The sequence below is a fragment of the Bradyrhizobium sp. WYCCWR15520 genome (assembly GCF_056174665.1).
In genome coordinates, this window is the sequence record NZ_JBWBWM010000001.1 from 169,568 (window position 1) to 280,903 (window position 111,336).

113 protein-coding genes and 4 tRNA genes (2 of these 117 only partly in view) are annotated in these 111,336 nt (G+C 62.8%); 44 read left to right on the forward strand and 73 right to left on the reverse strand.

What is annotated here, in order from left to right:
* The 10 genes from AC0QUY_RS00815 to AC0QUY_RS00860 all read right to left on the reverse strand — a co-directional run.
* Window positions 1-56, reverse strand: the beginning of a protein-coding gene (locus tag AC0QUY_RS00815; protein ID WP_161854912.1) for a hypothetical protein. 433 nt of this gene lie to the left of the window's left edge; 56 of the gene's 489 nt are visible here — the first part of the coding sequence; its start codon is at window positions 54-56; its stop codon lies off the left edge, out of view.
* A gap of 5 nt (window positions 57-61) precedes the next feature.
* Window positions 62-1,387 (reverse strand): NADH-quinone oxidoreductase subunit NuoF, encoded by a 1,326-nt coding sequence (gene nuoF, locus AC0QUY_RS00820; RefSeq protein WP_161854913.1) that lies wholly within the window; start codon window positions 1,385-1,387, stop codon window positions 62-64.
* 21 nt (window positions 1,388-1,408) lie between these two features.
* A complete protein-coding gene (locus AC0QUY_RS00825) occupies window positions 1,409-1,621 on the reverse strand; it encodes a hypothetical protein (protein WP_475385381.1) in 213 nt (70 codons plus the stop codon).
* Window positions 1,621-2,232 (reverse strand): NADH-quinone oxidoreductase subunit NuoE, encoded by a 612-nt coding sequence (gene nuoE / locus AC0QUY_RS00830; protein ID WP_161854914.1) that lies wholly within the window; start codon window positions 2,230-2,232, stop codon window positions 1,621-1,623. Before nuoE ends, AC0QUY_RS00825 begins: the two co-directional genes overlap by 1 nt.
* Before the next feature lie 11 nt (window positions 2,233-2,243).
* Window positions 2,244-3,200, reverse strand: a complete 957-nt coding sequence (locus tag AC0QUY_RS00835) for an FkbM family methyltransferase (protein ID WP_475385382.1) — start codon at window positions 3,198-3,200, stop codon at window positions 2,244-2,246.
* Window positions 3,200-4,396: an NADH-quinone oxidoreductase subunit D gene (locus AC0QUY_RS00840; protein WP_161854916.1), complete on the reverse strand. Its 1,197-nt coding sequence runs from the start codon at window positions 4,394-4,396 to the stop codon at window positions 3,200-3,202. Before AC0QUY_RS00840 ends, AC0QUY_RS00835 begins: the two co-directional genes overlap by 1 nt.
* 2 nt (window positions 4,397-4,398) lie before the next feature.
* Window positions 4,399-5,010 (reverse strand): NADH-quinone oxidoreductase subunit C, encoded by a 612-nt coding sequence (locus tag AC0QUY_RS00845; RefSeq protein ID WP_161854917.1) that lies wholly within the window; start codon window positions 5,008-5,010, stop codon window positions 4,399-4,401.
* 11 nt (window positions 5,011-5,021) lie between these two features.
* On the reverse strand, window positions 5,022-5,612 hold the full coding sequence (locus AC0QUY_RS00850; protein ID WP_475385383.1) for a NuoB/complex I 20 kDa subunit family protein: 591 nt from the start codon (window positions 5,610-5,612) through the stop codon (window positions 5,022-5,024).
* Window positions 5,603-5,968 carry an NADH-quinone oxidoreductase subunit A gene (locus tag AC0QUY_RS00855; protein WP_057856661.1) on the reverse strand — a complete coding sequence of 122 codons (366 nt, stop codon included), beginning with the start codon at window positions 5,966-5,968 and terminating at the stop codon, window positions 5,603-5,605. Before AC0QUY_RS00855 ends, AC0QUY_RS00850 begins: the two co-directional genes overlap by 10 nt.
* Window positions 5,969-6,171: 203 nt before the next feature.
* Window positions 6,172-6,687, reverse strand: a complete 516-nt coding sequence (locus AC0QUY_RS00860) for a MarR family winged helix-turn-helix transcriptional regulator (RefSeq protein ID WP_475385384.1) — start codon at window positions 6,685-6,687, stop codon at window positions 6,172-6,174.
* Window positions 6,688-6,855: 168 nt separating this feature from the next.
* On the opposite strand from AC0QUY_RS00860, the gene AC0QUY_RS00865 reads away from it, so the two are divergent.
* The 5 genes from AC0QUY_RS00865 to AC0QUY_RS00885 all read left to right on the forward strand — a co-directional run bounded on the left by AC0QUY_RS00865 (window position 6,856) and on the right by AC0QUY_RS00885 (window position 10,063).
* Entirely contained in the window at window positions 6,856-8,046 is a 1,191-nt protein-coding gene (locus tag AC0QUY_RS00865; RefSeq protein WP_475385385.1) for a Rieske 2Fe-2S domain-containing protein, read from the forward strand.
* A gap of 108 nt (window positions 8,047-8,154) precedes the next feature.
* Window positions 8,155-8,343 (forward strand): hypothetical protein, encoded by a 189-nt coding sequence (locus AC0QUY_RS00870; RefSeq protein ID WP_475385386.1) that lies wholly within the window; start codon window positions 8,155-8,157, stop codon window positions 8,341-8,343.
* 144 nt (window positions 8,344-8,487) lie between these two features.
* Entirely contained in the window at window positions 8,488-8,682 is a 195-nt protein-coding gene (locus AC0QUY_RS00875; RefSeq protein WP_161854921.1) for a hypothetical protein, read from the forward strand.
* A gap of 518 nt (window positions 8,683-9,200) precedes the next feature.
* The gene (locus AC0QUY_RS00880) at window positions 9,201-9,659 is read left to right on the forward strand and encodes an Hsp20 family protein (RefSeq protein WP_161854922.1); all 459 of its coding nucleotides are present in this window, start codon (window positions 9,201-9,203) and stop codon (window positions 9,657-9,659) included.
* Window positions 9,660-9,739: 80 nt separating this feature from the next.
* Window positions 9,740-10,063, forward strand: a complete 324-nt coding sequence (locus tag AC0QUY_RS00885; RefSeq protein ID WP_161854923.1) for a hypothetical protein — start codon at window positions 9,740-9,742, stop codon at window positions 10,061-10,063.
* A 577-nt stretch (window positions 10,064-10,640) separates the two neighbouring features.
* Here the strand turns inward: AC0QUY_RS00885 and AC0QUY_RS00890 are convergent.
* Window positions 10,641-10,889, reverse strand: a complete 249-nt coding sequence (locus AC0QUY_RS00890; protein ID WP_475385387.1) for a DNA ligase-like domain-containing protein — start codon at window positions 10,887-10,889, stop codon at window positions 10,641-10,643.
* Window positions 10,890-11,304: 415 nt separating this feature from the next.
* Here AC0QUY_RS00890 and AC0QUY_RS00895 point away from each other — a divergent pair, with 415 nt between their 5' ends.
* Both AC0QUY_RS00895 and AC0QUY_RS00900 read left to right on the forward strand, forming a co-directional pair.
* Complete coding sequence (locus AC0QUY_RS00895; protein ID WP_475385388.1) at window positions 11,305-12,405, forward strand: sensor histidine kinase; 1,101 nt, start codon at window positions 11,305-11,307, stop codon at window positions 12,403-12,405.
* A gap of 35 nt (window positions 12,406-12,440) precedes the next feature.
* On the forward strand, window positions 12,441-12,713 hold the full coding sequence (locus tag AC0QUY_RS00900; RefSeq protein ID WP_475385389.1) for a hypothetical protein: 273 nt from the start codon (window positions 12,441-12,443) through the stop codon (window positions 12,711-12,713).
* A gap of 1 nt (window position 12,714) precedes the next feature.
* On the opposite strand, the gene AC0QUY_RS00905 is transcribed toward AC0QUY_RS00900, so the two are convergent.
* A tRNA-Asp gene (locus tag AC0QUY_RS00905) sits at window positions 12,715-12,791 on the reverse strand.
* A gap of 319 nt (window positions 12,792-13,110) precedes the next feature.
* Here AC0QUY_RS00905 and AC0QUY_RS00910 point away from each other — a divergent pair.
* Window positions 13,111-13,410, forward strand: coding sequence for an HU family DNA-binding protein (locus AC0QUY_RS00910; RefSeq protein ID WP_057844275.1), 300 nt, complete (start codon window positions 13,111-13,113; stop codon window positions 13,408-13,410).
* 108 nt (window positions 13,411-13,518) lie between these two features.
* Window positions 13,519-14,778, forward strand: a complete 1,260-nt coding sequence (pepT, locus tag AC0QUY_RS00915; RefSeq protein WP_475385390.1) for a peptidase T — start codon at window positions 13,519-13,521, stop codon at window positions 14,776-14,778.
* Window positions 14,779-14,941: 163 nt separating this feature from the next.
* Here the strand turns inward: pepT and AC0QUY_RS00920 are convergent, their stop codons facing one another.
* On the reverse strand, window positions 14,942-15,802 hold the full coding sequence (locus AC0QUY_RS00920; protein WP_475385391.1) for a class I SAM-dependent methyltransferase: 861 nt from the start codon (window positions 15,800-15,802) through the stop codon (window positions 14,942-14,944).
* A gap of 329 nt (window positions 15,803-16,131) precedes the next feature.
* Between AC0QUY_RS00920 and AC0QUY_RS00925 the strand changes: the two genes are divergently transcribed.
* Complete coding sequence (locus tag AC0QUY_RS00925) at window positions 16,132-16,818, forward strand: hypothetical protein (RefSeq protein ID WP_475385392.1); 687 nt, start codon at window positions 16,132-16,134, stop codon at window positions 16,816-16,818.
* A gap of 993 nt (window positions 16,819-17,811) precedes the next feature.
* On the opposite strand, the gene AC0QUY_RS00930 is transcribed toward AC0QUY_RS00925, so the two are convergent.
* The 7 genes from AC0QUY_RS00930 to AC0QUY_RS00960 all read right to left on the reverse strand — a co-directional run bounded on the left by AC0QUY_RS00930 (window position 17,812) and on the right by AC0QUY_RS00960 (window position 25,762).
* Window positions 17,812-17,888: transfer RNA gene (locus tag AC0QUY_RS00930), tRNA-Val, on the reverse strand.
* A 373-nt stretch (window positions 17,889-18,261) separates the two neighbouring features.
* Window positions 18,262-18,663 (reverse strand): GFA family protein, encoded by a 402-nt coding sequence (locus AC0QUY_RS00935; RefSeq protein ID WP_475385393.1) that lies wholly within the window; start codon window positions 18,661-18,663, stop codon window positions 18,262-18,264.
* Between the two features lie 106 nt (window positions 18,664-18,769).
* Entirely contained in the window at window positions 18,770-21,196 is a 2,427-nt protein-coding gene (gene lon, locus AC0QUY_RS00940; RefSeq protein WP_161854930.1) for an endopeptidase La, read from the reverse strand.
* A gap of 312 nt (window positions 21,197-21,508) precedes the next feature.
* Window positions 21,509-22,783, reverse strand: a complete 1,275-nt coding sequence (gene clpX / locus AC0QUY_RS00945; RefSeq protein WP_057840487.1) for an ATP-dependent Clp protease ATP-binding subunit ClpX — start codon at window positions 22,781-22,783, stop codon at window positions 21,509-21,511.
* A gap of 429 nt (window positions 22,784-23,212) precedes the next feature.
* The gene (locus AC0QUY_RS00950; RefSeq protein WP_161854931.1) at window positions 23,213-23,848 is read right to left on the reverse strand and encodes an ATP-dependent Clp protease proteolytic subunit; all 636 of its coding nucleotides are present in this window, start codon (window positions 23,846-23,848) and stop codon (window positions 23,213-23,215) included.
* A 305-nt stretch (window positions 23,849-24,153) separates the two neighbouring features.
* A complete protein-coding gene (gene tig, locus AC0QUY_RS00955; protein WP_475385394.1) occupies window positions 24,154-25,512 on the reverse strand; it encodes a trigger factor in 1,359 nt (452 codons plus the stop codon).
* A gap of 165 nt (window positions 25,513-25,677) precedes the next feature.
* Window positions 25,678-25,762 (reverse strand) — tRNA-Leu (locus AC0QUY_RS00960).
* A gap of 349 nt (window positions 25,763-26,111) precedes the next feature.
* Between AC0QUY_RS00960 and AC0QUY_RS00965 the strand changes: the two genes are divergently transcribed.
* Together AC0QUY_RS00965 and AC0QUY_RS00970 are read left to right on the forward strand one after the other, a co-directional pair.
* The gene (locus AC0QUY_RS00965; RefSeq protein ID WP_475385395.1) at window positions 26,112-27,203 is read left to right on the forward strand and encodes a multicopper oxidase family protein; all 1,092 of its coding nucleotides are present in this window, start codon (window positions 26,112-26,114) and stop codon (window positions 27,201-27,203) included.
* A gap of 10 nt (window positions 27,204-27,213) precedes the next feature.
* The gene (locus AC0QUY_RS00970) at window positions 27,214-28,299 is read left to right on the forward strand and encodes an enolase C-terminal domain-like protein (RefSeq protein ID WP_475385396.1); all 1,086 of its coding nucleotides are present in this window, start codon (window positions 27,214-27,216) and stop codon (window positions 28,297-28,299) included.
* A gap of 88 nt (window positions 28,300-28,387) precedes the next feature.
* Here the strand turns inward: AC0QUY_RS00970 and AC0QUY_RS00975 are convergent, their stop codons facing one another.
* Entirely contained in the window at window positions 28,388-29,887 is a 1,500-nt protein-coding gene (locus AC0QUY_RS00975; RefSeq protein ID WP_475385397.1) for an NAD(P)H-hydrate dehydratase, read from the reverse strand.
* A gap of 367 nt (window positions 29,888-30,254) precedes the next feature.
* Between AC0QUY_RS00975 and AC0QUY_RS00980 the strand changes: the two genes are divergently transcribed.
* The 4 genes from AC0QUY_RS00980 to AC0QUY_RS00995 all read left to right on the forward strand — a co-directional run bounded on the left by AC0QUY_RS00980 (window position 30,255) and on the right by AC0QUY_RS00995 (window position 34,636).
* On the forward strand, window positions 30,255-30,593 hold the full coding sequence (locus AC0QUY_RS00980) for a P-II family nitrogen regulator (RefSeq protein ID WP_027537227.1): 339 nt from the start codon (window positions 30,255-30,257) through the stop codon (window positions 30,591-30,593).
* A 150-nt stretch (window positions 30,594-30,743) separates the two neighbouring features.
* Window positions 30,744-32,153 carry a type I glutamate--ammonia ligase gene (gene glnA / locus AC0QUY_RS00985; protein WP_057858562.1) on the forward strand — a complete coding sequence of 470 codons (1,410 nt, stop codon included), beginning with the start codon at window positions 30,744-30,746 and terminating at the stop codon, window positions 32,151-32,153.
* 357 nt (window positions 32,154-32,510) lie between these two features.
* The gene (locus AC0QUY_RS00990; protein WP_475385398.1) at window positions 32,511-33,098 is read left to right on the forward strand and encodes a TRAP transporter small permease subunit; all 588 of its coding nucleotides are present in this window, start codon (window positions 32,511-32,513) and stop codon (window positions 33,096-33,098) included.
* 2 nt (window positions 33,099-33,100) lie between these two features.
* Window positions 33,101-34,636, forward strand: coding sequence for a TRAP transporter large permease (locus tag AC0QUY_RS00995; RefSeq protein ID WP_475385399.1), 1,536 nt, complete (start codon window positions 33,101-33,103; stop codon window positions 34,634-34,636).
* 50 nt (window positions 34,637-34,686) lie between these two features.
* On the opposite strand, the gene AC0QUY_RS01000 is transcribed toward AC0QUY_RS00995, so the two are convergent.
* Window positions 34,687-35,802, reverse strand: coding sequence for a TRAP transporter substrate-binding protein (locus AC0QUY_RS01000; RefSeq protein ID WP_475385400.1), 1,116 nt, complete (start codon window positions 35,800-35,802; stop codon window positions 34,687-34,689).
* Between the two features lie 147 nt (window positions 35,803-35,949).
* The gene (locus AC0QUY_RS01005; protein WP_475385401.1) at window positions 35,950-36,693 is read right to left on the reverse strand and encodes a C13 family peptidase; all 744 of its coding nucleotides are present in this window, start codon (window positions 36,691-36,693) and stop codon (window positions 35,950-35,952) included.
* 222 nt (window positions 36,694-36,915) lie between these two features.
* Here AC0QUY_RS01005 and AC0QUY_RS01010 point away from each other — a divergent pair, with 222 nt between their 5' ends.
* The 4 genes from AC0QUY_RS01010 to AC0QUY_RS01025 all read left to right on the forward strand — a co-directional run bounded on the left by AC0QUY_RS01010 (window position 36,916) and on the right by AC0QUY_RS01025 (window position 39,937).
* Entirely contained in the window at window positions 36,916-37,446 is a 531-nt protein-coding gene (locus AC0QUY_RS01010; RefSeq protein ID WP_475385402.1) for a DUF992 domain-containing protein, read from the forward strand.
* Window positions 37,447-37,922: 476 nt separating this feature from the next.
* Complete coding sequence (locus AC0QUY_RS01015) at window positions 37,923-39,239, forward strand: hypothetical protein (RefSeq protein WP_475385403.1); 1,317 nt, start codon at window positions 37,923-37,925, stop codon at window positions 39,237-39,239.
* Window positions 39,240-39,289: 50 nt separating this feature from the next.
* Window positions 39,290-39,532 carry a hypothetical protein gene (locus AC0QUY_RS01020; protein ID WP_475385404.1) on the forward strand — a complete coding sequence of 81 codons (243 nt, stop codon included), beginning with the start codon at window positions 39,290-39,292 and terminating at the stop codon, window positions 39,530-39,532.
* A 132-nt stretch (window positions 39,533-39,664) separates the two neighbouring features.
* A complete protein-coding gene (locus AC0QUY_RS01025) occupies window positions 39,665-39,937 on the forward strand; it encodes a hypothetical protein (RefSeq protein WP_475385405.1) in 273 nt (90 codons plus the stop codon).
* A 50-nt stretch (window positions 39,938-39,987) separates the two neighbouring features.
* Here AC0QUY_RS01025 and AC0QUY_RS01030 read toward each other — a convergent pair whose 3' ends face one another.
* The 4 genes from AC0QUY_RS01030 to AC0QUY_RS01045 all read right to left on the reverse strand — a co-directional run bounded on the left by AC0QUY_RS01030 (window position 39,988) and on the right by AC0QUY_RS01045 (window position 44,751).
* The gene (locus AC0QUY_RS01030) at window positions 39,988-40,383 is read right to left on the reverse strand and encodes a RidA family protein (RefSeq protein ID WP_475385406.1); all 396 of its coding nucleotides are present in this window, start codon (window positions 40,381-40,383) and stop codon (window positions 39,988-39,990) included.
* A gap of 594 nt (window positions 40,384-40,977) precedes the next feature.
* Window positions 40,978-41,907 (reverse strand): TAXI family TRAP transporter solute-binding subunit, encoded by a 930-nt coding sequence (locus tag AC0QUY_RS01035; RefSeq protein ID WP_475385407.1) that lies wholly within the window; start codon window positions 41,905-41,907, stop codon window positions 40,978-40,980.
* A 1,257-nt stretch (window positions 41,908-43,164) separates the two neighbouring features.
* Window positions 43,165-43,932: a gamma-glutamyl-gamma-aminobutyrate hydrolase family protein gene (locus AC0QUY_RS01040; RefSeq protein ID WP_161854946.1), complete on the reverse strand. Its 768-nt coding sequence runs from the start codon at window positions 43,930-43,932 to the stop codon at window positions 43,165-43,167.
* Between the two features lie 123 nt (window positions 43,933-44,055).
* Window positions 44,056-44,751 (reverse strand): hypothetical protein, encoded by a 696-nt coding sequence (locus AC0QUY_RS01045; RefSeq protein ID WP_475385408.1) that lies wholly within the window; start codon window positions 44,749-44,751, stop codon window positions 44,056-44,058.
* A 147-nt stretch (window positions 44,752-44,898) separates the two neighbouring features.
* Between AC0QUY_RS01045 and AC0QUY_RS01050 the strand changes: the two genes are divergently transcribed.
* A complete protein-coding gene (locus AC0QUY_RS01050; RefSeq protein ID WP_161854948.1) occupies window positions 44,899-46,026 on the forward strand; it encodes an AI-2E family transporter in 1,128 nt (375 codons plus the stop codon).
* A 5-nt stretch (window positions 46,027-46,031) separates the two neighbouring features.
* Here the strand turns inward: AC0QUY_RS01050 and AC0QUY_RS01055 are convergent, their stop codons facing one another.
* Window positions 46,032-46,334 (reverse strand): antibiotic biosynthesis monooxygenase family protein, encoded by a 303-nt coding sequence (locus AC0QUY_RS01055; RefSeq protein ID WP_057839131.1) that lies wholly within the window; start codon window positions 46,332-46,334, stop codon window positions 46,032-46,034.
* A 202-nt stretch (window positions 46,335-46,536) separates the two neighbouring features.
* Here AC0QUY_RS01055 and AC0QUY_RS01060 point away from each other — a divergent pair, with 202 nt between their 5' ends.
* Window positions 46,537-48,690: a carboxypeptidase-like regulatory domain-containing protein gene (locus AC0QUY_RS01060; RefSeq protein ID WP_475385409.1), complete on the forward strand. Its 2,154-nt coding sequence runs from the start codon at window positions 46,537-46,539 to the stop codon at window positions 48,688-48,690.
* A gap of 12 nt (window positions 48,691-48,702) precedes the next feature.
* Here the strand turns inward: AC0QUY_RS01060 and AC0QUY_RS01065 are convergent, their stop codons facing one another.
* The 7 genes from AC0QUY_RS01065 to AC0QUY_RS01095 form a co-directional block, all read right to left on the reverse strand.
* Window positions 48,703-48,939, reverse strand: coding sequence for a hypothetical protein (locus AC0QUY_RS01065; protein WP_475385410.1), 237 nt, complete (start codon window positions 48,937-48,939; stop codon window positions 48,703-48,705).
* Window positions 48,940-49,078: 139 nt separating this feature from the next.
* The gene (locus AC0QUY_RS01070) at window positions 49,079-50,038 is read right to left on the reverse strand and encodes a Bug family tripartite tricarboxylate transporter substrate binding protein (protein WP_475385411.1); all 960 of its coding nucleotides are present in this window, start codon (window positions 50,036-50,038) and stop codon (window positions 49,079-49,081) included.
* A 65-nt stretch (window positions 50,039-50,103) separates the two neighbouring features.
* Entirely contained in the window at window positions 50,104-51,234 is a 1,131-nt protein-coding gene (locus AC0QUY_RS01075; protein ID WP_475385412.1) for an iron-containing alcohol dehydrogenase, read from the reverse strand.
* A gap of 10 nt (window positions 51,235-51,244) precedes the next feature.
* Window positions 51,245-52,285 (reverse strand): 4-hydroxythreonine-4-phosphate dehydrogenase PdxA, encoded by a 1,041-nt coding sequence (gene pdxA / locus AC0QUY_RS01080; protein ID WP_475385413.1) that lies wholly within the window; start codon window positions 52,283-52,285, stop codon window positions 51,245-51,247.
* On the reverse strand, window positions 52,282-53,394 hold the full coding sequence (locus tag AC0QUY_RS01085; protein ID WP_475385414.1) for a four-carbon acid sugar kinase family protein: 1,113 nt from the start codon (window positions 53,392-53,394) through the stop codon (window positions 52,282-52,284). Before AC0QUY_RS01085 ends, pdxA begins: the two co-directional genes overlap by 4 nt.
* A gap of 2 nt (window positions 53,395-53,396) precedes the next feature.
* Window positions 53,397-54,857, reverse strand: a complete 1,461-nt coding sequence (locus AC0QUY_RS01090; protein WP_475385415.1) for an FAD-binding oxidoreductase — start codon at window positions 54,855-54,857, stop codon at window positions 53,397-53,399.
* Window positions 54,858-54,883: 26 nt separating this feature from the next.
* Window positions 54,884-55,804 (reverse strand): dihydrodipicolinate synthase family protein, encoded by a 921-nt coding sequence (locus AC0QUY_RS01095; protein ID WP_475385416.1) that lies wholly within the window; start codon window positions 55,802-55,804, stop codon window positions 54,884-54,886.
* Window positions 55,805-55,937: 133 nt separating this feature from the next.
* Between AC0QUY_RS01095 and AC0QUY_RS01100 the strand changes: the two genes are divergently transcribed.
* A complete protein-coding gene (locus AC0QUY_RS01100) occupies window positions 55,938-56,759 on the forward strand; it encodes an IclR family transcriptional regulator (RefSeq protein ID WP_161854955.1) in 822 nt (273 codons plus the stop codon).
* Window positions 56,760-56,792: 33 nt separating this feature from the next.
* Here AC0QUY_RS01100 and AC0QUY_RS01105 read toward each other — a convergent pair whose 3' ends face one another.
* The 4 genes from AC0QUY_RS01105 to AC0QUY_RS01120 all read right to left on the reverse strand — a co-directional run bounded on the left by AC0QUY_RS01105 (window position 56,793) and on the right by AC0QUY_RS01120 (window position 59,767).
* Complete coding sequence (locus AC0QUY_RS01105; protein WP_161854956.1) at window positions 56,793-58,007, reverse strand: GGDEF domain-containing protein; 1,215 nt, start codon at window positions 58,005-58,007, stop codon at window positions 56,793-56,795.
* A gap of 234 nt (window positions 58,008-58,241) precedes the next feature.
* The gene (rpsI, locus tag AC0QUY_RS01110) at window positions 58,242-58,718 is read right to left on the reverse strand and encodes a 30S ribosomal protein S9 (protein ID WP_161854957.1); all 477 of its coding nucleotides are present in this window, start codon (window positions 58,716-58,718) and stop codon (window positions 58,242-58,244) included.
* A gap of 1 nt (window position 58,719) precedes the next feature.
* Window positions 58,720-59,184, reverse strand: a complete 465-nt coding sequence (gene rplM / locus AC0QUY_RS01115) for a 50S ribosomal protein L13 (RefSeq protein ID WP_057839142.1) — start codon at window positions 59,182-59,184, stop codon at window positions 58,720-58,722.
* 154 nt (window positions 59,185-59,338) lie between these two features.
* Complete coding sequence (locus AC0QUY_RS01120; protein WP_161854958.1) at window positions 59,339-59,767, reverse strand: PaaI family thioesterase; 429 nt, start codon at window positions 59,765-59,767, stop codon at window positions 59,339-59,341.
* Between the two features lie 87 nt (window positions 59,768-59,854).
* Between AC0QUY_RS01120 and AC0QUY_RS01125 the strand changes: the two genes are divergently transcribed.
* The 8 genes from AC0QUY_RS01125 to nadC all read left to right on the forward strand — a co-directional run bounded on the left by AC0QUY_RS01125 (window position 59,855) and on the right by nadC (window position 67,986).
* A complete protein-coding gene (locus tag AC0QUY_RS01125) occupies window positions 59,855-60,679 on the forward strand; it encodes an enoyl-CoA hydratase (protein ID WP_161854959.1) in 825 nt (274 codons plus the stop codon).
* A 106-nt stretch (window positions 60,680-60,785) separates the two neighbouring features.
* Complete coding sequence (locus tag AC0QUY_RS01130; protein WP_475385417.1) at window positions 60,786-61,370, forward strand: CoA-binding protein; 585 nt, start codon at window positions 60,786-60,788, stop codon at window positions 61,368-61,370.
* 151 nt (window positions 61,371-61,521) lie between these two features.
* Window positions 61,522-62,802, forward strand: a complete 1,281-nt coding sequence (locus tag AC0QUY_RS01135; RefSeq protein WP_161854961.1) for an O-acetylhomoserine aminocarboxypropyltransferase — start codon at window positions 61,522-61,524, stop codon at window positions 62,800-62,802.
* A 209-nt stretch (window positions 62,803-63,011) separates the two neighbouring features.
* Complete coding sequence (locus tag AC0QUY_RS01140; protein ID WP_475385418.1) at window positions 63,012-63,536, forward strand: hypothetical protein; 525 nt, start codon at window positions 63,012-63,014, stop codon at window positions 63,534-63,536.
* A gap of 36 nt (window positions 63,537-63,572) precedes the next feature.
* On the forward strand, window positions 63,573-64,529 hold the full coding sequence (locus tag AC0QUY_RS01145; protein ID WP_475385419.1) for an NUDIX hydrolase: 957 nt from the start codon (window positions 63,573-63,575) through the stop codon (window positions 64,527-64,529).
* Window positions 64,530-64,583: 54 nt separating this feature from the next.
* A complete protein-coding gene (gene nadA / locus AC0QUY_RS01150; RefSeq protein WP_475385420.1) occupies window positions 64,584-65,570 on the forward strand; it encodes a quinolinate synthase NadA in 987 nt (328 codons plus the stop codon).
* On the forward strand, window positions 65,567-67,120 hold the full coding sequence (locus tag AC0QUY_RS01155) for an L-aspartate oxidase (protein ID WP_475385421.1): 1,554 nt from the start codon (window positions 65,567-65,569) through the stop codon (window positions 67,118-67,120). Before nadA ends, AC0QUY_RS01155 begins: the two co-directional genes overlap by 4 nt.
* Entirely contained in the window at window positions 67,117-67,986 is an 870-nt protein-coding gene (gene nadC, locus AC0QUY_RS01160; RefSeq protein WP_475385422.1) for a carboxylating nicotinate-nucleotide diphosphorylase, read from the forward strand. The genes AC0QUY_RS01155 and nadC overlap by 4 nt, the downstream gene beginning before the upstream one ends.
* A gap of 11 nt (window positions 67,987-67,997) precedes the next feature.
* On the opposite strand, the gene AC0QUY_RS01165 is transcribed toward nadC, so the two are convergent.
* Window positions 67,998-68,810: an FTR1 family iron permease gene (locus tag AC0QUY_RS01165; protein ID WP_161854967.1), complete on the reverse strand. Its 813-nt coding sequence runs from the start codon at window positions 68,808-68,810 to the stop codon at window positions 67,998-68,000.
* A gap of 144 nt (window positions 68,811-68,954) precedes the next feature.
* Window positions 68,955-70,046, reverse strand: a complete 1,092-nt coding sequence (locus tag AC0QUY_RS01170) for a COX15/CtaA family protein (RefSeq protein WP_475385423.1) — start codon at window positions 70,044-70,046, stop codon at window positions 68,955-68,957.
* A gap of 130 nt (window positions 70,047-70,176) precedes the next feature.
* Between AC0QUY_RS01170 and AC0QUY_RS01175 the strand changes: the two genes are divergently transcribed.
* Window positions 70,177-70,386 carry a DUF2842 domain-containing protein gene (locus AC0QUY_RS01175; RefSeq protein ID WP_475385424.1) on the forward strand — a complete coding sequence of 70 codons (210 nt, stop codon included), beginning with the start codon at window positions 70,177-70,179 and terminating at the stop codon, window positions 70,384-70,386.
* A gap of 102 nt (window positions 70,387-70,488) precedes the next feature.
* Here the strand turns inward: AC0QUY_RS01175 and AC0QUY_RS01180 are convergent, their stop codons facing one another.
* The gene (locus AC0QUY_RS01180) at window positions 70,489-71,541 is read right to left on the reverse strand and encodes a polysaccharide deacetylase family protein (RefSeq protein WP_475385514.1); all 1,053 of its coding nucleotides are present in this window, start codon (window positions 71,539-71,541) and stop codon (window positions 70,489-70,491) included.
* A 129-nt stretch (window positions 71,542-71,670) separates the two neighbouring features.
* On the opposite strand from AC0QUY_RS01180, the gene AC0QUY_RS01185 reads away from it, so the two are divergent.
* Window positions 71,671-72,861 carry a GNAT family N-acetyltransferase gene (locus tag AC0QUY_RS01185; RefSeq protein ID WP_475385425.1) on the forward strand — a complete coding sequence of 397 codons (1,191 nt, stop codon included), beginning with the start codon at window positions 71,671-71,673 and terminating at the stop codon, window positions 72,859-72,861.
* Between the two features lie 62 nt (window positions 72,862-72,923).
* On the opposite strand, the gene AC0QUY_RS01190 is transcribed toward AC0QUY_RS01185, so the two are convergent.
* A complete protein-coding gene (locus AC0QUY_RS01190; RefSeq protein ID WP_475385426.1) occupies window positions 72,924-75,194 on the reverse strand; it encodes a GumC family protein in 2,271 nt (756 codons plus the stop codon).
* 285 nt (window positions 75,195-75,479) lie between these two features.
* Here AC0QUY_RS01190 and AC0QUY_RS01195 point away from each other — a divergent pair, with 285 nt between their 5' ends.
* The 3 genes from AC0QUY_RS01195 to AC0QUY_RS01205 all read left to right on the forward strand — a co-directional run bounded on the left by AC0QUY_RS01195 (window position 75,480) and on the right by AC0QUY_RS01205 (window position 79,704).
* Complete coding sequence (locus AC0QUY_RS01195) at window positions 75,480-76,613, forward strand: glycosyltransferase family 4 protein (RefSeq protein ID WP_161854972.1); 1,134 nt, start codon at window positions 75,480-75,482, stop codon at window positions 76,611-76,613.
* 115 nt (window positions 76,614-76,728) lie between these two features.
* Window positions 76,729-78,267, forward strand: coding sequence for an undecaprenyl-phosphate glucose phosphotransferase (locus tag AC0QUY_RS01200; RefSeq protein WP_475385427.1), 1,539 nt, complete (start codon window positions 76,729-76,731; stop codon window positions 78,265-78,267).
* Between the two features lie 168 nt (window positions 78,268-78,435).
* Window positions 78,436-79,704 carry an O-antigen ligase family protein gene (locus tag AC0QUY_RS01205; RefSeq protein ID WP_475385428.1) on the forward strand — a complete coding sequence of 423 codons (1,269 nt, stop codon included), beginning with the start codon at window positions 78,436-78,438 and terminating at the stop codon, window positions 79,702-79,704.
* Here AC0QUY_RS01205 and AC0QUY_RS01210 read toward each other — a convergent pair.
* Entirely contained in the window at window positions 79,701-80,177 is a 477-nt protein-coding gene (locus tag AC0QUY_RS01210) for a MarR family winged helix-turn-helix transcriptional regulator (RefSeq protein ID WP_475385515.1), read from the reverse strand. The genes AC0QUY_RS01205 and AC0QUY_RS01210 overlap by 4 nt on opposite strands.
* A gap of 123 nt (window positions 80,178-80,300) precedes the next feature.
* Here AC0QUY_RS01210 and AC0QUY_RS01215 point away from each other — a divergent pair, with 123 nt between their 5' ends.
* The gene (locus AC0QUY_RS01215; protein ID WP_475385429.1) at window positions 80,301-80,777 is read left to right on the forward strand and encodes an FAD-dependent oxidoreductase; all 477 of its coding nucleotides are present in this window, start codon (window positions 80,301-80,303) and stop codon (window positions 80,775-80,777) included.
* Window positions 80,774-81,505, forward strand: a complete 732-nt coding sequence (locus tag AC0QUY_RS01220; RefSeq protein WP_475385430.1) for an FAD-dependent monooxygenase — start codon at window positions 80,774-80,776, stop codon at window positions 81,503-81,505. The genes AC0QUY_RS01215 and AC0QUY_RS01220 overlap by 4 nt, the downstream gene beginning before the upstream one ends.
* Window positions 81,506-81,676: 171 nt before the next feature.
* Here AC0QUY_RS01220 and AC0QUY_RS01225 read toward each other — a convergent pair whose 3' ends face one another.
* The 3 genes from AC0QUY_RS01225 to AC0QUY_RS01235 all read right to left on the reverse strand — a co-directional run bounded on the left by AC0QUY_RS01225 (window position 81,677) and on the right by AC0QUY_RS01235 (window position 84,669).
* Complete coding sequence (locus tag AC0QUY_RS01225) at window positions 81,677-82,855, reverse strand: saccharopine dehydrogenase family protein (RefSeq protein ID WP_475385431.1); 1,179 nt, start codon at window positions 82,853-82,855, stop codon at window positions 81,677-81,679.
* 153 nt (window positions 82,856-83,008) lie between these two features.
* Window positions 83,009-83,794 carry a DUF169 domain-containing protein gene (locus AC0QUY_RS01230; RefSeq protein ID WP_161854977.1) on the reverse strand — a complete coding sequence of 262 codons (786 nt, stop codon included), beginning with the start codon at window positions 83,792-83,794 and terminating at the stop codon, window positions 83,009-83,011.
* Window positions 83,795-83,865: 71 nt separating this feature from the next.
* Window positions 83,866-84,669: a YdcF family protein gene (locus tag AC0QUY_RS01235; protein ID WP_161854978.1), complete on the reverse strand. Its 804-nt coding sequence runs from the start codon at window positions 84,667-84,669 to the stop codon at window positions 83,866-83,868.
* A 67-nt stretch (window positions 84,670-84,736) separates the two neighbouring features.
* Between AC0QUY_RS01235 and AC0QUY_RS01240 the strand changes: the two genes are divergently transcribed.
* Entirely contained in the window at window positions 84,737-85,678 is a 942-nt protein-coding gene (locus AC0QUY_RS01240) for an acetamidase/formamidase family protein (protein WP_161854979.1), read from the forward strand.
* 20 nt (window positions 85,679-85,698) lie between these two features.
* Here AC0QUY_RS01240 and AC0QUY_RS01245 read toward each other — a convergent pair whose 3' ends face one another.
* Window positions 85,699-86,046 carry a GrlR family regulatory protein gene (locus tag AC0QUY_RS01245; protein ID WP_161854980.1) on the reverse strand — a complete coding sequence of 116 codons (348 nt, stop codon included), beginning with the start codon at window positions 86,044-86,046 and terminating at the stop codon, window positions 85,699-85,701.
* Window positions 86,047-86,328: 282 nt separating this feature from the next.
* Here AC0QUY_RS01245 and AC0QUY_RS01250 point away from each other — a divergent pair, with 282 nt between their 5' ends.
* Window positions 86,329-86,529, forward strand: coding sequence for a hypothetical protein (locus AC0QUY_RS01250; protein WP_057839093.1), 201 nt, complete (start codon window positions 86,329-86,331; stop codon window positions 86,527-86,529).
* Window positions 86,530-86,573: 44 nt separating this feature from the next.
* A complete protein-coding gene (locus AC0QUY_RS01255; RefSeq protein ID WP_161854981.1) occupies window positions 86,574-87,047 on the forward strand; it encodes a GcrA family cell cycle regulator in 474 nt (157 codons plus the stop codon).
* Between the two features lie 200 nt (window positions 87,048-87,247).
* Here AC0QUY_RS01255 and AC0QUY_RS01260 read toward each other — a convergent pair whose 3' ends face one another.
* Together AC0QUY_RS01260 and AC0QUY_RS01265 are read right to left on the reverse strand one after the other, a co-directional pair.
* Complete coding sequence (locus AC0QUY_RS01260; RefSeq protein WP_161854982.1) at window positions 87,248-88,216, reverse strand: SDR family oxidoreductase; 969 nt, start codon at window positions 88,214-88,216, stop codon at window positions 87,248-87,250.
* A gap of 152 nt (window positions 88,217-88,368) precedes the next feature.
* Entirely contained in the window at window positions 88,369-89,274 is a 906-nt protein-coding gene (locus AC0QUY_RS01265; RefSeq protein ID WP_475385432.1) for a dihydrodipicolinate synthase family protein, read from the reverse strand.
* Between the two features lie 341 nt (window positions 89,275-89,615).
* On the opposite strand from AC0QUY_RS01265, the gene AC0QUY_RS01270 reads away from it, so the two are divergent.
* The gene (locus tag AC0QUY_RS01270; RefSeq protein ID WP_475385433.1) at window positions 89,616-90,839 is read left to right on the forward strand and encodes an ABC transporter substrate-binding protein; all 1,224 of its coding nucleotides are present in this window, start codon (window positions 89,616-89,618) and stop codon (window positions 90,837-90,839) included.
* Window positions 90,840-90,883: 44 nt separating this feature from the next.
* On the opposite strand, the gene AC0QUY_RS01275 is transcribed toward AC0QUY_RS01270, so the two are convergent.
* The 9 genes from AC0QUY_RS01275 to AC0QUY_RS01315 all read right to left on the reverse strand — a co-directional run bounded on the left by AC0QUY_RS01275 (window position 90,884) and on the right by AC0QUY_RS01315 (window position 97,271).
* A complete protein-coding gene (locus AC0QUY_RS01275) occupies window positions 90,884-91,564 on the reverse strand; it encodes a hypothetical protein (RefSeq protein ID WP_161854984.1) in 681 nt (226 codons plus the stop codon).
* 16 nt (window positions 91,565-91,580) lie between these two features.
* Window positions 91,581-92,162, reverse strand: coding sequence for a hypothetical protein (locus tag AC0QUY_RS01280; RefSeq protein WP_475385434.1), 582 nt, complete (start codon window positions 92,160-92,162; stop codon window positions 91,581-91,583).
* 384 nt (window positions 92,163-92,546) lie between these two features.
* Window positions 92,547-92,624: transfer RNA gene (locus AC0QUY_RS01285), tRNA-Pro, on the reverse strand.
* Window positions 92,625-92,714: 90 nt separating this feature from the next.
* Window positions 92,715-93,275, reverse strand: coding sequence for a MerR family transcriptional regulator (locus AC0QUY_RS01290; protein WP_161854986.1), 561 nt, complete (start codon window positions 93,273-93,275; stop codon window positions 92,715-92,717).
* A gap of 77 nt (window positions 93,276-93,352) precedes the next feature.
* Complete coding sequence (locus tag AC0QUY_RS01295) at window positions 93,353-93,682, reverse strand: integration host factor subunit alpha (RefSeq protein ID WP_057858942.1); 330 nt, start codon at window positions 93,680-93,682, stop codon at window positions 93,353-93,355.
* Between the two features lie 131 nt (window positions 93,683-93,813).
* Window positions 93,814-94,791: a beta-ketoacyl-ACP synthase III gene (locus AC0QUY_RS01300; protein ID WP_161854987.1), complete on the reverse strand. Its 978-nt coding sequence runs from the start codon at window positions 94,789-94,791 to the stop codon at window positions 93,814-93,816.
* Window positions 94,788-95,834, reverse strand: coding sequence for a phosphate acyltransferase PlsX (plsX, locus tag AC0QUY_RS01305; protein WP_161854988.1), 1,047 nt, complete (start codon window positions 95,832-95,834; stop codon window positions 94,788-94,790). The genes AC0QUY_RS01300 and plsX overlap by 4 nt, the downstream gene beginning before the upstream one ends.
* A gap of 301 nt (window positions 95,835-96,135) precedes the next feature.
* The gene (locus AC0QUY_RS01310) at window positions 96,136-96,723 is read right to left on the reverse strand and encodes a YceD family protein (protein WP_161854989.1); all 588 of its coding nucleotides are present in this window, start codon (window positions 96,721-96,723) and stop codon (window positions 96,136-96,138) included.
* Window positions 96,720-97,271, reverse strand: coding sequence for a ubiquinol-cytochrome C chaperone family protein (locus AC0QUY_RS01315; RefSeq protein ID WP_161856713.1), 552 nt, complete (start codon window positions 97,269-97,271; stop codon window positions 96,720-96,722). Before AC0QUY_RS01315 ends, AC0QUY_RS01310 begins: the two co-directional genes overlap by 4 nt.
* Window positions 97,272-97,392: 121 nt before the next feature.
* Here AC0QUY_RS01315 and AC0QUY_RS01320 point away from each other — a divergent pair, with 121 nt between their 5' ends.
* Both AC0QUY_RS01320 and AC0QUY_RS01325 read left to right on the forward strand, forming a co-directional pair.
* Window positions 97,393-97,878, forward strand: a complete 486-nt coding sequence (locus AC0QUY_RS01320; RefSeq protein ID WP_371419482.1) for an outer membrane protein assembly factor BamE — start codon at window positions 97,393-97,395, stop codon at window positions 97,876-97,878.
* Window positions 97,879-98,004: 126 nt separating this feature from the next.
* Window positions 98,005-99,009 carry a Bug family tripartite tricarboxylate transporter substrate binding protein gene (locus AC0QUY_RS01325; protein WP_161854990.1) on the forward strand — a complete coding sequence of 335 codons (1,005 nt, stop codon included), beginning with the start codon at window positions 98,005-98,007 and terminating at the stop codon, window positions 99,007-99,009.
* Between the two features lie 162 nt (window positions 99,010-99,171).
* Here the strand turns inward: AC0QUY_RS01325 and AC0QUY_RS01330 are convergent, their stop codons facing one another.
* The 14 genes from AC0QUY_RS01330 to AC0QUY_RS01395 all read right to left on the reverse strand — a co-directional run.
* Window positions 99,172-101,292, reverse strand: a complete 2,121-nt coding sequence (locus AC0QUY_RS01330) for a sodium-translocating pyrophosphatase (protein WP_475385435.1) — start codon at window positions 101,290-101,292, stop codon at window positions 99,172-99,174.
* A 333-nt stretch (window positions 101,293-101,625) separates the two neighbouring features.
* The gene (locus AC0QUY_RS01335) at window positions 101,626-101,835 is read right to left on the reverse strand and encodes a cold-shock protein (RefSeq protein WP_028345703.1); all 210 of its coding nucleotides are present in this window, start codon (window positions 101,833-101,835) and stop codon (window positions 101,626-101,628) included.
* A gap of 202 nt (window positions 101,836-102,037) precedes the next feature.
* A complete protein-coding gene (gene thiL, locus AC0QUY_RS01340) occupies window positions 102,038-103,033 on the reverse strand; it encodes a thiamine-phosphate kinase (RefSeq protein ID WP_475385436.1) in 996 nt (331 codons plus the stop codon).
* On the reverse strand, window positions 103,026-103,520 hold the full coding sequence (gene nusB / locus AC0QUY_RS01345; RefSeq protein WP_371419483.1) for a transcription antitermination factor NusB: 495 nt from the start codon (window positions 103,518-103,520) through the stop codon (window positions 103,026-103,028). The genes thiL and nusB overlap by 8 nt, the downstream gene beginning before the upstream one ends.
* A 2-nt stretch (window positions 103,521-103,522) precedes the next feature.
* Entirely contained in the window at window positions 103,523-104,014 is a 492-nt protein-coding gene (gene ribH / locus AC0QUY_RS01350; protein ID WP_161854993.1) for a 6,7-dimethyl-8-ribityllumazine synthase, read from the reverse strand.
* Window positions 104,015-104,207: 193 nt separating this feature from the next.
* Window positions 104,208-104,816 carry a riboflavin synthase gene (locus tag AC0QUY_RS01355; RefSeq protein WP_475385437.1) on the reverse strand — a complete coding sequence of 203 codons (609 nt, stop codon included), beginning with the start codon at window positions 104,814-104,816 and terminating at the stop codon, window positions 104,208-104,210.
* A gap of 102 nt (window positions 104,817-104,918) precedes the next feature.
* Window positions 104,919-106,073, reverse strand: a complete 1,155-nt coding sequence (gene ribD, locus AC0QUY_RS01360) for a bifunctional diaminohydroxyphosphoribosylaminopyrimidine deaminase/5-amino-6-(5-phosphoribosylamino)uracil reductase RibD (RefSeq protein ID WP_475385438.1) — start codon at window positions 106,071-106,073, stop codon at window positions 104,919-104,921.
* Complete coding sequence (gene nrdR / locus AC0QUY_RS01365; protein ID WP_475385439.1) at window positions 106,070-106,552, reverse strand: transcriptional regulator NrdR; 483 nt, start codon at window positions 106,550-106,552, stop codon at window positions 106,070-106,072. The genes ribD and nrdR overlap by 4 nt, the downstream gene beginning before the upstream one ends.
* A 12-nt stretch (window positions 106,553-106,564) precedes the next feature.
* A complete protein-coding gene (gene glyA / locus AC0QUY_RS01370; protein ID WP_475385440.1) occupies window positions 106,565-107,863 on the reverse strand; it encodes a serine hydroxymethyltransferase in 1,299 nt (432 codons plus the stop codon).
* 213 nt (window positions 107,864-108,076) lie between these two features.
* Window positions 108,077-108,700, reverse strand: coding sequence for a glutathione S-transferase family protein (locus tag AC0QUY_RS01375; RefSeq protein WP_475385441.1), 624 nt, complete (start codon window positions 108,698-108,700; stop codon window positions 108,077-108,079).
* A 1,007-nt stretch (window positions 108,701-109,707) separates the two neighbouring features.
* The gene (locus AC0QUY_RS01380; protein ID WP_475385442.1) at window positions 109,708-110,283 is read right to left on the reverse strand and encodes a histidine phosphatase family protein; all 576 of its coding nucleotides are present in this window, start codon (window positions 110,281-110,283) and stop codon (window positions 109,708-109,710) included.
* 10 nt (window positions 110,284-110,293) lie between these two features.
* Window positions 110,294-110,782, reverse strand: a complete 489-nt coding sequence (locus AC0QUY_RS01385; protein WP_475385443.1) for a DUF6644 family protein — start codon at window positions 110,780-110,782, stop codon at window positions 110,294-110,296.
* A 6-nt stretch (window positions 110,783-110,788) separates the two neighbouring features.
* A complete protein-coding gene (locus AC0QUY_RS01390) occupies window positions 110,789-111,145 on the reverse strand; it encodes a DUF6152 family protein (RefSeq protein ID WP_161855000.1) in 357 nt (118 codons plus the stop codon).
* Between the two features lie 105 nt (window positions 111,146-111,250).
* On the reverse strand, window positions 111,251-111,336 hold the 3' portion of the coding sequence (locus AC0QUY_RS01395; RefSeq protein ID WP_161855001.1) for a hypothetical protein. It continues 136 nt past the right edge of the window; only the last 86 of its 222 coding nucleotides appear in the window; its start codon lies beyond the right edge, outside the window; it ends in the stop codon at window positions 111,251-111,253.

The window sequence follows — 111,336 nt, forward strand, 5'->3', positions numbered from 1 at the left end:
TGCGCCATCTGCGCCAGCGTCCCGTATCTCTGCCACCAGAAGCTCGGTTGCGACATTGCGATCACTCCGCCGCGACCATGTTCACGGGATCGCGCACGCCGATATCGTCGATATCGGCCTTGTGCGAATACTGGGCGATGCGCTCTTCGATCTCGTGGCGGAAATGCGCGATCAGGCCCTGGATCGGCCAAGCGGCGGCGTCGCCGAGCGCGCAGATGGTGTGTCCTTCGACCTGTTTTGTAACTTCCAGCAGCATGTCGATTTCGCGCTTGTGGGCGCGGCCCTCAGCCATGCGGGTCAAGACGCGCCACATCCAGCCCGTGCCCTCGCGGCACGGCGTGCACTGGCCGCAGCTCTCGTGCTTGTAGAAATAGGAGATACGCGCGATCGCCCGGATCAAATCGGTCGACTTGTCCATCACGATCACGGCGGCGGTGCCGAGGCCCGAGCGCAGCTTGCTGAGGCTGTCAAAATCCATCGGCGTGTCGATGATCTGCTCGGCCGGCACCATGCGCACCGACGAGCCGCCGGGGATCACGGCTTTCAGATTGTCCCACCCGCCGCGAATGCCACCGCAGTGACGCTCGATCAGCTCGCGGAACGGAATCCCCATCGCCTCTTCGACGTTGCAGGGCCGCTCGACATGGCCGGACACGCAGAACAGTTTTGTGCCGACATTGTTGGGCCGGCCGATCGCGGCGAACCACGCCGCACCACGGCGCAGGATGTCCGGCGCGACCGCAATGGATTCGACATTGTTGACGGTGGTCGGGCAGCCGTAGAGGCCGACATTGGCCGGGAATGGCGGCTTCAGCCGCGGCTGGCCCTTCTTGCCCTCAAGGCTTTCGAGCAGCGCTGTCTCTTCGCCGCAGATATAGGCGCCGGCGCCATGCGCGACATAGATGTCGAACGGCCAACCGTTGATGTTGTCCTTGCCGACCAGCTTTGCATCATAGGCCTGGTCGATCGCGGCCTGCAGGCGCTCGCGCTCGCGGATGAATTCGCCGCGCACATAGATGTAGCAGGCATGCGCGTTCATCGCGAAGCTTGCGAGCAGGCAGCCTTCCACGAGCAGATGCGGATCGTGCCGCATGATCTCGCGGTCCTTGCAGGTGCCGGGCTCGGACTCGTCGGCGTTGACCACGAGATAGCTTGGCCGCCCGTCGGTGGATTCCTTCGGCATGAACGACCATTTCAACCCGGTCGGAAAGCCCGCCCCGCCCCGCCCGCGCAGGCCGGAGGCCTTCATCTCGTTGATGATCCAGTCGCGGCCCTTGTCGATGATCGCCTTGGTGCCGTCCCACGCGCCGCGGCGGCGCGCGCCCTCCAGCCCCCAATCGTGGAGGCCGTAGAGGTTCTTGAAGATGCGATCCTTGTCGTCGAGCATGACTTGAAGCTTCCTAGCGGATCAACGATTGGACTGCGCGTAGGCGAGGCCCGCGGCGCATCCGCCGAAGGTCAGCGCCCACAACAGGCTTGATTCGAGCGTTGCGTTCAGCCCGTAACGCTGCAGCAGAAAGATGAATGTCGCCGCCGCGACGGCGTGCATGCCGATATAGCGCCAGTTCTTCATCGCGCTGACCCTTCCCGGCCCGATCACGGGCCCTGTGCGGTTACGCATCATGTGGATTCCTTCAGCGTCGTCGGGCCGCCTGCCGGCGCCGAGAACTGACGGTCGATCTGCGGTCCCGGCTTCGGCGGATTGCCCGACGCAAAGCCGTCCAGCACCTTGCCGAAGGTTTCCTTGGTCAGGTCTTCGTAGGTGTCCTTCCAGATCTGCACCATCGGCGCATTCACGCAGGCGCCGAGGCACTCGACCTCTTCCCAGCTGAAATTGCCGTCCTTCGACAAATGGAAGGGATCGTGGTGGATGCGGCTCTGGCACACCTTGATGATGTCCTCGGCGCCGCGCAGGCGGCACGGCGTGGTGCCGCAGACCTGCACATGGGCCTTCCTGCCGACCGGCTGGAGCTGAAACATGGTGTAGAAGGTCGCCACTTCCAGCACGCGGATGTAGGGCATTTCCAGGAGGTCGGCGACCACACGGATCGCGGCTTCTGAAACCCAGCCCTCATGCTGCTCCTGCGCGCGCCACAGGATCGCAATCACCGCCGACGCCTGGCGGCCCGGCGGATATTTGGTGATCTGCGCCTTGGCCCAGGCGAGGTTCTCATCCGAGAACGCAAAGCTCGCGGGCTGCAATTCCTTCGGTGCGAGGCGGCGGACGGACATCGTTCAGTCTCTCATTGCACGCGGCGCGCGGCTTTCGCATTGAGCGCATCGATCCGGGCGAGCCAGAATGCACTTGCGGTGCCGAACACGTTGTAGCCGACATGGGTTGAAACCTTGATCCGATCCAGAATCGAAAGGTCGGTCACGGTCTCAAGGCGATGGCTGCGCGGATCGTAGACGATCAGCTTCAGCGATTGGTCGAGGATGTAGCGCGATACGGTATGCTTGGGGTCGTTGCCATGCTCCTCGCACAGCAACACGCTGTCGCCCTGCAAAAGCCGCGCACCGCCCTTCATGGCTTCGATCTCGACGCCTTCGACGTCGAGCTTGATCAAATATTTGCCGTCCGGCGCGATCTTGCCGTCGTCCAGGAGGTTATCCAGCGCGATGACCGGCACCTCCTCGCCGCCGGACTGGTCGCCGGCGATGCTGAAGGCCTCGTGCTTGGTGCCGGACAGACGCGCGGTACCGCGCGCCGCACCAATCGCGCATTTCATCGTCTCGAAACGATTGCCGTTGATCCGCGCGTTGTTGGCAAGCTTCGGAAAATTCTGCCCCGACGGCTCGATCGCGATCGCCTTGTGCGATCCAAACGGCTTGCTCGACACCAGCACCGACCAATAGCCATAATTGGCGCCGCAATCGAGCAGCGTGTAGTCGACGTCAGCGGAGTCCTGAAACAGCAACTCCAGTTCATCCTCGTAATGGAAGCTGCGATTGAGCAGCTTGCTCCAATAGCCGTCGCCATAGGGAAACTCGAACGTGGCGTCGTCATTGAGTTTGATCTGGATGCCGCGCTCCGACAGCGTCGTGCGCAACAAATTGGCGCACATGTTATAGCCGCGGTGCGAGAAGTTCGACGCCACCTTCGACCCCAGCACCAGCGCCACCGCGGCCAAACGCTCCCACGCGTTCGCACCCGCAAGTACGCCCGATGCCCGGTCAAACTGGATGGGCGCCTGCGCCATCACCGATCGACCTCTCCGAACACGATGTCGAGCGAGCCGAGAATGGCCGAGACGTCGGCGAGCAGATGGCCCTTGCAGATGTGGTGCATCGCCTGCAGATGGGCAAAGCCCGGCGCGCGGATCTTGCACTTGTAGGGCTTGTTGGTTCCGTCGGAAACCAGATAGACGCCGAACTCGCCCTTCGGCGCCTCGACCGCGGCATAGACCTCGCCGGCCGGCACGCGCACGCCCTCGGTGTAGAGCTTGAAGTGATGGATGAGGGCTTCCATCGAGCGCTTCATCTCGCCGCGGCGGGGCGGCGCGATCTTGTTGTCCTCGACGACGACAGGCCCCTGCCCATCGGGCGCGCGCAGTTTGGCGATGCACTGCTTCATGATGCGCACGGACTGGCGCATCTCTTCCATGCGGATCAGGTAGCGGTCGTAGCAGTCGCCGTTCTTGCCGATCGGGATGTCGAAATCCATCTCGTCGTAGCACTCATAGGGCTGCGCCTTGCGCAGGTCCCATGCCGCGCCCGAGCCACGCACCATTACGCCCGAGAAACCCCACTCCCAGGCTTCCTTCAGCGACACCACGCCGATATCGACGTTGCGCTGCTTGAAGATGCGGTTGCCGGTCAGGAGCGTTTCAAGGTCGGCGACCACCTGGAGGAACGGGTCGCACCAGGCCTCGATGTCGTCGATCAGTTTCGGCGGCAGGTCCTGATGCACGCCGCCAACGCGGAAATAGGCCGCGTGCATGCGCGAGCCGGAGGCGCGCTCGTAAAACACCATCAGCTTTTCGCGCTCTTCAAAACCCCACAGCGGCGGGGTCAGCGCGCCGACGTCCATCGCCTGCGTGGTAACGTTGAGCAGATGCGACAGGATGCGGCCGATCTCGCAGTAGAGCACCCGGATCAATTGCCCGCGGCGCGGCACCGTGATGCCGAGCAGCTTTTCCGCTGCGAGACAGAACGCATGTTCCTGATTCATCGGCGCGACGTAATCGAGCCGGTCGAAATAGGGAATCGCCTGCAGGTACGTCTTCTGCTCGATCAACTTCTCGGTGCCGCGGTGAAGCAGCCCAATGTGCGGATCGACGCGCTCGACGACTTCGCCATCCAGTTCAAGGACGAGACGCAGCACACCGTGGGCGGCAGGATGCTGCGGCCCAAAGTTGATCGTGAAGTTACGAAGGTTCTGGCTTTGCTCGTTCATGGTCAGGCCTTTGGCTCTGCCTTCTCATCGCCCGGAAGCGGATAGTCAGCGCCTTCCCATGGCGAGAGGAAATCGAATTTGCGGAATTCCTGGTTGAGCCGGACCGGCTCGTACAGCACCCGCTTCTCCTGGTCGTCGTAACGCACCTCGACGAAGCCGGTGAGCGGGAAATCCTTGCGCAGCGGATGGCCGTCGAAACCGTAATCGGTCAGCAGCCGGCGCATGTCGGGATGGCCGGTGAAGATCACGCCGTAGAGATCGTAGGCCTCGCGCTCGAACCAGTCGGCGCCCGGAAACACATCGATGATCGACGGCACCTGCGTGCTCTCGTCGGCTTCGGCGCGGACGCGGATGCGCTCGTTCAGGGTCGGCGACAGCAGGTGATAGACCACATCGAAACGCTTCTCGCGGCCGGGGTAGTCCACCGCCGTCACGTCGGTGATGTTGACGAAGCGCATGGCCGGGTCGTCGCGCAGATAGGTGGCGACTTCGACAATCTTTGTCGCATCGACCGTAATGGTGAGCTGGTTGAACGCGACCGCATGGGCGCTGGCCGCGCCGCCAAGCGCGCTAACAATCGTCTGCCCAAGGGCGTCGAGCTTGCCGTCGTCCATTACCTAAAACCTTAGCGTTCGATGGTCCCGATGCGCCGGATCTTCTTCTGCAGCAGCAGTATGCCGTAGAGCAGCGCCTCCGCCGTCGGCGGACATCCGGGCACGTAGATGTCGACGGGCACGATGCGGTCGCAACCGCGCACGACCGAGTAGGAATAGTGATAATAGCCGCCGCCATTGGCGCACGACCCCATCGAGATCACGTAGCGCGGCTCCGGCATCTGGTCGTAGACCTTGCGCAGCGCCGGCGCCATCTTGTTGGTCAGCGTGCCCGCCACGATCATGACGTCGGACTGCCGCGGCGAGGCGCGCGGCGCGAAGCCAAAGCGCTCGACGTCGTAGCGCGGCATCGACACCTGCATCATCTCGACCGCGCAGCAGGCGAGACCGAACGTCATCCACATCAGGGATCCCGTGCGCGCCCAGGTGATCAGATCGTCGGCAGCAGCAACGAAGAAACCCTTGTCCGAAAGCTCGTGATTGACCTCGAGGAAGAACGGGTCATTGTGCCCGACCGGCTTGCCGGTCGAGGGATCGAGAATGCCCTTCGGCGCCTGCGCGGTATCAGGCGAAGAGCCTATGGCTGTCTGGCTCAATCCCATTCGAGCGCGCCTTTCTTCCACTCATAAGCAAAGCCGACCGTGAGGACGGCGAGGAACACCATCATCGACCAGAAGCCGGTAGCCCCTAACTTGCCGAACGCAACCGCCCACGGGAACAGAAACGCCACTTCGAGGTCGAAGATGATGAAGAGGATGGCGACCAGGTAGAAGCGCACATCGAACTTCATGCGGGCGTCATCGAATGCGTTGAATCCGCATTCATAGGCGGAGAGCTTTTCGGGGTCCGGCTGCTGGAACGCGACCAGGAACGGGGCGATCAGAAGCGCCAGTCCGATCAGGCTCGCCACTCCGATAAACACGACAAGTGGCAGGTAATTTTGCAGGATGCCGGTCATCGGCGGTGCCTTTTCCTGCGGTTTTGAGCGGCCGCAGATTCGTTGATTGGAATTATTCTTGCCTTAGCGCAGCGCAACAGGGGGCGCAAGACAAGCCGCCCTGACGCCCAAGCCCGCCCCCAATGCGTTGGCAGAACACCAAAAAGTGTTGCGTTCCTGCCTCTCCTGACCAACGCGAGGCGGGCGGCATGGTGCCCGACTATTCAGTTCAAATCCTTCTCATCGGCGAGCATCTGGGCGGCCGTATCCGTGAGCCGGTCGATCTGGTCGAGCAGCACCGCCAACTCGTCCTTGCCGAGCTGTTCCAGGAGGCGCCGGTTGCGCTCATGCGCCCCCGCCACAATCGCATCATGGGCGGCCAGCCCCGCCTTGGTCAGGCAAACCAGCGTCTCGCGGTTGTCCCGCGGATTGACCTCCTTGGCGACCAGTTTTCGCGACACCAGTTCCGCCAGCGCCCGGCTGATCTGTCCCTTGTCCATGCCGACCGCTTCGGCGAGCCGGTTAACGCTCATTGGCGGCCGCCGCCCCAGCGAAGCCACGAGGCCGAACTCGACCGAGGACAGTCCCGCCAGCCGCTTGTAGCGCAGGATGGCGCTGCGCTTGAGCAGATTGGCCAGCACTATCAGCCGCGACGACATCATCGCGGTGATCGGCGCCATCTCTCCGTCCCGCGTGGCAGCGGCCGACGGCGCGGTCTGCTTTCCCGGCTTCTGGCTCATCTCCAAAGCTCTGCCAATAAAGCGCGGCGATGCCAAGCTCGGCGACGACGGCGATCGCGCAAGGCAATCGGGCGATACAAAAAGCCGATCGTTGACATTGTCATCGATTTCTACTTCACTTCGATTTATACGATCGCGGCGTCAGAAGCCGCGGCGGGAGGAAACGGCATGACAGTTACGCAGCGGGATCGCGATCTCGGGACCGGCTACGCCATGAAGCCGTCCACCACCCGGACCGAGCTGACCTCGGTCGGCCGCGGCACGCCGATGGGCGAACTGCTCCGGCGCTACTGGCATCCGGTCGGGCTTGTGTCCGACGCCACCGATATCCCCAGAAAAGTGCGCGTGCTCGGGGAAGATCTGGTGCTGTTTCGCGACAGGCACGGCCGCGCCGGCCTGCTGCATGCCCGCTGCTGCCATCGCGGCACCACGCTCTATTACGGCAAGGTCGAGGAAGATGGCATCCGCTGCTGCTATCACGGCTGGAAGTTCGACACCGAGGGCCATTGCATCGAACAGCCCTGCGAGCCCGAGGGCGGCCTGTTCAAGGATAAGGTGCGCCAGCCCTGGTATCCCCTGCAGGAGCGCTATGGCCTGATATTCGCCTATCTCGGACCATCAGAGAAAAAGCCGGCGCTGCCGCGCTACGAATGCCTGGAGAAAATGGACGACGGCGAGTTCGTCGAGGCGGACGATTCCTCGATCGGCGGCGGTGGGCCCGCAATCATTCCCTGCAACTGGCTGCAGCATTTCGAGAACGTGGTCGACCCGTACCACGTCCCGGTGCTGCATGGATCGTTCTCGGGGCCGCAATTCACCAACATGATGGCCTCGATGCCGGAGGTGAAGTTCGAGATGTCGCCGCGTGGCGTCACCGTGCGCTCGATCCGGCATCAGGATGACGGCAAGGTGTTTTACCGCGTGACGGAAGCCGCCCTGCCCACACTGCGCGTGGTACCCAATCCGCGTGTCGCGCAATTCGCCCGCGTCGAGTCGATCGGCTGGACGCTGCCGATCGACGATACGTCGTTCCGCATCTATGTCGCCGGCCGCGTAAAAAATTCCGGCGACATCGGCAGGATGCGCTCCAAATTCAACGGAAAATTCTGGTGTGACATGACCGAACGGGAGCACCAGCAATTCCCCGGCGATTACGAGGCGCAGGTCGGCCAAGGCCCGGTGACGCTGCACTCGGAAGAACATTTCGGCCAGAGCGACCGCGGCATCCTGATGATCCGTCGGATGCTGAGCGATCAACTCGCGGCCGTAGCCGAAGACCGCGATCCGATCGGCGTCTCCTTTGATTCGAACGCGCCGCCGGTTGAATTCGACGCGGGGAATTTCATTCGCGATGCGTGAGACAGCCGGCTCAGCAATAAGAAAACGCGACGCAGGCGGCCGCTCCGGTAGAAGTCGCCGCAAGGCCCCCGCTCCAGCGATACGTGCTGGCGCCGCCCACGATCGTCTGTGCGCCGAACTTTCCTCGACCGCACCACCTTCAACGTCCTGATCGAGCCGACCAACAAGGAGTTTGCGCTCAGCGACACCACGATGGGCCCGTTCGGCCACCCTCTTCCCTTTGTTTTCATTACTGTTTTCATTCCAGCCGGTCCGCTGCCTGCGCGCATCGATGCCGGTGGCGCGCCCTGTATGTGATCTACGTCACGGATGATTTGGCAGAAAACCGGCCAAAACCGGCTGAATGAAACCATTTTGCCGAAACCGCGAAACCATCCTGAAACAGACGGGGCGTACGTCTCTCGCCAACACAGGACGCCAAAGGCGTCCAGGAGGCATCACATGAACCACTCCATTCACTCGGCAGATCGCAGCACCCATTTGAAGATCGTGGTCGTCGCGCTGGTGGCTGGCATCGCGGTGGCGGCGTTCGGTATCTCCGCCCGCACCGGTGCGGATTACAGCCAGACAGCCCAGGTCGTGAAGGCCGGCAAGCCGGTGGTCATCACCAGCTCGGGCACCTCGACGGTCCGTTAAACGATATCGACATCGTTGGAATAAAAACGGCCGCCTCAAGGGCGGCCTTTTTGTTTGCGGCGGTGCTTAGGGAACGATTGGTATTTCACTGTTCCAGAGGGCCGCCAACTGAGCCAGCAGGTCCAAAGGACGGCCCCCGCGGCAAACTCAGCCTACTTCCATGTTCTGTTCAATACCGGACAGACATTGCCATTTTTTCCCGCTTCTATCGGTGTGCCAGATGGGTACCCACTACCCTATCTGGCTGTTTGAAATGGAAATACTTTGGATGGCCTCGGTGCACGCTTCGCGCTGGGGCCATTTTTATCTGGGCCGTTCCGGGGGTTGACACCGTGGTAAGGCGCGGCGCGTGTCGTCAAAAATTTTTTGCGGCTGCCTTGAAACCAAAACCGATTTTCCTAATTTTTTCGTCGCCACCATACGGTGGTGTCCGGGTGCCTGATGGGCCCGGGCTGGAGACGGGCACCGGTCGTGTCCGGTGCCGCTCGTAACCAACTTGCTCATTGGAGGATTTGGCTATGCGCAGTTACAACTTTGAACCTCTCTGGCGCTCGACCATCGGATTCGACCGCCTCTTCGATCTCGCGGAAGCGGCCGCCCAACACGTCGGCGAGGACCACTATCCACCCTACAACATCGAACGGCTTGGCGAAGATCACTATCAGATCTCGCTGGCTCTCGCCGGTTTTTCACCCGACGAGATCTCGGTGACCGCAGAGCAGAACGTGGTTACCGTTGAGGGCGACAAGGCCGAGAAGACTGATCGGGAATTCATGTATCAGGGCATCTCGACCCGGCGCTTCAAGCGCCAGTTCAACCTTGCCGATTATGTGCAGGTGAAGAGCGCCGCCTTTGACAATGGCCTGCTCAAGATCGAACTGGTCCGGGAGATCCCCGAGGCCATGAAGCCTCGCCGCATCGCCGTCAACGGCGTAGCCGGCGGTAACGTCAAGCAGATCGATTCCAAGGCGGCCTAATAACGTCGCTCTCCCTTGCTCTCACCGCGCGCCGGCGACCGGCGCGCGGCATCGCAACCTCGTCTGAATAGGAGGGTACCATGCGGCCGACGACCGCAATCGAAGATAATGTCTTCAACATCAACGCCCTGATACATCCCGGCACGGTGTTCAATCACCCCCGAGACGTCGTAAGCCACCCCACGCTCACATTGGCCGAGAAGCGCGCCATTCTCGCCTCCTGGGCTTCAGATGCGTCTGCTATCGCTTCGTGCCCTGCCCTTCGAGCGCCCGATGGCCTGAAAGCGCCGGTGACTATTGACGAGATTCTCGACGCGCTCTGCGAACTCGACGGCAAGCCCTGGAACCCGCCGGGAGGCAAACCCTTCCGCTTGCGGTCCACCGAGCGTGCACTTGCGGCCTAGAGGTCGGAGGCTGTAGGCCGGGTGGGTTAGCCACGCGTTGATATGCGAGACCGTGTCAGCCTGCCTTGCCTGCAGCTCAAATTGTTCGCGCTCTTTGCTGCCTGCGGGAAGCTCCGCTGAGCCCATGGAGATATCTGGCATTCGGTGTAGACCTGTTCACATCCCCGAATGCAGCCATCGCGAACAGACGAATTATTACCCGACATGGTCATGCAGTTGATCCTACAGCCCGATGTTGGGGCGCATGCTGCTGTCGCGTAATTTACTGCGGTAGCTGACGAGAAAACCAATACGCTCATCACGAGTAGTGTTCGTGCTCGCTGCTCGCGGCATGACGTTCACCCTCTCGCTGTGACCGGCACGGGCCCATCCCGCGCAGAAACTGCGCCTAGTCTGTGAAGAGGATTACGCCTGGGAGAAAATCGCGAAGCGGGGACACTGGCCGCGGCAGCACGGAGGTGAACCGGGCATGGGTAGCGAGCGCTCTGCGCTGAATATCAGACGGACCCCGGCCAGCGACCTTGGAGGCATCAGCTGACCGGGGCCGCCTCCACACGCCGCCAGCCGGCGTGTTGGCTCAGAACTGATCCGCAACGCGGCCGTATGCCGGGTGCTGCCGGTTCTTGACCTTGATCCAGTCGCAAGTCTTCGCGCGCCGCTGCCGGTGCTTTGAGACGATCCCCTCCAGCCGCATCCGGCACGCCGCGGTGAACAGATCCGGTCCTATCTCGCCGCGCTCGAATGGCGCCACGAAGATCCCCTGTGCCCGGCCGCGCAGCAGCTTGTCGAGCTGGGCCTTGCGGTCGAGTAATGGCTGGTCCCGCAAGTCCTCGCCGCCGAAGGCAAATAGGTCGAAGGCGTGGAGCTAGGCCTCGTCGTTGTACTTGTTCGAGTGCAGGGCGTTGAAGTCCGAAATGCCCTGGACATCGAGCACGCAGATCTCGCCGTCGATGACGAACTGGCGGTGGCGGATCTTCAGCGCCGTCTCCGCGATCCATGGGAACCGCCATGTCCAATCGAGGCCGCTCCTGGAAAGCAGCTGGACGTCCTTGCCGTCGTCGTATTTTACCTCGTGGATCCAATCGGGGCTCCGGGACGGTCTTGGATATTACTTGCTAATCCACGGGAGGAACCATCGCCACCATAAAGCATTCTCTTAGTTCGCCGCGGCAGTCCCGCCCGCTCCTGGTCAGCTTAGCAAAAGCGATGCACACGGTTCTGCATCGGGGAAGATGTAGGCCATGAAAGAGCCAGATCCGCACGTCCTCGGTTCGGACGCGGCAGCGCAGATCAACGACCTCTTTGATGCAGTTGATGTGGCCAAGGCCATCAATAGCGAGGAGTTCCGTCAACTCCTCGACCGCGTCCCGATCCCGATCATCATCTCCAAATTCGTGCGCGGCGATCACCGCATTTGCTATGCGAACGGAGCCTTCGAACGGGTGATCGGTATGAAATTGCCGGAGTTTGCCGGCCGCGGTTGGACGATACTCACTTCATTCGTAGACGAGAAGGATCAAAACACGACCCTTGCGAAATCCATGTTGAGTAATGGTGACGACTTTTTGGGCACATTTAAGCGAACGCAGCCAACACCATTGGTAGTTGAAGCGTTCTGCGGAGTGATCGAGAAGGAAGACGGCACAGAGAACTACCGCGTTGCGGCGCTAATTGACGTGACAAGCCGGCTTGACGAGCGCGAGGAGTTCGAGCGCAAGACGAAGGAGCAGGATATGCTCCTTCGCGAGTTGCAACACCGCGTCAAAAACAACCTGCAACTCATCGTTGCTCTCATCCGGCTCGAAGCGAGAGCCGAGAGACGGGGCGAGAAGGTCAATTTGGCGGCGCTTGCTGGTCGTATCGAGTCCCTGTCAATCATATATAACGCCCTCTCGTCGGATGGACAGCAGAGCGAGATCGACTTGGGCAATTACCTGAACCAGATCGCATCGGCTGTCATGAATGCGCATGCGGCCGAAGGCATCCGGCTCGACATCAAGGTCGACCATACACCAACGTCCATAAACGTTGCGTTGCCCGTTGGTTTGATCGCGAACGAACTAGTAACCAATGCATTCAAGTATGCTTTTGTGGGCCGACCCGGCGGAACGATTACCCTGCACTGCCTCCGGCAAGATTCTGAAAGATATCGTGTCGTTGTGGCTGACGATGGCGTTGGCTTGCCGGAAGGAGGTCAATGGCCGGTTCCTGGAAAGATAGGATCGTTGATCGTGCAGGCGCTGCACGAGAATACGAAAACGGATTTGGTCGTTGAAACCGAGCGGGACCGGGGCGTTCGCGTGACGCTAACCTTTGGCCACAAATTGGCAGTCCGGCACTAGCCTTCGGCAAGGACGAGCAGCGGCAGCTGCAGGACATGCGGCGCTCTGGCGCCGTCGAGGGCGACGCCGGCGGCGGCTCCGTTGAGGAGGATCAGGCCAACAAGATGGCGAACACCGTCGACCGCAACAAGCAGCTCCGCAAAACCTATAATCCGGTCAACGTCGCCAGCGTCCGGCGATTCGACAAAGCCCGTGCGGTGGGTGCCAAACGGCTTGCGGCGGCAGAACAAAAGGGCACAGAAAGTGTCATACTCACGTCCCTTATGACACTTTTGAAAACCGCGGATGGCGCTAAGTCATTGAAATAACTGGCGCGAGAGACGGGACTCGAACCCGCGGCCTCCGCCGTGACAGGGCGGCGCTCTAACCAACTGAGCTACTCCCGCGGATGCCGTAATCAGATCCTGATCCGCGCAGAACCGAGGGCATAAAGGCCCGCTCCCGCTTAGTCAAGGACGTTGCGAATACCTGCGTGAGACAGGGCATTCTGCGATTTCGATGCAAATTGCCGCCTGTTTTCGGGCAAAACGGCGTAGGCAGCCGTCTGCCGAATCGTCTAAGGCCTGTGACATCAGGGTTTCTTGAAACCTTCCCGCGCTGATCGAGCGAAATCCCGGGGTTTCAGGTCACCACGCAATGCATTTTTCCGGCGCGGACTGGCATTCAACCACGCTCAAGCCAATCAACCAACGAGGAGGGCCAGATATGGCGAAGAAAGCGGCGGCTCCAGCCACCATCACACTCAAGCATCTGGCGGCAGCGCTCGCCGAGGAACATGACCTGTCGAAGAAGGCCGCCGAGGCGATCCTGACCGACATGGTCGGCAAAATTACAAAACACCTGAAGAAGGGCGAGCGTATCAGGATCGTCGGGCTCGGCATCCTCCAGGTCCGCAAGCGCGCTGCCCGCACCGGCCGCAACCCGGCCACCGGCGAGCCGATCCAGATCAAGGCCAGCAAGAAGGTGGCGTTCCGCGCCGCCAAGGAACTCAAGGAAGCCGTCTAGGCCGGAATTTCCTCCCCGATCTGACCAGAAGCGCCATTCCGGCGGGGGACCCGGAATGGCGCTTTTCTGCTATAGAGCCTTCCTGTTGCTCATCTTTTTTGGATCGTCATGCCGGCTTCCCCTCTTGCCTTCACCCACGATGTCACCGAGCGCTTCCTGCGCTATGTCGTGATCGACACCCAGTCCGATCCAAATTCGCCGACCTGCCCTTCCACCGAGAAGCAGAAGAATCTGGGCCGCCTGCTGGCGTCCGAGTTGCAGGCGTTGGGGCTCAAGGATGCCCATCTCGACGAGCACGGCTATGTCTACGCGACCATCCCGGCCAATACCGACAAAAAGGTCCCGGTGATCTGTTTCTGCTCGCACATGGACACGTCGCCGGACTGCACCGGCGCCAACGTCAAGCCGCAGATCGTGAAGAATTATCGCGGCGGCGACATCGTGCTGCCGGCCGATTCCACGCAGGTGATCCGCGCCGCCGATCATCCGGCGCTCGCCGACCAGGTCGGCCATGACATCATCACCACTGACGGCACGACCTTGTTGGGCGCCGACAACAAGGCCGGCCTTGCCGAGATCATGGATGCGGCGCGGTTCCTGATCGAGAATCCGCAAATCAAGCACGGCACCATCAAGATCCTGTTCACGCCCGATGAAGAGATCGGCCGCGGTGTCGACAAGGTCGACCTGAAAAAGTTAGGCGCCGACTTCGCTTATACGATGGACGGCGAAACCGCAGGGAATATCGAGGACGAAACCTTTTCCGCCGACGGCGCCACCATCACCATCGAGGGCGTCTCGACCCATCCGGGTTTCGCCAAGGGCAAGATGGAGCACGCGATGAAGATCGCCGCCGCCATCATCGACCGCCTGCCCAAGGACACGTGCTCGCCGGAGACGACCGAGGGCAAGGAAGGCTTTTTGCATCCGATCGGCATTTCCGGGCAGCTGGAGAAAGCCACCATCGGCTTCATCGTCCGAGATTTCACCGACGAGGGCCTGAAGGAAAAGGAAGCCCTGCTCGAAGGCATCGTCAAGGACGTGATGAAGGATTATCCGCGCTCGACCTACCGGATGGAGGTCAAGCAGCAATACCGCAACATGAAGCAGGTGATCGACCGCCATCCGGAGACCGTCGACTACGCCATCGAGGCGATCAGGCGCGCCGGACTAAATCCGGTGCGAAGCTCGATCCGCGGCGGCACCGACGGCTCGCGGTTGTCGTTCATGGGCCTGCCCTGCCCCAACATCTTTGCGGGCGAACACGCCTTCCACTCGCGGCTGGAATGGGTGAGCCGCCAGGACATGGAAAAGGCGGCGGAGACGATTGTGCACCTGGCCATGATTTGGGAAGAACGGGCCAAGTAATCGTCGCTCCGCCTCTCTCCCGTCATTGCGAGGAGCCAACGGGTCGCGCGAATGCGCGCCCGATGACAGGCTCCGCTACAAAGCAATCCATCTATCCGTTATGCCGCGCTATGGATTGCTTCGCTTCGCTCGCAATAACCGCGTGGCGCGCAGCGCGCTCCAGCTACGACGCCCTTGCCGTCACGATCCACACCGACGCCGGCAGCAGCACGGCATCGCCTTTCACAAACGGCGCCAGCGCTTCGCGGATGGAAGCCGCGGCGGCAACGCGCAGATGCTCCGGCTGCCCCTCCAGCGCCCGGCTCACCGGGCCGATCTCCAGCGCGCCCTGCACCGCGCCGTCGAGGCCGCGGCCGATCGCAGCGTCGAGCAACAGCGGACACGCTTCCAATTCCACTCCCGCAAATCCAGCCTCGCCCAGGATGCGGCGCACCCGCGCCTCGGCGGCGAACGCAAACGGCCCGGGATCTTCCGGCCCCAACTGCGGCAGTTTCGGCACGTGCTTATAAGCCGCCATCAGCGGCGCCATGAAAAACGGATTTTCGCGCGGCTCGCGCCAGCACGCGAACGCCAGCCGGCCCGACGGCTTCAGCGCTTTGCGCATATTCGAGAAGGACAGCGCCGGATCGGCAAAGAACATCACGCCGAACCGCGAGGCCAGCACATCGAAGCTCGCCGGCTCAAACGGATGGACGGTCGCGTCAGCCAGAACGAAATCGATCGGCAAGTCTTTGGGCGCAGCCTGCCGCGCCCGCTCGAGCATGGGGCCGGATACGTCGATGCCCAGCACGCGCCCCGATGGCGCAACTTTCAGCGCAAACGCAATCGCCGTGGCGCCGCTCCCGCACCCGACATCGATCACGCGCTCGCCGGGCTTCAGCTTCGCCCGATCGACGACGAGGTCGGCGACCGGCTTGAGCAGCACGTCCTGCGCCGCCTGACGATCCGCCCAGCGCTGGCCGGCTGGCCCGTTCCAGTAAGCGACCTGGTCGGCGTTTTGATCGTGGGGTTGCGGGATGTTCATCTGCGACGCAGCTCCACCTAGCGTCGAGGGACCGAACCTCGACAGTTTCGTTTTCACGGGCTCCAATATAACGATCCTAGCGCACCCGCCTTGCGATTGAAAATACCGCAACACAGACGAGCACGGCATTGCGTGAGTGCCGCGCCGATCACAAAATGGAAGGCGCAGCCGGCAGCGGCTCGCGACTCATGCCGGACGACTGATGCGTAACGCGGAATTAATCTCGTCACCCTATAATCTCAGGCAGTTGTAGTTGGGTGCCGCGTAGAGGAGCCGTCGCGACGGACCATCCGGCGACGGCTCCTTTTTTGTTCACTCATTTGCGAGTAATGCGCGTGACAGAGACACCGGAAAAGCAGAGCCAAACCGAACAGCCCGAATCTACGGCACCGAGCAAAAAATCGAGCAGGAAATCCATCCTGGCGCTGGCGGTGCTCGCCATTGGAATAAACAGTACTGCGGCCGTCTACACACTGTCGCCTTCCGACTTTGCTCTGCCTGATATCAGCGGCTTTGCTCTGCCTGATATCAGCAGTTTGGCCGAACTGCTTCCGCACCAGAAAGCTTCTGATCCAATACCGGATCCGGCTGTCGCCGCCTTGAAGGATATTCAGACGGTCCAGCAGCAACACGTTGCGTCGTTGCAAGAGAATAACTTCTTGTTGCAGCAAAACACAGCTCTTCTTCAGCAAGATTCAATTGCGCTTGCGTCTCTAAGGCAGAGCGTCGTGGATGAGCATACCGCTGTGAAGAAGATATCCGCTCAGATAGCGGACGAGCATGAAGACGTGAAGAAGATCTCTGCTCAGATTTCCAAACTCATTGCGAAGGTCGACACGCTGCAGAATGCAATGACCCCGGAAGTAACTTCCTCCATTTCAGCAAGGAACGCTCAAAACCGGCTATCCCGACCAATGCGCAAAAAGATGGTTCGGCAGTCTAAACCAGTTGGGCCTGTTTCGCTTGGAGGAGCGCCGCTAAGTTACCCGGCTACCACGCCAACACCACAAAGCTGAAGAACAAGAGAGCGAGGCGTGGCGCTTCGGTCCCGCGCCTGGACAGTCCGCCTTCGCTCTTCGAGCTTCGGCGCGACAGCCTTTTGCTTGCGCGGAGCAAATGCGGCGCCACTGCCGCAGCCGACATCGATGACGCGCTCGCCAGGCATCAGCGTCCATTTGCGCGCTTCTTCATCGATTTCGAACGTCCGTTGCGGATGTGCCAGACCGTTCACGCCGTATCACTGCCGCATCTTTGCCGTGATGCCACTACGTTCGTTCATCTACGCAGAGAAATAGCGTCATAAGTACATTTTCGTGCACTTCGTTCGGAACGATATCCCGCTTTTCGCGTGGTCTATTGCGCAAGACAATTGACCGACACTAGCAACTGGAGGGATCAAGATGAATGGGATGCGCAAATATGCATTCGGCGCCGCAGCGGCAGCCGCTCTTTTTGTAATTCCGATTTCGGCCTTTTCTCAAGCCATTGAGATCGGACCGGGAGGCGTCCGAGTAGATCGAGGAGGTGGGCGTTGCGAGCAACTAAGGCTTGCCTGCGAAAACAAGGACGCGCTGGGAGAGCGGGGCGAAGGAAATTGCCGCAGATATCGGGAGGCCTGCGGGCGACCAGTTCGCAGGGATGTGTGCGCCGAATTGAGATCTGCTTGCCTCAACAAGGATGCGTTAGGCGAACGCGGCGAAGGAAACTGCCGTCGGTATCGCGAGACTTGTAGAGGTCAGCTGTAGAGGTCGCTAAACCTCAGTCGCGGGGTGTTCCGGCATTCGCTCGGCGCCACCCCGCGCGCTGGTCCGCCGACCATTCCAGTTTGTGATCTCGCCGGCGTGTTGATCGTGGCTGGCGGCAACGACCAATGCGCGTTCGTTTCTTTGCGATCGGAGGATGGGGTTCAACTCGAACAAGTCCGCCTTCGCTCTTCGAGCTTCGGCGCGACAGCCTTCGCGCTTACGAGAGGGCTGGCTTGCCGAGCCGTAGCGCGTCAGCGCGAAGGCTGGTAGGCGGCGAGAGATTCGAACTCCCGACCCTCTCGGTGTAAACGAGATGCTCTAACCAGCTGAGCTAGCCGCCCTTGAACCGCCCCTATCTACCGCCCCGCACGGCATGAACGCAAGCGAGGCCGGCGACGACAAATGGCCCGAAACCGGCCAATTGCCGCGAAAATACCTGCCATACGGCGAGATCATGAAACCTTTTCGACCGCTTGCTGGACCAGCGCGGCTGGGGCCGCACCGGCGTGCTCTCGGACAACCCGGCGGTGCCTGAAAGCCGCCTGCTGCCGCCACCGGCCTCCGGGCCTACTACCGGCCTCACCAATATCTTGGCGATGCGACGATCCTCATGGCGGTCTGGCCGATCGGCGGCGCGGTCGAGGGCTTTCACGTCGTTCTGATCACGGTCAACCCGTCACTGCTGCGGCGCGTGTCACGCGCGATGGACTGAGTTTAGTCGGTCTCGCGCGCCGGCAATCCCCCGATATCGTTGATCCAGGGAGCCGCCGAGCGGCACCAGATTTGCCGCGCTGGCCTGAGCTGATCGCGCTGGCGGATGCTGCCCCAGCGGATGCCCCAATCGTCGGCCCCGCCCTCGCCGCTTGTAAACAACGGCGAGCCGCATTCGCTGCAGAAGTGCTGAAAGCGCGTCCGGCCGTTGTCGCCTCTTTTCGGATAGACTTTTGCTGGCGCGCCCGTCATTCGAACCTGGTCGGCGGAACAGATCACCGTCACCCGATACGGCGAGCCCGTCAGGTTCTGGCAATCGGTACAGTGACAGATCGATACTTTCGCAGGATCGATCTCGGCCCGATAGGTCACCCGCCCGCAATGGCATTGCCCGTCGATTTCCATCCCTCATCAACTCCGTCCGCCGGGCCGAGGTTCAAACCGAGGTCCGCTCCGCACAAACAAAAACGGCGCCCGAAGGCGCCGCTTTATCATATCGTGACGGATCGGCTTAGTGGGCGGTCAGGCCGCCGCCGGCTTCATCGCCTGCGTCGGGCTTCGCGACCACCTTGGCATCCTCTTCCCACACGATCGGCGTGGGCGTGCGGACCAGTGCCTTGGCGACCACCTCATCCAGCCTCGCGACCGGGATGATGTCCATGCCGCCCTTGATCGCATCGGAAATCTCCGTGAGATCCTTGGCGTTGTCCTCGGGGATCAGCACCGTCTTGATGCCGCCGCGGGCCGCAGCCAGCAGCTTCTCCTTCAGACCGCCGATCGGCAGCACGCGGCCGCGCAGCGTGATTTCGCCGGTCATCGCGACATCGTGGCGGACCGGAATGCCGGTCATGACCGAGATGATCGCGGTGGCCATCGCCACACCCGCCGACGGTCCGTCCTTCGGGGTTGCGCCCTCCGGCACGTGGACGTGGATGTCGCGCTTATCGAACAGCGGCGGCTCGACGCCGTAGTTGATCGCCCGCGAGCGGACGTAGGACGCCGCCGCCGAGATCGATTCCTTCATCACGTCGCGCAGGTTGCCCGTAACCGTCATCTTGCCCTTGCCGGGCATCAAGACGCCTTCGATCGTCAGCAGCTCGCCGCCGACATCGGTCCAGGCCAGGCCGGTGACGATACCGACCTGCGGCTCGCTGTCGATCTCGCCGAAGCGGTACTTTGGCACGCCGAGGAAGTCTTCGAGAGTCTTCTCGGTGACCTTGACCGACTTCTTCTTGGAGATCATCAGCTCCTTCACCGCCTTGCGGGCGAGTGTGGAGAGCTCACGCTCCAGATTACGCACGCCCGCCTCGCGGGTGTAGCGGCGGATCATCAACAGCAGCGCCTCGTCGTCGATCGACCATTCCTTGGAATCGAGGCCATGCTTGGAGATGGCGTTCGGGATCAGGTGCTTGCGCGCGATCTCGACCTTCTCGTTCTCGGTGTAGCCGGCGATCCGGATGATCTCCATGCGGTCCATCAAGGGTCCGGGAATATTCAGCGTATTCGCGGTCGTGATGAACATGACGTTCGACAGATCGTAGTCGACCTCCAGATAGTGGTCGTTGAAGGTCGAGTTCTGCTCGGGGTCCAAAACCTCAAGCAGCGCCGACGACGGATCGCCGCGGAAATCGGCGCCCATCTTGTCGATCTCGTCCAGCAGGAACAGCGGATTCGAGGTCTTCGCCTTGCGCATCGACTGGATGATCTTGCCGGGCATCGAGCCGATATAGGTCCGGCGGTGACCGCGGATTTCGGCTTCATCGCGCACGCCGCCGAGCGAGACGCGCACGAATTCGCGGCCCGTCGCCTTCGCGATCGACTTGCCGAGCGAGGTCTTGCCGACGCCGGGAGGCCCGACGAGACACAGGATCGGTCCGGTCAGCTTGTTGGCGCGCGACTGCACGGCGAGATACTCGACGATGCGGTCCTTGACCTTCTCCAGTCCGTAGTGATCGGAGTCCAGCACGGCCTGCGCCTGCTCGAGGTCCTTCTTGACCTTGGACTTCTTGTTCCACGGAATCGACAGCAGCCAGTCGAGATAGTTGCGTACGACGGTTGCTTCCGCGGACATCGGCGACATCTGGCGCAGCTTCTTCAATTCGTGCTGCGCCTTCTCCCGCGCTTCCTTGGAAAGCTTGGTCTTGGCAATCTTCTCTTCCAGATCGGCGAGCTCGTCGCGACCTTCGTCGTCGCCGAGTTCCTTCTGGATCGCCTTCATCTGCTCGTTCAGGTAATACTCGCGCTGGGTCTTCTCCATCTGGCGCTTGACGCGCGAGCGGATGCGCTTCTCGACCTGCAGCACCGAGATTTCGCTCTCCATCAGGCCCAGCACCTTCTCCAGGCGCTGCGTGACGGACAACGTCTCCAGGATGCCCTGGCGATCGGCGATCTTGACGGCCAGATGCTGCGCGACCTGGTCGCTGAGCTTGGCGAAGTCAGTGATCGCCTGAACCACGCCGACGACTTCGGCGGAGATCTTCTTGTTCAGCTTCACATAGCTTTCGAAGTCGGACACGACCGACCGCGCCAGGGCCTCGGCTTCAACCGAGTTGGCGTCGGTGTCGGCGAGCGCGATCGCGGTCGCTTCATAGTATTCGGTGCGGTCGGAATATTTCTGCACGCGCGCGCGCTCGAGACCCTCGACCAGCACCTTCACGGTACCGTCGGGCAGTTTCAGGAGCTGCAGCACGCTGGCAAGCGTACCGACCTCGTAGATCGATTCCGGGCTCGGATCATCGTCGGACGCATTCTTCTGCGTCGCGAGCAGGATCAGCGCGTCGTTCTTCATCACCTCTTCGAGGGCGCGGATCGATTTCTCGCGGCCGACGAACAGCGGCACGATCATGTGCGGAAAAACGACGATGTCGCGAAGCGGCAGCACCGGATACGAATGGCTTTCGCCGAGAACGATGGTTGGCCGGGTTTTTGGGGTCGTCATGGCCTATTCCTTCTGTTTTGCCCCCTTGCACGCAGTCCGCGTAGCTTGCGCAACCGCCACAAGGTGCCGGGATTTCCGGCTCGCCGGCCGCCCTTGCTGCCGTCTCTTACCGGATGATTTTGCGACGAATCTCGAACGTGATTTCCGCCACCACGGACATTAGGTGGCTATCGGGTATGGGGGTGTCAAGTCACGGAAAATCACCGCAAATTGCGGCTCAAACGCGCGAAAAACGCTTACGCCACTGTGGCCGCCGGAATCTCCGGCAGCCGTCCTTATTGGGGTAGTACAACCGAGGTATGGCGAGCGCGATCAGGCGCTGGCGCTGCTCTCGACGGCCCGGTCCGAACGGTCCGCATAGATGTAGAGCGGACGGGCAGTTCCCTCGACCACTTCGCGCGAGATCACGACCTCTTCGACGCCTTCCAGACCCGGCAGATCGAACATGGTCTCGAGCAGGATGGCCTCGAGAATGGAACGCAGTCCGCGTGCACCGGTCTTGCGTTCGATCGCCTTGCGGGCGACCGCGCCAAGCGCCTCGTCGGCGAAGGTGAGCTCGATGTTCTCCATCTCGAACAGCCGCTGGTATTGTTTCACCAGCGCGTTCTTCGGTTCGACCAGGATCTTCTTCAGCGAATTCTCGTCGAGATCCTCCAGCGTCGCGACCACCGGCAAGCGGCCGACGAATTCCGGGATCAGGCCGTACTTCAGGAGATCTTCCGGCTCGACGTGGCGGAAGATTTCGCCGGTGCGGCGGTCTTCGGGCGCCAGCACCTGGGCGGCGAAACCGATCGAGGTCGAACGTCCCCGCGCGGAGATGATCTTCTCAAGGCCTGAGAAGGCGCCGCCGCAGATGAACAGGATGTTGGTGGTGTCGACCTGCAGGAACTCCTGCTGCGGATGCTTGCGGCCGCCCTGCGGAGGCACGGAGGCGACTGTGCCTTCCATGATCTTCAACAGCGCCTGCTGCACGCCCTCGCCCGACACGTCGCGGGTGATCGACGGGTTGTCCGACTTGCGGCTGATCTTGTCGATTTCGTCGATATAGACGATGCCGCGCTGCGCGCGCTCGACATTGTAGTCGGCCGACTGCAACAGCTTCAGGATGATGTTCTCGACGTCCTCGCCGACATAGCCGGCTTCGGTCAGCGTCGTCGCATCCGCCATCGTGAACGGCACATCGAGAATGCGCGCCAGCGTCTGCGCCAGCAGCGTCTTGCCCGAACCGGTCGGACCGATCAGCAGGATATTCGACTTCGCCAGTTCGACGTCGTTGTGCTTGGTCTGGTGATTGAGGCGCTTGTAGTGGTTGTGGACGGCAACCGACAGCACCTTCTTGGCATGGCTCTGGCCGATCACGTAATCGTCCAGCACCTTGCAGATTTCCTTCGGCGTCGGAATCCCGTCGCGCGACTTCACGAGCGAGGACTTGTTCTCCTCGCGGATGATGTCCATGCAGAGCTCGACGCACTCGTCGCAGATGAATACGGTGGGACCCGCGATGAGTTTGCGGACTTCGTGCTGGCTCTTTCCACAGAACGAGCAATACAGCGTGTTCTTGGAGTCGCTCGTGCCAACCTTACTCATTCCTGTCTCCGTCCGCCGTTCGATCCGTTACCCGATCGACCCATTCCGGCACGTCACCGGACCTGAAGGTAGATAGAGCAAATTCCGTACCAGAAAAGACCCTAACTCAATTACGCACCGTGCTGCGAATCACGGCTCTAGAATCCCCCGCGATCTTAACCCAGTCCACACAGCCAACCATGCTGACACCCGACTATCAAGAATTCGCTAATCGGGGCCGGAATGGCTACCCGTGACAATACCGTGATTTGTGGCATTCGCACGGGGAGAAGTTGACAAAATCGACTGAGCGTTGCGCTTGTGCCACGCCGCAAAACCGGCACGAAAGCGGAACTTTCGGCCTGTGCAGCGCACAGGCCGCAGCTTTCGGCCATATTTGCCGATTCAACCAACCGTTAAGGTCAATGCGGGGTGTCGATACCCGTTACCTTACGGGACTTTCACAGGCGTCGCCTCTTCGGGACGCCTGTCGATCACCTTGTCAACGATACCGAAGTCGCGGGCCATCTCAGCGGTCAGGAATTTGTCGCGCTCCAGCGCATCCTCGATCGCCTTGTAGGTCTGGCCGGTGTGCTTCACGTAGATTTCGTTGAGGCGCTTCTTGAGATTCAGGATCTCCTGCGCGTGCAGCATGATGTCGGTGGCCTGGCCCTGGAAACCGCCGGACGGCTGATGCACCATGATGCGCGAGTTGGGCAGCGAGAAGCGCATGTCCTTTTCGCCGGCGGCGAGCAGCAGCGAGCCCATCGAGGCCGCTTGCCCGGTGCACAGCGTCGATACCGGCGGACGGATGAACTGCATGGTGTCGTAGATCGCAAGACCCGATGTCACCACGCCGCCGGGCGAGTTGATGTACATCGAGATTTCCTTCTTCGGATTTTCCGCCTCGAGGAACAGGAGCTGCGCGACTGTCAGCGTCGACATCCCGTCTTCGACCGGACCGGTCACAAAGATGATGCGCTCTTTCAGAAGCCGCGAGAAAATGTCGTAGGCGCGTTCGCCGCGGTTGGTCTGCTCGACCACCATCGGAACGAGGTTCATGTAGGTTTCAACGGGATCGCGCATTAGTCACCCCAAGGGTTAGTAGACGTTAGATCAAGTACGGGCGGCGGGGGCGTACATCCATCGGCAAGCCAAGCCTATCGGCATGATTGTCGCCCGCGGATAAACGTCCGTGATGCAGAATTTCAACTCGGAACTCGCGTTAGCGAGCCGTTCACAGATATGAGCCAATTTCCCGGCGACAAGGCCGGGCAATTGCGAGCCGAATGGAACGAGTTCAAGCTGATTCGCAGGCGATCTCATAGCGACGGATGCCGCCGCCGCTGCGCTTTCGCCGTTCATCATTAATGTCAGCCTGATCGAATCGATCAGGCTGCGCTCTTCTCGTCTTCTTCCTTGAACAGGTCCTCGCGCGAGACCTTCTTCTCGGTCACGTTGGCGAGTTCGAGGATGAAATCGACTACCTTGTCTTCATAAATCGGCGCACGAAGCTGGGCCAGCGCATTGGCATTGTTGCGATAGTAGTCCCAGACTTCCTTCTCGCGGCCAGGCATCGAACGCGCCCGCTCGATCACGGCGCGGCTGACTTCGTCGTCGGTCACGGTGATCTTGTTCTTCTCGCCGATCTCCGAGAGCACGAGGCCGAGCCGGACGCGGCGGTCGGCGATCTTCTTGTACTCTTCCTTGGCCGCATCTTCGGTGGTGTCCTCGTCGGCAAAGGTCTTGCCGGAGGATTCCATCTCGGCCTTGATCGAGTTCCACATCAGGTTGAACTCTTCCTCGATCAGCGACGGCGGCGCCTCGAATTTGTGGCTGTCGTCGAGACGATCGAGCAGCGCGCGCTTGACGCGCTGGCGCGTCGCGCCGGCGAACTCGGCGACCAGACGTTCGCGCGCGGCTTCCTTCAGCTTGTCGAGCGATTCCAGGCCAAGCGACTTTGCGAACTCGTCGTCGATGTTAGTCTCACCCGGGGCCTCGATCAGGGTTGCCGTGGTCTCGAACTCGGCCGGCTGGCCGGCGAGTTTCTCGCTGGCGTAGTTCTTCGGGAATGACACCTTCAGGGTACGGGTTTCGCCGGCGCCGATGCCGACGAGCTGTTCCTCAAAGCCCGGAATGAATTGTCCGGCGCCGATCACGACCGGGATGCCCTCGCCGGTGCCGCCGTCGAACAGTTCGCCGTTGATGGAGCCCTTGAAGCTGATGGTGACGCGATCGCCGTTCTCGGCCTTGGCGCCGTCGGCCTTCGCGGCATAGGGACGGTTGTTGTCGGCGATGCGCTTGATCGCTTCATCGACCTCGGCGTCGGTGACTTCGACCACCGGCTTCTCTACCGAGAAGGTCTTGAAATCCGCGAGCTGGATCGTCGGCACCACCTCGATCGCCACCGTGTAGGTCAGATCGCTCTTGCCGGCGAGCAGCTCCTCGACCTCTTTGGTCTCGGTGGGCATGGTGATCTTCGGCTCGGTCGCGAGACGGAAACCGCGATCGGTGAAGATCTGCGTGTTGGTGTCGCGGATGGTCTGGTCGATGGTCTCGGCCATCACCGAGCGGCCATACACCTTCTTCAGGTGGCTCACCGGCACCTTGCCGGGACGGAAGCCATTGATGCGCACCTTGTCCTTGAGGTCGACCAGCTTGGCATCCGCCTTGGCATCGAGATCCGATGCGGGAACGCTGACCTTGAACTCGTGCTTCAATCCCTCGGCGAGGGTTTCGGTGACCTGCATGGCGTCAATCTTCTTCCGCTTGCGCCGGGCCAGAGCGGCCCGGCAGTGTTCAAATGTTCGAGGCGTGGCTTGGCAAGCCTGACGCCGGTGGTTCGGCGGGCCTTGGCTCCCCAGCGGGGAGCGGGCCCTCCAGTATTCGTCATGCAAACGCTTGGATAGAGCGCTTGGTGCGGGCGGAGGGACTCGAACCCCCACAACTTTCGTCACTGGAACCTAAATCCAGCGCGTCTACCAGTTCCGCCACGCCCGCGTGAAAAGCATCCATACCCGGCCGCGATGCCGCGGGCGGCGGGCTTATAACATGAGCCTACACCTCCGCAGCAAAAAAATGGCCCTTTTTGACACCGCCGGGGCAAGGCGTCACAGCTGGACAGATAGACAAGAAAATGGTCCGGATCGGGCGCATGGCAAGCCCTAAATCAACGCTCGATCGACGCAAGCTGATGGCTGGTTTGGGCGGACTAGCTCTCGGCCAAGCGTGGCCGGCTGTGGGCCACGCCCAAAGCCGCGCGAGGGTCGCGATTCCAGCCCATGTGAGCAGTCTGCGCCTGCGCCCGGACGGCCCTACGACTGAGGTGTGGTCACTCGGAGAAGCGCCGTTGCAGTTGAAGCGGGGCCAATCCGCGGACGTTGAGGTCCGAAACGACCTTCCTGGAGGGGTCTACCTCAACTGGCGCGGTATCGATGCCGCGCCAGCGCTGGAGCCAATCCTGCCCAAGGACTCGATCGTGCCGAGCGGTCGATCGGCCACATTCAAACTGGATGCCCGCCATGCCGGAACCTTCGCCTGCGAGCTGATCTCATTCGGCGGTGCGCCAACCCCGCCGAGCCGGACCCTGCCTGTGATTATCGCCGAACCCGCGGCGGTTGCCGTAGATGGCGACCAGGTTCTGCTGATCGAAGAGTGGCGCCTGCGCGCTGACGGCAGCGCCATTCCTCCGGGCGCCGAATCAGAAAAAATCACGTCAATCTATACAGTTAACGGAAAGTCCTCGTTCGACATTTCAGTCAATAAGCACCAGCGGCTGAGACTCCGCTTCATCAACGGCTCGCAGCGGACGGTGATTGCGATCAAACTCGACGCCGTCGAGCTGCGGGTGATGGCCATCGACGGGCAGCCGGCCGAGCCATTCCCGGCCCGAAATGGCGCGGTGGTGCTGCCACCGGGCGGTCGGCTCGATGCTTTTGTCGATGCGACCGCGCCATCGTCGATCCTCCTGCACGACGGCAAGGAAGCCCGCGTCATCGGCAAGCTAGCGCTCTCCGCGGAGCCACCGGTCCGAAACGAGCCCTTGCCTCCCGCCCCTTCGTTGCCGTCCAATGGACTACCGGCCAAAATCGATCTGAAAAACGCGCTTCGTTTCGAGATCCCGGTGGGCGAACCCGATCTCCTCGGCTTTTTTACCGGAAGGCCCCCTGCTTTCCAGGCCAAGCTGGGTCGGCCCGTGGTGTTGGCCCTGACCAACCGCGCCTCGGTGGCCCATGTGCTCCACCTGCACGGCCATCACTTCCGCCTGCTCGACCGGCTTGATGACGGCTGGAAGCCGTTCTGGCTGGATACGCTAGCCATAGAACCCGGCCAGACCCAACGCATCGCCTTCCTTGCCGAACATCCGGGGGGCTACCTGATTGAATCGGTCGCGACCGACTGGTCTGCGATCCGGATGTTGCGGTGGTACAGTGTCGCGTGAGGAAACGACCATGAGCAAACCCGTTCCCGCCATCCGCAGCGTAAGAGCGCGAGCGCTCGTCGTGCCGCTCGCGCGCCCCGTGAAGAACGCCTTTGGCGTGATCGATGTCGGACCGCTGGTCCTGATCGACGTCGAGACCGATCAGGGCGTCACCGGCCGCTCCTATATTTTTGCCTACGCAAAACTGACGCTGAAGCCGCTGGTGCATCTGATCGAGGAGATCGGCCGCGAGCTCGTTGGCAAACCGGTCGCGCCCTACGACCTGATGAAGGCGATGGACGCCAAATTCCGCCTGCTCGGCTGGCAGGGCCTCGTCGGCATGGCGGTATCAGGCCTCGATATGGCCTATTGGGACGCGCTCGGCCAGATGGCCAGTCGGCCGGTGGCCGAATTGCTCGGCGGTTCGCCGAAACCGATCATGGCCTATGATAGCTACGGCGTGGTCGATCCGGTCGCCGACGAACGCGCGCTGCGCCATTCGCTCGAACAGGGTTTTCGCGGCATCAAGATCAAGGGCGGCGACGGCGATGCCGCCAATGACGAACGCGTCGTCAAGGGCGTGCGCGCGCTGATCGGCCCCGACGTCGCGCTGATGATCGACTTCAACCAGTCGCTCGATCCCGCGGAAGCCACGCGCCGCATCGCCCGCCTCGAGCCCTACGATTTGCACTGGATCGAAGAACCGGTGCCGCAGGAAAATCTCTCGGGACACGCAAAAGTGCGCGAGATGTCGTCGACGCCGATCCAGGCCGGCGAGAACTGGTGGTTCCCGCGCGGTTTTGCCGAGGCGATCGAGCTAGGGGCCAGCGACTTCATCATGCCCGATCTGATGAAGTGCGGCGGCGTCACGGGCTGGCTGCAGGTGGCAGCCCAAGCCGAAGCTGCCAACATCCCGATGTCGAGCCACCTGTTCGCCGAAGCCAGCGCCCACATGCTGGCGGTGACGCCGACCGCGCACTGGCTCGAATTCCTCGACTTCGCCAGCGTGATCCTCACCCACCCGGCCAGGATCGTTGACGGAACAGTCACGGCGCGAGGGCCGGGTCTCGGGCTGGAATGGAATGAGATGGCGGTGGCGAAATATCTGATCACGTAGGATGGGTGGAGCGAAGCGATACCCATCATCTGTCCGCGCGCCGGAATTGATAGGTTTCGCTACGCTCTACCCATCCTACAAAACCAAATTAATACTCGATCCCGAACTCGTCATAGAGCCGGCGGAACACGGCGGGCAGCACTTCCGGCAGGTCTTCCGCAATCAGCCCCGGCCCCGCTTCGCCCGCGGCTTCGCCATGCAACCAGACGCCGATGCTGGCGGCCTCATAGGCCGGCACGCCCTGCGCCAGCATTCCTGCGATCATGCCGGCCAGCACGTCGCCCGCTCCCGCCGTCGCGAGCCAGGGCGGCGCGTTGGAGGCGATGCTGGCGCGGCCGTCGGGCGAGGCCACCACCGTGTCCGGCCCCTTCAGCAGCACCACGGCGCCGCAGCGTTCGGCGGCATCGCGCACGCGTTCGAGCTTGGAGCGGCCGGGATGCTTGTTGCTGATATCGCTGAACAGGCGCGGAAACTCGCCTTCATGCGGGGTCAGCACGACCTGTGGATCCGCGCTCGCCCTGATCTGCTCAAACAGCCGCTCGGGCGCTTCGGCAAAACTCGTCAGCGCGTCTGCGTCGAGCACCAGACCGCGTTTCGCCGACAGCGCGGTATGGACCAGATCGCGCGTGCGCTCGCTAACGCCGGCGCCCGGGCCGATCACCACGGCATTGAGCCGCCTGTCGCCGAGCAGTTCGGCAAATTGGATGACGTTGTCGACCGCGCGGACCATCACCGCCGTCAGCGCCGCGGCATTGACGGCCAGCGCATCACGGGGCGACGCCACGGTGACGAGCCCCGCCCCTGCCCGCAGCGCCCCACGTGCCGCGAGCCTCGCCGCGCCGGTCGACGCCAGTTCGCCCGACAGCACGACCGCATGGCCGCGGGCATATTTGTGACCGTCGATATCGGGCACAGGGAAGGATTTTTGCCAGCTCTGCGGAACATTCTCGAATGTCTGTGGCCGGATCTCCTCGAGCACATGCGCCTCGATGCCGATCTCGGCGACGCGCACGCGGCCGCAATGCTTGCGACCGGGCATCAGCAGATGCGCCGGCTTGCGCCGGAAGAAGGTCACGGTCTCCACGGCGTTGATCGCAGCGCCCATCACCGCGCCGCTCGTGCCGTTGATGCCGCTCGGCAGGTCGACGGCGAGCACGGGCGCGCCGTTGGCGTTGATCGCCTCGATCATCTCGAGCGGATCGCCCTTGACGGGACGGTTGAGCCCGGCGCCGAACAGCGCGTCGATGATCAGCGCCGGCTTGCCGATCGCCTGCGGGTTGAACGGCAGCACCGGATACTTCCAGCCGCGAGCAGCGAGCGCCGCGTCGCCCTGCAGGCTGTCGCGCTCGCAGAGCAGGATGACGGAGACATCACGGCCACGCGCGGCGAGTTCGGCCGCCGCGACAAAACCGTCGCCGCCATTATTGCCGCGGCCGGCGACCACCACGATCGGCCCCTCCTCGACCAGATCCATGGCGGCTTCGGCCACGGCCTGGCCGGCGCTCATCATCAGCGCGAAGCCGGGCGTGCCGGCCGCAATCGTCAGCCGGTCGGCACGCTCCATCTCAGTCGTAATCAGAACTTCCATGCCGAATCCTCGATCCGTCAGCCTTTTCTGGAGGCATAACCCGCAACGCCCCACGGCCCGCTTCGCCCCACCTGCATACGAATTGATCGGTTTGCCTATTTTGTAAGCTTCGCTATCATGCAGCGTCCGGCTCAACCTCTTCCATTTGCCTGTTAATAGTCTGATAACATTCCGAAATCAGCCGCATTAACAACTTGGCATAGACCCTGCTTTTGAGGAAGCCGGTTAGGATACCAAGCTCAGGATCTTCGCAGCATGCGATAAATCATGGGCATTCCGGCGTTGCCGGATGCAAGGATCAAACCAGACAGGCCGCCTCGCGCGACAACGAAACTATCTGCAATTTGGAAATGCCGGGAGGCGCTCTGTGAAGAAGATTGAAGCCATCATCAAGCCATTCAAGCTCGACGAGGTGAAAGAGGCGCTTCAGGAAGTCGGACTGCAGGGTATCACCGTCACCGAGGCCAAGGGTTTCGGCCGGCAGAAGGGACACGCCGAACTCTATCGCGGTGCGGAATACATCGTCGACTTCCTGCCCAAGGTGAAAATCGAGATCGTGATTTCGGACGAGCTGGTCGAGAAGGCGATCGATGCGATCCGCCGCGCCGCCCAGACCGGGCGCATCGGCGACGGCAAAATCTTCGTCTCGAATATCGAGGAAGCGATCCGGATCAGAACCGGAGAATCCGGGCTGGACGCTATCTGAGCCGGGTGCTATCCCGAATTTTGCGACTAAAAACCAAGAAAAGGGCTGCTTCGGCGGCCTGATTTCGTTCGCGATACCACCACCGATCGTCGGCGAAGTCTCGTTGTCGCTCAATTCCTGGAAACCGTCCCGCAGCCAAAAGGGGTATTCATGAAGACCGCCAAAGACGTCCTGAAATCGATCAAGGACAACGACGTCAAATACGTCGACCTGCGCTTCACCGATCCGCGCGGCAAGTGGCAGCACGTCACCTTCGACGTCAGCATGATCGAAGAGGATACCTTCGCCGAAGGTCAGATGTTCGACGGCTCCTCGATCGCCGGCTGGAAGGCGATCAACGAATCCGACATGTGCCTGATGCCCGACCCCGTCACTGCGACGATCGACCCGTTCTTCGCCGAGACCACGATGGTCATCATCTGCGACGTGCTCGAGCCGACCACCGGCGAGCCCTACAACCGCGACCCGCGCGGCATGGCCAAGAAGGCCGAGGCGATGGTGAAGTCGATGGGCGTCGGCGACACCGTGTTCTTCGGCCCCGAAGCCGAGTTCTTCGTGTTCGACGACGTTCGCTTCCAGACCACCCCCTACAACACCGGCTTCAAGCTGGATTCGTCGGAATTGCCGACCAATTCGGACACCGAGTATGAGGGTGGCAATCTCGGTCACCGGATCCGCACCAAGGGCGGCTATTTCCCGGTGCCGCCGCAGGACTCGGTGCAGGACATGCGCTCGGAAATGCTCGGCGCGATGGCCAAGATGGGCGTCAAGGTCGAGAAGCATCACCATGAGGTCGCTTCCGCCCAGCACGAGCTCGGCATGAAGTTCGACACCATGACGCTGATGGCCGACCAGATGCAGATCTACAAATACTGCATCCATCAGGTAGCCCACATCTACGGCAAGACCGCCACCTTCATGCCGAAGCCGGTCTACGGCGACAACGGCTCGGGCATGCACTGCCACCAGTCGATCTGGAAGGGCGGCAAGCCGGTATTCGCCGGCAACAAATACGCCGACCTCTCGGAAACCTGCCTCCACTACATCGGCGGCATCATCAAGCACGCCAAGGCGATCAACGCCTTCACCAACCCGTCGACCAACTCCTACAAGCGCCTGGTCCCGGGCTATGAAGCCCCCGTGCTGCTCGCCTATTCCGCGCGCAACCGCTCGGCCTCCTGCCGCATTCCCTACACGGCGAACCCGAAGGCCAAACGCGTCGAAGTCCGCTTCCCCGACCCGATGGCCAACCCCTATCTCGGCTTCGCCGCGATGCTGATGGCCGGCCTCGACGGCATCAAGAACAAGATCGATCCGGGCCCGGCGATGGACAAGGACCTCTACGATCTGCCGAAGGAAGAGCTGAAGCAGATCCCCACCGTGTGCGGTAGCTTGCGCGAGGCGCTGGAAAACCTCGACAAGGACCGCGCGTTTCTGAAGAACGGCGGCGTGTTCGACGACGACTTCATCGACAGCTTCATCGAGCTGAAGATGACCGAGGTCGAGCGCTTCGAGATGACCCCGCACCCGGTCGAGTTCGACATGTATTATTCGCTGTAAGACTCGGCGGATCCCCGCCGGTCTCACTGCCCGAGAAATGCGAAAGGCGCTCCGTATGGGGCGCCTTTTGTTTTGAGGGCGGCGTGACTGCAACGACCAACCACGTCCGCGCCGTACCTCAGCGAGCGGAGGCGAAAACGACTACAGCGAGCGGAGGCGAAAACGACTACCAAGGCGCCGACCGGATAGCCGTCCGCGCTCCTGGGGGCGGCTGCGACGGCTACCAGCCGCTGGCGCCGAGATCGCCGCTAAAGTAACATTCCACCGGCCCCGCTCGACGGGGCTGATCGGTCGCACTGGATGGTGCGGCCGGTTTTTCACGGGGTCTACGACAGCGCTGCCTCTGAGGGTCAGTTGATGGCCACTGTAATGACCAGCGTCTCCTCTCCGCCAAAGCCGCCCCCTCCCCGGGGCTATTTGGCCGTTATCCGCACCATCGACAAGTTCACGGAGTGGACCGGTCATCTCTTCGTGCTCTTCATCATTCCGCTGGTGTTAGCCAACGTTTTCGAGGTTTTCGCCCGGTACTTCCTCAGAAGCCCCACCGTCTGGGCGCTCGACGTAACGACGATGTCCTATGCGGCGCTCTTCATGCTGGGATCGGCGCTGGCGCTTCTGAAGGGTGCTCACGTCCGCACCGACATGCTCTGGGACGGGTTCTCGGATCGGACCAAAGGCATGATCGACAGCCTCGCCTTCATCCTGTTCTTCCTGCCGACGATGGCTGTGCTGTTCTACATCTCGATCGATGACTTCCTTTACTCGATCTCGATCGACGAGCGCTCGAGTTCCGGGGCCTGGACGCCGATATTGTGGCCGCTGCGCGGGGTTATCCCGCTCACCGCCTTCATGCTGTCCCTGCAGGGCATCTCAGAGCTCATGAAGAGCCTGTGGGCATGGCGCACCGGCGAGTTCCTGACCAGGCACGAGAAGATCGAGGTCTGAACATGAGCTATTCGGAGCTCCTCGGCCTCATCATGCTGGTCTGCATGGTGGCCGTCATCTTCATCGGCTTCCCGATCTCCTTCACGCTGCTGTTTCTCGCCATCATCTTCGGCGGCCTGGGATTAGGCTGGGAGCAGACCTTCAATCTGAGTTACCTGCAGATCTGGGGCACGATGAAGGACGAGATCTTTCCGGCCGTGCCGTTGTTTATCTTCATGGGGTACATGACCGAACAGGCCGGGCTGATGGAGCGCCTGTTCGGCGCGATGCGCAGCCTGCTTGCACCGGTACGTGGCTCGCTTTATTTGGCGGTGATCCTGACGGCGACCATCTTCGCCATGGCGACGGGCATCGTCGGCGCCGCCGTCACGGTGCTCGGCATCATGGCCGCGCCGATGATGATCAAGAGCGGCTACGACGCCCGGCTGTCCGCGGGCGCCATCGCTGCCGGCGGCACGCTCGGAATTCTCATTCCGCCCAGCATCATGTTGGTGGTGATGGGCCCGGTCATGGGCGTTCCCGTCAACCTGCTTTACTCGGCGGCGTTCGGCCCGGGCTTCCTGCTCGCCGGCTGCTACATCGCCTACACGCTGACCCGAAGCTTCCTCAACCCGAAGCTCGGCCCGGCCATGACGATGGAGGAGCGCGAGACCGCCTACAAGGAGATGACCACTGAAAGGGTGGGAATGCCGGTATTGATCCTGGCGCTTCTCTGCCTCGTGGCGATTGTCTATCTGCTCATCTATCTGCTGCTCGGCGTTACCCGCGCCCCGTCTCTTGCGGTGACGATCGGCGGGATCAGCGTGTCGGTTGCGGCGCTGCTGCCGTCGCTGCTGGCGGCGTGGGCCTACGTCCGCAACGCCTATTTCCGGGCTGTCGTGCTGGGTATCGCACCGCTGAGCGCGCTGATCGGCTTTACGCTTGGCACCATTGTCGGCGGCCTGGCGACGCCGACCGAGGCCGCCTCCTGTGGAGCCTTCGGCGCCGCCATCCTGGCGCTCGTGTATCGCCGGCTCAGCCTGCAGTCGCTCACCAACGCGGGCATCGGCACGATGGTGACCTCCGCGATGGTGCTGTTCCTGGCAGTGGCCTCAACCGTGTTCGGCGCCGTCTTCACCAAGCTCGGCTCGGCCAACCTGATCACCAACTACCTGCTCGCCGTTCCCTTGGGCGACTGGTGGAAGCTCGCTCTCATCATGGCGATCTTCTTCGTGCTCGGATGGCCGTTCGAATGGCCCGTGATCATCCTGGTGTTTCTGCCAATCGCCCTGCCGGTGGTGGAAAAGCTCCAATTGGGCCTCGGCAAGCTCGACCTGCTGATCTGGTTCGGCACGCTCACCGCCGTCAACATGCAGACTGCGTATCTCAGTCCGCCCGTCGCTATGTCGGCCTATTATCTGCGCAACGTCGTGCCGAACTGGAGTCTCTCCACGATCTACAAGGGCATGGCCGACTACATGGTGATCCAGGTCTTCGTCATCATCCTGCTGCTGGTGTGGCCGCAAATCGCGCTGTGGCTGCCGCATGCGGTGAGATAGCAAGAAGGGCGGCGCTGCCGCCGCCCCTCGATTTGAATGCTCCCCTGCTGCTACTTGCCCTCCTTTGGCGGCCAGTAATAGTCCGCCTGAAAAGCGTAGGGCGGGAACATGAAGCGCTTGGCAGGCACCACCTTGCCGGCATAGGCCTTCTGAGAATCGTAGACCTTCTTGAAGAAAGGATTCTTGGCCGACTCGGCGGCAGCGAATTCATCCCAGGTCTTGAGGAAGGCCTGGTTGATCTCGGCCGGCGTGGTCAGCAGCTTCACGCTGTGCTTCTCAGCGAATTCGGCAATCGCGTCCGCGTTCTGCCGCTGATAACTCGCCCACCAGCGGAGAAACGTTTCCGAAAGCGCCGACTTGATGGCCTCCCTGTTCTGGTCCGGCAGGCTGTCCCAAACGTCCTTGTTGAAGGCCATCTCGGCCACGGATGCGCTCTCGTGCATGCCGGGCGTGTAGTGGAACTTCCACACGGTGTGCAGCCCGAGCCGCTGATCCTCGACACCGCCGACCCACTCGGCACAGTCGATGGTACCGCGCTCAGCCGCCGGCAGGATCTCACCGCCCGGCATGTTGACGACGGCCATGCCCATCTTCGAATAGAGTTCGGCAACGATGCCCGTCTGTCGGCACTTCATGCCCCGGAAGTCATTGAGGTCCTTGATCGGACGCTTGAACCAGCCGAGTGCCTGCGGGCTCGGCGGCATGCTGGGGAATGCGACCAGGTTGAGCTTGAGCTCCTTCTGGTAGAACTCGTTCCACAGATCGAGGCCCCCGCCCTCGTATACCCAGCCGATGAAGTCGACAGGATCCATGCCGGCAATACCGGCAGGCGTATTGGCGAACAGGGTCGCAGCCTTGTTCTTGCCGAACCACCAGTAGGAGATGCCCCAGGCGCCATCGATAACCTTCTTGTGCGCTGCGTCGAGAATCTCGAACGGCGGGACGATCGCACCGCCCGGCAGCGCCTCGATCTTGAGCTGGCCCGCCGTCAACTTGTCCACCCGGTCAGCGAAGAACTTCAAGGCATCCTGCGCCGTGGACGACGGGGGCACTGCCGATTGGACCTTTAGTGTTCGAGCCTGCTGCGCGTGCGCCGTGACGGCGAGCGCCAATGTGGCAGAGACAGCAACGACCAGAGCCGTCCCCGTAAGCGAGCTGATTTTCATTGCCTACCTCCCTCTAGCGTTTAAGTGTCTACCTCCCTCTAACAATGTGCAGGCGAGCCCATCGGCGTTCTGCCGGCGAACAATCCTATCGCAGATGGGGCGGCTTGGCTGCACATAATGCGCCCCAACAGCTCGTTGGCCGGCCGCTCAGGGGCGCGCAATGAGCAACGGCTGTACGTTTTCGCCGCCTGACATCAGGGGATTTGACGGCTCGAAGCGCTCGCGCAGTTCTCGCTTTCTGACGAGTGCGCGCGCAGCAACAAAAGCGTCCTTCAGGGTGTCAGCCCTCCGGAGTGCGACATTGAAGAAGGCATTTCCGAAATAGGTCCACTTGGCTTTGTCCTCGCAGCCGAATGACGGGTGGTCGGCATCGGCCGCCGTGATGACGAGTGTATCGGGGTTCGCGAGACGAGGAATAAAGACCCCGGAATAGCAGGCCGAGATGACCACCACTTTGTATCGCATGCCGGTACGCGCCAGCATGTGGGCGAGATTGGACGGCGTGAGCGTTTGCTCAAGCCGGCCCGCTTTGACTGCGAGGCCTTCGCGCGAGCCATGCGAGGTCAGGATCAACAGCAGAATGTCATTCTTGACGTCCATCCCATTGGCCGCCGCCTGCAGGGACGTGGCCAGGCCTTCAATCGTTGCACCTCCGCCTTTCTTCGAATTGTATTGCACGCGGATCGGGTCGCCTCCGAAGCGAGCTGCTACGACCTGTGCTGCGCCGGTCGCCTCGCTTCTAAACACGCCCTGATCGCCGAAAAGTCCGAAGGACACCACGCTCAGCTTGCGCGCAGCCTCAGCGGCGTGCACTGGCGAAACCGACGGCGCAACGGTCACGACAAAAGCGACGAGCAGCGCGCTGAGCTGGTTCATCCAGCGTGGGTACACGGCTTCACCTCCCAATCGGCCTCCTGCTCCAAGGCGCCGCAGTGAGGCGCCTGGATGCCGGCCATCATCCTCACTCATGAGCGTTCCAGTCTGCCGATCCGGATCGGACACGTCGCTGCCCCCGGTCCTGTAGGGCCATTATAGCCCGGAACGGGGACCTGGAACGGGAACATCGCAATGTCGCCGCGCGTTGAAGGGGTCCATCAGAACGGAGGGACGCCCATGAACAAAGCAACCCTGACTAGAACAACGTTGAATAGCCTCGCAACCACATGCGTCGCCTTGGCGCTCGGCCTAGCCATGGCTCCGGCCACGGCTCAGGATACCGGGCGGACGAGGGTCGGCACGCTCACCTGCAACATATCGCCCGGTGTCGGCCTCGTTGTCGGCGGGCAGCGGCAGCTGGGCTGCATCTATGCCTCAGCGAGAGGCAGGGGGCGCGAGGCTTACGAGGGCACCGTCAGCACGCTTGGCCTCGACATCGGTGCCACGACCGGCGGTCAGATGGCCTGGGCGGTCTTCGCGCCTGCCACGCTGCCCCGGGGAGCATTGGCGGGAACCCATACGGGTGCGACCGCCGGCGGCACCGTCGGCGCCGGAGCGAGTGCCAACGTCCTGGTCGGAGGCCCGGACCGCAGGATCATCATGCAGCCGGCGTCCGTACAGGGGCAGACGGGCGTGAATGTTGCCGCAGGCGTATCCACACTGGAGCTGCGGCCGGCCGCTGCGCCCGCCCGTCGCATGGCCAAGTGATGACATCATCGCTGGTGGAGTAGTGGGCGGCTCGCCGCCGGGATCATTGCCGCAAGATGCGAAAGGCGCCTCCATTCGGGGCGCCTTTTGCTTTTTGCAGTAGGATGGGTGGAGCGACTTGTCCGCCGTAGCTCAACGAGCGAAGGCGGAAGCGATACCCATCATCCCGGACCTTGCGCGGCGGTGATGGGTTTCGCTTCGCTCTCCCCATCCTGCATTCTGTTGTCGGATGAGCGGTATCAAGCGTAGCCCGAATAAGCAAAGCGATATCCGGGATTCTCACCGCACCCGCATATCGCTGCGCTCATGCGCGCTACTTGCTGTCGCCGCAGTCGATCGGCGCCCCGTGAGCCTGCGCGCCTGAGTTCGGCCGAGCACCGAAGCACTCCTATAGTTCAAGGCAACGGCATTTGGCTGCGAGGACCCAATACCCGTCCGACACGTTATCGCGAGGCGAGGTCGACCGAAGGCCAGCCATGGAAACCATCGAGGCATATCTCGACAGGAAACACGAGGAACTCAGGCTGCTGAACGGTTTCCTCGGCACGCCTTTGGCGCTGCGGCATCCAACCTCGGTAACCGAGGTCGTTGAGCAAAAATTCCACATCGCTGCCGCGCTGAAGGCCGAGCATGCGCTGCACGACTGGGCGCTCACGGAGACCGCCTGGACACATCGGGGCCAACTGCGCGCCGGGCCGTTCGAATTCAGCTACGACTATCAACGCGCCGACCTCGAAGTGCGCGGCCCGTCTTTCTACCAGTTTGACAGTTCGACAGCGGCGAACCAGACCATCTACACGTCTTCTGGAATGGCGGCGATATCGGCTCTGCTGCTGGCCCTCGCTCGCTTGGCGTCTGAGGCGGATATCCTGGTCCTGCCTGGCTCCTACGGTGAAACGCTGGAACTGATCGAAAATCATGCCCGGCATTTGCGCATGATCCCGCTGAAGGGCACACCGGGCGACTTCGCCTCTCGGGCCGGGCGACCTCGAATTCTGTTGTTCGATTCCTGTATGTCCGCCGCCGCATTCGAAGCGACCCTCCGTTGTGCAAGGCCGCACCTTGATCTCGTGATATTTGATACGACCTGCTTCTCGACGGGCTCGGGGCGGGTCCGTCGAGTCCTGAGCTGGGCGCGCCGTTCGGAAATACCTGTCGCGCTCGTGCGCAGCCACACCAAGCTGGATTCCCTCGGCGTGGAGTACGGCCGGCTCGGCTCCGCGGTTTTCGTCGCCTGCGAAAAGCACATTGCCACGGCGAAGCAGCAACGGCTGGCGGACCTCGTCAAGGAAATGCGCAATGCCGTGCGATTGTTCGGCGGCGCGGCGCTGCCCGCGCATTTCCCGCCCTACGTTGGAACGAAGGCCTACCGGATCCTGACTGACAAGCGCGTCGCGGCCATCTTGCGCAACAGCAGGCGGACCGCCCGTTATTTTGCGTCGGCGCTCGCCGGCTCATCGGCGGAGTTGCATTTCGCCCACGGGCTCTATGTCACGCTGGCGCCCAGGCGAATGCTCGACGACAGGCAGACGAAGCAGATGGCGGCGGATTTGTGCGACGATCTGAGAAAGGCCGGATTGCCGCTGCGGCATGCGGGGAGCTTCGGCTTCGATTTCGGCGCGGCCGAATGGTTTCTCGATACCGCACGCAATCGCCACGTGGTCAGGATAGCGGTGCCCGATCTTCCGACGCCGCTGTGGGACGAAGTCGCTCAAGCCGTGGTGCAATGGTGGTCGGCGCACGAGGAGAAACGATTTCGCCCCGCCGGCTTGCCCTTGAATGCGCCCGTATAGGCAAATCGCGGAGCGAGTTTCGATACCGGTTTCTGCGGAGCGCGAGCCTGATGGATGAAATCCTGCGCTGGGTAGCGACTGCCGGCACGATCGGCGCGGGGCTGGTTCTGGCTGCCCGGGCGCAGCCACGCACGACCGGCTGGGCTTTCGTCGTGCTGAGCGGGGCATCGGTAATCTGGATCGTCGTCGGCTATCTGACCGGAGAATATGCGCTGATGGTGCAAAACGTGGTGGTGACACTTATCAACCTGTTCGGCGTCTACCGATGGCTGATCTGGAAAGGAAAGGTATGAAAGACTTCGCGACGCCGACCTTCGGCAGCCTACGACCGTCCGGGTCGCTATTTAGGAACCCGTCCGCTGACAAACCATTGTCCCGCGCAAAACCACCTCATCGGGCATCTCAGACCAACCGGAGACCGACAGATGTTGAATTCGCTGACGAGGTTGGCGATCGAGGCAAACGGCGTCATCGCGCTGCGGATGATGAAGCTCATGCTCGGCGGAAGACGCGCGGCGCGGCGCGAAGCCCGACTGATGGTGAGCGAAAAGATCGATACAGCGCTCAAGGCATCCAGGAGCCTGATCGGCGGCGCTTCGGTCGAGGAGATAATCGGTCAATACCGCAGACGCGTGGCCGCCAACGCGAAACGGCTGAGCAAGGTCCGCACGGCAAGGAAGATACGCCGCCGCAAGTAGTCTGCCGTAGGATGGGTGGAGCGAAGCGATACCCATCCTACACTTCCGGATCATCCCTCCCTCGTCACGGCCGTGAGATTCATCGTCAGCAGTGCGCCGGCCTTCGGAAGCTCCTGAACGCCAATGACCGTGCGCGCCGGCCTGCGATCGCCCATGATCTCGACATAGGCCGCGTTCATCGCCTCGAAGTCGGACATGCGCAGCAGGAAGATGTTGATATGCGTGACATGGCTGAGGTCGGAGCCCACCGCCTCGAGCATCACGGTGAACGATTTCAGGATCTGCCGTGTCTGGGCGGCGACGTCCCCAGCCAAATGCCCGGTCGCCGGATCGACGCCGGCCGTCCCTCCAATCGATATGTGTTCACCAACCCTGGCGATGTGACTGTAGGGACCGATCGGTGTCGGCGTGTTCGGCGGTGTGAGCGTCTCAACGCGAGATTTCATTGGCCTGCCCCCTTTCATGGCTTCTTCGGTCTGTAGGATGGGTGGAGCGAAAGCGACACCCATCGCTCAAATTTTAATCTCGCGATGGGCTTCGCTGTACCCATTCTGGATCCTGCATCAAGATGCTGGAATTGGCGGTTCAGCAAACAGCTTGGAATCTGTCCACCGTTTCCCAGGCATCGCTTCAAGCGGATGTAATGGTGAGGGGTGTGAGGCCACCCACGTTCGATCTGGTCAAACGTCCAGCCGGACACGGAGATTCATGAAGCAAATGGTGCTATCGTCTCCGGGTTTGCACAAGCGCGACCGCGAGCGATGCCACCAGAACAAAAGCAACGACAATGGCGAACGCTTCAAAGTGTCCCATAGCGCCGATCCCTGTCAGGTCAGCCACCCTCCCAATGTTAACTCATCAGGAGGAGTGACCCGTGCGACAATTCGCATCGTAGGCCGCAATGACGCACCCTCGAAAAATCACCTTCAGAGAAATGCACGCCGGCGGCCTCCGCGGTGTGCTGGCGAACGTCTTGAGGCTTGGGCGCCGGGATGCTCGATCACCACAACAGGCGGAAGATGCGAGAGCAATCGTCGGATCTAGCGCACGATCTTGATGTTCGGGCCCTTTGGCTTGGGCTGCGGCTGCTCCTGCGTTGCCGCCACGCATTCATATTGCGGCCACTTCGGTAATCGCTCGTCGAGATTCACTTCGCGCCATTTCGGATGGCCGTTAACATCCAGCCAACCCTTGTTCTCGCGGATAATCTGAGCGACTTTGGCCACGTTCTGGCACTGCTCGCCGGCGTAGCTAAACGTTATCAGAACGGCTTTGACCGCTACCGTTCTCACCTCGGAGTCCTGCCATTTGTACGTGCCCGCCGGGATGACTGTCGTGAGATAGCTGTCGAGGGCTTTGTCGTCCACCCCGATGAGCTGGAATTTATCGTCGACCGTCGTGTTCTCCGAAAAGAGCGTTGCCGGCGCGCCAGCCACATAGAACATCGCGTCAATTTCGCCCTTGCGCAGTGCCTCCAGCGCTTCCTTGCCTCCGAGAAATACTTCTTTCGAAGGAGTGATCCCCGTCTGGAAGAAAATCGTCTTTGCGGTCAGGTACGTGCCACTTCGTTGAGGACCTATCGCAACACGTTTGCCGTGCAAGTCGTGCAGCGTTTTCAAGGAAAGATCGCCGAGGACATGGACCTCCTCCTTGTAAAGCGGATAAACGGCAGCAAGCTTGGCGGCGATAGCTTTCAGTTCATTGTCGTCAGAAATGTCGCGGATATAGTCGAGCACGTCCGACTGCACGATTCCGAGTTGGACACCGCGCTTCCTGCGAACGTCGAATACATTCTGAATTGAGCCGGCGGATTCAAAAACCTGCAAGGAGATGCGGCTCGGTTCGGCGATCTTCTTGATGTCCTCGCCAATCTTGATGTACGTGCCAGTTGCACCACCGGTGACAATTCCCATCTGCGGCCCAGTCGAGAGGGACATAGCAAGCACAACGGCCAAAACGGGAAGCTTCATCACTCACTACCTTGGGTTATAACTATGTCACAAATCGCGTGTTATGGTGGCGCGTCACACGCACGTTCAGGTTTTCGATGTGGAACTTTGCTCGCTTGGCCGGCGAGCCTGGCCCAACGAACCCCGGGCGGCATGGGGGTATTCCCGCCTTTTGTTATGCATTTTTTTCATTCATCAGCTCGATCACGTATTTCAGGACGTGACGGTGACGTCGGCAGGATACAGGAACTTATAAACTGACGGCTGCGTGACGGGAGTACGGCGATTTCAGGAGAGATCGTTGTGGTGGATCTGGTGAGATAATTGCGGCGAGTCTAGGGCGTAAAGACAGGAAACGTCTACCTCCGGCTGTCAATGTTCCTAACTGCCGTCGGTTTCAGCATCGTCGCGCAGCGCAAATCGGGAGTGCGTCGCAGCCATGTGGCGTCATCCCGGGACAGTTATCCCCGCATATCCGCTTGCGCTCAAATTTACTGCGCGCTGCGACCTGATTTGCTTCGCGCGCAACCGCAATCTCAACGTGCACCCTGCGACAAATCAACACGAGGGGCAAATCAATTCTGATTTTCAGAAATCGTGTCAATCCCGAAAATCAAGAATATTCCGCTTAACATGCAGGGCAAATCACTCGCATAACTCCGTTCGTCTCACCCGATTGAGGGGCGCTTCGCGATCGTCACGAACGTGCGGTGAGATGCGATGGACGCTGAATGCGCGCTCGACGTACGCGCCGGAGGCGTACGGCGAAGTCGTGTGGTTCGGGCGCCGCGGTGCTGGCGTTAAGCCTGCGATAAGAAGCGCAGGCGACGGAGGCAAGAAAGCCGTTCTCCGGGAAGAGCACGAAGTAAGCCGTAAAGCCATTGCGCAGGGAAGGCCGGGATGCTCCCGCTGTACCTGTATGCTCGTGTGCGTTTCTTGCTATGCGCAACGGCACACGAGACCTCGGGTGCAGCAAGCACCCGGTCTTCCCTGCGCCCTCTGAATTCGAGAGGGCAAACGAAGATGCAAACCTCGGGCGTCAGCGCCGCGAGAATGCGAAACTGTATCCGCGTCATTGCGAGCGAAGCGAAGCAATCCATTGCCACCTCATATGCGGAAAGATGAATTTGCTTCGCGGAGCCTGTCATCGGGCGCGTTCGCGCGACCCGTTGACTTTACCAATCTGGGGATGATGGAAAATTTAGCCGACTTCCCGGAGCCGATCCCCTCTTTTCCGCTCCGTAAAATTCGGATCGGACCGGCGGCGGCGTCCGCCGGTCAATTCGCGCGGTGCGCCTTGAGCGCCGCCCCGAACGCTTCGAACAAGGTGCGGTTGATCGGGTTGCGCTGCGGGTCGTATTCGGCGTGCCACTGGACGCCGAGCGCGAAGCTCGGGGCGTCCGCGATCCGGATCGCTTCGATGGTGCCGTCCTCGGCAATGCCTTCGATGACGACGCGCTCGCCGGGCTCGAGGATGCCCTGCCCATGCAGCGAATTGACCCGGATGGTTTCGCAGCCGAGCAGGCTTGCAAAGGTGCCACCGGGCGTGAGGTGGACGTCGTGGCGGTCGGCGAATACGACTGTCGGGTCGGGATGGATTTCTCCGTTCTCCAACCGCGGCATGCGGTGGTTCATGCGCCCCGGAATCTCGCGGATTTCCGGATGCAGCGAGCCGCCGAACGCGACGTTCATCTCCTGCAGGCCGCGGCAGATGCCGAAGATCGGCACGCCGCGGGCGACGCAGGCCTCCGTCAGCGCCAGCGCGACGTCGTCGCGATGGATGTCGTAGGGCTCGTGCTTCTCGTGCGGCTCGGTCTTGAAGCGGGTGGGATGAACATTGGCGCGGGCGCCGGTCAGGATCACCCCGTCGACGACGTCGAGCAGAGCGCCGATATCGGTAATCTCCGGCGACCCCGCAAACATCAGCGGCAATGCGCCTGCGACGTCGGTGACCGCGCGCAGATTGCGCTCTCCGACCATCTGGGTCTGGAAACGATTTTCGACGCGATAGGCGTTCCCGATCACACCGACGACGGGCCGTCTCATCGCAAGTCTTCCGCTGTCATCGTCCTGTGCAAGGATCTTCTGGGTTGGGTCATGATTGGAGAAGATAATGCCTGCGGCTCGGCTGCGGATCAATATCCGCAGGGCGGCAGCGGAGCTGCCTTGCTATTTTCGCGTGAAGGCCTCCCCGGCCTCGATCCCGTCCACACCGGGCAGACCGGCCGCCCGGAGCGCCGAGGCAGCCGAATTGCCGCCATCACCCAGCCAGGGCAATTTGGCCTGGATTCCGCGCGTGACCGGCTCGCCCAGCGCGCCGCCGAAATCGAGCGGCCAGTATCCGTTCGGCACCACTTCGGCCGATATCCCCTGGAGGCGATAGCCTTTGCCGAGCACCGCTTCGGCATCGTCGGCCGCCACCGTCCGCGCGGTGCCGGGTGTGGCCGGGTCGGCAAAGCTGACGAGCACCGGAATCAACTCGCCCTTCACCGGTACAATTCCGGTCAGCCGGCTCATCTCGCTGAACGGGACGCGCTTGCCGGTGGCCGCCCCATAGGCGCGCAAGGCGACATAGTTGATGTCATCGAGCACGAGCTTGTTCTCGACATGCGCGAGCAGCGCGACGAGGTTCTTGCCCTGCCCGAGATCGACGAAAACGGCGTCGCCGAGAGTCCGGGTCTGGCCGCGGCGGGTGTAGCTGCGGTCAGGATGAACGGCGACGACGCCGGATGCCGATTTGCGCCCGTCCGGCGTCTCGACCTCGACCGTCAGGCGATATTTGTGGGCGGGACGGTTGATCCTGATCTGGTCGCCGATCACCAGCGCCGCCAGCAGCGCAAGCGGACCGAACCATTTGAAACTCATCTCGTCCTCGCCGGCGTCATATCAGTTCATACACCGCTTGGCATACCGGGTGCGGCAGCGTCAAACCGGCGCGTGCGCTGGCGCTTGATCCCGGCGGCGTTTTGTCGAAAGACTGGCCGGTCAATTGTCTTTCGAGAAGGAATCAACGTGACAGGTCCGGCTGACAATCGCCTTCAGGCCCGCAGCGATATGGCGTGGGCGATCTCGGTCGGGGGCATCGGCGTCGTGCTGTTCGCGGCGCTGCTTGCGTTCACCTGGCACTTCGCCGCGACGCTGTTCCTGATCTTTTCCGGCATGCTGCTCGGCGTCGCCCTCAACGCCATGAGCAATTTGCTCGGGCGCGTGGTGCGCCTGCCGCATGCGCTGCGGCTGACGATGGTCTGCCTGGTGGTCGCGGGCATGCTGGCGGGCATCGTCTTCCTCGGCGGCACCACGATCGCCCAGCAAACGACGGCGCTCAGCAGCACGCTCAAATCGCAGCTCGTCAACGTCAAGGGCTTTCTGGAAAGCAACGGCATCGACACCAGCTTCTTCGACTTCGGCACGCTGTCCTCGACCTCGGACGATGGCACGCCGGCGCCCGCCGCGACGCCGACGCCGCATGCGCTTCCGAGCGCCGGCACCATTGCAGCCAGCGGCGGCGCGATCTTCAGCCAGAGCCTGAAACTGGTTCTGGGCACGGCAAGCGCCGTCGGAAACTTCTTCATCGTCCTGTTTTTGGGTATCGCATTCGCGACCCAGCCAAGCGTCTACCGCGATGGACTATTGTTCATGGCGCCCGCAAAGCATCGCACGCGCGCGGTCGCGATCGTCGACCGGATCGGGGAGACGCTGGAGCGCTGGCTGATCGCGCAGATCATCACCATGGTCGCGGTGTTTCTGGTGACCTGGATCGGCCTATCGATCATCGGCATCCAGAGCTCGTTCATCCTCGGAATTCAGGCAGGCCTGCTCGCCTTCATTCCAACGGTCGGCGCCATCCTCGGCGGCCTGATCGTGGTGCTGGCGAGCCTCGCATCGGGATGGGTCGCCGCCCTCTCCGCCTTCATCCTGTTCCTCGGCGTGCACGCGCTCGAAAGCTACGTGCTGACGCCGATCATCCAGCGCCAGGCGCTGGATATTCCACCCGCCACGCTGTTTGCGTTCCAGATCCTGCTCGGCGTCGTCTTCGGCATCTGGGGGCTGGCGCTGGCGCTGCCCCTGATGGCGATCGCCAAGGTGATGATCGACCATTTCAAGGCAGAACCGGTGCCTGTCGCGATCGCGGCCGGCTGATGGCTTCAGTCCGCCGTGGTCAGCACCGTCTCGGTATGCTCGACTTCAGGCGGCGAAGCGAAATACGGCCCGACCAGCGCGCGCCAGGCGGTGAAATCCTCCGAGCCGCGGAAGTCGACGGTGTGGTTCTCCAGCGTCTCCCACTTCGCTACCAGCCGGTAGCGCTGCGGCTTCTCGATCGACTTGTGCAGCTCAAAGCCCTTGCCGCCCTTGGCACGCAGGAACAACGGACGCGCCTTGGCAACGGCCGCCTCAAAATCCTTCTCGGTGCCCGGCTTGACGTCGATTTGTGCGATTTCGGTGATCATCGGTTACGCCTTCTCATGAGAATGGCCGTGTCTAACCCAGCCACCCAAAAAGCAAAAGGCGGATGCATGCGCGTTGCTGCGATGCACGATGCCGCAAGCGTGAGGAAATCGCGCGCGTGACATGCTCCCGCCGCAACCCTCGTTTGATGTACGCTACCGCCAAACAAAGAGCGGCAAGCTCACGGTCACGGGGAGAGAAACGATGAATCTCGGTCGGGCCCTATTCGCATTCACCTTGGCATCATCGGCAATCGTGCTCAGCTTGATGGCGGCACCGTCCCGCGCGCAACAGCCGGCGGCGGTCGCGATCGACAATGACGATATCGGCGGCGTGGTGCGCGGACCGAACGGGCCGGAGGCCGGCGTCTGGGTCATCGCCGAAACCAATGAGTTGCCGACGAAGTTCGCCAGGATCGTCGTGACCGACGATCAGGGACGCTACGTGATCCCCGACCTGCCGCCAAACGTGAACTACGCAATCTGGGTCCGCGGCTATGGGCTCGTGGATTCGCCGAAGCTGCGCGCCAAGCCGGGCCAGCAACTCAATCTCACGGCGGTCCCGGCGCCGAACGAAGCGGCTGCGGCGCACTACTACTCGGCGATCTACTGGTACACGATGATGAAGATCCCGCCGGCCAAGGATTTCGGTGGGACGACCGAGATCCCGAAGGAGATCACGCAGGACATCTGGCGCCAGCGGATGAACAATGTCGACTGCATCGGCTGCCACCAACTTGGCCAGGAATCCACGCGCACGATTCCGGGCGCGTTCGGCGAATTCAAGTCCGGCGAAGAAGCCTGGATGCGCCGCGTCGCCTCGGGGCAAACCGGCGAATGGATGGTGAACCGGCTCGCCGGCCAAATGGGCGGCGTGCCGTTCAAATATTTCGGCGACTGGACCGACCGGGTCGCCAAGGGCGAACTGCCGAAATCGAAGCCGCCGCGGCCGGCCGGCATCGAGCGCAACGTCGTCATTTCCTCGTGGGAATGGGCGACCGAAAAACACTTCGTCCACGATCTGATTTCCTCGGACCGGCGCTATCCGACCGTCAACGCCTACGGCCCGCTGTTCGGGGCGAACGAATATTCGTCCGACGACATGCCGATCCTCGATCCCAAGACGCACAAGGTGACGTTCTCGAAGATGCCGGTTGCCGATCCCAACGCGCCGGAATCGTTCGGCCCTCCGCTCCATGGCACGGCTCTGCTCAATCCGGTCAGTCCCTCGGCCTATTGGGGTGACGAGAAGATCTGGAGCCAGCGGACCAACAATCACAACAGCATGTTCGACAAGCAGGGACGCCTGTGGCTGGCAGCAGCCGTTCGCGGCATTGAAAATCCGGCGTACTGCAAGAAAGGGTCGGACCACCCGTCGGCCAAGGCCTTTCCGCTCGAACGTTCGGGACGGCAGGTGACGGTGTTCGATCCCAAGACCCAGAAGTACAGCTTCGTCGATACCTGCTTCGGCACCCATCACCCGCAATTCGGCTACGATGCCGACGACACGCTTTGGACGTCGGGGACCGGACCGGTCGCCGGCTGGGTCAACACCAGGATTTGGGACGAGACCGGCGATGCCGTCAAAGCGCAGGGCTGGGCGCCGTTCGTGCTCGACACCAACGGCAACGGCAAGGTCGACGAATACACCGAACCGGGCAAGCCGGCAGAGGCCGGCAAGGACATGCGGGTCGCTGGTTCGGGCCCCTATGCGGTGATGCCGCATCCGACCGACGGCTCGGTCTGGTACACGGTCAACGTGTTCGTCGGGCAGCCCGGCTTCATGCGCTTCGATCCCAAAACCAAGCTCTCCGAATTTTATGCCATTCCGAAGGAAGGCATCGGCGTTCGCGGCGGCGATATCGACAAGAACGGCGTGCTCTGGGGCTCGGGCTCGAACGGCAGCCTGATCCGCTTCGATCGCAGCAAATGCAAGGCGCCGCTGAACGGACCAGAGGCGACCGGCAACCACTGCCCGGAAGGCTTCTCCTATTTCAAGTATCCGGGACCCGGCTTCGAGGGCTTCGAGAACTCCAGCGCGGAAGCGAGCTATTACACCTGGGTCGATCACCACAACACGGTCGGCCTTGGCGAGAACATCCCGATCTCCACCGCCAACCTGAATGACGGTTTCGTCGCCTTCAAGGACGGGCAGATGGTGATGCTGCGCATCCCCTATCCGCTCGGCTTTTTCGCCAAGGGCCTCGATGGACGCATCGATGATCCAAACGCGGGCTGGAAAGGCCGCGGTCTCTGGAGTTCGAGCGGCGACCGGACACCCTGGCTGATGGAGGGAGGCAAAGGCTCAAAGCCGCGGGCGGTGCATATTCAGGTGCGTCCCGATCCGCTGGCGAAGTGAGGGAACTAGCGGCTAGCCGAACAGCAGCGCCGCACCAGCCACCATCAGCGCGCAGCCGATGAACAGAATGGCAGGCCAGCGCATTCTGCGCTGATCATAACGCCCCTGCGCACGACGCTCGGTGATGAGCGCCATCTCGAATTCTTCCGAGGTTGAGAACATGCAACCGAAACCGCCGCGGGCGGAGGCTGCCGCCGCTTCGAGCGACATCAGGGCGGCCTGTGGATTATGTCTGCGGGGTGAATCCATAGCGCAGATGATATGGACGGAATGGTAAACGGGAGGTTACCGCGCCCATCTTCATCCGGAGATCAATTCAAATGTATTGAATGAGTCTCCGGACATATCGTGTTGTTCGCGCGCGATGTTTGCGAAAGCTGATAGCGCCCTAGTCCAGCTTGATGTTGGCGGCCTCGATGACCTTCTTCCACCGCGCCGTCTCCGACGCGACGTAGGCCGCGAACGGCCCGGAATCGAGCGCGACGGCATCGGCGCCGAGTTCGGCCATCTTCTGCACCGTCTCCGGCTGCTGCATGAACGCCCGGATCTCTGCCGAGAGCTTTTCGACGATCGGCTTCGGCGTCGCGGCCGGAACGAAGAAGCCGTGCCAGGCGACCGCCTCAAAGCCGGGCAGATGCTCGGCGACGGTGGGAAGGTTCGGATCGAACGATGCGCGCTTGGGCGTTGCGGCGGCGATCAGCGCAAGCTTGCCGTCCTTGGCCTGCGGCAGAAGCAGCGGCACGTTGTCGAAGGCAAGGTCGATCTGTCCGCTGATGAGATCGGTCAGCATCGTGCTCGAGCCCTTGTAGGGCACATGCACCATCTTGGTGCCGGTCATCTGCTGGAATAATTCGCCCGACAGATGTTGCGACGTGCCGACGCCGGCCGAACCGAAAGAGACCTTGTCCGGATTAGCCTTGAGATAGGTGATCAGATCCGGCAGCGTCCGCGCCTTGATCTTGTCGGGGTTGACGACCAGCACGTTGGGAACCATGCTGATCTGAACGATCGGCTGCAACTCCTTGTCGGGCTGATAGCTCAGCTTCGGACCGTACAGCGACGGGTTGATCGCAAGCGCCGATGTGCTCGCCAGTCCCAGGGTCAGACCATCAGGTGCCGAGCGCGCCAGCCGCGTGATACCGACGATGCTGCCGGCGCCGCCGACATTTTCGACCACGAACGGCTTGCCGAGCTTGGCCTGGAGATGATTGGCGACCATGCGCGCGAAGATATCGGCGGTGCCGCCGGCGGCGAAGGGAACGATCACGCTCACCTGTCTGGAAGGAACGCGTCCTCCGCCTTGGCGGGTGCTGCCGTCAGCAGCATTGCCGACGCAAGAATTAGCCACGATGATCTCATCGAAGTTTCCTCTGCTTGTTATTGGTTACTGCCGCCCCACCCGTAGCGAGTTGGCTAAAATGCCGTCTCGTACATCTTCAAAATTTCGTCGCGGGAGAGATCGCGCGGGTTGTTGTCGAGCAGTCGGCGAATGGCATGCGCCTCGTCCGCCATGACGCCGAGATCGTCCTTGGGCACGCCGAGCGCGGACAGGCGCATCTCGATGCCGAGATCGGCGCAGAATTGATAGGCGGCGTCGAACGCAGCCGCGGGAACGTTGCGTTCCGGCAGGCCGAGCGCATGCAGCACCGCGATCGTCTTTACCGATGTCTCCGGCATATTGAACGCCAGCGTATGCGGGAAGATCACCGCGCAGGCGAGGCCATGCGCCACATGGTGCCGCGTGCCGAGCGGATAGGCCACCGCGTGGCCGGCCGTCGTGTTCACCGGGCCGAGGCAATAGCCGCCATAGAGCGATGCCAGCGAAAGCCCCGCGCGGGCCTCGCGATCGCTGCCATCGGCCACCGCGCGCCGCAGGTAGCGTCCAACCAGCCGCGCGCCTTCGATCGCGTAGAGGTCGATCGCGGGATGCGCCTTGCGGCTGGTGTAGGCCTCGACGCAATGCGCCAGCGCGTCGACGCCGGTTGCCGTGGTAACATCTCGCGGCACGGTCGTCGTGAGGTCGGGATCGACGATGGCGATATCGGCCAGCATGAAACGGCTCTGAACCGCGAGCTTGTTGCGGCTGGCCGGATCGGTCACGAGCGCGCGGGTGCCGGCTTCGCTACCGGTCCCGGAGGTAGTCGGAATCTGCATCAGCGCCACGCTGCGGCCTACGACCTTTTCCGCGCCGACGATGTCGGCGAAGGCCGCTTCACTGGTGCAGAGCACGGCGACTAGTTTAGCGAGATCCATTGCGCTGCCGCCGCCGAAACCGACGATGAGGTCGGGCGCGGCCTCGCGCGCCATCGCCACCGCCTTGTCGAGGTTGGGCAGATCCGGCTCGGGCTTCACGTCGCCGAAAACCTTGACGGATCCGGGCAGCGCCAGTTGATCGACTCGGCGCGCGTTGAAGGGATCCGAAATCACCAGCGGCCGTCGCGCACCATTCCGCTCCGCAAAGCGTGCCGCAGCGGCGATCGTTCCACATCCAAACTCAACGGCAGTGGGACGAAGGATTTCGATCGGCGTGAAAGAGTTGGTCATTGGCGTCCGGCTATTGCTTGGAAGATGAGGAAATGCCGCCGGCCAGGCGCTCGGCATAATCGATGGCCTCGATCAGGCTGTGCTCGTTGGCGATGCCCTTGCCTGCGATGTCGAAGGCGGTGCCGTGATCGACGGAGGTGCGGATGATCGGCAAGCCCAGTGTGATATTGACGCCGGACAGTTCCTGCCAGCGTCCGGTCGCGGGATCGACCTGGAAGCCGAGCAACTTTACCGGGATGTGCCCCTGGTCGTGATACATCGCGACCGCGGCGTCGAACTGGCCGGCACGAAGGTTGACGAAGATGGTATCGCCGGGCACCGGGCCGACGACGTCGAGACCGTCGGCAACCGCCCTGGCGATGGTCGGCGCCGAGACGTCGATATCCTGCCGGCCGAACAACCCACCCTCGCCGGCATGCGGATTGAGCGCCGCAATGGCGATCTTCGGACGCGCGATGCCGAGCCGCAACAACGCGTCGTTGGTGAGGTCGATCACCTGGCGCAGCCGCTCCGGGGTCAACCGCTTCGGCACATCCTCCAGCGCCACGTGGGTCGAGACATGGCTGACGCGCATGTTGGCATGGGCCAGCAGCATCACCGAGCCGCGCACGCCGGTGAGATGCGCCAGCATCTCGGTGTGTCCGGGGTAGTGAAAACCCGCTTTGTTGAGTGCTTCCTTGTTCAAGGGCGCCGTGACGATGGCCGCGGTCCGGCCGGCCTGCGTCAGCCGCACGCCCTGCTCGACCGCCTTGAACGCAAAGCGTCCGCCATCGGCACTCAGCACGCCCGGCTGGATCGGCGTGCCTTCGGCGTCGGCTTGCAGAAAACAGAGATTGGGCCAATCGCGATCATCGGCGCTCACCTGCGGAATCGCAACGCTGGCGCCGAGCGCAGCCTTGGCGCCCTCCAGCGCCGCGCCGCTGCCAATGATCAGGAGGCGCAGATCGCCTTTTGCGATCCTGTCCTGCAATCCGATGCAGGCCTTGACGATGATCTCGGGACCGATCCCGGCTGGATCGCCCATGGTGACCGCAAGATGGCGAGAGGTCATGTCAGTTTCCCTGTGCTGAGCAATTGATTGTCATGGAGCAGATCGCGCCATAGCTCCCTTGTACCAAACGCTCCGGATTTGGAGATCACGTCAATGCCGGCCCAGCGGCCGCCCTGCAGGGTCGAGCGCGGGAGCCCCGGCACGAGGCGGCCCGTGACCTGCAACGCCTGCGCACCGAGCGCTACACATAGCGCCTTCAAGGTTTCGCCACCGGCAACGATCAGCGTGCCGGGCGGATCGACTGTTGCGATCAGCGTGGTCATTTCGTGCGCGATCCGCCGTGCGGCCTCGGCGCGCGACAGGCCTTCGGCAAGCGAAAACTTCACCAGCGCCACGCCGTCATCGGCAAGCTTGCGCTGCACCCGCGCCGCACCTCCGGCCTCCCCCTCGGCAAGGGCGATGGTGGCCTCACCGCACGCCTCAAGCTGGGATGCGGTGACGATCTGATCGGAGCCAAACAATCCGAGCACCGGCTTCTTCAAACGCCGAGACACGCCGGCGTCGCGGCCGCGTGCCAGGGCACCGGCCAATCCGCCGCTCCCACACCACAGCACGGGCGCGGCCAGGCTTCGTCCCATCTCGACGACGCGGTCGAGATCGCGGTCGCTCTCCGCGTCGAAGACCTGAACACCGCCGTGCGACAGCGTGTCGGACCGGCCCCGCCGGGCGTCGATGTTTTCCGCTTTCAGCCGCGCCAGAAGGTTCGCGCCGACCGGATACCAGTCGCCTTCCGGCGTGCGTGCGAATTGCTGGCCGTCGCAAGTGCGGCGCCCCTGGTACTCGAAGGCCGGCGCAACAACGCAGGAGGCCCAATGACCGCTGCGCAGGCAGGCGCCGAGTTCGGCGGCCCATGCGCCGCGCAACAGGCTATCGACCTTCTTGTAGGCGATCGTGCCTTCGCCAAGCAGCGGCGCCAGCCGTCCGACGATCTCGACGCTCTCTGCCGTTGCGAGCTCGCGCGTTCCGCTATCGATCGCAAGACTTCGCGGCGTGGTCGTCGGGAGCGCCTCCGGCCAGATCACGTCGAACGGTCCGCACAGCCCAACGAACTCGGCCGCGGTGTCGAGCGCACCGGTGAGGTCGTCGGCAAGAAGGCGGACGCTCGTCATTGTCATGCCGCTCCGCTGTTGGTCACACCGCGCTCGCTCGTGAAGATCTTGTCCGGATTCATCAGGCCATTTGGGTCGAGCAGTTGCTTGATGCCACGCATCAGCTCGATATCGAGCGGATCGGCCGCGCGCGCGAGCCGGGCGCGATTGGTGATGCCGATGCCGTGCTCGGCGCTGATGGCGCCACCCTGCGCTGCGGTTTCGTCGTCGACGATCTCGTTGATCTCGGCCACCAGTGCCGCCGTCGCCGCGGGGTCACTACAGCGATCGCGGTCGATCAGGGCGATCACGTGAATATTGCCGTCGCCGATATGGCCGTGCATCACCACGCGCGCATGGGGAACGGCCGCGTTGATCCTGGCCTCGACCTTGGTGACGAACGCCGCCTGCCGCTCCAGCGGAACCACACTGTCATGCGACACCACATAGCCGCTGCGCTTGTTGCCCTCGGACACGCTGTGCCGCACCGCCCAGATCGCCTTCGCCTGGGCGAGGCTCGAGGCCAGCACGGCATCTTCAGCCAGCCCCGCATCCATCGCGTCCGACAGCACGGTGGCCAACGGCTCGTTGAGGTCGATCCCGGCCAGCGTGTCGGTCAGTTCGACGATCAGATACCACGGCGTCGTAAGGTCGAAGGGAATGGTGACATGGGGCACGGTCGCGGCGATCGCCTCGATCTGGCTGCGCGACATGATTTCGAGGCTGCCAAGCCGGTCGCCGACCGCGCCGCGCAGGCGCTGCATGATCTGCAGGGCCTGCTCGACGCTTTGCAGCTTGAGCAGCGCCAAAGCCGAACTGCGCGGCGGCGCGAACAGTTTCAGCACCGCCGCGGTGACGATACCGAGCGTGCCCTCCGCGCCGATGAAAAGCTGCTTGAGCGCGTACCCCGTGTTGTCCTTGCGTAGCGCGCGCAGGCCGTTGAAGATGCGTCCGTCCGGCAGCACGACTTCGAGCCCGAGCACCAGATCGCGCATCGGTCCGTAGCGCAGGACGGCCGTGCCTCCCGCATTCGTCGAGATGTTGCCGCCGATCTGGCAGGAGCCCTCAGCGCCGAGGCTCAGCGGAAAATAGCGATCCGCGGCCGTAGCCGCGGCCTGTACCTCGGCGAGGATGCAGCCGGCCTCCACCGTGATGGTATTGGCGAGCGGACTGACATGGCGCACGCGCCGCATGCGGTCGAGCCGGATCACCACGTTGCACGCGCCGTCATCCGGCGTGGCGGCGCCGCACATGCCGGTATTGCCGCCCTGCGGGACGATCGAGAGCCGCTTGTCGGCACAATAGCGGACGATGGAAGCAACCTCGGCGGTCGAGCCGGGCTTGACGACCGCGACGGCGCGGCCGCGATAGCGTCCGCGCCAGTCCACCACATAGGGCTCCTGATCGGACGCGGAATCGATGACGTAATTGTCACCGACGATGTCAGCCAATCCAGCAAGCGCATCCTGGAAGGATTTGGACATCGGATCGCCTCGTCGCCGGCGTCGCGTTAGGCGACCGCCGCGGCATTCGCGCCGGCGTTCGCAAGCAGCTCTTTCAGATACGAGGCCGGCAGAGACTCCAGCGGCGGCCGCAGGCGCTGCCATCCGGGATGGCCGGTGCGCTCCGCGACCAGCGCCTTTAGCGATGCCATCTGCGAAAAGCGTGAGACGAGTTCGCGCGCCTTCACGATGCGCGCCCGTGCCGCCGCGAGGTCGGCGTCATCGTCGCCCTTGCCAAAATGCCGATAGACATGGGCGAGGTCGCGCGCGACGAGGTTGGAGGTCGCGGTGATGCACCCCGCGCCCCCCTTGCGCAGCAGCGGCAGGAGCAGCGGATCCGCGCCGGTCAGCACCGAAAAGCCCGGAAAGCGCTCGACCATCGCGGTCATGTTGGCGAAGTCGCCGGAGGAATCCTTGATGCCGACGAAGGTCGCCGGATAGGCCGCGCGCAGCCGCTCGATCAGCGCGTGCGAGATCGGCTGCATCGACATCTGGGGAATATGGTAGAGCACGATCTTGAGCCGCGCATCGCCAAGCCGCTGCACGACTTCGCTGTAGGACGCGTAGACGCCGTCGTCGGTGACGCCCTTGTAGTAGAAGGGCGGCAGCATCACCACGGTATCGACGCCGACCGAGAGCGCGTGGCGCGTTAACGCCACCGTATCGCTGAGCGCCGCGACGCCTGTTCCGGGCAGCAGCCGGTTCGACGCGATGCCGTCGCGTACGACGGCCTCGAGCAGCGCCGTGCGTTCGGCGACCGAGAAGGAGTTGGCCTCGCCGGTGGTACCAAGCAGCGCGATGCCGTCGCAGCCCTCGCTCAGGAGATAGCGGCAATGCGCGACAAAGCGCGCATGATCGGGGGCGAGCTCGGCGTCGAGCGGCGTCAGTGCGGCACAGAACACGCCATGAGGATGCAGGGGTATCGACAAAGTTCCTCCAATCGCCCGAATCTCATTGTTCGGAATGCGAACATTTGTTATATTTGCAGCACTCTCCTAGAACCGGACCGGCGTTGACGTCAAGGCCCGCCGGCCGGCGTTCTTGCAAGCGGGCATTGACGAAATGGCGAAGACCTCCAGGCGCGCGCCGACTACCGCGCCGAAAAATCCCAAGAACTACGTCGCATCCGTCGGCAAGGCGTTTGCAGTGCTGCAGAGTTTTTCCAGCGACGCCTTCGAACTGACGCTCAGCGAGATTGCCGCGCGCGCCGATCTCGATCGCGGAACGGCATTCCGACTGATCCAGACGCTGACGGAGCTCGGGTATCTGCAACCCGTTCCGCAGAGCCGCCGCTTCCGGCTCGGCGTCGCCTGTCTCGATCTCGGCTACACGGTATTGTCAGGCGGAACGCTGCGCGCTTTGGCAGAGCCGCTGCTGCGCGACCTCGTGCCGTCAGTGAGCGACGCAGCCTCGCTCGGCGCGCTCGACGGAGGCGACGTGATCTACCTCGCTCGCGTCGGCACCGGGCTCGACCGGCACAAGATGGATCGCCGTCCCGGCGCGCGCATTCCGGCTTACAGCGCAGCCCTCGGCCATATCCTGCTGGCGCATCTGCCGCGGGATGAGCAAATCCGCCGGCTGGAATTGCGGCCACGCATCAAATTGTCGGAGCGGACCCTGACGGATCTCGATGCCCTGCTCGAGCGGCTCGACCTGGTCAGACGACAGGGCTACGCGATCTCCGATGGCGAAAACGCTTACGGTCTGCGGACGCTGGCAGCGCCGATCTTCGATGCACAAGGTTCGGTGACTGCGGGATTGAGCGTCACCGTGGATGCAACGCGCATGGAGATGGCGGCATTCCGCGACCAGGCCCTGCCCTCACTGACACGTGTCGCGGCCGTCGTGCAGGACCTCGCGATCAAGGCCGGCCTGTCGAACTAGCGGCGAGTTCCTTCTGTCCGCGAGCGCCCTTTGCTAGGTCGCGGGTACCTGCCGTGCGGAAGCCGCGCGACCGGCGCTCTTGCGCCGCCACTTCTCTAGCGACAGCGGCAATTCTTCCGCGGCCTCGACCCGGTTACGGCCGGTGCGTTTGGCCTGATAGAGCGCGGTGTCGGCTGCCGCCAGCAGCACCTCGAGCTCGGTGCCCGCCGGGCCGCCGGCGACACCGATGCTGACGGTGGTGACGACCGGGCCTTCCTCGCAGACGATGTTGGACGCCTCGAACGCCTCGCGCACCCGCTCGGCCACGATCACGCCCTCCTCCAGCGGACACGCCAGCAGCGCCGCAAACTCCTCGCCGCCGATGCGCCCCGACAGGTCGCTGATGCGCAAATTGCTGACCACGACGGTGGAGAACAATTTGAGGATTTCGTCGCCGGCGGGATGGCCGAAGCGGTCATTGATGCTCTTGAAATGGTCGATGTCGAAAATCATCACCGTCACCGGCCGCCCCGCTGCGGCCTCGCGCTCGATCACGCGGTTGCAGGCTTCCGTAAAGCCGCGGCGGTTCAACATGCCGCTCAAGGGATCGACCGAAGCCGCGGTCTTGTGCACCGTCACGGCGCGGTCCGATACCAGCATGAAGATCACGAACACGGTGCCGATCGCATACAGGATCAGTTCGATCGAGAATGCCGTCACCCAAATGCTGCCGGTGAAGGTCTCGTCATGCGGGCGCAGCAGGCTGCCGAGCAGGATCGGCAGCATCAGCACGCAACCATGCACCACCGGCACGGCAATCGACGGCCAGCGCGTCTGCATCGTCCGGCGTCGCTCGTTCCACAATTCGGATGCCGTCAGCGCGGCATAAATCGCGACGATCGATGCTCCGACGATCAACCGCATGGCTGGGTTCAACGACGGCAAGGCCAGCATCGTGCCGACCCAGGCGACCGCGCCAAGCACGAGCCCCAATAGATTGGGCTTGCGGCCGTGGAATACGCGCGAGGCGTTCCAGACCATGCCGCAGGCCATGAAGCCGACCGCGTGCAGCGCCAGCAACAGCGGCTCGCCGAGCGCAGCGCCGCCGATAGTCCAGATCGCTACCGAAGCCGCGCCAAGCAAATAGGCCGACCCCCACCACTTCAAGGCCGGAATGTTGTCCTGCTTGCCGAACAGCACCAGCATGGCCCCGAGCATGCCGGCAACCATCGTGGCAAATAAATATAGCGTTGAAGTATCGAACGACATGGGCTCACCCGAACGCGTGTGATGCTACTTGTTCGGCGCACACTGAAATGCAATTTCGCGCCATCGCATCATCGACACTAGGCGGGCCGTGTTCCATTTTCGTGAGTGCGGGTAAGCAAGTTTTCACGAAAATCCGTGGTAACCCATCACTAAATAGTAAGCAAAAAGGGCGCCGATCGGCGCCCTCTTTCGTCTGGTGAATGCAGCAATCCGCTGCAAATTTTAGCGAAGCAATTAGCGCTTCGAGAACTGGAACGACTTGCGCGCCTTCGCCCGGCCGTATTTCTTGCGCTCCACGGTGCGGGAGTCGCGGGTCAGGAAGCCGCCCTTCTTCAGCACGCCGCGCAGATCCGGCTCGAAGTTGGTCAAAGCCTTCGAGATGCCGTGACGCACGGCACCCGCCTGGCCCGACAGACCGCCGCCGGCGACGGTGCAGATCACGTCGTACTGGCCGGAGCGCGCCGCCGCGACCAGCGGCTGCTGGATCAGCATGCGCAGAACCGGGCGGGCGAAATAGACTTCGACCTCGCGGGTGTTGACCGTGATCTTGCCGGCACCCGGCTTGATCCAGACGCGGGCGACCGCGTCCTTGCGCTTGCCGGTGGCATAGGCGCGGCCGTACTTGTCGACCTTCTTGACGTATTTCGGCGCTTCCGGAGACGCCGTCTTCAGCGACGCCAACTGGTCGAGCGACTGCATGGTATCCGACATCTTATGCGGCCCTCATGTTCTTGCGGTTCATCGAAGCGATATCAACCTTCTCGGGCTGCTGGGCTTCATGCGGATGTTCGGCGCCGGGATAGACGCGCAGATTGCCCATCTGCACGCGGCCGAGCGGACCGCGCGGAATCATGCGCTCGATGGCCTTCTCGACCACGCGCTCGGGGAAACGACCCTCGAGGATCGACTTCGCGGTGCGCTCCTTGATGCCGCCGATGAAGCCGGTGTGCTTGTAGTAGACCTTGTTGTCGCGCTTGCGACCGGTCAGCACGACATGCGCCGCATTGATGATGATGACATTGTCGCCGCAATCGACATGCGGGGTGTAGGTGGGCAGATGTTTGCCGCGCAGGCGCATCGCGACCAGGGTCGCGAGCCGGCCGACTACCAGACCCTTGGCGTCGATCAGGACCCACTTCTTGGTCACCTCGGCGGGCTTTGCCGAATAGGTTTTCATGTGAGGAAATCCGTGAAAATGGAAATCGGCGCCAGATGCGCCGAACTGGCGGGTTTCTAGAGAACGACGTGCCGTCCGTCAACGCCGAAGCGCACAAAATAATGAAGTAAAAGCAATTACTTATAAATATGGTGTGATAATACCGCTAAAAACCCTACGTATTTGGAATGGAGTAGGTCGCCGTCACATGGGCGATCGGATCGGGTGACGAGCCCGACAGCAGGTTGACCTCGCCGACCGCCAGCCGCTTGCCGAGCTTCAAAAGCCGGGCCGCAGCCAGCACGTCTTGCCCCGGCAGCCCCTTGCGCAGGAAATTGATGTTGAGATTGGTCGTCACCGCCAGCCCCACCGGGCCGATCGCCGAGAGCAGCACCACATACATCGCGAAATCGGCCATCGCCATCAGCGTCGGCCCCGACACCGTACCGCCTGGACGCAGCATGCGATCGTCATAGCGCCGCCGCAGCAGGCAGGTCTCGCCGTCGGCGCTCTCGATGGTGATGTCGCCGTCGCTGAAGGCCTGCGGAAATTCCTCGCGGAGGAACTTCTCCAGCTCAGCCACGCTCATTTTTGCTGCCGCCATGCCACCCCTGCCCTCGATTATGAGTGCCTGTTACATTAGGTTGTCAGCAAAGCCCAAAGGAAAATAGTCGGAGTGGAAACCCCGGAAATGCCCGCCCAGACTGCCCGCGCACCCACGCCGCAACCTCCGATCCTGCTGCAGGAAAATATCGGCAGCATCCGCCTGCTCACCCTCAACCGGCCGGCCGCGCGCAACAGCCTGTCGGAGGGCCTGATCGCCGAGTTGCACGGCGCGCTGAAGGAAATTCACGACGACAACAGCGTCCGCGCCGTCGTTATCGCGGCCAACGGCCCGGCCTTCTCCGCGGGCCACGACATGAAAGAACTGACCGCGCGCCGAAGCGATGCCGATCGCGGTCGCGCCTATTTCGGGCAGATCATGAACGCCTGCAGCGCGATGATGCAGGCCGTCGTGCTTCTGCCGAAGCCGGTGGTCGCCGCCGTGCAGGGCATTGCGACCGCCGCTGGCTGCCAGCTCGTAGCGAGCTGCGATCTCGCTGTTGCTTCCGAAGCCGCGGGCTTCGCCACCCCCGGCGTCGATATCGGTCTGTTCTGCTCGACGCCGATGGTGGCGCTGTCGCGCAACATCCCGCGCAAGCAGGCGATGGAGATGCTGCTCACGGGCGAGCCGATCTCGGCCGCGACGGCGAAGAATATCGGCCTGGTCAACCGCGTGGTCGCCGCCGGGACCGAGCGCGACGCGGCGATCGCGCTGGCGCAGAAGGTCGCGCTTAAGTCCGCCTATACCGTCAAGCTCGGCAAGGAGGCGTTCTATCGCCAGGCCGAAATGAGCCTCGCCGACGCCTATCGCTATGCGGCCGAGGTGATGACCGAGAACATGATGGCACGCGACGCCGAGGAAGGCATCGGCGCCTTCATCGAGAAACGCGAGCCGAAATGGCAGGATAAGTGACGACGCAGAGCGTCGTCATTCCGGGATGGTCCGAAGGACCAGACCCGGAATCTCGAGATTCCGGGTTCGCGCTACGCGCGCCCCGGAATGACTGTGCAGGATTGAAATGAACCACGACAACTACGACGACAACTACATCCGCGGCATCCTCAACGGCGTGAAGTCGATCGCGATGGTCGGCGCCTCGCCGGTCAATGTTCGGCCGAGCTACTTCGCCTTCAAATATCTGGCGCAACGCGGCTATGACATGATTCCGGTCAATCCCGGCCACGTCGGCAAGAGCCTGATCGGAAAACCCTTCGTCGCCTCGCTGTCGGATATCGGCCGCCCGGTCGACATGATCGACATCTTCCGCAGCTCCAGCCACATCATGCCCGTCGTCGACGAGGCCCTGACCTTGTCTCCGCCACCGAAAGTGATCTGGATGCAGCTCGGCGCGCGCGACGACGCAGCTGCCGCCAAAGCCGAGGCCGCCGGCCTCAAGGTGGTGATGAACCGTTGCCCGAAGATCGAGTACGGGCGGTTGTCCTCGGAAATTTCATGGATGGGAGTGAATTCCCGCACGCTGAGTTCGAAGCGCGCGCCGATTCCGACGCAAGGTATGCGCCTGTCGCTGAATCGCATGAGCGTCGGTGGCGGAGCGACAGCAGCATCGGATCGCGCCGCAAAGAACAAAAACGAGCCGACGTGAAGCAATCCGAAACGATTATTTCGAAGATCCGACCTGACGAAGCAGACCCGTTTTCAATCCGCCACATGTGAACCCCTCGCCTTGACGGCGCGCGCGGCTACGATCAGCATCCCCACGCATTTCGAGCAAGCCAAAGAACAGGACGTAAAGAATGACCGACCGTCTCCCGGGATTTTCGACCCTTGCCGTGCATGCCGGCGCGCAGCCCGACCCCACCACCGGCGCCCGGGTGACGCCGATCTATCAAACCACGTCCTTTGTGTTCAACGACGCCGACCATGCCGCCTCGCTGTTCGGGCTACAGGCGTTCGGCAATATCTATACCCGCATCGGCAACCCGACCACGGCGGTGCTGGAAGAGCGAATTGCGGCGCTGGAAGGCGGCACCGCGGCGCTGGCGGTCGCCTCGGGACACGCCGCGCAGGTCGTCGTGCTGCAACAGCTATTGATGCCGGGCGACGAGTTCATCGCCGCGCGAAAACTCTATGGCGGCTCGATCAACCAGTTCAACCATGCGTTCAAGAGCTTTGGCTGGAACGTGGCGTGGGCTGACCCCGACGATATCGGCAGTTTCGAGCGCGCGGTGACGCCGCGCACCAAGGCGATCTTCATCGAATCGATCGCCAACCCCGCCGGCAGCATCACCGACATCGAGGCGATCGCCGAGGTGGCGCGCAAGGCCGGCGTGCCGCTGATCGTCGACAACACGCTGGCGACGCCGTATCTGATCCGCCCGATCGATCATGGCGCCGACATCGTCGTGCACTCGCTGACGAAATTTCTGGGCGGCCACGGCAATTCGCTCGGCGGCATCATCGTCGATGCCGGCACCTTCGACTGGTCGAAGGACAACAAGTATCCGATGTTGAACGAGCCGCGCCCGGAATATCACGGCATCCGTATCCAGGAGACGTTTGGCAATTTTGCCTTCGCGATTGCCTGCCGCGTGCTGGGCTTGCGCGACCTCGGCCCGGCGCTGTCGCCGTTCAACGCCTTCATGATCCTGACCGGGATCGAGACGCTGCCGCTGCGCATGCAGAAGCATTGCGAGAACGCCAAGGCGGTCGCGGAATTTCTTGCCGGTCATCCCGCGGTGGCGTCGGTGAACTATTCGGGCCTCGCCAGCGACAAGTACAACAAGCTCGCGCGCAAATACGCGCCGAAGGGCGCCGGTGCGGTGTTCACCTTCAGCCTGAGGGGCGGCTACGACGCCGGCGTCAACCTGGTGTCGAACCTGAAACTGTTCTCGCACCTGGCAAATGTCGGCGACACCCGGTCGCTGGTGATTCACCCGGCATCGACCACGCACAGCCAACTCGACGACGAAGCCAAGGTGAGATCCGGCGCCGCACCCGATGTCGTGCGCCTGTCGATCGGCATCGAGGACAAGGAAGACCTGATCGCGGATCTGGAGCAGGCGCTAAGCGCGTGATGGCTGCGGCGGCACGGAAGTGTCAGCAGAAAAACTCGTCATGCCCGGGCTTGTCCCGGGCATCCACGTCTTGGAAGCCGCCAAGGAAGGCGTGGATGGCCGAAACAAGCCCGGCCATGACGGCGAACCTTCGAAATCACAAGCCTCTCGCTAACGCTCATTCCGGCATAGAGTGACGCTGAGCCGCCCTCGATGATTCGGAGCCAACGATGCTGCGCTGGATGACACCATTTCTGTTCGCGATTTTCGCGATCGGAACCGCTGCGGCCGCCGAAAGCCCCGGAGCGATGAAGCCCGCCGATGGCCCAGCCGCAGCAAAGCCTGCCGACAGCCCTGACGTCGCCAAGCCCGCCGCCGACAGCCCGGCCGCGGCGAAGCGCGCCAAGGGCACCCCGGCCGCCAAGAGCGCCACGGTCCGCGCCGCTAGCAATCTGCCGCCGGGCTTGCCGCGCGCGCATTACAATTACCGAACCACGATTGCCCCGCCAGCAGCCCCTCTTTATGTGCGGCGCGGCCGCACCTTGGTGGTCGAAGAAGAGGTGTTGGTGCCGACCGGCATCAAGGCCTATGCGCCGCGCATCTTCGGCACACCGCTGCTGCCAGGCTCATCAACACTGCCCGGCTATTACGGGACCAGCCATTCCTACAGCTATGACGGCCCCTATTACGGCGGCCCCTATGAGCCGTATTGGAACCGCTTGCCATATGCTTGCGGCGTGTACGGATATTGCTAAACGCGCATCAGCCAATAACGGAGACGGACAACCGACGTGGCAGGGGCACCGCGGAAAGTAAGCAAGACAGGCGCGGCCAATGCGATCACGGCGGACTTGGTCGCGGTTCTCGTCGCCGTCACGGACGGCGAGCCGAAGATCATGACCATCGCCAACGACGGTGCGCTGCCGAGCGGCCCGTTCGAATTTGCGCACCGCTCGCTGCAGACGGGATTGCGGGCGTGGGTCGAGGCGCAGACCGGCCATCCGCTCGGCTATGTCGAGCAGCTCTACACTTTCGCCGATCGCGGGCGAGGCGGCCATGAGAAGTCGCTGCATTCGATCTCGATCAGCTATCTGGGGCTAACCCGCGAAGACAAGGTCGGTCAGGGTTTTCAGGCGCATTGGTCCGGCTGGTACGAATATTTTCCGTGGGAGGACCAGCGGGCCGGCCTCCCCGCTTCGCTGGCGAAGACATTGGCATCGCGGCTGCGGGCGTGGGCAAAATCCGCCGAGACTACGGCCCTGCAGCGCGAACGCTGGCAGCGCGCCGCGATTACCTTCGGCCTCGACGAGCGCGACTGGAATGAGGAACTGGTGCTGCAGCGCTATGAGTTGCTCTATGAAGCCGGCCTGATTCCAGAAGCGGCGCGCGACCGCCGCAACGCTTCAGCGGTCATTCCCGGCCGCCCGATGACCGGAGATCATCGCCGCATTCTCGCCACCGGGATCGCGCGGCTGCGCGCCAAGATCAAATACCGTCCCGTGGTGTTCGAGCTGATGCCGGCGGAATTCACCCTGCTGCAATTGCAACGCAGCGTTGAGGCGCTTGCAGGCCGCCTGGTGCACAAGCAGAATTTTCGTCGCCTGATCGAGCAGCAACAACTCGTTGAGGAAACTGGCGCAATCGCCGCCGACACCGTCGGCCGTCCCGCCAAATTATTCCGGTTCCGCCATGGCGTGCTGGCGGAACGGGCAGTCGTCGGAACCAAGCTCCCGCTATCACGCACTTGACTTCGATTATGCTCAGGATAAGTATAAGCCAAGATATACTCAAGGAGAGTATAAATGGCCAGCTTCAGCTCCCCCGCGCTCGCGCGCGTCTCGCCGCTTTACGACCGGGTCAAACGGGTCATCCCGCCGCCTGAATGGGCGGTTTTTGCCGAGGATGTCGACGCCATTCTCGACCTGAAGCGAAGCCGCAACGCCGTTATCCTCGCGCATAATTACCAGACGCCTGAAATCTTCCACGGTGTCGCCGACATCGTCGGCGACAGCCTGCTGCTGGCGCGCGAAGCCACCAAGGTCGATGCCGACATCATCGTGCTGGCGGGCGTGCACTTCATGGCCGAGACGGCCAAGCTGCTGAACCCGGAAAAGACCGTGCTGATCCCCGACCTCGCGGCGGGCTGTTCGCTGGCAGACTCCATCACCGCGCAGGACGTGCGGCTGATGCGGCAGCGTTATCCCGGCGTCCCCGTCGTCACCTATGTCAACACGTCGGTGGCGGTGAAAGCGGAATCCGATATCTGCTGCACCTCCGGCAACGCGCTCAAGGTCGTGGAGTCGCTCGGCGTCGAACGCGTCATCATGCTGCCGGATGAATATCTGGCGCAGAACATTGCCGCGCAGACGAACGTGAAGATCATGGCATGGAAGGGCCATTGCGAGGTGCACGAGCTGTTCACGGCGTCCGACGTCCGGCAACTGCGGGAGAATCACCCTGATGTGACCATCCTGGCGCATCCGGAGTGCCCGCCCGAAGTGGTCGCGGAAGCCGATTTCTCTGGCTCTACGGCGTCGATGTCCGATTTCGTCGGCAAGCAGCGGCCGCCCCGCGTGGTGCTGCTGACGGAATGCTCGATGAGCGACAACGTCGCGGTGCTCCACCCCGATGTGGAGTTCATCCGGCCCTGCAATCTCTGCCCGCACATGAAGCGGATCACGCTGAAGAACATCCGCCACGCGCTGGATAGTGGTCAGCACGAAGTGACGATCGATCCCGTGATCGCTGCGCCGGCCCGGCGCGCGGTGGAAAGGATGCTGGCGATATGAGTATGGATATCTCAGCGCTCGCCGGCCGTCCCGTCATCATCGGCGGCGGGGCCGCCGGGTTGATGACGGCGCTGCAGATGGCGCCCGAGCCTGTGGTGCTGTTGTCAAAGGCACCGCTGGGCGCCGAAGCCTCCAGTCTGTGGGCGCAAGGCGGATTGGCCGCCGCGATGGGCGGAGACGATGCACCTGCCCTGCATCTCGGCGACACGCTGGCGGCAGGCGCAGGTCTCTGCGACGAAGCCATTGCAAGCCGGATCGTCCACGCGGCCCCCGCGGCAGTCGAACACCTCGCCCGACTTGGCGTCGCCTTCGACCGCCGGCCCGATGGCGAATGGCGGTTGGGCCTGGAGGCCGCGCACAGCCGCAACCGGATCGTGCACGCCACCGGCGACGGCACCGGACGCGAGATCATGCGGGCGCTGATCTCAGCCGTGCGCCGCTGCCCGTCCATCAGTCTCCTTGAGGGAGTCGAGGCGCGGAGCCTGATCGTCGAGGACAATGCCATCAAGGGCGTCGTTGCGGTGAACGCGCAGGGTCCGCTGACGATCGTTACCGGCCGCGTCGTGATCGCGACGGGCGGTATCGGCGGACTGTTTTTGGATAGTACCAACCCGGCCGGTTGCTTCGGCCAGGGGCTTGCGCTGGCGGCACGCGCGGGCGCAAAATTCTCCGATCTCGAGTTCGTCCAGTTTCACCCGACCGCCTTCGACGGCCCGTCGCGTCCGATGCCGCTGGTGACCGAGGCCGTGCGCGGCGACGGCGCGATCCTGATCGACGACACCGGACAGCGCTTCATGGCGGACCAGCCAGGGGCCGAACTCGCGCCCCGCGACATCGTCGCCCGCGCAGTCTGGCGCCGCCGCGCCGAGGGACAACGCGTCTTTCTCGACGCGCGCAAACATCCCGGACAGGAATTTGCAAAACGCTATCCCGTCATCTCCGCGTTCTGCAAGATGGCGGGGATCGATCCCGCGACCGATCCGATCCCGGTGAGGCCGGCGGTGCACTACCACATGGGCGGTATCGCCGTGGATATCGAGGGCCGCAGCACCGTGACCGGTCTCTGGGCCTGCGGCGAAGCCAGCCGCACCGGGCTGCATGGCGCCAACCGGCTCGCCAGCAACTCGCTGATGGAAGCGATTGTCTGCGCTCAATGGGTCGCCGAGAGCGTACTGGCAGCAAGCCGCGGCCCGCTCAAGGTACGCACCGCCGACACACCTCCGCCCGCACCCGATCCTTCGGCCGTGCGGCCGATCTTGTCGCAAGGTCTCGGCGTGCTCCGTGACCGGCACGGCATCGAACGCGCGATCCGCGGCCTCTTGCCACTCGCCAACGGCAGAAGTGCAGCTTCCGATCCCGCCCTGGTCGGATTGATGATCGCGGTCGCGGCCTGGCGGCGCGAGGAAAGCCGCGGCGGGCATTTTCGCAACGACTTCCCCGATGCCCTGCCTTCGGCCGTGCCTTCATCCATCTCGCTCGTGGAAGCGCTCGATGCCGCGCGCGACCTTGTTGAAACCGGATCCCTGTCTGTCGGGAGTGCCCAGCCGTGACCCTCACGCCGCTTCTGCCGCTCATGTACGAGCCGCTGGTTCGAACCGCCCTGCTCGAAGATCTCGGACGCGCAGGAGATATCACGGCCGATGCAATTGTCCCGGCCGACAGGCGCGCCTCACTGGTGTTACGCGCGCGCCAACCCGGCGTCGTGGCAGGGCTCGACATCGCGCGCTGTGCATTTCAATTCGTCAATCCCGCAATCCAGCTCGCTGCGGAGCGCCCTGACGGCAGCGTGGTGGCGCCGGGCGATGTGATCGCCGCCATCGAGGGCCCGGCACGCGGGCTATTGACCGGCGAGCGGACGGCCCTGAATTTTCTCTGCCATCTCAGCGGCGTCGCGACCGCGACGGCCTCGCTGGTATCGGCAGCGCAAGGCACCAAGGCGCGCATCGTCTGCACCCGCAAGACCACGCCCGGATTGCGCGCGCTGGAAAAATACGCCGTCCGCGCCGGTGGCGGCAGCAATCACCGCTTCGGCCTCGACGACGCCATCCTGATCAAGGACAACCACATCGCGCTTGCCGGTGACGTCAGAACCGCGATCGCGCGCGCAAAGGCGCATGCCGGCCACCTTGTCAAGATCGAGGTCGAGGTCGATACCCTGTCGCAGCTCGAACAGGCCCTTGCGATTGGCGTGGACGCCGTGCTGCTCGACAACATGACGGTCGAGGAATTGCGGAAGGCGGTGGCGATGACCGGCGGCCGGGCCATCACCGAAGCCTCCGGCCGCATCACGGTCGAGACCGCCAGGGCGATCGCCGCGACCGGCGTCGACCTGATTTCGGCAGGCTGGCTGACGCACAGCTCCGCCGCGCTCGATATCGGACTCGACTATCTCGAACTCAATCGGCAGGCAGCTTAGCTATCGGCGGGCTATTCGGCCGCCCGCATCGCGGCCTTGTCCTCGCGCATCAGGCGGCTGTTGCGCTGGAACACCGAATAGGTGGCGAAGACAAACAGGATCACTAGTCCCTGGATCGACAGCGCCTCCATGGACGGATTGAGCCCGATCGCAGTCAGGAACGCCGAGCCCTTGACTTCGGTGACCGTGATGATCGCCTGTTCCTGGAATTCCTGCACCGCCTCACCGATGAACTTGATCGCCATCACGAACAGGAACGCCGAGGTGATGATGAACAGCGGCCGCAGCGGCAGCTTTCGCGCAATCAGGTTGATGAAATAGAATAGCACGGCAAGGCCCGCCGTCGCGGCGGCAAGGCCGGCGAACAGCCCCGCGCTCCAGCCGCCTTCGGTCGTCGCGAGTGCGTTGATGAACAGCACGGTTTCGGCGCCCTCGCGGAACACCGCGAGGAAGGCCAGCGCGCCGATCGCCCATACCGTGTCCTGCGACAGCGCCTGGTCCGCCTTCTGGGCGAGATATTCCTGCCAGCCGCGCGGATCCTGCTTCACCATCAGCCAGCCGCTGACATAGAGCATCAGGCCGGCGGCGAAGAGAATGATGACGCCTTCGAGAACGTCACTGTGATCGCCCGAATTCAGCACCGCGAACAGCCAGGCGGCGATGAAGCTGGCGCCTACGGCCGCGAGCGCGCCGCCATACAGCGCCTTAATGCGATGACCGGCGCCGGCTTTAGTCAGATAGCCGGCGAGTGCTGCGATCACCAGCATGGCTTCGAGCCCCTCGCGGAGCAGGATGACGGCGGCCTGGACGAATGCTGATGACATGGAACGGGATCCGTTTTTTGTTTCGTTTTATCGTCCAGACCATCCAAGTAAAGCGGCCGGGCCCCACACAAAAGCGTCAGGGCGCGAGAAAGCCCCGCAAATTGAGCACTTCCGAAAAGTGCGGCAGATTAGAATCGCTCAATTTCAGCCGGGCTGCCCGAGCGGTAGCACCAGTTTCCGCTGGTCGGACTCGGTACGGCGCGCAACCAGACGCTCGGTCTGCAGGACGGCGAGCGTCAGCACCACGATCGCGACCGCCTGATGCCCCAGCGCCAGGTCGATCGGCACCTGATGCAGCAGCGTGAGGATGCCGAGCACAGCTTGCAGCATGATCGCCGCGACCAGCGACCAGGCGCCGCCAATGATGGCCGCTCCGGCGCGCGAGCGAACCGCGTCAACCGCATGCCACAGCGCCAGTGCCAGCAGCGCATAGGCCGTCATGCGATGTTCGAACTGCACGGTGAGTGTGTTGTCGAACAGATTGCGCCACCACGGCTCCTCGAACCAAAGCCGCGCCGCCGACGGAATGAACGCGCCGTCGATCTCTGGCCAGGTGTTGTACACCCTGCCCGCCCGCAGCCCCGCGACCAGTGCGCCGAAATAAAGCTGGACGAACGTCACGGCGAGCAAGGCCACCCCGGAGACCTTCAGCCGCATGGGGAAAGCGGGCTGCGGACGCGAGGTCATCCGCCGCAGCGTCCAGACGATCGACGCGAAGATGATCAGCGCGAGCACCAGATGCGTCGCCAGACGATACTGCGACACCTCGGTCCGCTGCGAGAGGCCCGACGCGACCATCCACCAGCCGACCGCGCCCTGCAGCGCGCCCAGGCCGAAGATCAGCCACAGCCGCTTTTTCAATTCGGCGCTGAACACGCCGCGCCACAGGAAGTACAGGAACGGCAGCAGGTAGACCGCGCCGATCACGCGCCCGAGCAGGCGGTGGCTCCATTCCCACCAGAAGATGGTCTTGAACTCCGCAAGGCTCATGCCGGCGTTGAGCTCGCGGTATTGCGGGATGGCCTTGTAGCCTTCAAACGCCTGCGCCCATTGCGCCTCGTTGAGCGGCGGCAGCGTGCCGGTAACCGGCTTCCACTCGACGATCGACAATCCGGATTCGGTCAGCCGCGTGGCGCCGCCGACCAGCACCATGATGGCGATCAGCGCGGCGACCACGATCAGCCACCATCTGACGGCGGTGGCATGCACGGCCTGCGGTGTGGAACTAGCGGTCATAAAACCCGTCTTAAAGCTCGTCCTAAAGGCCGTCCTGGCTTGCCCCGAAGGCGCGCTTGATTGAATTGGCGCGCCCCTTATAGTCCGCCCCTTCCCGCGCGCAACCCGCCACGAACCTGACATATCCGCCATGACGATACGCACCCGCAAATTCTTCGGAACCATCGCCCTGCTGGTGCTGGTCGTGGTGTGGTCGCTAATGGGCATGACCATCGCCCAGACGCCGTGGCTGGCCAGTTCGGGCCTTCTGCAGGCAATCTTCTATGTCGTGGCCGGCCTTGGATGGGTGCTGCCGGCGATGCCGATCGTGAGCTGGATGTCGCGGCCCGATCGCGCCTAGAGCATCATCGGTTCTGATTTGATCAGAACCGATTATGCTCTAGATTTCTGTTTTGACGCGTTTTCTTCACGCGAACCGGTATCCACTTCGCTTGAAAACGCTTTAGACCCAATTGTCACGGGTAGGTCGGACCACGGGAAACATCATCCCCGACAGCATCACCCGCATCATGCGCAGCGAACCCTGCCGTCCGTTCCAGGCGATCCGCGGCAGCGCGTGCAGATTGGTATATCCCTTGGCCTCGACGATGCCCGGGATGGTCGATACCGCGCTGGCGAAACCGGCCTCCTGCCCCATGACCACGTGCTCCCGCCGCCAGGACTGCCGGTCGCCGAACGGATAGGCGAAATGCTTGACGGGGCGGCGCAAGGCGGTCTCTGCTACCGCCTTTCCCATCGTCATCTCGCGCTGCGCGTCCGCCCCTTTCAGGTTCGACAGCGCGGCATAGTTCACTGTCGCGCTGCCGATCGTCACCAGCGGATCGGCGGCGAGTTTCGCCAGATCGTCCCAGTCCATCGACCCCGCGCGCGACAGCGCCGCAAGATCGACGGAGTAGCGCGTGCAGAGGTCGTGGATTGCGAACGAAAGATCCGGCGGCGGCAGCGTCCGCAGCCAGCTCGCCAGAAATTCGAAAGTGTCATACTTCTCGACCGTGCTGCCCGTTGCGAAACGCCGCTCCTTGCGGTCGATCACCAGGCTGATGCGCTCCTCGCGCGCGATCATCTCTTCCAGCGCGAGCCACCAGGCTTCGCCGAGCCCGTCCGGAAACGCGGTCGGCAGGTAGACGGTGAAGGGCACGCCGTGCTTTGCCAGCACCGGATAGGCCTGCGTGATCACATCCTTGCAGCCGCCATCGAAGGTCAGGCAGGCAAATCGATTGGCTTTCGGCAGCGTGACCGCCCGCCGGCACACTTCGTCCATCGTGACCAGATCGAAGTTCCAGCGCTTCAGTGCACGGATTGCCCGGTCGAGAAACTGCGGCGTGATTTCACGCCATCGGTTGGGCTGGAACGGTGAGGAATCGCGCGGACGCACGCGCTCGAACCGCAAAATGGCGCCGGCGCCCCCGGTTTGCCGCTGCTTCAGCCTGAAATAGCCACTGAAATAGCCGAGCTCCATCCGGGCCCGCTGCAAAATTCCGATATCCGACGCCAACGTCCCGTCCTCACTCACGGGTCGCGCTGTCCCGCCGCGCCCCGATTGTATTACCCTTTGTTGACATTTCCCTGCGAAGGTCGGCCAACGCCAAAATTGTAAACAATTTCATATAGCACGGGCTTTGCGATGACCATGGCTGCCGCGATTGAAGACCGCACGGCGGATCGAGGTGCGTGGTCGAAGGCGGGGCGCATCGCCGGCATCGACATCATTCACGATCTCTCCGCGGCGGAAAATATCTGGCGCAACCTGGAAGCTGTGCAAACCTCGTTCACGGCATATCAGCGCTTCGACTTCCTCAGTTCCTGGCAGCGGCAGGTCGGCGCGCGCGATGGCCTCGTTCCCTTCATCGTGATTGCTTACGACGCGGAGCGTCGTCCGCTGCTGCTGCTGCCGCTCGCGCTGAGGCAGGCCTATGGCGCGCGCTGCGCCAGTTTCATGGGCGGCAAGCATTCCACCTTCAACATGGCGCTGTTCGACCGCGATTTCGCCGCCAGTGCAACGCTGGCCGATCTCGAAGGCCTGATATCGGCGATATCGCAGAGGTCCGAAGCCGACGTCCTCGCGCTGCATCAGCAACCGCTCCGCTGGCGCGACCTGCCCAATCCGCTCGCCTTGCTGCCGCATCAGCCGTCCGCCAATGATTGCCCGCTGTTGGTGATGGAGCCTGGCGCCCCACCGGCGGCGCTGGTCAGCAACTCATTCCGCCGCCGCCTCAAGGGCAAAGAACGCAAGCTGCAGTCCCTGCCCGGCTATCGCAGTTACGTTGCGTCGTCAGAGGCTGACATCATCCGGCTGCTCGACTGGTTCTTCCACGTCAAGCCGCAGCGGATGGCCGAACAGAAGCTGCCGAACGTGTTCGCCGAGCCCGGCATCGAGGAATTTGTCCGCGGCGCCTGTACCGCGCCGATCGCCGGCGGCAGGCATGCCATCGACATCCACGCGCTGGAATGCGACGAGGAAGTGATCGCGATCTTCGCCGGCGTCGCCGACGGCCATCGATTCTCGATGATGTTCAACACCTACACGATGTCGGCGAATTCAAAATACAGCCCCGGCCTGATCCTGATGCGCGATATCATCGATCACTATGCCGGACAGGGTTATCGCGCGCTCGATCTCGGTATAGGATCGGACGACTACAAGCGCCTCTTCTGCAAGAGCGACGAGCCGATTTTCGACAGCTTCATTCCGCTGAGCCAGCGCGGCAAGCTTGCCGCCGGCGTGATGTCGGGCGTCAACCGCACCAAGCGGCTGGTGAAGCACAATCCGGCCCTGCTGGAGATGGCGCACAAGCTGCGCAACGCGTTCAGTTAGCCCCGTTTCCCGTCATTGCGAGCGAAGCGAAGCAATCCATCTCACCACGCCGGATAGATGGATTAGGCCGCCACCACGCGCGGGCCCGGCTCGACGGCATCCGACGGCTGGCACGGCCTACTCAGCATCGTCACCTCCGAGAAGCCGACCGCCCTGAGCTGGTCGCACATCGACGCGCGCGCATCCTGCGCCATCGACGCTTCGGGCACCACGACGGCTCGCGCCTGCGACGTCAGCAATTCGGCCGGCAGATTGGAAGCGGTGCCGGCGTCCAACAGCACATGGTCGTAGACCCGCAGCAGCGCATCGATCGCCAGCATCAACCGCGGCGACTGGAGCTGCGCGCGGTCGAAACCGGGACGTCCGGCACTGACGAGATGCGCGCGCGACTGCCGGTCCTTGGTGATGATTTGCGTAAACGAGGCTTCGCCCTGCATCAGTTCAGCAAGCCCGGGCGCGACCGGATCGGCCGACGCTGCCACGATCGCCGGCGAGGACGCGACGAGATCGACGACCACGACTTTCGCCTGCTGCGCCATCAGCCGCGCCAGCGTCAATGCGGTCAGCGTGATGCTCTCGCTCGGCGCGGTGCCGAGCACGGTCACCTTGCGCGTCGCGGCGCCGGCGTCAACCAGCGCATCGGCCAGTTGCTCGATCTCGCCGGTCTCCGTCGCGGTATCGATCCGAGGGCCATCCGCGTGCGGCTCATCCAGCATGGGTTCGGAGGCGTGATCTGTGGCAGCCAACTCCGCCGCCGGAAGTACGCGTGCGATCGCCGGTGCGAGCAACGGTTCCGACGAAGAAGGCAACTCGATTTCGGGCGCGGCCTCATGTGAAACTTCCGGCGAAGCCGCAGCGGCGGCACGCGGCGCGGTCATGCGCAACAGTTCGCCGGTCGCGATGGCACCCGAGGTAAGCAGCAAGGTCGCCAGTGTCGCGATCAGAACGATGGGCAGCTTCTTTGGATAGGCCGGCGTATTGGAAACGGTGGCGCGCGAGATGATGCGGCCATCGGCCGGGGCTGCTTCGATATTCTCGCGGGCGGCGGCCTCGCGGTATTTGGCAAGATAGGATTCCAGCAGATCGCGTTGCGCCTTGGCCTCGCGCTCGAGCGCGCGGAGCTGCACGTCCTGGCCGTTGTTGGAGGAGGCCTGCTTCTTCAATTGGTCGAGACTGTTCATTAGGCCGTCGACCCGGCCTCCGGCGATGCGTGCATCATTGTCCAGCGAGCGCGACACCTTGCCCGCCTCCTCGCGCAGCTGGCGATCGAGATCGGCGAGCTGCGCTTTCAGCTCCTTGATGCGGGGATGGCCGCCAAGCAGCGTCGACGATTGCTCGGCAAGCTGGGCGCGCAGCGTTACGCGCTGCTCGGAGAGCCTTCGGATCAGTTCGGAATTGAGCACCTCGGATGCCTCGATCGGCTGGCCGCTTTGCAGCATTTCCTTGATCAGCCGAGCCTTGGACTCCGCGTCCGACTTCAATGCGCGGGCGTTGTTCAACTGCGTGTTGATCTCGCCCATCTGCTGGTTGGACAGCGTGGTGTTGTTGGTGCCTACAAAGAGGCTGGACTTGGAACGGAAATCCTCGACGCGGGATTCGGATTCGGCCACCTTCTTGCGCAGCTGTTCAATTTCACCCGACAGCCACTGCCCGGCCGATTTCGCCTGCTGCTGCCGCGCGTCCTGCTGCAGCACCAGATACCCTTCCGCGATTGAATTGGCGACGCGCGCCGCAAGTTCGGGATCGCGCGATTGGAATTCGACGACGATGACGCGGGATTTGTCGACCGCATAGGCCGTGAAGCGCTCGTAATAGGCTTCCAGCACGCGCTCTTCCGGTGTCAGCGAGAACGGGTCGCGCCCGATACCGACCAAAGCCAGCAACGACTTGATCGGCGAAAAGCCCCGCAACACCGGGTCGAACTCGGGGAGTTCGGCAAGCTTGTTCTTCCTGATGATCTCGCGGGCAAGGTCGCGCGACTGCACGAGCTGCACCTGGCTGGTCACGGCTTCGGGGTCGAGCGCGCTGCGCTCCTCGTTGCGCTCGCCGGTCGGCCGCAGGAACACGTTCTCGCGGCCATCGACCAGGATGCGCACTTCCGACTTGAACCGCGGAGTAATCATGTTGACGGCGACAAGCGACAATACCAGCGCCAGCACCGTCGGAACGATGATCCAGCCTCGCTTGCGCATCAACGCCTGACCGAGCGCGTGCAGATCGAGATCGGCGGAATCGGATGCAGCGATGGGCTTCCGAGCCGCAGGCGCAGGCCTTGCTATCGCCCGCTGCACCACCGGCTTGTCCTTGCCTGCACGCCAGAACGCCAAACGCATCGCACACTCCCGCGGACGCAACTATCGGTCCGCTCGACCGGCGCGATTACACTTCATTATGGTTGCCGCTGGGTTAATTTGCCTACGTGCGCGCCGAAACGCCGCCCCTCGCGTATCAGGTCATTTTTTGTTAACCATCCACACCCTTAATCGCGGAATAGTTTTCCAGGATTTTCGCAATGCGAGGCGTGCTCGCCCCAACTTCATGTCTGGTTGCTGCACTGGCGTTTGCGAGCTTCGTGGCTCGGCCCTCGCAGGTATCGGTCGTATCTGAAAGCTGTCTCGATGCCTGTCGTTGACGGTCAGCCGCTTCGCATCCTGCACGCGACGCGCGCGCCGGTTGGCGGCATTTTCCGCCATATTCTCGATCTCGCCAACGGCCAGGCCGACCGCGGTCATCACGTCGGCATCATCGCCGACAGCCTCACCGGCGGCGAACGCGCCGAGCAGGCGCTGGCGGAAATCGCCCCGCGCCTCAAGCTCGGCGTTCACCGCACCGCCATTCGCCGCGAGCCGCTTCCGACCGATGTTTTGGTATGGGCCCGGTTCCAGCGCATGATCCGCGAACTGAATCCGGATGTGCTACACGGCCACGGGGCCAAGGCCGGCGCCTTCATGCGTTTAAAAACCGCTGCCCGCGGCAAGATCCGGGTCTACACCCCGCATGGCGGCTCGCTGCACTATCCGCTGTCGACGCTGAAGGGCAACATCTATGCCCGCGTCGAGCGCGCGCTGATGAACGATACCGATTTGTTCCTGTTCGAAAGCGCCTTCGCGCGGAACACCTATCAGCGCACCATTGGCACGCCGAAGGGATTGGTGCGATGCGTATTCAACGGCGTCACCGCCAGTGAATTCGATCCCGTCACGAAAGCCGATGACGCCACCGACCTGATCTATGTCGGCGAGTTCCGGCACATCAAGGGCGCCGACCTCCTGATCGACGCGGTGGCGCGGCTGCGCGCCGACGGCCGACCGGTGACGCTGACGCTCGCCGGTGACGGCGAGCAAAGCGAAAGCTTGAAAGCCCAGGTCGAGCAGCTCGGCCTCGGCGAGGCCGTGCGGTTCATCGGTCACGTCAAGGCGCGCTACGGCTTCTCCAAGGGCTCGCTACTGGTGGTTCCCTCCCGCGGCGATTCGATGCCCTACGTCGTGATCGAGGCGGCCGCCGCCGGCATTCCGATGGTCGCCGCCAATATCGGCGGCATCCCCGAAATTTTCGGCCCGCATGGCGACGCCCTGTTCGCGCCCAGCAACGCGGCGGCCATGGCCGATGCCATCAAGGCCGCGCTTGAGGATCCGTCCGCGACCAAGGAGCGGGCTAAATCGCTGCGCGAACGAATCTTCATGCATTTTTCGCAGAAGGCGATGGTCGAAGGGGTTTTTGCCGGCTACCGCGACGCGTTTGCCAATCGTTAACCGTTATTTACCAACGTAACTGTTTCTTCCGATTTGTCCCGTAAGCCGTTGTGTGGGGGAATTCCGCACCGGCGGGCACGTTCCTATGTGCCCGCTCAAGAACGGGATGAGGACCGTGGAACCGATTAACGCACGCTCGATGCTCGATGCCGCGGCGACCGCGAGCGCCGATCGCCCGCCGGTCGAACGCCGCCGCAGGTTGTCACCGGCGGCGCTTGCCGTTGCCAATCAGAAAGTCGGTCGCGCCTATTCGCCGATCGTGATCGCAGGCGTGGTTCGCGCTATCGACTTCGCGATGCTCAGCGCAATCGGCATCGCGCTCTATTTCGGATATGCCGTCCCACTCAGCGGCTTCTACTGGGAATTTCTCGCGGCGATCTTCGGCGTGGCGGCAACGGCCGTGATCTGCTTCCAGGCCGCCGACATCTACCAGGTGCAGCTATTCCGCGGCCATCTTCGCCAGATGACCCGGATGATTTCATCCTGGGCGTTCGTGTTCCTGCTGTTCATCGGCGCCTCGTTCATCGTCAAGCTCGGCAGCGAGATTTCGCGGCTGTGGCTCACGGCGTTTTTCCTCACGGGCCTCGCCGCGCTGCTGGCGCAGCGCCTGGGCCTGCGCTCGCTGGTGCGCAGCTGGGCGCGTCAGGGCCGGCTCGATCGCCGCACCATCATCGTCGGCGCGGACCAGAATGGCGAAGATCTGGTCGAGGCGCTCAAGACCCAGGATGATTCCGACATCAAGGTGCTCGGCGTGTTCGACGACCGCAACGACGACCGCGCAATGGATACCTGCTCCGGCAGCCCCAAGCTCGGCAAGGTCGACGACATCGTCGAATTCGCGCGCCGCACCCGCATCGACCTCGTGCTGTTCGCGCTGCCGATCTCGGCCGAGACGCGCATTCTCGACATGCTGAAGAAGCTGTGGGTGCTGCCGGTGGATATCCGCCTTTCAGCGCATACCAACAAGCTGCGCTTCCGTCCCCGCTCCTATTCCTATCTAGGTGAGGTGCCGACGCTCGACGTGTTCGAGGCGCCGATCACCGACTGGGACCTGGTGATGAAGTGGCTGTTCGATCATGTCGTCGGCTTCGTCATCCTGGTGCTGGCGCTGCCGGTGATGGGGCTGGTCGCGCTCGCGGTCAAGCTCGACAGTCCCGGGCCGATATTGTTCCGACAGAAGCGCTTCGGCTTCAACAACGAGCGCATCGACGTGTTCAAGTTTCGCTCGATGTACCACCATCAGGCTGATCCGACCGCCTCCAAGGTCGTGACCAAGAACGATCCGCGCGTCACCCGCGTCGGGCGCTTCATCCGCAAGACCAGCCTCGATGAGCTGCCGCAACTCTTCAACGTCGTGTTCAAGAGTAATCTTTCGCTGGTCGGCCCCCGGCCGCACGCCGTGCAGGGCAAGTTGCAGAGCCGCCTGTTCGACGAGGCCGTCGACGGCTATTTCGCCCGCCACCGCGTCAAGCCGGGCATCACCGGCTGGGCACAGATCAACGGCTGGCGCGGCGAAGTCGATACCGACGAGAAGATCCAGAAGCGCGTCGAGTTCGATCTCTATTACATCGAGAATTGGTCGGTGCTGTTCGACCTCTACATTCTGCTCAAGACGCCGATCGCGCTGATGACCAAGAGCGAGAACGCGTATTGAGTTCGCGTCATTGCGAGCGCAGCGAAGCAATCCATAGCGCGGCAACGGGACAGATGGATTGCTTCGTCGCGGAGTTTATCATCGGGCCGGCCCAAGGCCGGACCCGTTGGCTCCTCGCAATGACGGCGGATAGTGGCGCTGTAGTTAGTTTAGTTGCGTGAGTGCGTAATGGCGTATGCGGCGACAGCCGGGGCTTCCCTACCATCGACGACGGCCGCGCCCGGCGTGCTGGCCCTGCAGCGCGCGCTGGTGTGGCTGGTCGGGGCAACCGGCGCCATCGTTTTCATCGAACCCTCGCCCTATGAGCTGGCGACGCTTGCCGCCTGCGTGATCTTCTTCGCAACCGGCTTGCGGATGCGGCTGGTGTTCATACCGCTGCTGCTGCTCCTGTTCCTGGTCAATATCGGCTACAGCATCAGCGCGGTTGCCGTCATGGACCGGTCTAACGTCCCTAACTGGATCGCGACCTCCTGGTACATGGCGATCACGGTCATCTTATTCGCGATGGTCATCTCCGAGGACACCGCGGCGCGGCTCGACATGCTCCGGCGCGGCCTCGTCGTCGGCGCGGTGATTGCGTCGCTCGCCGGCATTGCCGGTTATTTCAATCTCGTCCCCGGCGGGCGGGATCTGCTGATTCTGTATGACCGCGCCCGCGGCACGTTCAAGGATCCCAACGTGTATGGCGCGTTCCTGATCCTGCCGGCGCTGTTCGCGCTGCAAAGCATCGTCTCGGACAAACTCGGTAGAGCGCTCCGCAGCGCGGTCGCGTTTGGCATCATATCGCTGGCGATCCTGCTTTCGTTTTCACGCGCCGCCTGGGGCGGGCTGATCCTTACCTCCGCCTCCATGCTGGCGCTGATGGTGCTGACCAGCCGCTCGCAGGCGCAGCGCTCGCGCATCATCGTGATCGCGCTCGTGACCGTGGTCCTGGCGGCAGCGCTGGTTGCGATCCTGTTGTCATTCGATTCGATCGCGAACCTCTTCAAGCAGCGCGCCAGTCTCGACCAGAGCTACGATGGAGGCCGCTTCGGCCGTTTCGGCCGGCATATTCTCGGCGCCGAGATGGCGCTTGGGCTGCCATTCGGTATCGGCCCGCTGCAGTTCAACCGCTTCTTTCCCGAGGACACCCACAATTCGTACCTGAACGCGTTCATGTCGGGCGGTTGGCTCTCCGGCGTCTGCTATCCGGCGCTGGTCTTCGTCACGGTGCTGACGAGTTTCCGCTATGTCTTCGTCCGCGTGCCGTGGCAGCCGATCTATCTGGCAATCTTCGCCGCATTCCTCGGCACGGTCGGCGAGAGCTTCATCATCGATACCGACCATTGGCGGCATTTCTGGATGATGCTGGGCACGATGTGGGGCATGTTCGTCGCCGCCGAACGCTGGAAGGCCGACAATAATCCGGTGCTCTTGACGCCCGCGAAACCGTCCTAGGACCGGTTGCCCCTTTTCGCGGGCTTCCGCGCTTCGACCATCGACTTCAGTTCTTCGGTCGCCGCCAGCATCGTCTCATAGCCCTTCGTCGCGAACTCCAGCAGCAATTTCAGCTCGGCGTCCGAATAGGACTCCCAGAGTTTGACCATGCCGCGCTGCATGTGTTCGTAGAACCGCCCGATCTTGGCGAGGTTCTCCGGCACGATGACGATGAACACCTTGCGGCGATCGGCGGGATCGCGCTCGCGGCGGACCAGGCCGGCCTTCTCCAGCCGGTCGACGACGCCGGTGATAGCGCCGGTGGTCAGCCCGGTTACCTCGGCCAGCCGTCCGGCCGTCACCCGGCCTTCCAGGTTGAGGAAGTCGAGACATTCGAGGTCGGAGCCGGAAATCCCGACCGTATTGGCCACCGTTTGCCCGAAAATGACGCCCTGCGCCGACGAGCGCCGCAGCGCGTTCTCGAGTTCCTGCATCAGCGCAGCCCGCGCCTTCGCCCTTGACAAAGCCAGCCTCTTCTCTTAGTCGATATATATCTTAGTAACTAAGATAGTTAGCAACTATACGTTCCTACCACTTCACGCACGCATGGAGCAAGCATGAGCGGACGACCCACGGGGCGACCCAAGGCGCTGGTCATCGGCGGCGGCATCGCAGGACCAGTGACGGCGATCTTCCTGAAAAAGGCTGGCATCGACGCCGAACTGTTCGAGGCGTGGCCCTATTCGACCGGCATCGGTGGCGGCCTGCAGATCGCGCCGAACGGCATGCATGTGCTGGCCGAGATCGGATTGGCCGACGAGATGATCCGGCGCGGATCGATCGCGGAGTCCTTCGATTTCCATTCGCAATCCGGCGCCCGCCTCGGTTCGGTCAATCAGAACATGCGGCAGCGCTTCGGCCAGCCGGCCGTGAACATATGCCGCGCCACGCTGAACGAAATGCTGATCAACAAAGCCTGGTGCGAGAACGTCGAACTGCGTTTCGAGAAGCGGCTGGTCGCAATCGAGGATCGCACCGACAGGCCCGTGGTTGCGCATTTCGCCGACGCACCATTGCCGAGGGTGACTTCGTGATCGGCGCCGACGGCGTGCACTCCGCGGTGCGGGCGCACGTGATCCCCGATGGGCCAAGACCGTTCGACACCGGCCTGATCGGCTTCGGCGGCTTTGTCCCGCGCACGGTGATCGCAGATGCGCCGATCGGCCAGCGCGTGGTGACGACCTTTGGGCAGAGCGGCTTTTTCGGATACGGCTTTTGCAGCTCGGACGAGAGCGACGGCGTGATGTGGTGGAGCACACAGCCTTCACACGGTGTCGACGCAGCCGGCTTTCGCGCCATGAGCCAGGGTGCGATCAAGCGGCATTTGCTTGATTTTCATGCCGGCTGGCATGACCCGATCCCGCGGATTCTGGACGCTGCCGAAAATATCGTGGTGACGGCAACGCTCGACGTCGCGACGCTGCCGACCTGGTCGCGCCAGCGCACGCTTCTGATCGGCGACGCCGCGCACGCCACCAGCCCGCACGCCGGCCAGGGCGCCTCGCTGGCGCTCGAAGACGCCATGCGGCTCGGCCGGCTGATGCAGGACAAGCAGGAGCTTGGCCTGACCTTCCAACAGTTCGAGACTGAACGCCGCCCCCGCGCCGAGAAGATCGTCGCGCTGGCCCGCCGCAACGGCAACAGCAAGCGCGAGTTCAGCGTCACCGGCGCCTGGATCCGCGACCGCATGTTGAAAGTCTTGCTGCCGATCACGGCGAGGGGAATGGACTGGATGTACGCCTACGATCCGCGGGCGGCGTAGTCCTGCGCATCGCAGCGGCGTGCTTCTCCCTCGCCCCGCTCTTGCGGGGAGAAGGTCGGGGTGAGGGGCGGTTCGGCAAGGACGGTGAGAGATGGACTCGCGGAGACTCCCCCTCACCCGGCGCTACGCGCCGACCTCTCCCCGCGCGCGGGGAGAGGCAAAGCAAGAAAGCTACTTCTCCACCGTAAACGTCAGCCCAGCATGATCAACCAGTCGCTTGATCAGCTTGTGCTGCATCGCTGCGCCGGGCGTCCAGAAGCCGGCCGGCACGTCAGGCGTATCGCGCAGCAGGCAGATCGCGCATTCCGAAATCATCTTCGAGGTCGAGCCGTAGCCGGGATCGCGATCGCCCTTCACCGCGGCGCGGACCTGCCGGCCATCGGGCGCGATCGCGACATAGAGGAGATCGTAAAGCCCGTTCTCGCGCTCTTCCCTTGACGGCCCCTCACCCGGCTTCGGCGCGTTCGGACCGGTCTTTTCAGTGTTGGCCGCCATCACCAGCTTGGCATTGGCCTCGCCCTTCTCGCCTGGTCCAGTCAGCACCATCTCGTCATAGACGAAGTCGCGGCCATACGGGAATCCCATCAGCATGTTGGAACGATGGACGTTGCGCGTGTTGATCAGGGCCATCATGAACGGCGCTGTCCAGGATTGCATGTCTTCTTCATAGGCAGGTTTGTTGCCGCGCGGCTGTTTCGGGCCGGTGAATCCCGGCGTCAGCGCAAAGGGATCGTTGAGGATGGCCACCAGGCTGAGATCCTTGGCGACCGCATCGAAGGTCGCCTTGGCGCTCGCCGCCGTGCCGCCGGAAAGCGTGCCGCGCATGTTGCGCACGCGGCCCTTGACGCGCAATGCCGGCGCGCCGAACGTGCGCTTGGCTTCCTCTTGCACGAAGAACGCTCCGAGCTCGAACGGCACAGAATCGAAGCCGCAGGAAAACACGATGCGCGCGCCACTCGCTTTCGCCGCAGCCTCGTGCTTGTCGATCATCTGCCGCATCCAGATCGGCTCGCCGCAGAGATCGACATAGTCGGTGCCGGCCTCGACGCAGGCTGCGATCAACTCGTTGCCATAGAGCTGGTAGGGACCGACCGTGCTGATCACGCATTTGGTCTGGCCAACCATCGCCTTCAACGACGCGGGATCGCCGGCATCGGCCACGATCAGCGGCGTCTCCTTGGGCGCGCCGATCGCATCACGAACGGAAGCGAGCTTGTCGTTGCTGCGGCCGGCCATCGCCCATTTCAGAGAGGCGTCGCCCTTGTAGTGCTCGGCGAGATATTCGGCGACGAGCTGGCCGGTGAAGCCGGTGGCGCCATAGACGACGATGTCGAATTTCGACGAAGACATATTTTGAATTCCCTCAGGCTCGTCATTGTCTGCGACAAACGCGGAGCGTTTGCGCAAGGGAGCGAAGCGACGAAGCAATCCATCTCTGCACTTGCCGCACTACAGATTGCTTCGCTGCGCTCGCAATGACGGTTTCCTCTCGCTTTCGCAAGCCTATTTCTTCGCGTAGGACACGCCCATCCCGGCGCGAACGTCGGCCTGGATGCCGTAGGGCGCGATCGGATAGCGCAGGCCGTTTTTGGCAAGCTGCTTCATGCCGGCAATGGCCTTGGCGAGATGCTCGGGCTTGAGCGCCATCAGCATCTCCTCGTCGGGCACGCCGCCATAGCGCCGTTCGGCAAAACACGGCAGCGACAGGCTCGGCTCGCCGGTCTTCAGCGCCCTGCCCCAGGAATCCGCGCAGGCGGTCTCGCCGACCACGCCCCATTCGAACTTCCTGTAGCCGGTATATTGCAGGCCGTTGATCAGGATGATCATCTGGCCGGGCGTCGCATAGACCAGGCAAATATCCGGCGGATTGAGCCGGCCGCTGGTAAGCGGGCTCACCGCCATTGCCTGATACTGACCGAAAGGCACGACATCGAGCGCTTCCTGACGCTTGCGCGCGTCCTCCGCCGTGCCGTGCCAGACGCCGACGTAGTTTTCACCGGCGAGCCACTTTTCGTCCCTTGGCGCCAGACCGATCACGGCGCGACATTGGGCGCCGACGAGATCCTCGCCGGTGATGCCGACGGTCCAGCCGAGCCGCGAGGCCATGCTGACGATCTGGTCGGTGGTATGCACCGCCGATGGACGCCGGATTTTCGGGACCGCGGTCATTTCCTCGACACTGGCAAACATTTTGATGCCGATCACCGTCGTCTTCAGCCGCAGAAGACTATTCAGATCGGCCACCATGCCGGCCATATCGAGCGTTTCCGGCAGCGTCTGCTGTTGCATGGCGTCAACTCCCAAATCGGCGCGCTGAACGGCGCCTGCATCTCGATTGTAGCCCGGCCGGTTGCCCGCTTCTACTTCGCCGGCCCCGGTAATAGATCATCGATCTTGCCGGTGGCGCGGTAGGCAATGAGGCCCATCCATTCGCGCACCGCCATCTCCGTCCGTCCCAGTCCGTCCAGCGCGGCGTTGGTAAAACTAAGTACGTCGGCGCGTTTGCCGACGCGCCAGTCGACGGGATAGGGCTCGACCGCAAATCCCGCCTTCCGGAACAGGCCGACCGATCGCGGCATATGGAAGGCTGACGTCACCAGCAGCCAGCGCTCGCCCTGCTTCGGCGCGAGCAGGGCCTTGGAGAACTCCGCGTTCTCCTGCGTGTTGCGCGAAGTCCGTTCCATGATCAGCCGCGACTTGTCGATACCGAGGCTCTGGAAAATGGTGCCGGCGAAATCGGCTTCCCTGGCATCGTTCGAAATCAGTTTCGCACTGCCGCCGGAGAATACAACACGCGCTTTCGGATAACGGTGTGCCAGCGCTGCGGCCGCGATCAGGCGGTCGGGCGAGCTTCGCACCACCGGCGTGCCATGCGCGGCGGAAAGATCGGCCTCGATCGATGCGCCGAGCACGATGATGCCGTCCGGCGGCGCCCCGCTGCCGGCCTCCCACGGCGGAAAGCGCTGCTCCAGCGGATAGAGCAGCAGGTTCCCGAGCGGCGACAGCCCGCAAATGACCAGCAGCAAAACGGCTGCGATCACCAGCTTGCGGCCGAGCGATGCAAAGCGCGTGAACATCAGGATGGCGCCGACGAAACCGACGCCGATCAGAAGATTCGTCGGCAACAGCAGGAAGCCGAGCGTCTTGGAGAGGACAAAAAACAAGGGAAGCCTCTGACAATGTCTGGTACAGCGTCATACGACGCCATTGCAGCAATCAAAAGCCCTCCTCATGTCCCACCATCACCTGCATTCCAGCCCCGAAACCTGCCATTGGGGCTTCTTCGAAGCCAAATTGAAGCCGGCCCTGACCATCGCCAGTGGCGATGAAGTCACCATCGACACCGTGACCGGCGGCCCGGACGTGGTGCCGGACCGTAGCCGGTTTCACGTACCTCCCGAGCTTGCCGACATTCACGCGCGAAGCGAGCGCATGCTGCCCGGCCACATTCTCACCGGCCCGGTTGCGGTTGATGGCGCCGAGCCCGGTGACGTTCTGGAGGTTGACATCCTCGACGTCCAGCTCCGGCAGGACTGGGGCTACAATCTGATCCGCCCGCTGGCGGGGACGCTACCCGACGATTTCCATGAGACGCGGATCCTGAACATTCCGCTTGATCGCGATCGCATGGTCGGCCGGATGCCGTGGGGGCTCGATTTGCCGCTCAAGCCGTTCTTCGGTGTGATGGGTGTGGCGCCGCCGCCCGCCTGGGGGCGCATCACCTCGCTGATCCCGCGTGCGATGGGCGGCAATCTCGACAACAAGGAGCTCGGCGCCGGCGCCAAACTATATCTGCCGGTGTTCGTGCCGGGGGCGCTGTTCTCCTGCGGCGACGGCCATGGCGTGCAGGGAGACGGCGAAGTCTGCGTCACTGCAATCGAGACCGCGCTGCAGGGCCGCTTCCGCCTGACGCTGCGCAAGGACCTGCGGCTCAGCTATCCCCGCGCCGAAACATCAGATCACTACATGACGATGGCGATGGACCCCGACCTCGACCAATGCGTGGTGCGGGCGTTGCGCGACATGATCGTGCTGCTCGGCGAGAAACGCAATTTGTCGCGCGAGGATGCCTACACGCTCTGCAGCCTCGCCGCCGACCTGCGCGTGACGCAGACGGTTAACGGCTCCAAGGGCATTCACTGCATGATCGCGAAGGCGGTCGTGCACGGGTAATCGGACGATCTGCGGCTTTTTCAAAAAGGAGAGCGCAGCTTGAGCCTGGCGTGAAACAACACGCTGGTCTTACCGACCAACGCGGTCCCCTGCACCTGTGCACCATCGGCGGTATACGAACCACTGAAGCCGCAGGTGACTTCGCGGCCGCCGAACAGCGGCCGCGCGCCCGCGGATTTCGTGTGCTCATTGGTAATCAGTTCGCCGCGCCATTTGCCGCGATCCGCGGTGTATGAGCCCGTGTAGTAAAAATACGAGTCGCCGCCGGCGACCTTGCCATCGTGCAGCACGATTACTCCGTGCGCGCGGCCCTGGCCGCCGTCCGTCATCTCGATCTGGATGGTGTAGAGGCCGTTCGTTACCGTCATCGCGCCCTCGCCCCGGACATCATCGGCATTCCCTGCCCCACGAAGCAATCAGGAAATAGCCGCAGGAGTGGATCGTTTCGCCGCGCCTGCAACGGCCGTTAACGCTTGCCGCGCACTGTGCGTCACCGGCGCTCGGCCGATCCACAACCCCCACGTCCGCTTTTAATACGCTTTTTCAAATGGATAGACGGCTATCCACAAGTCGTTTGACTCATGTGTGCAAAACTAAATAGAGTCGAAATAGTAACTTTTCAGTACATCGTTTAAAAGTTAGCGTTCCCCATGGCTACAGAAAAAGCCGAAACCGACCGCGTTCCAGTTACGTTGGCGCTCTCGACCATCAACTATCTCGAAAGACTGGTGAGACAGGGCACCCACGGCACCAGCGTTCCCGGCGTCGCAAGAACTTTGATCGAGGAAGGCATTCGGCTCGCCATCAAGGACGGGCTGCTTGCAATCCGCGACAATGGAAAGGCGTCCTGACGGGCAACGACGCGGCGGTCTTCACAGAATGTGGAACCGAGAAAATGCTTACGAATTTACCGACCTGGACCACCGATCGCGTCGAGCTCCTGAAGAGCCATTTTGAGGCCGGCCTCACCTGTCGCGAGATAGCAGCCAGCATCGGCGTCAGCCGCAACGCCGTGATTGGCAAGCTTGCCCGCCTCCAGTTGACGCGCGGCCCGGCCCGGGCCGAACCACGCCCCACCAAGGCTGCCAGAGAACGCTCCCGAAAATCCATTCCGCGCCTGCAGTACAAGATCCTGCAGGCCGTCTATGAAAACGCGCAGCCGCTGCCGGAAGTAACGATCACAAGCGAACACCGCTGCTCGCTGTTCGAACTCAGCAACCAGCGCTGCCGCTGGCCGATCAGCACGCCAGGAGCTGAGGATTTCTGCTTTTGCGGCGACACGCCGGTGGAAGGCATGCCCTATTGCACCGGGCATACCCGCCTCGCCTACCGCCCGGGCTCTCGCCAGCGCGTTGCGCGCGCATATTGACGAGCGACATGCAGTTATCGCGAAGATACGAAGAAGCGATGCGTCGGTTCTGATTCCATCAGAACCGACCGTCCGCTAACGCGTGATGACTTTTCTTCGAATGTCATCCCACTTTATCTTTTGTTTGAGCATGATCTCCGCGCAAACGCGTTCCGCGTTTGTCGCGAGGGAAAACCGCTGCACACTTTCCGGATCATGCTCTAGCCGAGCCGCCAGCCGACCTCTTCCGTAAAGCTCTTGTAGAACTCCGGCGTGTAGGCCTTTTCCGGGGCCTGCCGCACCCGCTCGTCGAGCTTGTGGGCGTCGTCGCCGACGAGAATGCGCCAGCGCTCGGCCTTGACGCCATCGAGGATGATCTTTGCCGCGGCCGCCGCCGTGGTCGGCGCCTCCTCGCGGAAAGTGCGAGCGCGATCCCGCGCGATCTGTTGGATGTCGTCGTCCGACATCGCCGCGGTGTCGATGCCCATGCCGTTCAGGCGCTGCCGCGTCGCCAGGATTTCATTCGGGCTCAGTTCTTCGGATTCCGATCCGCTCTGGATCTTGCGCGAATTGGAAACGATCGAGGTACCGATATGCCCGGGCATCACAACTGAGCATTTGATATGCGGAGCGTTGAGGCGCAGGTCCGTCATCAACGCTTCGGTAAAACCTTTCACCGCGAACTTGGCGGCGCTGTAGGCGGTGTGCGAGGCGCCTATGCCGACGGATGCCCAGAAGCCGTTGACGCTCGATGTGTTGATGATGTGGGCCTCGTCGGCCTTCATCATCAGCGGCAGGAAAGTGCGGACGCCGAGATAGACGCCGCCCCAGCAGATGTTGAAGGTGCGCTCCCACTGCTCGCGCGTGTTGGTGAACAGGCTGCCGCCGCCGCCGATGCCGGCATTGTTGAACAGGAGATGGATCTTGTCGGTCGCCTGCTGCTCGATCAGCTCGTCGCGGAAGCGCTGCAGGTGAGCCTCGATCGAGACGTCGGCGACATGGGTGGTAATGCGCAGACCCTGCGGCAGCTTTTCCGCCTCGCACAGCCGCTTGGTTTCGGCCATTGCTTCCGGCGAGACGTCGCACATCGCGACATTGCAGCCTTCGGCGACAAGCTGGCGCGCGAGTTCGCGGCCCATGCCCGTGCCGCCCCCGGTGATCACGGCGAACTTTCCGGCAAAATCCTTCATTGCGACGCTTACCTCGATTTTCAATTTTTGAGTTGGGGCCCTCATGGAAATGAAGCCCGTGTGGAAGGACAGTAACAGGTGAGAACCGCCGGTAAAGCCGCCCGTAAAGACGGGCAGCGCGATTGTCTCGTGACCGTTTCGCGGAGCGGAATTTACTCCGCCGCCTCGCGAGAGCCGCCCAGTGCGCCCAATCCCTCCAGCGCCTTTCGGATGGCGGCCTGTTGCGCAGGCGACGCTTCGGGCATCGGCGCGCGGGAGAATGTCGTTGGCAATCCCTGCAGCGACTGCGCGTAGCGCGTGCACGCCGGCAGATTGTCTGAGACGATGGCGTTCCACAGCGTCAGCAGTTTCTTGTGCAGCTCGAGCGCATGGGCGTGGTTACCCGCCTTGACCGCATTCCAGAGTTCGACGGAAGCATGCGGCGCCGCGCTCAGGATCGCGGCGATCGAACCATGCGCGCCGAGCGCGTACGACGGATACATCAGCGCATCGACGGCGCTGTAGATCAGTTTGTCCGGCGCCATCATCATGAGATCGGCGAACAGTTTCAGATCGCCCGCGCTCTGCTTGACGCCGACGACGAGCGGCACCTCATTCATGATCCGTGTCAGCAGCGCCGGCGACAGATAGGACCACGGCACGACGTTGTAGATGATGATCGGCATGCCGGTTTCGTCGGCCATGCGACGGAAGTGATCGACCATCGCCTGCTCGTCCGGCTTGAACAGATAATGCACCGGCGTCACCTGCAGCGCTGCGACGTCCATGTCGCGCACCAGCCTGCCGCGGCGGATCGCATCGCGGGTGGAATCGACGATGATCCCGGCGATCACGGGCGCGCGCCCTTTCGCCGCTTCCACCGTCGCCGCCACCAGGTCCCGATATTCCTCGTGGTCGAGCGTATGCCCCTCACCGGTCGAACCGCCGGCCGCCATGCCATGACTGCCGGCCGCGATCAGCCAGTCGACCTCAGGTGCAACGAGTTTGAACTCGATCTCGCCGTCTTTCCGAAATGGCGTGGTCATCGGCGGTATCACGCCGGTCGGACGTGTTTTCATCGAACTGCCCTCGCGTTCCATCCGAATGTGCGGGTGTGTCCCCGCTTTCCCGGCGATACCAGCCGGTCGCGGTAAGCCTACTGAATGTCGTCGCGGCGATCCAGTTGCAGCATCAACGCGGCTGATCAGCAGAAATGCCGGAGCAACAATGGAGGTGGCGACTTTTGCGCTGCAGCGCCGGGGCCAGCGGTTGCGCTGGCAGTCCCTTGACCTATGTCAATGGACTGCACGGCGCGATGGCGAATCTTCCCCGGGGCGTAACCTGCTCGCGTGACAGGTGCGGGGGATTGTTCACCTGACGCCGCTTGCTGCGAAAAACCGACATATCGAGGGCACCGCAGATGAATGTGGCAGTCCGACTCCTGATCGCTTTGGCGGTCGCGTTGACGTCGCTGGGTGCGATGTCGCCGGAACGTTCCGAACAACCCGCCGATGAGACCGAGATACGCATCGGCAATCTCATGCCCTATTCAGGAAAGCTGGCCGAATTCGCCGCCATCGGAAGAGCCCAGGCTGCCTATTTCGACATGATCAATGCCCAGGGCGGGATCAACGGCCGCAAGATTCGCTTCATCTCCCGCGACGACAATTCCGATCCCACCGTTGCGCTCGACATGACGCGCAAACTGGTCGAGCAGGACAATGTCCACCTGATATTCGGTTCCTTCGGAACGCCAGGGAACCTTGCGATCCGGCGTTTCCTGAACGAGAAGAAAATTCCTCAACTGTTCCCGGTTTCCGGCGCCGATGAGTTGAGCGATCCGAAGGCGTTTCCGTGGACGATGGGCTGGCAGCCGTCATCCCAGGCCGCGGGACGCATCTATGCCAACTACATCCAGGCCACCTATCCGCAGCGCAAGATCGTGATCGTTTGGCAGAACGATCACTTCGGCAACGACCTGCACAAGGGAATCCAGAAGGGCCTCGGCGACCTCAAGCGCATGATCATCGTCGGCCTCGCCTTCGATGTCGCCGATGAGCATATCGATGGACATGTTTCCATCCTGAAGCGATCCGGCGCCGAGATCCTCCTGTTCGCAGGCGTCCCGACAGCGGCCTCGCAAGTCATCCGCTTTGCGGCAGACCTGCATTGGCACCCGGCGTTGCTGTTGAACGATGCGGCGGCCTCCATCGGCGCCACATTGGGGCCGGCAGGGGCGCAGAAATCCGCTGGTGTGATTTCGGCCACGTTCCTCAAGGATCCGACCGATCCGGCCTGGAAGGACGATCCGGCAATCAAGAACTGGCTGAACTTCATGGACAAGTATTATCCCGACGGGGACAAGGGCAGCGGCGCCGCGCTTTACGGCTATGCCGCCGCGGAGACGCTGGTTCAGGTGCTGAAACAATGCGGCAATGATCTCTCGCGCGAAAATATCATGCGGCAGGCAGCTTCATTGAAGGACTTCGAGGTTTCCGTCCTTCTGCCCGGCATCAAGGTCAACACGGGCGCGGACGATTACCGGCCGATCAAGCAGATGCGCCTCGTTCAGTTCGACGGCCGCACCTGGCAGCTAATCGGTGACGTGATCGATACGGCGTTCACGGACGGTCAGAACAAATAGGCCGCGAGATTTTTCCCAGGCGCGCGCGCTTGAAGCTCGATGCGTCAGCGCTTGCAGATGTCGCGGGTCTCTTTCTGCTCGCTGCGCATGACCTGCATTATTTCGGCCGGGGCAAAGCTGCCGAAATCGGCGGCGACGAGCGTACCGTAGCGACGGTGGTTCTTGAGCATGAGCAACAGGCGATCTCTGATATTCTCGATGGCGCGTGCGTCATCGGCCGATATCGCCGGCTTGCCTGTAGAACCGGCGGTCTGCTTGGCGTAGGCAAAGAACTTGGTAGTGGCCTCCACTGCCGCGGCGCGGTTATCGGGATCGCAGAGTTCGCGATCGTCCAAGGCGTAGATGCAGCTCGCCAATTGTCCCCATGAGTTGGCCTGATTGATCGTCTGGTTTTCGGACCAGCGGTCTGACTTGCCAGCCATTGCGGAAATGTTCGCCTGCATGCTGCCGGCCTTCAGGATGAAGTACGCTGCGCTCGGCTCCATCTTACTGGCGTCCGGACCGACGTCCACCGCCTTGAAAATACAGCTTCGCACGACCGGCGCGGTTTCCGGCCGGCCGATACGATTGGTGTCGGCAAACATTGAAACACTGGGTCCGCCCGAGAACTGGCTCTTCACCAGATCCGATATTTTAGGCGCCCAGATCCATCCGCCGACGACGAGGAAGCCGCCGAGGAAGGCAATGATGGGCATGCGGATGAGGCTGAAAATTTCGCCGGCCATTTCAAAACTCCTGGCACTAGGCCTTCGGGCAATTGTCGCTCGTACCTTTGTAGCGATCGAGCATCGGCTTCATCGCTGTGGGCACGCTCCAGCCGAAATCGGCCTTGATCAATCGCCCACTGCTGGTGTCCTGCACCAGGGCTGCGTTGATCGCGCGGTTGCGCGGGCTGTCCCAGAGCTTCCTGACTGTGGACATTTCGGCTTCGCCATATCGCTTGGCCGTGTTCATCATCTCATCGAACTTCGCAAAATAGCGATTGATGTAATCGACGATGTAGGCGCGGTTGTTCCGCTCGCAGACCGCGTTGGGGTGCGTGACGAGATAGCAGTTCAGCGCCGCCGTCATGTCCCTTGCCCGGTCGAGATCGCGCCAGTCAACGCGATGCGTGTCGGTGGAAAGCTTCGGGAGCAGCCCGTCCCTTTCGGGCTGTTCAAGCGCGGGGTAACACGCCTCGCGTATTTTCGCCGCCCTCCACTCGCCCATACGTTCGCCGCCCGGCAGGTAATCCCCGGTATGGCCCATGACAAAATAGTTGATCAGGTTTATGCCCAAAAAAATGCCGCCAAGAACAAAGGCCGCACGCTTCAGGAAATCCATGGCTGATACTCTGCACAGGTTGTGCTCGGGCATTTTGTAACACCCAGAGTATGCCAAGAACGTTAACTGCGGATTCGATGCAGGGGTTGAGGTTAAGACGAATTTACCTTCTGGAGCGGGCTAAATTTAGCCCCAAGGCGTGTCCCGGCACCTCGCGTGAACCTTGAGCCCGCGGCTGCGACCTACATACGAGAGGCAGTATCAATCTATGGGAGGCCGCGGTGACCCATTGGCGCGATACCATGGTCGATCGACCGGAAACGGATGCCGGGTCTTATTTTACAGGCTGGACGATCAGCGGCGTAGCTGTGCTGGGGACCATTGTTGCCGTCTGGGCTCTCGGCATCTAGCCGAGATCAGGATCGCCATCCGTGAAGATATAAATGGTCGGAGCGAGAGGATTTGAACCTCCGACCCCTAGTCTCCCAGACTAGTGCGCTAACCGGGCTGCGCCACGCTCCGATGCCGTTCCATTAGCTGCGATCAGCGTCCGGCGCAAGGCGCGCGAGTGGCCTCTTTGAGGCCCAATGAGCGGGCCCAGTTCCCGCCGGCTCAGCCGTCCTTCATTGCCGTATCCAGCAACTCCCGGCAGGAGATCAGATCCTTCAGCACCCGTTCGAGGCGTTCGCGGTCGGCGTCCGACGGCCCCGGCTTGCCCTTGGCGAACGGCAGCAAAATGCCGTCGTCGTCGGTATCGGCAAAGCGATAGTCGATTTCCTTCTCTTCGGTCTCGTAATCCTCGTCCTCGGAATCGGCATCCGCGGTCGGGATTTCTCCCTCTTCGGGCTCCTGCAGACTGAGACCGATCGCCTCCTCGACCGCTCCGAAGGTGACGGCAGAAGTCTGGTCGGCAAGGCCCTGTACCGATTTGATGCCGTGCTCTTTCAGGATCCGCTGCACGCCGCGGATGGTGTAGCCCTCGCCGTACAGCAGACGGCGGATCCCCTTCAGCAGATCGACGTCGTCGGGGCGATAGTAACGCCGCCCGCCGCTTCGCTTCATCGGCTTGATCTGGGCGAACCGCGTCTCCCAGAATCGCAGCACGTGCTGGGGAATGTCGAGCTCTTCAGCGACTTCGCTGATGGTGCGGAACGCATCCGGCGCCTTGTCCAAATGCCACTCCTCTCAACTCATCTAGTTGGTGAAGACGCAGTACTCGCCTTGCTACGCGGTCGTGCTACTCGGTCTCGCTATTCGGCCTTGCTTTCGCCGTTGCCCACCGCATGGCCGTTGATGCGCTGCTTCAGAATCGCCGATGGCTTGAACACCATCACACGACGCGGCGAGATCGGCACTTCAGTACCGGTCTTCGGGTTACGTCCGATCCGCTGTCCCTTCTTGCGCACCATGAACGAGCCGAACGACGACAGCTTCACCGTCTCGCCTTTCTCCAGGCAATCGGTAATCTCTTTCAAAACGAGCTCGACAAACGCGGACGATTCCGTTCGCGAGAGGCCCACCTTCTGGTAGACCGCCTCGCAGAGATCGACACGTGTGACTGTTTTTCCGGTCCCGGTCATCGCCTGCCCCGCACTCTCGGCGAACAAATTTATTGCCTGAAATTATGAGGTTAGCACGCAATGGTCAACAGCGAGCATCATGCAGAAGCATGAAGTCGGCCACAATTTTAATCGGTAGTTTTACCCAGCGCTTACCAGCGCACGAGGGCGGAACCCCAGGTGAAGCCGCCGCCCATGGCTTCAAACAGCACCAGATCGCCCTTCTTGACGCGCCCGTCCTTGACGGCAACCGCAAGCGCCAGCGGAATCGACGCCGCCGACGTATTGCCGTGCTGATCGACGGTCAGCACCACCTTCTGCGGCGCAATATGAAGCTTGTGCGCTGACGCGTCGATGATTCGCTTGTTGGCCTGATGCGGAATGAACCAGTCGATGTCCTCGGCGCTGGTTCCCGTAGCATTGAAGGCGTCCACGATCACATCCGTGATCATGCCGACCGCGTGCTTGAACACTTCGCGGCCTTCCATCCGGAGATAGCCGACGGTCTGGGTGCTGGAAGGACCGCCATCGACGAACAGCTTTGCCTTGTGCCGGCCGTCCGAGCGCAGATGCGTCGTCAGCACGCCGCGGTCGGAAGGCAGGCCCGGCTGGTCCTGCGCCTCGAGCACGACCGCGCCGGCGCCGTCGCCGAACAGCACGCAGGTGCCGCGGTCGTTCCAGTCGAGAATGCGCGAGAAGGTTTCGGCGCCGATCACCAGCGCGCGCTTGTAAGCGCCGGAACGCAGGAAATTATCGGCGGTCGCGAGCGCGAAGACGAAGCCGGAGCACACCGCCTGCAGATCGAAGGCGGCGCCGTGGTGGATGCCAAGTTCGTTCTGAACGGCGACCGCGGTCGCCGGAAAAGTGTTGTCCGGCGTCGAGGTCGCCAGCACGATCAGGTCGATCGCCTGGGCGTCGAGGCCGGCATGCTCCAGCGCGGCGCGCGCGGCGTTGATTGCCAGATGCGAGGTGAACTCGCCTTCGGCCGCGATGTGCCGCTCCCGGATGCCGGTACGCTGCACGATCCACTCGTCCGACGTATCGATCCGGGCGGCGAGTTCCGCATTGGTCAGCACCTTCTGCGGCAGATAGGAGCCGCAGCCCAGCACGACCGAACGTTTCGCAGTCACGAGACAGCCTCCTGCGCGGTCTGTGCCAGTGCACTACCGTCGCTATTTATCATCTGATTGATCTTGGTGAGGAGATCGCAGCGGACCATCTCATAGCCAACATCGATTGCGTAGGCAAAGCCTTCGGCGCTGATTCCGCCATGGCTTTTGACGACCACGCCTTTCAGGCCAAGCAGCACGCCACCATTGGATTTGTTCGGATCGAGCTTGTCCCGGAGCGCCTTGAACGCGCCGCGGGCGAACAGGTAACCGATCCGGGATAGCCAACTGCTTGCCATGGCGTTGCGCAGAAAATCCGCCATCTGCCGCGCAGTGCCTTCGGCGGCTTTCAACGCGATGTTGCCGCTGAATCCTTCCGAAACGATCACATCGGCCGCGCCCTGGCCGATCCCGTCGCCCTCGACGAAGCCGATATAATTGAGCTGCGACGCGCGCAGCAACTCGGCGGCCTCGCGGATCTCCTCATGGCCCTTGATCTCCTCGACCCCGATGTTGAGGAGGCCGACAGTCGGCCGTTCCCGGTTGAACAGCACGCTCGCCATCGCGCTGCCCATCACCGCCAGAGCCACGAGATGGTGCGCGTCGCCGCCGATCGTGGCGCCGAGATCGAGCACGACGGAATCGCCGCGTGCCGTCGGCCACACGCCCGCAATGGCCGGGCGATCGATCCCGGGCATGGTGTGCAGATGGAAGCGTGCCATCGCCATCAGGGCGCCGGTGTTGCCGGCGGAAACCGCAACATGAGCCTCGCTTCGCTTCACGGCGTCGATCGCAAGCCACATTGACGACCTTTTGCGGCCGCGGCGCAACGCCTGGCTCGGCTTGTCGTGCATACTCACCGTGACATCGGTATGGACCACGCGCGATGCTGCCTTCAGCGCCGGATATTTCGCGAGTTGCTCGTCGATCAGCTTGCTGTCGCCATAGAGCAGGAATTCGGTGTCGGGATGCCGTTCCAAAGAGATTGCGGCGCCGGGAATGACGACCGATGCGCCGACATCGCCACCCATGGCGTCAAGCGCGATTCGAACCTTTTGAGGCATGAACGTCCCGGAAACCTGATCTCTTGCGGCCCTCGTAGAGCCCGGCCGCGCACTGGAATGGCACCGCTAAAGCGATGCTCGGTGAAACGCAACGCGCGCCTCCGCCGGGCCGCGACAATAGCGTGTCCCCGTTCTGACACAACCTCTTGAGGGCGGTCTTTTGGCGAAAGGGAAGCGGTGTGGCCCGAAATCCAAAATAAGAAATATACCCAGATAATTCAATATCTTATTTTGGATTCTTGGGAAGATATTGGAGCTACTTCAACCCGAACGCAGCTTCCTAGGCCACTTTAGCTGCCGGCTACTTGCCCTTGGGCTTCCTGGCGCCCGATTTTTTCGGTTCTGCTTTCAACGCCTTGAGCGCCGCGAACGGATGATCTTCGGGATCGGCTGCTTCAACCACCGGCTCAAATACGGCGCCGGGCTTGCGCGGATAGGGATCGACGGCGAGATACAAGGCGTCGGTGGCAACCCTGCCGAGGTCGATCATACCGTTCTCGATCGGCTCGGGCGGATCGGGCATCTCCTCGTCGCTCTCTTCGGCCTCGTCGACCAGCGCGGCCATCTGCGGGATCTGCTCGGGCGGCGCGAAGATCAGATCGATCGGTTCGTCGATATCGTTCTCGATCTCCTCCAACGTCACCACGCAGGTCTGGCCGATCCGCGCCCGCACGTGGCCGACCACGTGGAAGCGGCCGCCGCTCTTTGGCGTGACGTCGAAAGAGGCCCGCACCGAAAGCACCTCACGCAAGCCTCCGACATCGGCCACGGCAGCGCGGATGGCCTGATCGGCCTGGATATCGCGATGCAGGCCCGTCTCCGGTATCTGCGCTACCGCGACGGGGACGCGCCACGGGTCGGGTTTCTCTGTCGTACCGGTCTTGCTCATTGCTGTGCGCCTGCCTTCTCGGGCGAGGGAAACCTGGCCGAACCACTTACCAGCGCCGCCTCGCCCTGGCTGTCGAGGGCGGCCATTGCCGCCTCGGCATAGACCGCAAGCAGGCGGGCTTTTTCGATATTCTCGCCGTTCAGGATATTCTTGCACATGGCCTGTGCCAGCGCCTCGCGGCCGTCCGTCAGCGCCAGGTCATAGGCCGTTGTCCGGCCATAGAAGGCCTCGCCGAAGGCCTGCATCCGCTTCGGCACCTTGAGGTCGCTGACCCCCATCTCGCGCAGATTATCGTCCATATCGTTGCAAAAATGGTCGAATAGCCCCTGCGACAGGGCCGTGGCCCCCTCGACCGATTTCAATCGCCGCAGCACCAGCCACAAATGCAGCAGAAGCAGGTCAAAACGGCCGTTAACCGTGTCCGGAACCCCAAAGTCCCGATAAAACAACGGTTCTCGCGCCTGCGTCACGATCATGCCATAGATGGCCTCGATGGTGCCGCGCAACGGCGGCCGGGGTTTCCTGAAGTGATTGAACGGCCAAAGCATTGTGGGTTCCGCGAGCGAGCCCTCCAGATTCTTTGCCGGGGGCCCGCGCATGTTGCAATCCAGCGTGCTGCCCGGTACGTCAACGCACCGCGCGATGCAAGAGGACGGGCTAATTCCTGACATGACCGAAATGAGCCACCTGAGCACCAGCGTGCCCTCGTCGCGCCGCCTGTCCGCATGCCGGCGCGGTTTTCGCGCGGCGGCGGCCGTGGCATTGGTCTGCGCGGCGCTGGCCGGATGCACCGGCGAGCAGTTCCAGAAGGGCTATATCCTGCCGCCCAACGCGCTGGAGCAAATTCCGATCGGCGCCAGCCAGGATCAGGTGCTGATCGTGATGGGAACGCCGTCCACGGTGGCGACCCTGAACGGCGAGGTGTTCTATTACATCTCGCAGCGCTCCGAACGCAAAGTCGCTTTCATGAACCAGCAGGTCGTCGACCAGCGCGTGATCGCGATCTATTTCGACAAGAACCGCCAGGTGACGCGGCTTGCCAATTACGGATTGCAGGACGGCAAGATCTTCGACTTCATCAGCCGCACCACGCCCACATCCGGCCAGGAGCTCAGCTACCTGACGCCGCTGTTCAAGCTCTTGAGCTTTAACTAGAGCCAGTCACTTCTGAATCACTCTGTTCCGTGGCGCGGAAATCATGCGCCAAGTCGCCCGCTTGCCCTCTGCGCGCGCGCTGCCTACGGTCCCTGCCAACAAGAATCCAAAGCAGGGAGTGAACTTGTGACGATTAAAGCTATTTCTCGCCGCCGTGTTTTGACCGGAGCTGCAGCCGTTTCGGCGGCGGCGATTTTGCCGCGCTCGAGCTTCGGCTCTGACTGGCGCCCGACCGAGACCGTGCGTCTCATCGTACCGGCAGCGGCGGGCGGCAGCACCGACGTGATGGGACGTTTGCTGGCCGCGCATCTGCAGACCGCTTGGGGCCAGTCAGCCGTCGTGGAAAACCGCTCCGGCGGCGGCGGCACCATCGGCACTGCCGAAGCCGTGCGGGGCAAAGCCGACGGCCACGTCATCCTGGTCGGCAATCCCGGTCCGAACGCGATCGCCTACAGCATCTTCCGCAACATGACCTACAAGGCCGACCAGTTGCAGCCGGTCAGCAACATGATCCGGATTCCCAACATTGTCTCGGCGCATCCGTCGACCGGCATCAAGTCGATCCCAGAGTTGATCGCCTACATCAAGGCCAATCCGGACAAGCTTACCTACGGCTCCTCCGGCGTCGGGCAGAGCCCTCACCTCACCGGCGCCTGGTTCCTGCAACTTACCGGCCTGAAGATGGTCCATGTGCCGTTCCGCGGCGCAGGTCCGGCGCTGCAGGCGGCACTCGCGGGCGACATCCAGATACTGTTCGACAACCTCTATCCCACGCTGCCGCAGACCCAGGAGGGCAAGCTCACCGCGCTTTGCGTGACCACGCCCGAGCGCAGCCCGGCGGCGCCGAACATTCCGACCATACGCGAGGGTGTACCCGAACTTGCGAAGTTCGACGTCTCCTCCTGGTTTGGCGTCTTCCTGCCGAAGGCAACGCCCGCTCCCGCCGTCGAGGCGCTCAACAAGGAGATCAAGGCGATGCTGGCGCGCGATGACGTCAAGAAGACCATCGGCAACATGGGCGCCACCGCCGACTGGGGCACGCCGCAGCAATTCTCTGACTTCGTGCAGGCCGAGACCGCGAAGTTCGGCGAGATCATCAAGCGCGAAGGCCTGCAGATGGATGTGAATTGAGAAGTTCGTAGGGTGGGTCAGGCGAAGCCGTAACCCACCTGCGGTCTCGGCGCGCACAAACATTTCGGTGGGTTACGCTGCGCTAACCCACCCAACGAAGGCCGAAACAAAAACCCCGCGGCTCGCACCGCGGGGTTTTCGTTTCGATCGGCTTTCGCCGGCTCAGTGCGCCAGGATCGCCAGCAGCAGCAGCGCCACGATGTTGGTGATCTTGATCATCGGGTTGACCGCGGGACCCGCCGTATCCTTGTAGGGATCGCCGACGGTGTCGCCGGTCACCGCCGCCTTGTGGGCGTCGGAGCCCTTGCCGCCGTAGTGACCGTCCTCGATGTACTTCTTGGCGTTATCCCAGGCGCCGCCGCCCGAGGTCATCGAGATCGCGACGAACAGGCCGGTCACGATCACGCCGAGCAGCATGGCGCCGACGGCCGAGAACGCCGCCGACTTGCCGGCCGCGCCGCCGCCCGCGATCGCGTAGATCGCGAAGTAGACGAAGATCGGCGACAGCACCGGCAACAGCGACGGGATGATCATTTCCTTGATCGCCGCCTTGGTCAGCAGGTCGACGGCCTTGCCGTAGTCGGGCTTGTCGGTGCCCTGCATGATGCCGGGCTTCTCGCGGAACTGGCGCCGCACTTCCTCGACGATCGCACCGGCCGCACGGCCGACGGCGGTCATGCCCAGCGCGCCGAACAGGTACGGCAGCAGGCCGCCGAACAGGAGGCCAACCACGACGTAGGGGTTGTTGAGCGAGAAGTCCGGAGCGACACCCTGGAAGTACGGATGCTTGGCAGAATTGCCGATGAAGAACTTGAGGTCTTCATTGTAAGCCGCGAACAGCACCAGCGCGCCGAGACCGGCGGAGCCGATCGCATAGCCCTTGGTGACCGCCTTGGTGGTGTTGCCGACGGCATCGAGCGCGTCGGTCGACTTGCGCACTTCCTTCGGCAGGCCGGCCATTTCGGCGATGCCGCCGGCATTGTCCGTGACCGGGCCGAAGGCGTCGAGCGCGACGATCATCCCGGCCAGCGCAAGCATCGTCGTGGTCGCAATCGCGATGCCGAACAGGCCGGCAAGGCTGTAGGTGATCAGGATGCCGGCGATGATGACGATCGCGGGCAGCGCGGTCGCTTCCATCGAGATCGCCAGACCCTGGATCACGTTAGTGCCGTGGCCGGTGACCGAGGACGCCGCAATCGACTTCACCGGGCGATAGTCGGTGCCGGTATAGTATTCGGTGATCCAGATGATCAGGCCGGTGACGACAAGGCCGATCACCCCGCACTGGAACAGCGCCATGCCGGTGTACTTCACACCCGCCAGCTCGCCAAAACCGATCAGCCAGTGAATCACGGCTGCGACGCCCAGCAGCGACAGCACGCCGGTCGCGATCAGGCCCTTGTACAGCGCGCCCATGATGGACTGGCTGGCGCCGAGCTTGACGAAGAAGGTGCCGATGATCGAGGTGATGATGCAGACGCCGCCGATGGCGAGCGGCAGGGTCATCATGTTCACCAGCAGCGGCGAGTTCGCGAAGAAGATCGCGGCCAACACCATGGTGGCGACCGCGGTCACCGCATAGGTCTCGAACAGGTCGGCGGCCATGCCGGCGCAGTCCCCGACGTTGTCGCCGACGTTGTCGGCGATGGTCGCCGGGTTGCGCGGATCGTCCTCGGGGATGCCGGCCTCGACCTTGCCGACGAGGTCGCCGCCGACGTCAGCACCCTTGGTGAAGATGCCGCCGCCGAGACGGGCGAAGATCGAGATCAGCGAGGCGCCGAAGCCGAGTGCCACCAGCGCGTCGACGACGACGCGGTCGTTGGCCTTCAGCCCCATGATCTGGGTGAGATAGGCGAAATAGATGGTGACGCCGAGCAGCGCGAGGCCGGCCACCAGAAGGCCGGTGATCGCGCCCGCCTTGAAGGCCAGTTCAAGACCGCCGGCCAGCGAAGTGGTCGCCGCCTGCGCGGTGCGCACGTTGGCGCGGACCGAGACGTTCATACCGATGAAACCGGCGGCGCCCGACAGCACGGCGCCGACCAGGAAGCCGATCGCAACCAGCATGCCCAGAAAGTAGGCCAGCAGCGCGAAAATCACGACGCCGACCATGCCGATCGTCATGTACTGGCGGCGCAGATAGGCCTGCGCGCCTTCGGCCACCGCCGCCGCGATCTCCTGCATGCGCGGATTGCCGGCGTCCGATTTCAGAACGGAAGACGTCGCCCAAATGGCGTAAACGATCGAAAGCGCTCCGCAGAGCACAATCACCCATAATGCTGTCATAGAAGTTGCCTCAGATGCTGGTTTTCCGCCCCACGCCATCCCGCGAGCGCGGCCGGCGCTTATTATGGAGGCCTTCCCTGCCCAGAAGGGTGACCTCAAATCGGCGGGACCATGCCAAAATCGTCTCCCCGGCGCAACGCCGCCGAGGCCGGAATCCGTCGATTTTTGAAAGGATTCACCGGTAACCCGGGCTCGGCAAGTCGTTGCCTGGACAGCGGGCAGGCGCTGGCCTTGAGGTTGGGCCCAAAAATACAAGAACCCGCTCAATCCTATCGGGATCGAGCGAGCTCACTAGCCATTCCAGTACATCCGTGAAACGACCGTTTCGAGGCCTTAGACGAGCGACAGGTTTTCCGCGCTCACCTTGCCCCGCATCTTGTCGGTCTTGAGTTCGAACTGAACCTTCTGACCTTCGGCCAGTCCGCCGAGGCCCGCACGCTCGACGGCGGAGATGTGCACGAACACATCCTTACTGCCATCGCTCGGCTCAATGAATCCGAAACCCTTTTGACCGTTGAACCACTTCACTGTTCCCGTAGCCATTTCTCTTCTCCAAAGCACATAGGCTTTCATTCCGCACGGCGATCGCGCGGATTCAAATCCAATATCGACGATGTCTCTGGAAGAAGCCCCAAAGGGCGCGTTCGAAAAGGCACGACGGTAATCGAATGGCAATACACCTATAGGTTTTCGGCGAAATAGCAATGGCGGGCGGGAAATAAAGGCCGGCGTTTAGCGTGCCACGTCAAAAATGGCTGTAAGAGCGACGTTCCAGCGTTATTTCCTTGCCCTGTCCGTCGATGAACTTCGGAACCGCGCTTCCAGCGATCACCGTTCCAATGGAACCCACCGTGACGCCGACACGCGTTGCGGCTTGCGCGAAAGCCTCGACGCGATCCTCCGGTATCGTGCACAGGATCTCGTAATCATCGCCGCCTGCAATCAGTGTTTCCAGGCCGACAATGCCGCGCGACACCAGATCCTGCGCCGCGCCGGACAACGGGATCGACTCCAGATCGATCACCGCGGATACGCCGGACACGCCGCAGAGCTTGGTGAGATCGCCGGCAAGGCCATCCGACACATCCATCGCCGCGCTGGCATGGTCGCGCACGATCTCGGCCAGCGCCACGCGCGGCTGCGGAATGCGATAGCGCCCGACCAACGCCTCGCGTGCGGCCTTGTCGGATGCGGCAGCATGCACCTTCCCGCCGTGCAGGATGGCAAGCCCCAGCGCGGCGTCGCCGATCGTGCCCGTCACCATCACCCGATCACCCGGACTGGCGCCGCTGCGATGAATCATCTTCCCCGGCGGCACGCGGCCGAACGCGGTGACCGAGACCATCAGCGGCCCCGGCGTGGATACGGTGTCTCCGCCAAGCAGCGGACAGGCGAATTGCCCAGCATCGTCGCCGAGCGCCGCCGCGAACGGCTTTAGCCAGGCGTCGTCGGCGCTGCGCAAGGCCAGCGTCAGCACGAAGCCGGCGGGCTTAGCGCCCTTCGCCGCGAGATCGGAAAGGTTCACCCGCAGCGCCTTGCGCGCGACCGTGTCGGGGGGATCGTCAGGCAGGAAATGCACGCCTTCGACGATGGCATCCGTCGTCACCACGATATCGTCGCCCCATGACCTCAACGCCGCGGCGTCGTCGTCGAGATGGAACGAGCCGGGGTCTGTCGCGAGCGGCCGGAAGTATCGCGCGATCAGCGAGTCCTCGCCGGACGCGGGTTTGACGCTAACCACGCGCGAACTCGTCGGCGCGGAACTGACGCGCGATCTGGTCGAGTACGGCGTTGACCATGCCGGTCTCGTCCTTTTCGACGAAGGCATGCGCGACGTCGACATATTCGGATACGACCACGCGGCCCGGCACATCCCTGCGGTGCTCCAGCTCATAGGAGCCGGCGCGCAGCACCGCGCGCAAAATCGCGTCAATCCGCTTCAGCGGCCAGCCCTTCTGCAGCGCATCGTCGATCAGGGGATCGAGCCTCGCCTGGTCGCGCACCACGCCCGACACCACGTCGCGGAAAAACGCCGCCTCCGCCGGCAGGTATTTGTCGCCTTCGACTTCGTTGCCGAGCCAGTGGCTCTCGAACTCGGCGAAGATGTCGTTGATGCCGGCGCCCGCGATGTCCATCTGGTACAGCGCCTGCACGGCGGCCAGCCGCGCCGCGCCACGGCGATTGGCTTTCTTGTCAGTGGCTTTGGCGGGCTTCTTCTCTGCCATCATCATCAGGCCTTTGCCAGCCGGCGTTTGATCCGCAGCATCGCCAGCGCCGCACGCGCGGCGTCGCCGCCCTTGTTGAGTTCGCTGGCGCGCGCTCTCGCCCAGGCCTGCGCATCGGTATTGACGGTGATGATGCCGTTACCGAGCGGCAGCTTGCGCGTGACCGCCAGATCCATCAGTGCGCGCGAAGATTCGATCGAGACGATCTCGAAATGGATGGTGTCGCCGCGCACCACGCAGCCGAGCGCGATCGCGGCGTCATAGGGCTTGCCGTTCCTGTCGGCAGCATCGAGCGCAATGGCGATGGCGGCCGGAATCTCCAGCGCGCCGGGAACCGTGATGACGTCGTGCGTCACCCCGGCGGCCTTCAGCTCGGCGACGGCGCCTTCCAGCAGCGCATCCTGGATGTCGTCATAAAACCGCGCCTCGACGATCAGCGCGCGCGCGCCTGTGATGTCGGTCTGGTCTTTCAGCGGTGCGCGCCGTGCGTCTGCCATCGTTCAATCCATTTCACTCTGGTACTGGCGCGTTATGTAGTCGCCGCGGGTGGCTAAGCCAAGCACTTACTCGGAGCGTCGTCATTCCGGGATGGTCCGAAGGACCAGACTTCAGGGGTGCAATTGCACCCCGGCGAATCTCGAGATTCTGGGCTCGATGCTAACGCATCGGCCCGGAATGACGGCTGCTCCGTCACTTCATTTCCGACAGCCGCGCCGCGTAGCGGGCCATCAGGTCGACCTCGATATTGACCTCGCTGCCTGCTGCCCAGCCGCTGAGCGTGGTGACGTTGAGCGTATGCGGGATGATCAGCACCGAAAATGTGACATCCTCGACCGTGTTTACGGTCAGCGACACGCCATCCAGCGTTACCGAGCCTTTGGCGGCGATGAAGCGGGCGAGCTCGCGCGTCGTGCGCAGTTCGAACCGGGCCATATCGGGCAGATCGTCACGCTTGACGATGGTCGCAATCCCGTCGGCGTGCCCCGCAACGATATGGCCGCCGAGTTCGTCGCCGATCTTAAGCGCCCGTTCGAGATTGAGTTTGGTGCCTTTGGCCCAATGCTTGGCCGTGGTCATGCCGAGCGTTTCCGCCGCGGCATCGACGTCGAACCAGGTCTTATCGCCCTCGACGCCGGATGCTACCACCGTGAGGCAGACGCCATTGCAGGCGATCGAGGCGCCATCGGCGATCGTTGTCTGGTCATAGCGGCAGGCGATCCGCATGCGGTGCAATTGCCCCTGCGCCGTTGGTGTCAAGGCTGTGATCTCGCCGATGTCGGTGACTATTCCAGTGAACATTTTACACCACCGTCATGGCCGGGCTTGTCCCGGCCATCCACGTCTTCCTTTTCATCTGCCGCCAAGACGTGGATGCCCGGGACAAGCCCGGGCATGACGAGCTTAGACAGCGCGCTCATAAATAGTCAGAGTGTCCTTATCCAAGCTTTCGCTAGCACGTGTCCTGAACGCGGGCGACCCGGTGATTGCCGAGAGCGGCAATGCGTCCAGCGCGGGAATGCCGTCGGCGCCGACCTTGTCGGGGCCGCGCAACAGCCAGATTTCATCGACCAGGCCGCTGGCGACGAAGGAGGATGCGACCCGCGAGCCGCCTTCCACCATCAGCCTTGTGATGCCCTTGCCGGACAGCGCATGGAGCACTGCCGGCAAGTCCAGTCCGGGCGGTTTGGCGGTAGCCGCAACGCGCACCACCTGCGCGCCGGCGGCGCCGAGCTTCATGGCTGCGGGAGCGTCGGCGAAATCTGATGTCATCACCCAGAGCGGCGTCTGCCGCGCGGACTGAACCAGCTTGCTGGTGCCGGGCAGCCGCAGCGCGCGATCCAGCACCACCCGCACCGGCGAGCGCGCTTCCATCCCCGGCAGGCGGCAGGTCAGATGCGGATCGTCCGCCAGCACCGTGCCGATGCCGACCAGGATGGCGTCGCATTGCGCGCGCAGCAGATGCACGCGTGTCTTCGCCGCCTCTGCGCTGATCGCGACCGGCTTGTGGCCGGCAGCGCCGATCTTGTCGTCGTCGGATACCGCGAGTTTCAGGATCACATGCGGGCGCTTGTCGCGGACGCGGCGGAAATGCCCGGCGTGATCGCATGCGGCTTCCTGAGCGCCGAGGCCGACCTCGACGGTGATGCCGGCGGCGCGGAGTTTTGCGTGCCCCTGCCCGGCCACTTCCGGATTGGGGTCCTCGATCGCTGACACCACGCGCGCAATGCCGGAGGCAATTACTGCATCAACGCACGGCGGCGACTTGCCGAAGTGCGAGCAAGGTTCGAGCGTCACATAGAGCGTGGCGCCGCGCGCGGCCTCGCCGGCGCGCTTCAGCGCCTCAGGCTCGGCGTGAGGCCGGCCGCCGGGTTGGGTCCAGCCGCGGCCAACGATGACGCCATCCTTCACGACGACCGCGCCGACGGCCGGATTCGGCCAGGTCCGCCCCAGCCCGCGACGGCCGAGCGCCAGCGCCAGCTGCATGAAGCGCTGGTCCGCGGCTTTGGACTCCCTGAGTTTCTGCCCGTACTGGTCTTCCAGGATGCGGAAGATCATTTGCGCAACGTGGTGACCCGCGCGTCGTCTTCGCCGGTGAGTTCGCCGAGCACGGTCTCGAAGTCCTTGGCCTCGCGGAAATTGCGGTAGACGGAGGCGAAGCGCACATAGGCGACGTCGTCGAGCTGGCGCAGATGCTCCATCACGATCTCGCCAATCGCCTCCGAGGAGACTTCCGCCTCGCCGCCGCTTTCAAGCTCGCGCACGATGGCCGAGACCATCTTCTCGACCCTTTCAGGGTCGACTGGCCGCTTGCGCAGACTGATCTGCAGCGAGCGGACCAGCTTGTCTCGGTCGAACGGCACCCGGCGACCGTTGCGCTTGATCACGGTCAGTTCGCGCAACTGCACCCGCTCGAAGGTGGTGAAACGGAAGTTGCAGGCGATGCACACCCGCCGCCGCCGGATCACGGCCGAGTCCTCGGTCGGCCGTGAATCCTTCACCTGTGTATCGAGACTGTTGCAGCTCGGACAGCGCACCACTCGCGTCCTTTATTGATAGATCGGGAAGCGGTCGGTCAGCGCCTTCACGCGTTCCTTGATCGCAGCTTCAACCAGCGGCGCCTTGCCGTCTTCCGACTGCGCCAGCGCATTGAGCACTTCGGCGATCATGCCGCCGACCTGCTTGAACTCGGCTACGCCAAAGCCGCGCGTGGTCGCCGCCGGCGTGCCGAGACGCAGGCCCGAAGTGACGAACGGCTTTTCGGGATCGAAGGGAATGCCGTTCTTGTTGCAGGTGATGGCAGCGCGCACCAGCGCCTTCTCCGAGACGTTGCCCTTCAGACCCTTCGGCCTGAGGTCGACCAGCATCAGATGGTTGTCGGTGCCACCAGAGACGATATCGAGGCCGTGGCCGCGCAGCGTTTCCGCCAGCGCCTTCGCGTTCTCGACGACGTTCTTGGCGTAGACCTTGAAGTCCGGACGCAGCGCCTCGCCGAACGCTACCGCCTTGGCGGCGATGACATGCATCAGCGGACCACCCTGCAGGCCCGGGAAGATCGCCGAATTCAGTTTTTTGGCAATCGCCTCGTCGTTGCACAGGATCAGGCCGCCGCGCGGGCCGCGCAGCGACTTATGCGTCGTCGTCGTAGTGACGTGGGCATGCGGCACTGGCGAGGCATGGACGCCGCCGGCGACGAGGCCGGCGAAATGCGCCATGTCGACCAGCAGATAGGCGCCGACGCTGTCGGCGATCTCGCGGAAGCGTTTGAAGTCCCACGCGCGCGAATAGGCCGATCCGCCGGCGATAATCAGCTTCGGCTTCACCTGCTCGGCCTGCTTCGCCACTTCATCCATGTCGATGATCTGGTCCTCGCGCCGCACCGTGTAGTGCGAAGCCTTGAACCACTTGCCGGACATGTTGACCGGCGAGCCGTGGGTGAGATGGCCGCCGGCGGCGAGGTCGAGGCCCATAAAGGTATCGCCGGGCTGCAGCAGCGCCAGAAACGTCGCCTGGTTCATCTGGCTGCCGGAGTTCGGCTGGACGTTGGCAAAGCCAGCGCCGAACAGCTTCTTGGCGCGCTCGATCGCCAGCGTCTCGGCGACGTCGACCCATTCGCAGCCACCATAGTACCGCGCGTTCGGATAACCTTCGGCGTACTTGTTGGTCATCACCGAGCCCTGTGCTTCCAGCACGGCCCGGCTGACGATATTTTCGGACGCAATCAGCTCGATCTCGTGCCGCTGGCGACCGAGTTCGCCCTTGATCGCGGCGGCGATTTCCGGGTCGGCCTCGGCAAGGGTGGCCGTGAAGAACGAGTCGGGCGCGGAGGCGGTCTTGGCGCTGGTCATTGGACGAAATATCTCCACCGCCGCAGGCCCTTGGGGGCAAAGCGGGCGGGTCTGGTGTGGCCGGTCGAAAGAAGCCTGTGAGATACCACATCCGGCCGAAGTGGCCAAGCATTTGCGGTATCCGGCTGGTATTTGTGCAAGATATGGTGGGGATGTAGGGGGTTCCCAGGCCCCCTGTTTCCCGTCGCCTCCGGTCCGAAACCCCATTCACCGTCACGCAAACCGGTACGGCCCGCCCTTGGCGACCGAGCGCTGGAACGCCGGCCGGGCGTGCATGCGCTCCAGCCAGGCGGCAAGGTTCGGATAGGCGCCGAGCTTGTCGAACACTTTTGCCATCTCGCCGACAAAGCTCATCTGGATGTCGGCACCGGTCAGCGACGCCCCGACGAAGAACTCCCGCCCCTTCAGTGCGCCGTCGACATAGCCGAGGTGGTTGGCCAGTTCGCTGTCGATGCGCGGATGCAGGGGCGCGCCAGCCTCCTTCAGCCGGCCGACATAGAGGTTGAGCATCAGCGGCAACATCGCCGAGCCTTCGGAATAATGCAGCCACTCGTTGTAGGCTTCGTAGTCGGCGCTGCCGGGCGCCGGCATCATCGCGCCCTTACCGTAATGGCGGATGATGTAATCGACGATGGCGCCGGACTCGGCGATGGTGGTGTCGCCGTCGGTGATGACGGGCGATTTGCCGAGCGGATGAATCGCTTTCAACTCCGGCGGCGCGAGCCGGGTCTCGGCGTTGCGCTGATAGCGCTTGATCTCGTGCGGAAGCCCGAGCTCTTCCAGCAGCCACAGGATCCGCTGCGAGCGGGAGTCGTTGAGATGGTGGAGCGTGAGCATGGGGTTTCCTCGTTGTTGCTGGCGCGGTTCACTTGAGACTGTCATTGCCAACCAGGCGAAGCAATCCACATCGCAGACCGTAGGATGGGTGGAGCGAAGCGATACCCATCAATGCCACCAATACGGCGCATGTCGCGATGGGTTTCGCTGCGCTCTACCCATCCTACAGCAGCCAGTACGCCGCGGCCCATCAGCGTCATTGCGAGCGCAGCGAAGCAATCCATTTTTCCGTTATGCCGCGAGATGGATTGCTTCGCTGCGCTCGCAATGACGGTGATATAGATTCGCGATCTCGCGACATGTTTTGCCCGAGGTTTTCATCTCTTTGTCCGCCCTCTCATTCGGAGGGCGCAGGGAAGACCGGGTGCTTGCTGCACCCGAGGTCTCGTGTGCCGTTGCGCATAAAGGAAAACGCACACGAGCATACAGGTACAGCGGGGGCATCCCGGCCTTCCCTGCGCAATGGCTTTACGGCTTATAACGAGCTCTCCCCGGAGAACGGCTCTTTTGCCTCCGTCGCCCCCGAGAAGCTTCGCTTCTCTTGGACTTAACGCCAGCACCGCGACGCCAGGACCACACGACTTCGCCGTACGCTTCCGGCGCGCACGTCTCGCGCCATTCACGTCCATCGCATCTCACCGCGCGTTCGTGACGATGGCCGACGCCCCTCATCTGCCGTGAGACGGGCGGAGTTATGCGACTGATTTGGGTGAGAACGAAAGCAGAATATTTTTGAGAGCGCCACTGGACACAACATCTAGCTGATTTGTCCCTCAACCTGCGCGAGATTTTCGTCGGTCCTCTCGTGAACCAGATCACATGCGGGCGTTTTGACTGCGCTTATAAACCATCCGGGGCTGACAGATGGATTTCCCAAGATGGAAAGCTCACTCCCACACGGCGACCGTAGCGGCCACGAAACCTGCGCGATTTGAGGCCGTGATCGCCAACTGGAACCGGTATCGCAACAAAGACGCGAGGGCGGACGCGCGGTAATCGCACTGCGCTCAATCGAGAAGCAAGCGGCCGACCGGTTCGGCGCGGTCGCTGCCGCCTTTGACGACGACGATCTCGCCGCTGGCCGGCGAGACGCCGGTCAACGCCGAAATGTTCGCGCCGTGCGTCACGATGAGCAGGTTTCCGCCTGCCGTCCATTTGGCGATGAGCGCGCGCCCTCCTGCCGTAAGCGTCTCCCTTTGATCGCGCAGCACCACGACATTGCCGAATGTCGGCTCGGTCTCGATCGTGCCGAGGTTCATCAATTTGGCGGTGTCGGTGCATCGGCACCACGGCGAACTCAGGATCTTTTCGAACGCGATCCCTTCCCGTTTGAGCCGCGCGCCGATCTTTTCCGCGTCCGCCCTGCCCTTGGCGCTGAGGTTGCGCTGGGTGGCGCAATCCTCGACGCGGAAGCCGGGCGGATCGCCAAAGCCTCCCGGCGCATCGGCGTGCCGCATCAGCGCGACATGCCCGCCGGCGCGCAGGGCATTCCAGGCCTTTGCAGCCTCGTCGGCGATGGCGGTCTCCGCCGTGGCGCTGAGGCCGAGCAGGAGTACGAAGATGGCGAAGCGAATAAGGGACATAGCCACCTCACTAGAAGTAGGCAATCAGGCGTCCCGCACAGATAACGCCGAGCCACAGCAGGATCGATAGCAGCGCCGTCGCCTTGGCTCCAAGGGAGGCTTCCTTTCCCCACGCTTCAGCATGGCGCCATGGGATCGCATGCGCGATCACGATGTTGATCAGCGCCGCCACAATCAGCAGCGCCTTGGCCTGGAATGCCGGGTTCTTCACAACATGCGAGGCATCGGCGCTGAACAGCAAAAATCCCATGCTGATCGCGAGCAGAAAGCCGGCGCGCGACACCGGCAACAGCAATTGCGCCATCGGCTGGATCGCAATCGCGCGCCCGAGCCCCAATAGCCTCAGATCGAGCGCCAGGATCGATCCGACGAGCACCACAAAGCCGATGATGTGCAAAATCTCGACCGCGGGATAAAGCGCGGGCGAAGAGCGCATCGTGTGCCCCAGCGCGCTTTCCTGCAGCGACAGGAAGATCGATGCGGCCGGCTGATGTTCCACGCGCGCCTACCGCAACTCGATCCGCTTGCCGTCGAGCACGATATATTCGATCCGCGCCTCGTCCGGCTTGGTGGTGTGAGGATAGCCGAACACGGTGCAGGTCTTGCCGGGCGCGATCAGATCAGCCGTCGCGCCACGCGCCTGCATGCGCGAGGGCGGCGCCAGGACGAAGTGCCAGCGCTTGCCGTCGACCTCCATCTCGATCTCGCAATGCGGGTTCTCGAAGGTCGATTTCAGGATCTTGCCGGTGACGGTGAAGGATTTTGACGTATCGTATCCGCCCCAGCCGTGATGGGCGATGGCGGAAGCCGGCACGAGCGCTGCCGCAAGCGACAGGAATAAGCGACGGGTGAGTGAGGTCATGGCAGCCTCCGTCGATCAGAGCCCGGAATCTATGGCGGCGTGCGCGGGGCAGCAAGCCTTTCTCCGCCAGGTTGTCCTTCCATCCGCTGCGTCGATCGGGTCCCCCTACAGCCCCGTATATCCAGCCTTCACCGGATCATTGCTGCCGTCGAGCTGGCGCAAATAGGTCAGTCCGCACACCGTCAGCCGGT

Bases quoted from the DNA above. Each gene is read 5' to 3' on its own strand.
- AC0QUY_RS01065 (WP_475385410.1), bottom strand. From the start codon at position 48,939: ATGGATTCACCCCGCAGACATAATCCACAGGCCGCCCTGATGTCGCTC.
- nadA (WP_475385420.1), top strand. From the start codon at position 64,584: ATGGCCAGCTTCAGCTCCCCCGCGCTCGCGCGCGTCTCGCCGCTTTAC.
- AC0QUY_RS01295 (WP_057858942.1), bottom strand. From the start codon at position 93,682: ATGACCGGGACCGGAAAAACAGTCACACGTGTCGATCTCTGCGAGGCG.
- AC0QUY_RS00885 (WP_161854923.1), top strand. From the start codon at position 9,740: ATGCGGCCGACGACCGCAATCGAAGATAATGTCTTCAACATCAACGCC.
- ribD (WP_475385438.1), bottom strand. From the start codon at position 106,073: ATGATCTTCCGCATCCTGGAAGACCAGTACGGGCAGAAACTCAGGGAG.
- AC0QUY_RS01000 (WP_475385400.1), bottom strand. From the start codon at position 35,802: ATGAAAATCAGCTCGCTTACGGGGACGGCTCTGGTCGTTGCTGTCTCT.
- AC0QUY_RS01240 (WP_161854979.1), top strand. From the start codon at position 84,737: ATGTCCCACCATCACCTGCATTCCAGCCCCGAAACCTGCCATTGGGGC.
- AC0QUY_RS01090 (WP_475385415.1), bottom strand. From the start codon at position 54,857: ATGTCCAAATCCTTCCAGGATGCGCTTGCTGGATTGGCTGACATCGTC.
- AC0QUY_RS01215 (WP_475385429.1), top strand. From the start codon at position 80,301: ATGAGCGGACGACCCACGGGGCGACCCAAGGCGCTGGTCATCGGCGGC.
- AC0QUY_RS01225 (WP_475385431.1), bottom strand. From the start codon at position 82,855: ATGTCTTCGTCGAAATTCGACATCGTCGTCTATGGCGCCACCGGCTTC.
- AC0QUY_RS01355 (WP_475385437.1), bottom strand. From the start codon at position 104,816: ATGTTCACTGGAATAGTCACCGACATCGGCGAGATCACAGCCTTGACA.
- AC0QUY_RS01055 (WP_057839131.1), bottom strand. From the start codon at position 46,334: ATGATCACCGAAATCGCACAAATCGACGTCAAGCCGGGCACCGAGAAG.
- AC0QUY_RS01315 (WP_161856713.1), bottom strand. From the start codon at position 97,271: ATGCTTTGGCCGTTCAATCACTTCAGGAAACCCCGGCCGCCGTTGCGC.
- AC0QUY_RS01275 (WP_161854984.1), bottom strand. From the start codon at position 91,564: ATGGCCGGCGAAATTTTCAGCCTCATCCGCATGCCCATCATTGCCTTC.
- AC0QUY_RS00840 (WP_161854916.1), bottom strand. From the start codon at position 4,396: ATGAACGAGCAAAGCCAGAACCTTCGTAACTTCACGATCAACTTTGGG.
- AC0QUY_RS01105 (WP_161854956.1), bottom strand. From the start codon at position 58,007: ATGTCGTTCGATACTTCAACGCTATATTTATTTGCCACGATGGTTGCC.
- AC0QUY_RS01205 (WP_475385428.1), top strand. From the start codon at position 78,436: ATGGCGTATGCGGCGACAGCCGGGGCTTCCCTACCATCGACGACGGCC.
- AC0QUY_RS01020 (WP_475385404.1), top strand. From the start codon at position 39,290: ATGGATGAAATCCTGCGCTGGGTAGCGACTGCCGGCACGATCGGCGCG.
- AC0QUY_RS01140 (WP_475385418.1), top strand. From the start codon at position 63,012: ATGCTGCGCTGGATGACACCATTTCTGTTCGCGATTTTCGCGATCGGA.
- AC0QUY_RS01270 (WP_475385433.1), top strand. From the start codon at position 89,616: ATGAATGTGGCAGTCCGACTCCTGATCGCTTTGGCGGTCGCGTTGACG.
- glyA (WP_475385440.1), bottom strand. From the start codon at position 107,863: ATGACCAGCGCCAAGACCGCCTCCGCGCCCGACTCGTTCTTCACGGCC.
- AC0QUY_RS00925 (WP_475385392.1), top strand. From the start codon at position 16,132: ATGCGCGTGACAGAGACACCGGAAAAGCAGAGCCAAACCGAACAGCCC.
- pepT (WP_475385390.1), top strand. From the start codon at position 13,519: ATGCCGGCTTCCCCTCTTGCCTTCACCCACGATGTCACCGAGCGCTTC.
- AC0QUY_RS01280 (WP_475385434.1), bottom strand. From the start codon at position 92,162: ATGGATTTCCTGAAGCGTGCGGCCTTTGTTCTTGGCGGCATTTTTTTG.
- AC0QUY_RS00855 (WP_057856661.1), bottom strand. From the start codon at position 5,968: ATGACCGGCATCCTGCAAAATTACCTGCCACTTGTCGTGTTTATCGGA.
- AC0QUY_RS01230 (WP_161854977.1), bottom strand. From the start codon at position 83,794: ATGCAACAGCAGACGCTGCCGGAAACGCTCGATATGGCCGGCATGGTG.
- AC0QUY_RS01195 (WP_161854972.1), top strand. From the start codon at position 75,480: ATGCCTGTCGTTGACGGTCAGCCGCTTCGCATCCTGCACGCGACGCGC.
- AC0QUY_RS00845 (WP_161854917.1), bottom strand. From the start codon at position 5,010: ATGGACGACGGCAAGCTCGACGCCCTTGGGCAGACGATTGTTAGCGCG.
- AC0QUY_RS01035 (WP_475385407.1), bottom strand. From the start codon at position 41,907: ATGAAGCTTCCCGTTTTGGCCGTTGTGCTTGCTATGTCCCTCTCGACT.
- AC0QUY_RS01265 (WP_475385432.1), bottom strand. From the start codon at position 89,274: ATGAAAACACGTCCGACCGGCGTGATACCGCCGATGACCACGCCATTT.
- rpsI (WP_161854957.1), bottom strand. From the start codon at position 58,718: ATGTCGGATACCATGCAGTCGCTCGACCAGTTGGCGTCGCTGAAGACG.
- AC0QUY_RS00880 (WP_161854922.1), top strand. From the start codon at position 9,201: ATGCGCAGTTACAACTTTGAACCTCTCTGGCGCTCGACCATCGGATTC.
- AC0QUY_RS00875 (WP_161854921.1), top strand. From the start codon at position 8,488: ATGAACCACTCCATTCACTCGGCAGATCGCAGCACCCATTTGAAGATC.
- lon (WP_161854930.1), bottom strand. From the start codon at position 21,196: ATGACGACCCCAAAAACCCGGCCAACCATCGTTCTCGGCGAAAGCCAT.
- AC0QUY_RS01120 (WP_161854958.1), bottom strand. From the start codon at position 59,767: ATGGCGGCAGCAAAAATGAGCGTGGCTGAGCTGGAGAAGTTCCTCCGC.
- AC0QUY_RS01100 (WP_161854955.1), top strand. From the start codon at position 55,938: ATGGCGAAGACCTCCAGGCGCGCGCCGACTACCGCGCCGAAAAATCCC.
- plsX (WP_161854988.1), bottom strand. From the start codon at position 95,834: ATGCCTCAAAAGGTTCGAATCGCGCTTGACGCCATGGGTGGCGATGTC.
- AC0QUY_RS00970 (WP_475385396.1), top strand. From the start codon at position 27,214: ATGAGCAAACCCGTTCCCGCCATCCGCAGCGTAAGAGCGCGAGCGCTC.
- AC0QUY_RS01010 (WP_475385402.1), top strand. From the start codon at position 36,916: ATGAACAAAGCAACCCTGACTAGAACAACGTTGAATAGCCTCGCAACC.
- AC0QUY_RS01335 (WP_028345703.1), bottom strand. From the start codon at position 101,835: ATGGCTACGGGAACAGTGAAGTGGTTCAACGGTCAAAAGGGTTTCGGA.
- AC0QUY_RS01250 (WP_057839093.1), top strand. From the start codon at position 86,329: ATGGCTACAGAAAAAGCCGAAACCGACCGCGTTCCAGTTACGTTGGCG.
- AC0QUY_RS01175 (WP_475385424.1), top strand. From the start codon at position 70,177: ATGACGATACGCACCCGCAAATTCTTCGGAACCATCGCCCTGCTGGTG.
- AC0QUY_RS00860 (WP_475385384.1), bottom strand. From the start codon at position 6,687: ATGAGCCAGAAGCCGGGAAAGCAGACCGCGCCGTCGGCCGCTGCCACG.
- AC0QUY_RS01015 (WP_475385403.1), top strand. From the start codon at position 37,923: ATGGAAACCATCGAGGCATATCTCGACAGGAAACACGAGGAACTCAGG.
- AC0QUY_RS00825 (WP_475385381.1), bottom strand. From the start codon at position 1,621: ATGCGTAACCGCACAGGGCCCGTGATCGGGCCGGGAAGGGTCAGCGCG.
- AC0QUY_RS01380 (WP_475385442.1), bottom strand. From the start codon at position 110,283: ATGTCCCTTATTCGCTTCGCCATCTTCGTACTCCTGCTCGGCCTCAGC.
- AC0QUY_RS01025 (WP_475385405.1), top strand. From the start codon at position 39,665: ATGTTGAATTCGCTGACGAGGTTGGCGATCGAGGCAAACGGCGTCATC.
- AC0QUY_RS01190 (WP_475385426.1), bottom strand. From the start codon at position 75,194: ATGCGTTTGGCGTTCTGGCGTGCAGGCAAGGACAAGCCGGTGGTGCAG.
- AC0QUY_RS00975 (WP_475385397.1), bottom strand. From the start codon at position 29,887: ATGGAAGTTCTGATTACGACTGAGATGGAGCGTGCCGACCGGCTGACG.
- rplM (WP_057839142.1), bottom strand. From the start codon at position 59,184: ATGAAAACCTATTCGGCAAAGCCCGCCGAGGTGACCAAGAAGTGGGTC.
- clpX (WP_057840487.1), bottom strand. From the start codon at position 22,783: ATGAGTAAGGTTGGCACGAGCGACTCCAAGAACACGCTGTATTGCTCG.
- AC0QUY_RS01170 (WP_475385423.1), bottom strand. From the start codon at position 70,046: ATGACCGCTAGTTCCACACCGCAGGCCGTGCATGCCACCGCCGTCAGA.
- AC0QUY_RS01030 (WP_475385406.1), bottom strand. From the start codon at position 40,383: ATGAAATCTCGCGTTGAGACGCTCACACCGCCGAACACGCCGACACCG.
- AC0QUY_RS01210 (WP_475385515.1), bottom strand. From the start codon at position 80,177: ATGCAGGAACTCGAGAACGCGCTGCGGCGCTCGTCGGCGCAGGGCGTC.
- AC0QUY_RS01075 (WP_475385412.1), bottom strand. From the start codon at position 51,234: ATGACCAACTCTTTCACGCCGATCGAAATCCTTCGTCCCACTGCCGTT.
- AC0QUY_RS01245 (WP_161854980.1), bottom strand. From the start codon at position 86,046: ATGACGGTAACGAACGGCCTCTACACCATCCAGATCGAGATGACGGAC.
- AC0QUY_RS01085 (WP_475385414.1), bottom strand. From the start codon at position 53,394: ATGACGAGCGTCCGCCTTCTTGCCGACGACCTCACCGGTGCGCTCGAC.
- AC0QUY_RS01155 (WP_475385421.1), top strand. From the start codon at position 65,567: ATGAGTATGGATATCTCAGCGCTCGCCGGCCGTCCCGTCATCATCGGC.
- ribH (WP_161854993.1), bottom strand. From the start codon at position 104,014: ATGGCAGACGCACGGCGCGCACCGCTGAAAGACCAGACCGACATCACA.
- AC0QUY_RS01135 (WP_161854961.1), top strand. From the start codon at position 61,522: ATGACCGACCGTCTCCCGGGATTTTCGACCCTTGCCGTGCATGCCGGC.
- AC0QUY_RS01040 (WP_161854946.1), bottom strand. From the start codon at position 43,932: ATGAGACGGCCCGTCGTCGGTGTGATCGGGAACGCCTATCGCGTCGAA.
- AC0QUY_RS00995 (WP_475385399.1), top strand. From the start codon at position 33,101: ATGAGCTATTCGGAGCTCCTCGGCCTCATCATGCTGGTCTGCATGGTG.
- AC0QUY_RS01130 (WP_475385417.1), top strand. From the start codon at position 60,786: ATGAACCACGACAACTACGACGACAACTACATCCGCGGCATCCTCAAC.
- AC0QUY_RS01060 (WP_475385409.1), top strand. From the start codon at position 46,537: ATGAATCTCGGTCGGGCCCTATTCGCATTCACCTTGGCATCATCGGCA.
- AC0QUY_RS01260 (WP_161854982.1), bottom strand. From the start codon at position 88,216: ATGAAGGATTTTGCCGGAAAGTTCGCCGTGATCACCGGGGGCGGCACG.
- AC0QUY_RS01125 (WP_161854959.1), top strand. From the start codon at position 59,855: ATGCCCGCCCAGACTGCCCGCGCACCCACGCCGCAACCTCCGATCCTG.
- AC0QUY_RS01310 (WP_161854989.1), bottom strand. From the start codon at position 96,723: ATGAGCAAGACCGGTACGACAGAGAAACCCGACCCGTGGCGCGTCCCC.
- AC0QUY_RS00920 (WP_475385391.1), bottom strand. From the start codon at position 15,802: ATGAACATCCCGCAACCCCACGATCAAAACGCCGACCAGGTCGCTTAC.
- AC0QUY_RS00835 (WP_475385382.1), bottom strand. From the start codon at position 3,200: ATGGCGCAGGCGCCCATCCAGTTTGACCGGGCATCGGGCGTACTTGCG.
- AC0QUY_RS00850 (WP_475385383.1), bottom strand. From the start codon at position 5,612: ATGGGATTGAGCCAGACAGCCATAGGCTCTTCGCCTGATACCGCGCAG.
- AC0QUY_RS00990 (WP_475385398.1), top strand. From the start codon at position 32,511: ATGGCCACTGTAATGACCAGCGTCTCCTCTCCGCCAAAGCCGCCCCCT.
- AC0QUY_RS01320 (WP_371419482.1), top strand. From the start codon at position 97,393: ATGACCGAAATGAGCCACCTGAGCACCAGCGTGCCCTCGTCGCGCCGC.
- AC0QUY_RS00950 (WP_161854931.1), bottom strand. From the start codon at position 23,848: ATGCGCGATCCCGTTGAAACCTACATGAACCTCGTTCCGATGGTGGTC.
- AC0QUY_RS01165 (WP_161854967.1), bottom strand. From the start codon at position 68,810: ATGTCATCAGCATTCGTCCAGGCCGCCGTCATCCTGCTCCGCGAGGGG.
- AC0QUY_RS01255 (WP_161854981.1), top strand. From the start codon at position 86,574: ATGCTTACGAATTTACCGACCTGGACCACCGATCGCGTCGAGCTCCTG.
- nuoF (WP_161854913.1), bottom strand. From the start codon at position 1,387: ATGCTCGACGACAAGGATCGCATCTTCAAGAACCTCTACGGCCTCCAC.
- AC0QUY_RS01045 (WP_475385408.1), bottom strand. From the start codon at position 44,751: ATGAGTTTCAAATGGTTCGGTCCGCTTGCGCTGCTGGCGGCGCTGGTG.
- AC0QUY_RS00900 (WP_475385389.1), top strand. From the start codon at position 12,441: ATGCGGCGCTCTGGCGCCGTCGAGGGCGACGCCGGCGGCGGCTCCGTT.
- AC0QUY_RS01390 (WP_161855000.1), bottom strand. From the start codon at position 111,145: ATGACCTCACTCACCCGTCGCTTATTCCTGTCGCTTGCGGCAGCGCTC.
- AC0QUY_RS01330 (WP_475385435.1), bottom strand. From the start codon at position 101,292: ATGACAGCATTATGGGTGATTGTGCTCTGCGGAGCGCTTTCGATCGTT.
- AC0QUY_RS00865 (WP_475385385.1), top strand. From the start codon at position 6,856: ATGACAGTTACGCAGCGGGATCGCGATCTCGGGACCGGCTACGCCATG.
- nuoE (WP_161854914.1), bottom strand. From the start codon at position 2,232: ATGTCCGTCCGCCGCCTCGCACCGAAGGAATTGCAGCCCGCGAGCTTT.
- AC0QUY_RS00895 (WP_475385388.1), top strand. From the start codon at position 11,305: ATGAAAGAGCCAGATCCGCACGTCCTCGGTTCGGACGCGGCAGCGCAG.
- tig (WP_475385394.1), bottom strand. From the start codon at position 25,512: ATGCAGGTCACCGAAACCCTCGCCGAGGGATTGAAGCACGAGTTCAAG.
- pdxA (WP_475385413.1), bottom strand. From the start codon at position 52,285: ATGACCTCTCGCCATCTTGCGGTCACCATGGGCGATCCAGCCGGGATC.
- AC0QUY_RS01185 (WP_475385425.1), top strand. From the start codon at position 71,671: ATGACCATGGCTGCCGCGATTGAAGACCGCACGGCGGATCGAGGTGCG.
- nusB (WP_371419483.1), bottom strand. From the start codon at position 103,520: ATGATGGCAGAGAAGAAGCCCGCCAAAGCCACTGACAAGAAAGCCAAT.
- glnA (WP_057858562.1), top strand. From the start codon at position 30,744: ATGAAGACCGCCAAAGACGTCCTGAAATCGATCAAGGACAACGACGTC.
- AC0QUY_RS00910 (WP_057844275.1), top strand. From the start codon at position 13,111: ATGGCGAAGAAAGCGGCGGCTCCAGCCACCATCACACTCAAGCATCTG.
- AC0QUY_RS01375 (WP_475385441.1), bottom strand. From the start codon at position 108,700: ATGCTCACGCTCCACCATCTCAACGACTCCCGCTCGCAGCGGATCCTG.
- AC0QUY_RS00935 (WP_475385393.1), bottom strand. From the start codon at position 18,663: ATGGAAATCGACGGGCAATGCCATTGCGGGCGGGTGACCTATCGGGCC.